This is a genomic window from Nocardia nova (genome assembly GCF_002933465.1).
GTDB classification, from domain to species: domain Bacteria; phylum Actinomycetota; class Actinomycetes; order Mycobacteriales; family Mycobacteriaceae; genus Nocardia; species Nocardia nova_B.
Window position 1 is genome coordinate 57,672 of the sequence record NZ_PSZE01000009.1, and the last position, 115,343, is coordinate 173,014.

General features: G+C 66.9%; 107 protein-coding genes, 1 tRNA gene, 1 other RNA gene and 1 pseudogene (2 of these 110 cut by a window edge). 60 read left to right on the forward strand and 50 right to left on the reverse strand.

The genetic code is table 11. The features are described from left to right. Positions 1-732: the end of an ABC transporter ATP-binding protein gene (locus C5E41_RS13500; protein ID WP_104376176.1), read on the forward strand. 1,215 nt of this gene lie to the left of the window's left edge; the window shows 732 of its 1,947 coding nt (coding positions 1,216-1,947); the start codon falls outside the window, past its left edge; the stop codon is at positions 730-732. A gap of 33 nt (positions 733-765) precedes the next feature. Next, complete coding sequence (gene tgt, locus C5E41_RS13505; RefSeq protein WP_104376177.1) at positions 766-2,013, forward strand: tRNA guanosine(34) transglycosylase Tgt; 1,248 nt, start codon at positions 766-768, stop codon at positions 2,011-2,013. A gap of 21 nt (positions 2,014-2,034) precedes the next feature. On the opposite strand, the gene C5E41_RS13510 is transcribed toward tgt, so the two are convergent. After that, positions 2,035-2,808: a queuosine precursor transporter gene (locus C5E41_RS13510; RefSeq protein WP_104376178.1), complete on the reverse strand. Its 774-nt coding sequence runs from the start codon at positions 2,806-2,808 to the stop codon at positions 2,035-2,037. A gap of 49 nt (positions 2,809-2,857) precedes the next feature. On the opposite strand from C5E41_RS13510, the gene C5E41_RS13515 reads away from it, so the two are divergent. Continuing rightward, on the forward strand, positions 2,858-3,391 hold the full coding sequence (locus C5E41_RS13515; protein ID WP_104376179.1) for a DUF4190 domain-containing protein: 534 nt from the start codon (positions 2,858-2,860) through the stop codon (positions 3,389-3,391). Between the two features lie 53 nt (positions 3,392-3,444). On the opposite strand, the gene gluQRS is transcribed toward C5E41_RS13515, so the two are convergent. After that, positions 3,445-4,365, reverse strand: coding sequence for a tRNA glutamyl-Q(34) synthetase GluQRS (gluQRS, locus tag C5E41_RS13520; protein ID WP_104376180.1), 921 nt, complete (start codon positions 4,363-4,365; stop codon positions 3,445-3,447). Beyond that, on the reverse strand, positions 4,362-4,847 hold the full coding sequence (locus C5E41_RS13525) for a DUF309 domain-containing protein (RefSeq protein ID WP_181063234.1): 486 nt from the start codon (positions 4,845-4,847) through the stop codon (positions 4,362-4,364). Before C5E41_RS13525 ends, gluQRS begins: the two co-directional genes overlap by 4 nt. A gap of 380 nt (positions 4,848-5,227) precedes the next feature. Between C5E41_RS13525 and C5E41_RS13530 the strand changes: the two genes are divergently transcribed. The 3 genes from C5E41_RS13530 (at position 5,228) to helR (ending at position 9,500) form a co-directional block, all read left to right on the forward strand. Continuing rightward, complete coding sequence (locus tag C5E41_RS13530) at positions 5,228-5,437, forward strand: DUF397 domain-containing protein (RefSeq protein WP_104376182.1); 210 nt, start codon at positions 5,228-5,230, stop codon at positions 5,435-5,437. A 242-nt stretch (positions 5,438-5,679) separates the two neighbouring features. Beyond that, positions 5,680-7,104: a hypothetical protein gene (locus C5E41_RS13540; protein ID WP_104379569.1), complete on the forward strand. Its 1,425-nt coding sequence runs from the start codon at positions 5,680-5,682 to the stop codon at positions 7,102-7,104. 194 nt (positions 7,105-7,298) lie between these two features. Then, positions 7,299-9,500, forward strand: a complete 2,202-nt coding sequence (gene helR, locus C5E41_RS13545) for an RNA polymerase recycling motor ATPase HelR (RefSeq protein WP_181063235.1) — start codon at positions 7,299-7,301, stop codon at positions 9,498-9,500. Between the two features lie 15 nt (positions 9,501-9,515). Here helR and C5E41_RS13550 read toward each other — a convergent pair whose 3' ends face one another. The 5 genes from C5E41_RS13550 to C5E41_RS13575 all read right to left on the reverse strand — a co-directional run bounded on the left by C5E41_RS13550 (position 9,516) and on the right by C5E41_RS13575 (position 13,269). Continuing rightward, the gene (locus C5E41_RS13550) at positions 9,516-9,851 is read right to left on the reverse strand and encodes a hypothetical protein (protein WP_228830953.1); all 336 of its coding nucleotides are present in this window, start codon (positions 9,849-9,851) and stop codon (positions 9,516-9,518) included. A gap of 63 nt (positions 9,852-9,914) precedes the next feature. After that, on the reverse strand, positions 9,915-10,919 hold the full coding sequence (locus C5E41_RS13555; RefSeq protein ID WP_219823151.1) for a methyltransferase: 1,005 nt from the start codon (positions 10,917-10,919) through the stop codon (positions 9,915-9,917). 75 nt (positions 10,920-10,994) lie between these two features. Next, positions 10,995-11,885: an RNA polymerase sigma-70 factor gene (locus C5E41_RS13560; RefSeq protein ID WP_104376184.1), complete on the reverse strand. Its 891-nt coding sequence runs from the start codon at positions 11,883-11,885 to the stop codon at positions 10,995-10,997. Between the two features lie 283 nt (positions 11,886-12,168). Further along, a tRNA-Ser gene (locus tag C5E41_RS13570) sits at positions 12,169-12,253 on the reverse strand. 44 nt (positions 12,254-12,297) lie between these two features. Beyond that, entirely contained in the window at positions 12,298-13,269 is a 972-nt protein-coding gene (locus C5E41_RS13575; RefSeq protein ID WP_104376185.1) for a hypothetical protein, read from the reverse strand. A 107-nt stretch (positions 13,270-13,376) separates the two neighbouring features. Here C5E41_RS13575 and ffs point away from each other — a divergent pair. Together ffs and C5E41_RS13585 are read left to right on the forward strand one after the other, a co-directional pair. Beyond that, positions 13,377-13,471, forward strand: an RNA gene (gene ffs, locus C5E41_RS13580) — signal recognition particle sRNA small type. Positions 13,472-13,598: 127 nt separating this feature from the next. Further along, positions 13,599-14,885: an aminotransferase class I/II-fold pyridoxal phosphate-dependent enzyme gene (locus tag C5E41_RS13585; RefSeq protein WP_104376186.1), complete on the forward strand. Its 1,287-nt coding sequence runs from the start codon at positions 13,599-13,601 to the stop codon at positions 14,883-14,885. A 115-nt stretch (positions 14,886-15,000) separates the two neighbouring features. Here the strand turns inward: C5E41_RS13585 and C5E41_RS13590 are convergent, their stop codons facing one another. Next, positions 15,001-15,840: a methyltransferase domain-containing protein gene (locus tag C5E41_RS13590; protein WP_104376187.1), complete on the reverse strand. Its 840-nt coding sequence runs from the start codon at positions 15,838-15,840 to the stop codon at positions 15,001-15,003. A gap of 140 nt (positions 15,841-15,980) precedes the next feature. Between C5E41_RS13590 and C5E41_RS13595 the strand changes: the two genes are divergently transcribed. Beyond that, complete coding sequence (locus tag C5E41_RS13595; protein ID WP_104376188.1) at positions 15,981-16,568, forward strand: HhH-GPD-type base excision DNA repair protein; 588 nt, start codon at positions 15,981-15,983, stop codon at positions 16,566-16,568. 227 nt (positions 16,569-16,795) lie between these two features. Here C5E41_RS13595 and C5E41_RS13600 read toward each other — a convergent pair whose 3' ends face one another. Then, entirely contained in the window at positions 16,796-17,944 is a 1,149-nt protein-coding gene (locus tag C5E41_RS13600; RefSeq protein WP_104376302.1) for an LLM class flavin-dependent oxidoreductase, read from the reverse strand. Between the two features lie 174 nt (positions 17,945-18,118). Here C5E41_RS13600 and C5E41_RS13605 point away from each other — a divergent pair, with 174 nt between their 5' ends. Both C5E41_RS13605 and C5E41_RS13610 read left to right on the forward strand, forming a co-directional pair. Beyond that, the gene (locus C5E41_RS13605) at positions 18,119-18,814 is read left to right on the forward strand and encodes a hypothetical protein (protein ID WP_104376189.1); all 696 of its coding nucleotides are present in this window, start codon (positions 18,119-18,121) and stop codon (positions 18,812-18,814) included. Between the two features lie 233 nt (positions 18,815-19,047). Further along, on the forward strand, positions 19,048-19,761 hold the full coding sequence (locus C5E41_RS13610; RefSeq protein ID WP_439956538.1) for a hypothetical protein: 714 nt from the start codon (positions 19,048-19,050) through the stop codon (positions 19,759-19,761). Positions 19,762-19,862: 101 nt separating this feature from the next. Here C5E41_RS13610 and bla read toward each other — a convergent pair whose 3' ends face one another. Next, the gene (gene bla / locus C5E41_RS13615; RefSeq protein WP_439956341.1) at positions 19,863-20,813 is read right to left on the reverse strand and encodes a class A beta-lactamase; all 951 of its coding nucleotides are present in this window, start codon (positions 20,811-20,813) and stop codon (positions 19,863-19,865) included. A gap of 261 nt (positions 20,814-21,074) precedes the next feature. On the opposite strand from bla, the gene C5E41_RS13620 reads away from it, so the two are divergent. The 6 genes from C5E41_RS13620 to C5E41_RS13645 all read left to right on the forward strand — a co-directional run bounded on the left by C5E41_RS13620 (position 21,075) and on the right by C5E41_RS13645 (position 28,312). Beyond that, complete coding sequence (locus tag C5E41_RS13620; protein WP_104376192.1) at positions 21,075-22,295, forward strand: acyl-CoA dehydrogenase family protein; 1,221 nt, start codon at positions 21,075-21,077, stop codon at positions 22,293-22,295. Continuing rightward, entirely contained in the window at positions 22,292-23,722 is a 1,431-nt protein-coding gene (locus tag C5E41_RS13625) for an LLM class flavin-dependent oxidoreductase (protein WP_104376303.1), read from the forward strand. Before C5E41_RS13620 ends, C5E41_RS13625 begins: the two co-directional genes overlap by 4 nt. 79 nt (positions 23,723-23,801) lie before the next feature. After that, positions 23,802-25,181: a styrene monooxygenase/indole monooxygenase family protein gene (locus C5E41_RS13630; protein WP_104376193.1), complete on the forward strand. Its 1,380-nt coding sequence runs from the start codon at positions 23,802-23,804 to the stop codon at positions 25,179-25,181. A gap of 213 nt (positions 25,182-25,394) precedes the next feature. Continuing rightward, a complete protein-coding gene (gene sfnG / locus C5E41_RS13635) occupies positions 25,395-26,513 on the forward strand; it encodes a dimethylsulfone monooxygenase SfnG (RefSeq protein ID WP_104376304.1) in 1,119 nt (372 codons plus the stop codon). After that, positions 26,510-27,751, forward strand: a complete 1,242-nt coding sequence (locus C5E41_RS13640) for an SfnB family sulfur acquisition oxidoreductase (RefSeq protein WP_104376194.1) — start codon at positions 26,510-26,512, stop codon at positions 27,749-27,751. The genes sfnG and C5E41_RS13640 overlap by 4 nt, the downstream gene beginning before the upstream one ends. 36 nt (positions 27,752-27,787) lie before the next feature. Next, the gene (locus C5E41_RS13645) at positions 27,788-28,312 is read left to right on the forward strand and encodes a flavin reductase family protein (protein ID WP_104376195.1); all 525 of its coding nucleotides are present in this window, start codon (positions 27,788-27,790) and stop codon (positions 28,310-28,312) included. On the opposite strand, the gene C5E41_RS13650 is transcribed toward C5E41_RS13645, so the two are convergent. Next, positions 28,295-28,966 carry a hypothetical protein gene (locus tag C5E41_RS13650; protein ID WP_104376196.1) on the reverse strand — a complete coding sequence of 224 codons (672 nt, stop codon included), beginning with the start codon at positions 28,964-28,966 and terminating at the stop codon, positions 28,295-28,297. The two genes, C5E41_RS13645 and C5E41_RS13650, sit on opposite strands and share 18 nt — an antisense overlap. Positions 28,967-29,073: 107 nt before the next feature. Then, complete coding sequence (locus C5E41_RS13655; RefSeq protein WP_094024860.1) at positions 29,074-29,694, reverse strand: hypothetical protein; 621 nt, start codon at positions 29,692-29,694, stop codon at positions 29,074-29,076. Between the two features lie 265 nt (positions 29,695-29,959). On the opposite strand from C5E41_RS13655, the gene C5E41_RS13660 reads away from it, so the two are divergent. Continuing rightward, complete coding sequence (locus C5E41_RS13660; protein WP_104376197.1) at positions 29,960-30,685, forward strand: LppU/SCO3897 family protein; 726 nt, start codon at positions 29,960-29,962, stop codon at positions 30,683-30,685. On the opposite strand, the gene C5E41_RS13665 is transcribed toward C5E41_RS13660, so the two are convergent. After that, positions 30,679-31,536, reverse strand: a complete 858-nt coding sequence (locus C5E41_RS13665) for an SDR family oxidoreductase (protein WP_104376198.1) — start codon at positions 31,534-31,536, stop codon at positions 30,679-30,681. The two genes, C5E41_RS13660 and C5E41_RS13665, sit on opposite strands and share 7 nt — an antisense overlap. Before the next feature lie 157 nt (positions 31,537-31,693). Here C5E41_RS13665 and C5E41_RS13670 point away from each other — a divergent pair, with 157 nt between their 5' ends. The 4 genes from C5E41_RS13670 to C5E41_RS13685 are packed head-to-tail and all read left to right on the forward strand — an operon-like array spanning position 31,694 to position 34,787. Then, on the forward strand, positions 31,694-32,221 hold the full coding sequence (locus C5E41_RS13670) for a DUF3558 domain-containing protein (protein ID WP_258080956.1): 528 nt from the start codon (positions 31,694-31,696) through the stop codon (positions 32,219-32,221). 28 nt (positions 32,222-32,249) lie between these two features. Then, the gene (locus tag C5E41_RS13675) at positions 32,250-32,630 is read left to right on the forward strand and encodes a hypothetical protein (RefSeq protein ID WP_104376200.1); all 381 of its coding nucleotides are present in this window, start codon (positions 32,250-32,252) and stop codon (positions 32,628-32,630) included. A gap of 5 nt (positions 32,631-32,635) precedes the next feature. Then, complete coding sequence (locus tag C5E41_RS13680) at positions 32,636-33,982, forward strand: hypothetical protein (protein WP_104376201.1); 1,347 nt, start codon at positions 32,636-32,638, stop codon at positions 33,980-33,982. Between the two features lie 31 nt (positions 33,983-34,013). Further along, positions 34,014-34,787, forward strand: a complete 774-nt coding sequence (locus C5E41_RS13685) for an ESX secretion-associated protein EspG (RefSeq protein WP_104376305.1) — start codon at positions 34,014-34,016, stop codon at positions 34,785-34,787. Positions 34,788-34,801: 14 nt separating this feature from the next. Here the strand turns inward: C5E41_RS13685 and C5E41_RS13690 are convergent, their stop codons facing one another. Further along, complete coding sequence (locus tag C5E41_RS13690) at positions 34,802-34,984, reverse strand: hypothetical protein (protein ID WP_104376202.1); 183 nt, start codon at positions 34,982-34,984, stop codon at positions 34,802-34,804. After that, positions 34,981-35,247 (reverse strand): hypothetical protein, encoded by a 267-nt coding sequence (locus C5E41_RS13695; RefSeq protein ID WP_104376203.1) that lies wholly within the window; start codon positions 35,245-35,247, stop codon positions 34,981-34,983. The genes C5E41_RS13690 and C5E41_RS13695 overlap by 4 nt, the downstream gene beginning before the upstream one ends. A 424-nt stretch (positions 35,248-35,671) precedes the next feature. Between C5E41_RS13695 and C5E41_RS13700 the strand changes: the two genes are divergently transcribed. From C5E41_RS13700 to C5E41_RS13710, 3 genes are all read left to right on the forward strand, one after another. Then, positions 35,672-36,568: a helix-turn-helix domain-containing protein gene (locus C5E41_RS13700; protein ID WP_258080970.1), complete on the forward strand. Its 897-nt coding sequence runs from the start codon at positions 35,672-35,674 to the stop codon at positions 36,566-36,568. Beyond that, a complete protein-coding gene (locus tag C5E41_RS13705) occupies positions 36,561-36,773 on the forward strand; it encodes a DUF397 domain-containing protein (RefSeq protein WP_104376205.1) in 213 nt (70 codons plus the stop codon). The genes C5E41_RS13700 and C5E41_RS13705 overlap by 8 nt, the downstream gene beginning before the upstream one ends. A 261-nt stretch (positions 36,774-37,034) precedes the next feature. After that, on the forward strand, positions 37,035-37,853 hold the full coding sequence (locus C5E41_RS13710; protein ID WP_104376206.1) for a DUF3558 family protein: 819 nt from the start codon (positions 37,035-37,037) through the stop codon (positions 37,851-37,853). A gap of 385 nt (positions 37,854-38,238) precedes the next feature. On the opposite strand, the gene C5E41_RS13715 is transcribed toward C5E41_RS13710, so the two are convergent. Next, complete coding sequence (locus C5E41_RS13715; RefSeq protein WP_146097538.1) at positions 38,239-38,529, reverse strand: hypothetical protein; 291 nt, start codon at positions 38,527-38,529, stop codon at positions 38,239-38,241. A 167-nt stretch (positions 38,530-38,696) separates the two neighbouring features. On the opposite strand from C5E41_RS13715, the gene C5E41_RS13720 reads away from it, so the two are divergent. The 4 genes from C5E41_RS13720 (at position 38,697) to C5E41_RS13735 (ending at position 42,110) form a co-directional block, all read left to right on the forward strand. After that, positions 38,697-39,005 (forward strand): hypothetical protein, encoded by a 309-nt coding sequence (locus tag C5E41_RS13720; RefSeq protein WP_146097539.1) that lies wholly within the window; start codon positions 38,697-38,699, stop codon positions 39,003-39,005. Beyond that, positions 39,002-40,330 carry a hypothetical protein gene (locus tag C5E41_RS13725; RefSeq protein WP_104376209.1) on the forward strand — a complete coding sequence of 443 codons (1,329 nt, stop codon included), beginning with the start codon at positions 39,002-39,004 and terminating at the stop codon, positions 40,328-40,330. Before C5E41_RS13720 ends, C5E41_RS13725 begins: the two co-directional genes overlap by 4 nt. A gap of 3 nt (positions 40,331-40,333) precedes the next feature. After that, a complete protein-coding gene (locus C5E41_RS13730; protein ID WP_104376210.1) occupies positions 40,334-40,993 on the forward strand; it encodes a hypothetical protein in 660 nt (219 codons plus the stop codon). 79 nt (positions 40,994-41,072) lie between these two features. Beyond that, positions 41,073-42,110 (forward strand): RDD family protein, encoded by a 1,038-nt coding sequence (locus tag C5E41_RS13735; RefSeq protein ID WP_181063236.1) that lies wholly within the window; start codon positions 41,073-41,075, stop codon positions 42,108-42,110. A 61-nt stretch (positions 42,111-42,171) separates the two neighbouring features. Here the strand turns inward: C5E41_RS13735 and C5E41_RS13740 are convergent, their stop codons facing one another. The 7 genes from C5E41_RS13740 to C5E41_RS13770 all read right to left on the reverse strand — a co-directional run bounded on the left by C5E41_RS13740 (position 42,172) and on the right by C5E41_RS13770 (position 50,514). Further along, positions 42,172-43,395 carry an arylsulfotransferase family protein gene (locus C5E41_RS13740; protein ID WP_104376212.1) on the reverse strand — a complete coding sequence of 408 codons (1,224 nt, stop codon included), beginning with the start codon at positions 43,393-43,395 and terminating at the stop codon, positions 42,172-42,174. A 116-nt stretch (positions 43,396-43,511) separates the two neighbouring features. Then, positions 43,512-46,214: a fumarate reductase/succinate dehydrogenase flavoprotein subunit gene (locus C5E41_RS13745; protein ID WP_104376306.1), complete on the reverse strand. Its 2,703-nt coding sequence runs from the start codon at positions 46,212-46,214 to the stop codon at positions 43,512-43,514. A 123-nt stretch (positions 46,215-46,337) separates the two neighbouring features. After that, positions 46,338-47,093 (reverse strand): ABC transporter ATP-binding protein, encoded by a 756-nt coding sequence (locus C5E41_RS13750; protein WP_258080957.1) that lies wholly within the window; start codon positions 47,091-47,093, stop codon positions 46,338-46,340. Next, positions 47,090-47,929 carry an ABC transporter permease gene (locus C5E41_RS13755; RefSeq protein ID WP_439956342.1) on the reverse strand — a complete coding sequence of 280 codons (840 nt, stop codon included), beginning with the start codon at positions 47,927-47,929 and terminating at the stop codon, positions 47,090-47,092. The genes C5E41_RS13750 and C5E41_RS13755 overlap by 4 nt, the downstream gene beginning before the upstream one ends. Before the next feature lie 38 nt (positions 47,930-47,967). After that, positions 47,968-49,395 (reverse strand): ABC transporter substrate-binding protein, encoded by a 1,428-nt coding sequence (locus C5E41_RS13760; RefSeq protein ID WP_104376214.1) that lies wholly within the window; start codon positions 49,393-49,395, stop codon positions 47,968-47,970. 56 nt (positions 49,396-49,451) lie between these two features. Next, positions 49,452-49,679, reverse strand: coding sequence for a 4Fe-4S dicluster domain-containing protein (locus tag C5E41_RS13765; RefSeq protein ID WP_030516520.1), 228 nt, complete (start codon positions 49,677-49,679; stop codon positions 49,452-49,454). Next, positions 49,654-50,514: a GntR family transcriptional regulator gene (locus tag C5E41_RS13770; RefSeq protein WP_104376308.1), complete on the reverse strand. Its 861-nt coding sequence runs from the start codon at positions 50,512-50,514 to the stop codon at positions 49,654-49,656. The genes C5E41_RS13765 and C5E41_RS13770 overlap by 26 nt, the downstream gene beginning before the upstream one ends. 473 nt (positions 50,515-50,987) lie before the next feature. Between C5E41_RS13770 and C5E41_RS13775 the strand changes: the two genes are divergently transcribed. After that, positions 50,988-52,268, forward strand: a complete 1,281-nt coding sequence (locus C5E41_RS13775) for an ROK family protein (protein ID WP_104376215.1) — start codon at positions 50,988-50,990, stop codon at positions 52,266-52,268. A gap of 109 nt (positions 52,269-52,377) precedes the next feature. On the opposite strand, the gene C5E41_RS13780 is transcribed toward C5E41_RS13775, so the two are convergent. Continuing rightward, positions 52,378-53,010, reverse strand: coding sequence for a class I SAM-dependent methyltransferase (locus C5E41_RS13780; protein WP_146097540.1), 633 nt, complete (start codon positions 53,008-53,010; stop codon positions 52,378-52,380). A gap of 82 nt (positions 53,011-53,092) precedes the next feature. Between C5E41_RS13780 and C5E41_RS13785 the strand changes: the two genes are divergently transcribed. Then, a complete protein-coding gene (locus C5E41_RS13785; protein ID WP_258080959.1) occupies positions 53,093-53,593 on the forward strand; it encodes a TetR/AcrR family transcriptional regulator in 501 nt (166 codons plus the stop codon). A 13-nt stretch (positions 53,594-53,606) separates the two neighbouring features. On the opposite strand, the gene C5E41_RS13790 is transcribed toward C5E41_RS13785, so the two are convergent. Continuing rightward, positions 53,607-55,226 carry a DUF2207 family protein gene (locus C5E41_RS13790; protein WP_104376218.1) on the reverse strand — a complete coding sequence of 540 codons (1,620 nt, stop codon included), beginning with the start codon at positions 55,224-55,226 and terminating at the stop codon, positions 53,607-53,609. 463 nt (positions 55,227-55,689) lie between these two features. Here C5E41_RS13790 and C5E41_RS13795 point away from each other — a divergent pair, with 463 nt between their 5' ends. Further along, on the forward strand, positions 55,690-56,622 hold the full coding sequence (locus C5E41_RS13795) for a neutral zinc metallopeptidase (protein ID WP_104376219.1): 933 nt from the start codon (positions 55,690-55,692) through the stop codon (positions 56,620-56,622). Positions 56,623-56,628: 6 nt separating this feature from the next. Then, positions 56,629-57,858 carry a neutral zinc metallopeptidase gene (locus C5E41_RS13800; RefSeq protein WP_104376220.1) on the forward strand — a complete coding sequence of 410 codons (1,230 nt, stop codon included), beginning with the start codon at positions 56,629-56,631 and terminating at the stop codon, positions 57,856-57,858. Positions 57,859-57,890: 32 nt separating this feature from the next. Here C5E41_RS13800 and C5E41_RS13805 read toward each other — a convergent pair whose 3' ends face one another. From C5E41_RS13805 to C5E41_RS13820, 4 genes are all read right to left on the reverse strand, one after another. Then, a complete protein-coding gene (locus tag C5E41_RS13805; RefSeq protein ID WP_104376221.1) occupies positions 57,891-58,577 on the reverse strand; it encodes a TetR/AcrR family transcriptional regulator in 687 nt (228 codons plus the stop codon). Beyond that, positions 58,574-60,835, reverse strand: a complete 2,262-nt coding sequence (locus C5E41_RS13810; protein WP_104376222.1) for an MMPL family transporter — start codon at positions 60,833-60,835, stop codon at positions 58,574-58,576. Before C5E41_RS13810 ends, C5E41_RS13805 begins: the two co-directional genes overlap by 4 nt. A gap of 88 nt (positions 60,836-60,923) precedes the next feature. Continuing rightward, on the reverse strand, positions 60,924-62,234 hold the full coding sequence (locus C5E41_RS13815) for an ammonium transporter (RefSeq protein WP_104376309.1): 1,311 nt from the start codon (positions 62,232-62,234) through the stop codon (positions 60,924-60,926). Positions 62,235-62,327: 93 nt separating this feature from the next. Then, on the reverse strand, positions 62,328-63,170 hold the full coding sequence (locus tag C5E41_RS13820; protein WP_258080960.1) for a hypothetical protein: 843 nt from the start codon (positions 63,168-63,170) through the stop codon (positions 62,328-62,330). 436 nt (positions 63,171-63,606) lie between these two features. Here C5E41_RS13820 and C5E41_RS13825 point away from each other — a divergent pair, with 436 nt between their 5' ends. The 4 genes from C5E41_RS13825 (at position 63,607) to C5E41_RS13840 (ending at position 73,929) form a co-directional block, all read left to right on the forward strand. Beyond that, complete coding sequence (locus C5E41_RS13825) at positions 63,607-66,435, forward strand: DNA polymerase III subunit gamma and tau (RefSeq protein WP_258080961.1); 2,829 nt, start codon at positions 63,607-63,609, stop codon at positions 66,433-66,435. Between the two features lie 299 nt (positions 66,436-66,734). Beyond that, positions 66,735-67,946: an acetyl-CoA C-acetyltransferase gene (locus C5E41_RS13830; RefSeq protein WP_104376223.1), complete on the forward strand. Its 1,212-nt coding sequence runs from the start codon at positions 66,735-66,737 to the stop codon at positions 67,944-67,946. 37 nt (positions 67,947-67,983) lie between these two features. After that, positions 67,984-70,146, forward strand: coding sequence for a 3-hydroxyacyl-CoA dehydrogenase NAD-binding domain-containing protein (locus C5E41_RS13835; RefSeq protein WP_104376224.1), 2,163 nt, complete (start codon positions 67,984-67,986; stop codon positions 70,144-70,146). 198 nt (positions 70,147-70,344) lie between these two features. Next, complete coding sequence (locus C5E41_RS13840) at positions 70,345-73,929, forward strand: serine/threonine-protein kinase (RefSeq protein WP_104376225.1); 3,585 nt, start codon at positions 70,345-70,347, stop codon at positions 73,927-73,929. Between the two features lie 70 nt (positions 73,930-73,999). Here C5E41_RS13840 and C5E41_RS13845 read toward each other — a convergent pair whose 3' ends face one another. Next, positions 74,000-75,319 carry a class I SAM-dependent methyltransferase gene (locus C5E41_RS13845; protein WP_104376226.1) on the reverse strand — a complete coding sequence of 440 codons (1,320 nt, stop codon included), beginning with the start codon at positions 75,317-75,319 and terminating at the stop codon, positions 74,000-74,002. Next, complete coding sequence (locus C5E41_RS13850) at positions 75,316-76,770, reverse strand: FAD-binding oxidoreductase (protein WP_104376227.1); 1,455 nt, start codon at positions 76,768-76,770, stop codon at positions 75,316-75,318. Before C5E41_RS13850 ends, C5E41_RS13845 begins: the two co-directional genes overlap by 4 nt. A 446-nt stretch (positions 76,771-77,216) precedes the next feature. On the opposite strand from C5E41_RS13850, the gene C5E41_RS13855 reads away from it, so the two are divergent. Continuing rightward, the gene (locus C5E41_RS13855; protein WP_104376228.1) at positions 77,217-77,651 is read left to right on the forward strand and encodes an SRPBCC family protein; all 435 of its coding nucleotides are present in this window, start codon (positions 77,217-77,219) and stop codon (positions 77,649-77,651) included. 33 nt (positions 77,652-77,684) lie between these two features. On the opposite strand, the gene C5E41_RS13860 is transcribed toward C5E41_RS13855, so the two are convergent. The 3 genes from C5E41_RS13860 to C5E41_RS13870 all read right to left on the reverse strand — a co-directional run bounded on the left by C5E41_RS13860 (position 77,685) and on the right by C5E41_RS13870 (position 79,563). Then, on the reverse strand, positions 77,685-78,038 hold the full coding sequence (locus C5E41_RS13860) for a VOC family protein (protein ID WP_104376311.1): 354 nt from the start codon (positions 78,036-78,038) through the stop codon (positions 77,685-77,687). Between the two features lie 62 nt (positions 78,039-78,100). Then, positions 78,101-78,922 carry a MerR family transcriptional regulator gene (locus C5E41_RS13865; protein ID WP_104376229.1) on the reverse strand — a complete coding sequence of 274 codons (822 nt, stop codon included), beginning with the start codon at positions 78,920-78,922 and terminating at the stop codon, positions 78,101-78,103. A gap of 41 nt (positions 78,923-78,963) precedes the next feature. Continuing rightward, on the reverse strand, positions 78,964-79,563 hold the full coding sequence (locus C5E41_RS13870) for a hypothetical protein (RefSeq protein ID WP_104376230.1): 600 nt from the start codon (positions 79,561-79,563) through the stop codon (positions 78,964-78,966). A 171-nt stretch (positions 79,564-79,734) separates the two neighbouring features. Here C5E41_RS13870 and C5E41_RS13875 point away from each other — a divergent pair, with 171 nt between their 5' ends. Both C5E41_RS13875 and recR read left to right on the forward strand, forming a co-directional pair. Beyond that, on the forward strand, positions 79,735-80,073 hold the full coding sequence (locus C5E41_RS13875) for a YbaB/EbfC family nucleoid-associated protein (RefSeq protein ID WP_104376231.1): 339 nt from the start codon (positions 79,735-79,737) through the stop codon (positions 80,071-80,073). 21 nt (positions 80,074-80,094) lie between these two features. Next, the gene (gene recR / locus C5E41_RS13880; protein WP_030516496.1) at positions 80,095-80,703 is read left to right on the forward strand and encodes a recombination mediator RecR; all 609 of its coding nucleotides are present in this window, start codon (positions 80,095-80,097) and stop codon (positions 80,701-80,703) included. Positions 80,704-80,736: 33 nt separating this feature from the next. Here the strand turns inward: recR and C5E41_RS13885 are convergent, their stop codons facing one another. Next, a complete protein-coding gene (locus C5E41_RS13885) occupies positions 80,737-81,378 on the reverse strand; it encodes a hypothetical protein (protein ID WP_104376232.1) in 642 nt (213 codons plus the stop codon). Between the two features lie 201 nt (positions 81,379-81,579). Here C5E41_RS13885 and leuA point away from each other — a divergent pair, with 201 nt between their 5' ends. From leuA to C5E41_RS13925, 8 genes are all read left to right on the forward strand, one after another. Continuing rightward, on the forward strand, positions 81,580-83,406 hold the full coding sequence (leuA, locus tag C5E41_RS13890) for a 2-isopropylmalate synthase (protein WP_104376233.1): 1,827 nt from the start codon (positions 81,580-81,582) through the stop codon (positions 83,404-83,406). Between the two features lie 583 nt (positions 83,407-83,989). Continuing rightward, the gene (locus C5E41_RS13895; protein WP_439956343.1) at positions 83,990-85,750 is read left to right on the forward strand and encodes a nucleotide-binding protein; all 1,761 of its coding nucleotides are present in this window, start codon (positions 83,990-83,992) and stop codon (positions 85,748-85,750) included. 128 nt (positions 85,751-85,878) lie between these two features. Then, positions 85,879-87,636, forward strand: coding sequence for a hydroxysqualene dehydroxylase (locus tag C5E41_RS13900; protein ID WP_219823153.1), 1,758 nt, complete (start codon positions 85,879-85,881; stop codon positions 87,634-87,636). A gap of 33 nt (positions 87,637-87,669) precedes the next feature. Further along, entirely contained in the window at positions 87,670-88,290 is a 621-nt protein-coding gene (locus C5E41_RS13905) for a pyridoxamine 5'-phosphate oxidase family protein (protein WP_219823154.1), read from the forward strand. Between the two features lie 75 nt (positions 88,291-88,365). Then, a complete protein-coding gene (locus C5E41_RS13910; protein ID WP_181063237.1) occupies positions 88,366-89,601 on the forward strand; it encodes a Mur ligase family protein in 1,236 nt (411 codons plus the stop codon). Positions 89,602-89,673: 72 nt separating this feature from the next. Continuing rightward, complete coding sequence (locus C5E41_RS13915; protein ID WP_104376234.1) at positions 89,674-90,384, forward strand: type 1 glutamine amidotransferase; 711 nt, start codon at positions 89,674-89,676, stop codon at positions 90,382-90,384. A gap of 127 nt (positions 90,385-90,511) precedes the next feature. Further along, positions 90,512-92,128, forward strand: a complete 1,617-nt coding sequence (locus C5E41_RS13920; protein WP_181063238.1) for a GMC oxidoreductase — start codon at positions 90,512-90,514, stop codon at positions 92,126-92,128. 74 nt (positions 92,129-92,202) lie between these two features. Beyond that, positions 92,203-93,030 carry an ion transporter gene (locus C5E41_RS13925; protein WP_258080963.1) on the forward strand — a complete coding sequence of 276 codons (828 nt, stop codon included), beginning with the start codon at positions 92,203-92,205 and terminating at the stop codon, positions 93,028-93,030. Positions 93,031-93,042: 12 nt separating this feature from the next. On the opposite strand, the gene C5E41_RS13930 is transcribed toward C5E41_RS13925, so the two are convergent. From C5E41_RS13930 to C5E41_RS13940, 3 genes are all read right to left on the reverse strand, one after another. Beyond that, entirely contained in the window at positions 93,043-94,248 is a 1,206-nt protein-coding gene (locus tag C5E41_RS13930; RefSeq protein WP_104376318.1) for a low temperature requirement protein A, read from the reverse strand. Between the two features lie 106 nt (positions 94,249-94,354). Next, a complete protein-coding gene (locus C5E41_RS13935; RefSeq protein WP_104376235.1) occupies positions 94,355-94,813 on the reverse strand; it encodes an SRPBCC family protein in 459 nt (152 codons plus the stop codon). A gap of 272 nt (positions 94,814-95,085) precedes the next feature. Further along, positions 95,086-95,271, reverse strand: a complete 186-nt coding sequence (locus tag C5E41_RS13940) for a DUF1918 domain-containing protein (protein WP_104376319.1) — start codon at positions 95,269-95,271, stop codon at positions 95,086-95,088. Positions 95,272-95,462: 191 nt separating this feature from the next. On the opposite strand from C5E41_RS13940, the gene C5E41_RS13945 reads away from it, so the two are divergent. Continuing rightward, positions 95,463-96,038 carry a dihydrofolate reductase family protein gene (locus tag C5E41_RS13945; protein WP_104376236.1) on the forward strand — a complete coding sequence of 192 codons (576 nt, stop codon included), beginning with the start codon at positions 95,463-95,465 and terminating at the stop codon, positions 96,036-96,038. Between the two features lie 15 nt (positions 96,039-96,053). Here the strand turns inward: C5E41_RS13945 and C5E41_RS13950 are convergent, their stop codons facing one another. Then, positions 96,054-96,470, reverse strand: a complete 417-nt coding sequence (locus C5E41_RS13950; protein ID WP_104376237.1) for a secondary thiamine-phosphate synthase enzyme YjbQ — start codon at positions 96,468-96,470, stop codon at positions 96,054-96,056. A gap of 388 nt (positions 96,471-96,858) precedes the next feature. Here C5E41_RS13950 and C5E41_RS13955 point away from each other — a divergent pair, with 388 nt between their 5' ends. Beyond that, entirely contained in the window at positions 96,859-98,124 is a 1,266-nt protein-coding gene (locus C5E41_RS13955; RefSeq protein ID WP_104376238.1) for an aspartate kinase, read from the forward strand. A 3-nt stretch (positions 98,125-98,127) separates the two neighbouring features. Then, complete coding sequence (locus tag C5E41_RS13960; RefSeq protein ID WP_104376239.1) at positions 98,128-99,162, forward strand: aspartate-semialdehyde dehydrogenase; 1,035 nt, start codon at positions 98,128-98,130, stop codon at positions 99,160-99,162. 100 nt (positions 99,163-99,262) lie between these two features. On the opposite strand, the gene C5E41_RS13965 is transcribed toward C5E41_RS13960, so the two are convergent. Then, a complete protein-coding gene (locus C5E41_RS13965; RefSeq protein ID WP_104376240.1) occupies positions 99,263-99,859 on the reverse strand; it encodes a TetR/AcrR family transcriptional regulator in 597 nt (198 codons plus the stop codon). A gap of 94 nt (positions 99,860-99,953) precedes the next feature. On the opposite strand from C5E41_RS13965, the gene C5E41_RS13970 reads away from it, so the two are divergent. After that, positions 99,954-100,370, forward strand: a complete 417-nt coding sequence (locus tag C5E41_RS13970; protein WP_104376241.1) for a nuclear transport factor 2 family protein — start codon at positions 99,954-99,956, stop codon at positions 100,368-100,370. A gap of 72 nt (positions 100,371-100,442) precedes the next feature. Here C5E41_RS13970 and C5E41_RS13975 read toward each other — a convergent pair whose 3' ends face one another. Continuing rightward, positions 100,443-101,789 (reverse strand): serine hydrolase domain-containing protein, encoded by a 1,347-nt coding sequence (locus C5E41_RS13975; protein ID WP_104376242.1) that lies wholly within the window; start codon positions 101,787-101,789, stop codon positions 100,443-100,445. Positions 101,790-102,210: 421 nt separating this feature from the next. On the opposite strand from C5E41_RS13975, the gene C5E41_RS13980 reads away from it, so the two are divergent. The 4 genes and pseudogenes from C5E41_RS13980 to C5E41_RS34460 all read left to right on the forward strand — a co-directional run bounded on the left by C5E41_RS13980 (position 102,211) and on the right by C5E41_RS34460 (position 105,194). Further along, on the forward strand, positions 102,211-102,654 hold the full coding sequence (locus C5E41_RS13980) for a Fur family transcriptional regulator (protein ID WP_104376243.1): 444 nt from the start codon (positions 102,211-102,213) through the stop codon (positions 102,652-102,654). Between the two features lie 38 nt (positions 102,655-102,692). Next, positions 102,693-104,171, forward strand: a complete 1,479-nt coding sequence (locus tag C5E41_RS13985; RefSeq protein WP_104376244.1) for a catalase — start codon at positions 102,693-102,695, stop codon at positions 104,169-104,171. A gap of 335 nt (positions 104,172-104,506) precedes the next feature. Next, positions 104,507-104,872 (forward strand): annotated as a pseudogene (locus C5E41_RS35965) (SDR family oxidoreductase); the annotation flags it as partial. Between the two features lie 70 nt (positions 104,873-104,942). Continuing rightward, positions 104,943-105,194, forward strand: a complete 252-nt coding sequence (locus tag C5E41_RS34460) for an SDR family oxidoreductase (RefSeq protein WP_219823158.1) — start codon at positions 104,943-104,945, stop codon at positions 105,192-105,194. A 413-nt stretch (positions 105,195-105,607) separates the two neighbouring features. Here C5E41_RS34460 and C5E41_RS13995 read toward each other — a convergent pair whose 3' ends face one another. The 3 genes from C5E41_RS13995 to C5E41_RS14005 all read right to left on the reverse strand — a co-directional run bounded on the left by C5E41_RS13995 (position 105,608) and on the right by C5E41_RS14005 (position 107,738). Further along, positions 105,608-106,273, reverse strand: a complete 666-nt coding sequence (locus C5E41_RS13995; RefSeq protein WP_104376245.1) for a LutC/YkgG family protein — start codon at positions 106,271-106,273, stop codon at positions 105,608-105,610. A gap of 371 nt (positions 106,274-106,644) precedes the next feature. Beyond that, positions 106,645-106,851 carry a DUF397 domain-containing protein gene (locus C5E41_RS14000; RefSeq protein ID WP_104376246.1) on the reverse strand — a complete coding sequence of 69 codons (207 nt, stop codon included), beginning with the start codon at positions 106,849-106,851 and terminating at the stop codon, positions 106,645-106,647. Between the two features lie 89 nt (positions 106,852-106,940). Further along, a complete protein-coding gene (locus tag C5E41_RS14005; protein ID WP_258080964.1) occupies positions 106,941-107,738 on the reverse strand; it encodes a helix-turn-helix domain-containing protein in 798 nt (265 codons plus the stop codon). Between the two features lie 351 nt (positions 107,739-108,089). Between C5E41_RS14005 and C5E41_RS14010 the strand changes: the two genes are divergently transcribed. Beyond that, positions 108,090-108,275, forward strand: coding sequence for a hypothetical protein (locus C5E41_RS14010; RefSeq protein WP_104376247.1), 186 nt, complete (start codon positions 108,090-108,092; stop codon positions 108,273-108,275). Between the two features lie 6 nt (positions 108,276-108,281). Continuing rightward, the gene (locus tag C5E41_RS14015; protein ID WP_104376248.1) at positions 108,282-108,563 is read left to right on the forward strand and encodes a hypothetical protein; all 282 of its coding nucleotides are present in this window, start codon (positions 108,282-108,284) and stop codon (positions 108,561-108,563) included. A gap of 604 nt (positions 108,564-109,167) precedes the next feature. On the opposite strand, the gene C5E41_RS14020 is transcribed toward C5E41_RS14015, so the two are convergent. Continuing rightward, positions 109,168-110,784 carry a GMC family oxidoreductase gene (locus C5E41_RS14020; RefSeq protein ID WP_104376249.1) on the reverse strand — a complete coding sequence of 539 codons (1,617 nt, stop codon included), beginning with the start codon at positions 110,782-110,784 and terminating at the stop codon, positions 109,168-109,170. Positions 110,785-111,107: 323 nt separating this feature from the next. Between C5E41_RS14020 and C5E41_RS14025 the strand changes: the two genes are divergently transcribed. Beyond that, positions 111,108-111,599, forward strand: coding sequence for a glutathione peroxidase (locus C5E41_RS14025; protein ID WP_104376250.1), 492 nt, complete (start codon positions 111,108-111,110; stop codon positions 111,597-111,599). A 28-nt stretch (positions 111,600-111,627) separates the two neighbouring features. Here the strand turns inward: C5E41_RS14025 and C5E41_RS14030 are convergent, their stop codons facing one another. After that, entirely contained in the window at positions 111,628-112,194 is a 567-nt protein-coding gene (locus C5E41_RS14030; protein ID WP_104376320.1) for a TetR/AcrR family transcriptional regulator, read from the reverse strand. Between the two features lie 169 nt (positions 112,195-112,363). On the opposite strand from C5E41_RS14030, the gene C5E41_RS14035 reads away from it, so the two are divergent. After that, positions 112,364-113,050 carry a class I SAM-dependent methyltransferase gene (locus C5E41_RS14035; protein ID WP_104376251.1) on the forward strand — a complete coding sequence of 229 codons (687 nt, stop codon included), beginning with the start codon at positions 112,364-112,366 and terminating at the stop codon, positions 113,048-113,050. A 38-nt stretch (positions 113,051-113,088) separates the two neighbouring features. Here C5E41_RS14035 and C5E41_RS14040 read toward each other — a convergent pair whose 3' ends face one another. The 3 genes in view from C5E41_RS14040 to C5E41_RS14050 are tightly spaced (each overlapping or abutting the next) and all read right to left on the reverse strand, a layout consistent with a single transcriptional unit that may run on beyond the window. Beyond that, entirely contained in the window at positions 113,089-114,162 is a 1,074-nt protein-coding gene (locus tag C5E41_RS14040) for an alpha-L-rhamnosidase-related protein (protein WP_104376252.1), read from the reverse strand. Next, positions 114,149-114,880 carry a class I SAM-dependent methyltransferase gene (locus C5E41_RS14045; RefSeq protein WP_104376253.1) on the reverse strand — a complete coding sequence of 244 codons (732 nt, stop codon included), beginning with the start codon at positions 114,878-114,880 and terminating at the stop codon, positions 114,149-114,151. The genes C5E41_RS14040 and C5E41_RS14045 overlap by 14 nt, the downstream gene beginning before the upstream one ends. After that, positions 114,874-115,343, reverse strand: the final stretch of a protein-coding gene (locus C5E41_RS14050; RefSeq protein ID WP_104376254.1) for a glycosyltransferase family 4 protein. It continues 790 nt past the right edge of the window; only the last 470 of its 1,260 coding nucleotides appear in the window; its start codon lies beyond the right edge, outside the window; its stop codon occupies positions 114,874-114,876. Before C5E41_RS14050 ends, C5E41_RS14045 begins: the two co-directional genes overlap by 7 nt.

Genomic DNA, 115,343 nt, shown 5'->3' on the forward strand with positions numbered 1-115,343 from the left:
GACAAGCCGGTGATCGACGATCTCTCCCTGGTCGCCGAGCCGGGCCACGTGGTCGCCATCGTGGGTCCGACGGGTGCCGGTAAGACGACGCTGGTCAATCTGCTCGAGCGGTTCTACGAACTGGATTCCGGCACGATCACCATCGACGGGGTCGACATCACCGGCATCGGCCGCGACCGGCTGCGTTCCCGGATCGGCATGGTGCTGCAGGACACCTGGTTGTTCGGCGGCACCATCCGCGAGAACATCGCCTACGGCAGCCCGGAGGCGAGCGAAGAGGAGATCCGCGCGGCCGCCCGCGCCGCCTACGTGGACCGTTTCGTCCATTCGCTGCCGCTGGGTTACGACACGGTGATCGACGAGGAGGGCTCCGGAGTCAGCGCCGGTGAGAAGCAGCTGATCACCATCGCCCGCGCCTTCCTGGCCAAGCCGACCATCCTGATCCTCGACGAGGCCACCAGTTCGGTCGACACCCGCACCGAACTGCTGGTGCAGCAGGCGATGGCCGCGCTGCGCCGCGACCGCACCAGTTTCGTTATCGCGCACCGTCTTTCGACAATCCGCGATGCCGATCTGATCGTGGTGATGGAGGGTGGCCACATCGTCGAGCAGGGCACCCACGAGCGGCTGCTGGCCGCCCGCGGCGCCTACTTCCGCCTCTACAACGCGCAGTTCACCGGCGCGGCGATCGATCAGGATCTGGTCGACGAGCCGACGCTGGATGTGGTGTAGGGGCCGTGGTCACCGGCCTGGCAGGATAGCGGCGTGTCCGATCCCGACCAGTTCTCCTTCACCGTCGGTACGTCGCTACCGGGGCGCCGCGGCGGCCGCACCGGTGTGATCGCCACCCCGCACGGGCAGATCGCCACGCCGGCGTTCATTCCGGTCGGCACCAAGGCCACGGTCAAGGCGGTACTGCCGGAGGCGATGGCCGAGATCGGCGCGCAGGCCCTGCTCGCCAACGCCTACCACCTGTATCTGCAGCCGGGATCCGACATCGTGGACGAGGCGGGCGGTCTGGGCCGGTTCATGAACTGGCCGGGCCCCACCTTCACCGACAGCGGCGGATTCCAGGTGATGTCGCTCGGCGTCGGCTTCAAGAAGGTGCTGGCCATGGAGGCCGTCGGTGTGCGGAGCGACGAGGTGATCGCGAAGGGAAAGGAGCGGCTGGCCGTGGTCGACGACGACGGCGTCACCTTCCGCTCCCATCTGGACGGATCGAGCCACCGGTTCACCCCGGAGGTGTCGATGGGGATCCAGCACCGCCTCGGCGCCGACATCATGTTCGCCTTCGACGAACTGACCACGCTGTTCAATACCCGTGGCTATCAGGAGAAGTCGCTGCGGCGCACGCACGAGTGGGCGCAGCGCTGCATCGACGAACACGAGCGCCTCACCGCCGAACGCGCGCACCGGCCGTATCAGGCACTGTTCGCGGTGATTCAGGGCGCTCAGTACGAAGATCTGCGCCGCAAGGCCTGTCGCGATCTGGACGCGATGCGGGGAAGTGGCGGAACGGGTTTCGACGGGTACGGCATCGGCGGTGCGTTGGAAAAGGCCAATCTCGGCACCATCGTGGGCTGGTGCTGCGACGAACTGCCGCCGGAGAAACCGCGGCATCTGCTGGGTATCAGCGAACCCGAGGACTTCTTCGTGGCGATCGAGAACGGCGCCGACACCTTCGACTGCGTCAATCCGTCCCGCGTCGCGCGCAATGCCGCGATCTATGTGGCAGCCGGGCGATTCAACATCAACACCAGCCGGTTCCGCCGCGACTTCACCCCGATCGACGACACCTGCGACTGTTACACCTGCGCCCACTACACCCGTGCCTACATCCATCACCTGTTCAAGGCGAAGGAGATGCTCGCCGCGACGCTGTGCACGATTCACAACGAGCGCTTCACGATTCGGCTCGTGGACGATATCCGCGCGAGTATCGAGGGCGGCTACTACGACGACTTCAAGGCGGAGTTCCTGGGACGGTGGCAGGGCCGGATCCGCTTCGACTGAACGGAACGGCCCTGCCCCGCGTCAGCTGTAGAGCGCGGGCTTGTCCAGCGGTGCGTAGCTGGGTTCGTGCTTCTTCAGGTAGGCGATGCAGCGGTAGCTGATCGGCATGATCAGCACCTCACACAGCGTCTTCCACACGAAGCCGACGATCACGTAGTTGATGAACGCGCCCCACGTGTTGATTCCGATGGCGGTCGCCGCGATCGAGCAGAACACCAGCGTGTCACCGAATTCGCCGGCGACGGTGGAGCCCAGCAGCCGGGCCCACAGATGCTTCTCCTTGGTGCGCTCCTTGATCAGCACCAGCGTCATCGAGTTCAGGAACTGGCCCACCACATAACCGGCGAGCCCGGCCGCGACGAGCTGCGGCGTGGTCCCCGCGACGGTGCGGAACGCGTCCTGATTGTCGTAGAACTCGGCCGCCGGCAGGCCGATCGCGATCCAGAAGCAGACCACCATCAGAATCAGCATGCCGAAGCCGTAGTAGATGGTGCGGCGGGCTGCCTTGAAGCCGTACACCTCGCTCAGCACGTCGCCGATCACATAGGCGAGGGGGAACAGAAAAAATGCGCCGTCGGTGGTGATCGGCAGGATTTCGATGGGCCCGAGGGACACCTCGTGGCCGGTGAAGAACTGCACGCCCTTGGTCGCGCAGATGTTGGAAATCATCAGCGTCGCCGTGAACAAGGTCACGATCAACGTGAAGGGACCCCCCGCGGCCTGCGCGAATGCTGCGTGTTCGACCGCGGGGCGTCCAGACTCCCCGGTCGGTGTCGTTTCTTGTGTCTCACTCACGACCTGTGCACGATACCGGCAACCGGGCCCGGTGGAATAGGCTGGACCGATGACGAATCCCGGCGATTCCGACGAATGGTGGAAACAGTACGGCGGCGAAGGTGTCTCGTCCGATTCGGGCGGCCACCAGTCGGTTCCGCCGACCCCGCCGCAGCAGCCCACCCCGCCGCCCAATCCGCAGGCCGGATACTCCTCGGCCCCGCATCAGCAGTCGTCTCCCTACCAGCAGCCGACCCCGCCGCCGCAACAGCAGCCGTCCTACCCGAGCTATCCGCAGCAGCCCTACGGCCAGCCCAGTTACGGCTATCCGGCCGCGACGCCGTATCAGCCCTACGGCTACGCGGCGCCGCAGCAAGGCACCAACGGCCTGGCGATCGGTTCGTTGATCGCGTCGATCCTGGGACTGTGCACCTGTATCGGATCGATCGTCGGGATCATCCTGGGTGTGATCGCGCTGAACCAGATCAAGGAACGCGGCGGTCAGGGCCGCGGTATGGCGCTCGGCGGAATCTGGGTCGGTGCCGTCGGCATCGTGCTCACCATCGTGTGGGTGATCGTCAACATCGCGGCCGCGAACTGGTAGGAGCCCGGAAGGAGCAGCAGTGCGTCCGGATCGCCGGGCGCACCGTCGCCGGATCAGCTGTGGCGCAGCGGATCCGGATGTTCGGGGTCCAGAATCCACGGTTCGTGCGGCACCGTCGCCGGGGTGAACTGATCCAGTAGTGCTCGCGGTGTCTCGCCCCGCAGGCCGAGCGAGGCCGCGAGCATGGCGAAGATCTGACGCGGCGTCTCACCGAGAGCGGTTCTGTCGCGCAGGGTTACGGCACCGTCGCGCTTGGCCAGGCGCGCACCCTCGGTGTTGAGCACCAGCGGGACGTGCGCGTACGCGGGCACGGCGAGTCCGAGGAGGGTGGCCAGATAGGCCTGCCGCGGTGTCGAGGGCAGCAGATCGTCACCGCGAACGACCTGGTCGAAGCCTTGGGCCGCATCGTCTACCACGACCGCGAGGTTGTACGCCGCCGTTCCGTCGCCGCGACGCAGCACGAAATCGTCTACCAACCCTCGATACCGGCCGTGGATCTCGTCGGTGATCTCGAATTCCGTTGTCTGTGAGCGCAACCGCAGTGCGGCGGGGCGTCCCTCGGCGCGTTTGGCCGCCCGCTGGGCCTCGGTCAGGTCGCGGCAGGTTCCCGGATAGGCGCCCATCGGGCCGTGCGGTGCTGATACGGCCTTCTGAATCTCTCTTCGCGTGCAATAACATTCGTAGGTCATTCCGCCCGCGGTGAGCCGCTCGATCGCCGCGGCGTAGCGCGGGGTGCGATCCGATTGCCGGACCACCTCGCCGTCCCAGTCCAGCCCGATCGCGGCCAGATCCTCGAGCTGGCGCTGCTCCGCACCTGTCCGCACCCGGTCCAGGTCCTCGATTCGCAGCCGGAAATTGCGTGCGGTGCTGCGGGCGAACAGCCACGCCAGCAGGGCGGTGCGGAGATTGCCCAGATGCAGATCACCGGAGGGGCTGGGGGCGAAGCGCCCCGCCCCGGCGGTATGCGGGATCATCCGCGCAGCCGGGGGCACAGCCCGTCCTCCGGAATATCGCGGCCGGCATCCAGATCCGCCAGCAGACCCTCGGCATGGGCGACGAGCCCGGTCGCATCGATGCCGTGCGGCGGCGACGGCGTGGCCGACAACCGGCCGATCGCCCGCTCGAGCAGGGTGCGAGCACCCTTCGGATTACCGCGCTGGATGTGCGTGATTCCGACCGCGTACTGCGCCAGCCCCTGCCACAGCATCCTTTCCGCGAACGGTCCGTTCTTCCATGCGGCCTCCAGCACCTCGTGCGCGTTGAAGGCCAGCCCCTCGTTCAGAAGGCGCTGGGCATAGTCCAGGGTTTCGTCCGGCGGGAGGTCGAGATCATCCGGAATACGGACGACGCCGACGCTACCGGGCGGTAGCGGTCGACCGAACCGGTCTCGAGGACGGGCATTTCGGGCGTGTCCGGCATCGTCGCGATCTCGTTCCACCACTACTCCATGATCCATACCGAGCAACCGCACGGTTTATCCGGGGCCCGGTGCGGCCGTGTCCGAGCGAATTTCGCGGATCGGTTTTGTTTAGCGGATCATTCTCCTGTCATTTGGCAATTTCTCCGCTATTAGTGAACGGGAATTATCTACCGGAATTCGAGTGATTGAAAGCGAAAAGACGCGGGACATCGATTGTAGGTACTGCTAGGGTGCTCTCCCGGAGTCAACGCGAGGGCGCACCACGGCGGTGTGCACCTCGTGACCATTCCGTTCATTGAGCAGTTCGTGCGCTATGACCAGGCGCATTGTGGAGCCGTCGAGTCTCGAGAAGCTCGGGTCCGGCGACGAGGAAGCACGATTGTCGCGTTATCTACGGTGGTAAAGGAGAGGTTGAGGTGAAGGTTGATTCGACCGGTGCGGTGTGGCGCAAGAGTAAATACAGCGGTCCCGACGGAAACTGTGTCGAGGTCGCTTTTCTGAGTGATGGCAATGTCGGGGTTCGCGATACCAAAGACTGCGGCAGCGGGCCGATTCTGGCTTTCACGCCCGGCGAGTGGGATGCGTTCGTATCGGGTGTGACCGACGGGAAGTTAGGTTCCGCCTGACCGCGGGCGACCGGGTGATGGGCCCCGAGTCACGGCGACTCGGGGCCTTGTTGTGCCGGTTGGCGTTGTGCCGGTTGGCGTTGTGCCGGTTGGCGTTGTGCCGGTTGGCGTTGTGCCGGTTGGCGTTGTGCCGGTTGGCGCGGCCGATCCTGATGGTCACGCAATGCCGGCGTCAGGCAACGTTCCTGCTCGTGCGCGGCCGCTACGCGGGATTTGTGGACGGCTGTGGATATCGTCGGCGGGTGGATCTACTGACCCCGCAGGATGCCACCAGGTTCTGGCTGTCGCGCCGAGCCTGCAACGACCTGTTCCTGCTCTATTGCTTCGACGAGGCCGGATGGTCCGCCGACGCGCTGCGGGCGGCGGTGATCGCGCGCAGCGCCGAAATCCCGGAGTTGCGCGTCCGTATCCGGGAGCACCGTTTCGCTTATCCGGCCTGGGAGCCTGCCGATCTCGACGAGGCGCAGATCGTCGTCCACACGCCCGAGGAGCCGCTGTGGACAACTGTGGAAGCATCGCTGGGTGAGATCCTGGCGCATTCGGTACCGGCGCGGCGATACGCCTGGCGTATCCATCTGTATCGCGGCATCCGGGACGCGCCGGGCGGGTCGGGGCCCGCACTCGTTGTGGTGCTGCAACTTTCGCATGCGCTGGCGGACGGACGACGGGCCGCGCATATCGCGCGCGAGTTGTTGCGGGGCCTGGACGCGGTAGCTCGGGCGGTCGCCGATCCGGATGGTGGTTCGGGTCGCGTCGGATCGCCTCACGGATCGATGGCCAACCGGCATCGCGGCAGAGCGCGAGTCCGGCTCTCCTCGACTGCGGAAACCCTTGCGGTCGAGGCGGTATCGCTTCTTTCGTTCCTGCCCGGCGTGGCACGCACGGTGCGGCGGGGATTCGTCGCGGCACGTGCGGACGCGGAATTGAACAGCCTCGCCGAGACCGGTGAGATTCCCGCCGCGGCACCGGATTTCGCACCGACCCGGCTGAATCGCCCGCCGGCGCCGGAGCGTCGGGCCGTCCGCGTGATCGCGGGGGAGAGCCTGCACATTCCCGGCTATACGGTCACGGTCGTCGCGCTGACCGCGATCTCGGTCGCGATGAGTGGATATCTCGCCGCCCACGGCGAATCCGTCGACTCGTTGGGCGCGCAGGTCTCGATGGCCCTGCCTGTGATGACGGACCGAAAAGTGTTTCCGCGCAACAACTATCGCGACCTCGGTGTCGATCTGCGCGTCGCGGAACCGGACCTGCGGCTGCGGGCGCGCCGCATCGCCGCGGCGCTGGCCGAACGACGAATCCGAGCGACCCACCCGCTGCAGTCAGCGCGTGACCGCGTCACCGACGCGATCCCGGCCCCGGTTCTCCGTCGCGATATCGCCGGCTATCCCTTGGATCTGGTTCCCGACCGGATCTCGGGCCACACCGTGCTGTCCAGCGTCCACCGCGGCGAGGCGGACTTCTCGATCGCCGGCGGTGCGGTCCGCTTCACCGCCGGTTTCCCCGCCCTCGGCGCGGTGATGCATCTGACCCACGGCCTGCACGGCCTCGGAACGACGGTGACCCTGTCGGTCCACGCCGATCCCCGGGTGGTGGATGTAGACGATTACGCCCGCCGCTTGCGTGGCGCGGTGCGTGAGATCGGTGCGCGGTTGACCGCCGAGTAATCGCGAAAGAGGCTGGTACACCTCTTTCCATATTCAATATATAGCGGAGTCGGGGGCTTGCGGCAAGGCCCCGGTCGTGCCGCACAATGGCCCGCCGAGGCCGTGTACCTGCGGAAACGGGGAGGAGACGCGCAGCGGCCGAGACGGACACGGGTGTCCACATGAACCATGCCGGCCAGGGAAGTGAGTGACACATGTCGGAACCGGGGTATCAGGACGAGTTGCGGGCCGAACAGGACTACGTGTCCGGGCTCTACGCGCGACTCGACGGCGAGCGCGCCGAGGCGAAGGGCCGCTACACCGCGGCGCTGCGCGGCAACGGCGGTGCGCTGGTGGACCGCGATGTGGAGGTGCGCACGCTGGCGCGCGAGGTGAAGCGTTTGGACGTGGCCGACAACGGGCTGTGTTTCGGTCGATTGGACAGTGACTCCGGTGAGCGGTCCTATATCGGCCGGATCGGGCTGTTCGACCGGAGCCACGACTTCGAGCCGTTGCTGCTGGATTGGCGGGCTCCGGCGGCACGGGCGTTCTACACCGCCACCGCCGCCAGCCCGGAGCGGATGCGGCGGCGCCGGCAATTCCATTCCCGCGGCCGCCGCGTCGTCGACTACACCGACGAGGTCTTCGGCCGTCCGGGCGCCGGGGAACGCGGGGATGCGGCACTGCTCGCAGCGGTCGACGCACCTCGCGGCGAGAGCATGCGCGACATCGTGGCAACCATCCAGGCCGAACAGGACGAGATCATCCGGCTCGATCATCCCGGCGTGCTGGTGATCGAGGGCGGACCCGGTACGGGCAAGACGGTGGTGGCACTGCATCGCGTCGCCTATCTGCTCTACACCCAACGTGAGCAGATGGAACGCCACGGCGTGCTCGTGGTCGGACCCAATCCGGCCTTTCTGCGTCATATCGATCGGGTACTGCCGTCGCTCGGCGAAACCAACGTCGTCTTCACCACTACGGGCGATCTGGTGCCGGGCCTGCACGTCACTGCCGAGGACACTCCGGATGCGGTGCGCATCAAGGGTTCGCTGCGCATGCTGAATGTGCTCGCCGCCGCGGTCGCGGACCGGCAGTGCTTGCCGGCGGAACCGCTGACCGTCGAATTGGCCGATGTCACCGCGCGCATCGATGCGGCGACCGCGGAATGGGCGCGTGAGGAGGCGCGCACGAGCGGTCTGCCGCACAACGAGGCGCGTGCGGTGTTCCGCGAGATCGTCACCTATGTGATCACCGAGCGCGCGATCGCCCGGATCGGCACGGGCTGGATCACCCGCGACGACCGGGAGGCGTGGGAGAACCTGCGGGCCGACCTCGTCGGCGAGCTCGCCGAGAGTGAGCAGTTCACTGCCGCGCTCGACCTGCTCTGGCCCGTGCTCACCCCGGAAAAGCTGCTGGCCGAGCTGTATTCGTCGCCCGAGCGGTTGCGTGCGGCAGGCGCCGACCCGGCCCTCCGGCGTGCCGACGGCGCCGCATGGACGGTGTCGGATGTACCGCTGCTCGACGAATTGGTCGATCTGCTGGGCCGGGAGAAGCCGGCGGACGACAGCGCTGAACGCGAACGTGCGGCCGAAGCTCGATACGCCGCAGGCGTATTGGAGCTCATGACCGGCCGCGAGGATTCGATGGACGACGAGGACCACCTCTTCGCCACCGACCTGCTCTACGCCGAGGACCTCGCCGACCGATTCGCCGATCGTGATACCCGTGATCTGGCCGAACGCGCTGCCGCCGACCGGGATTGGACCTATCGCCATATCGTGGTCGACGAGGCGCAGGAGCTCTCCGACATGGATTGGCGGGTGTTGATGCGGCGGTGTCCAGGCCGCTCCTTCACCGTGGTCGGCGACCTTGCCCAGCGTCGTTCGACCGCCGGTGCGATGTCGTGGGACGCGATCCTCGAGCCCTACGTTCCCGGCCGGTGGCGCTACCGCTGCCTGACGGTGAACTACCGCACGCCGGCGGAGATCATGGCGGTCGCGGCGGCGCTGCTCGCCGAATTCGCGCCAGGTGTGCGGCCTCCCGAGTCGGTGCGTGCCTGTGGTGTGCGGCCGTGGTCGCGCCGAGTCGATGAGAGCGAATTGGCCTCCGCCATCGAGGAATTCGTTCGTGACGAGGAGGGCCGCGACGGAACCGCCGTCGTGATCGGCCCGCCCGGCCTGCCCGGTACGGTTCCGGCGTCGGAGACGAAGGGGCTCGAGTTCGATGCAGTACTCGTCGTCGAACCGGAGCGCATCCTCGCCGACGGGCCACGCGGCGCGGCCGAACTCTACGTGGCCCTCACCCGCGCCACCCAGCGCCTCGGAGTTGTGCACCGAGCCCCGCTGCCCGCAGCACTCACCGGTCTGGTTCCGGTCGACGCGCCCGCGGCGGCCGGAAACCTCCGCTCCGCGTAGCGATGTCGCGGGCCGCTAATCCGGCGGCCCGCACCCGCCGCGCATGATCAACGCATGCGCCGGACACCATTGGGTCACCGGCAGGCGACTGCGCCCGTTCCCGGTGCGCAACTCGAATTCCACCAGCCCCAACCACGTTCCGTCCGCCGCCCGCGCCCAGGCATGCAGGCGCCCCGGAATCCGGCCGGTGATCTCGAGCCCGCCCGCCCGCACCTGCCCCGCCACCGCTTCGTGATCGGCCATCCGCGGATACGTGGGGATAGCTGCAGCCACGTCCACCAGCACCGGCATCGGCGGAACCACCACCCGATGCAGCGCGAACTCCCCCTTCTCCGGCCAATGCTCGAACATGTGTTCGATCATAAACCGGAGCGCCGACAAATAGCTCGCGGATGTGCCGGCCGCGTCGCAGTGTCATCGGCTCCGGAACTCCAGTGCGGTCCGACCGTCCGCCACCGGGGTTTCGGAGTGCAGCATCAGGCCGCATTTCGCACCCAGCGCGCCCAGCTCCGTCACCGTCCGCTCCCGCCCGCCGAAGCACATCGACATGAACAGGTCGATCGCCGTATCGGCGCCCCGACCGCGAATCGGCTCGATCACCACAACCGTCCCGTAAGGCCCTGCGGCGCGGGCGCATTCGGCGAGGATGTCAGCGGCGAGCTCGTCGTCCCAGTCGTGCAGGATGTCGGACAGAAGGTAGGCGTCGGCCCCGGTGGGCAGCGGGTCGAAGAAGCTGCCCGCTACGGCGGTCGCTCGGTCACCCAGGGCGGTTGCCGCGAATCGCTCGGTGGCGGCGTCGGCCGCCGGCGCCAGGTCCAGCACTCGCCCGCGCACGCCGGGATGCGCGCGCAGGATCGCCGTCAGGAGGGTGCCGTTGCCGCCGCCGACGTCGAGAACCTCGGGGAAGCGACTCCAGTCGAACCGCGCCGCGATCTGGTCCGCGTAAACCCGGAAGCGGCAATTCATCTGGGCGTCGAAGGACGTGCGCAGCGCGGGTTCGGCTGCCAGATCGGCCCAGAAGTCGCGTCCGTACCTGCGTGGATAGGCGGGCCCGCCGGACGTGATCGTGCTCAGCAGTTCCACGAAAGCCAGTTCGGCGCGCCCGCCCGCGCTGCCGATATCGAGAAGCAGCAGTGTCAACGCGTCGGGAGATTCCGCGCTCATCTGGTCGCCGAGGCTCGTGGGCCGGTAGCGGCCGGACGCCGCTTCGTATCCGAAGACGCCGACGGTGACCAGATGGTCGAGCAGTCGCCCGAGTGCGGGAGCCGAGGTTTGGGTGCGAGCCGCCAGTTCTTCGGCGGTCGCCCCCACGGTGCCCGCATGGTCCACCAGCCGCAGCGTCGCGGCCACGCGGATTGCCATCGGTGTGGCCAGATCGGCCAGGGCGAGGATCGAGGCGGGGTGTTCCGGCGAACGCACCGGCCCAGACTATCCGGCGTCATCGCATCCGTCATCGAATTTCGTTGCGGCGCAGGGGTTGTGGTCCCTCGAAACTCAGCGGCTGACGGTGATCTGCTGTTCGACGCGGGAGAGCTTCTCCGGGTTGCGGACCACGTAGAGGCCGGTGATCAGACCGTCGTCGAGCCGCATCGCCACCACGTCGTCGATCCGTCCGTCGATCCGCACGATCAGTGCGGGGCAGCCGTTGATCTGTACCGCTTCGACGGTTGCCTCGGTGCGCAGTCGCGGCAGTCCGCTACGCAGGGCGCGGGCTACCCGGCCGGCGCCCGCGATCGGCCGCAGGACCGCCTGGACCACGCCGCCACCATCGCCGAGCAGCACCACGTCGGGGGCCAGCATGTCGACCAGATGCTGCAGGTCGCCGGTTTCGATGGCTTGCTGGAAGGCTTCGACGGCGCGGCGGGATTCGTCGGCGGACACCACACCGCGGGGTCGGCGCGCGGCGACGTGAGCCCGTGCGCGATGGGCGATCTGGCGCACCGCGGCGGGCGTCTTGTCGACGGCCGCGGCGATCTCGTCGTAGCTCAGGTCGAACACCTCGCGCAGCACGAACACCGCTCGTTCCGTCGGCGCGAGCGTTTCCAGCACCAGTAGCATCGCCATCGACACGCTGTCGGCCAGTTCGACGTCCTCGGCCACATCGGGCGCGGTCAGCAGCGGTTCCGGCAGCCACGGGCCGACGTAGGACTCCTTGCGGCGGCCGAGCGTGCGGAGCCGGGTCAGCGCCTGGCGGGTGACGACTCGGACCAGGTAGGCACGTTGGTCACGGACTTCGTCGAGGTCCACGTCCACCCATCGCAACCAGGCCTCCTGCAGGACGTCCTCGGCGTCGGCCGCCGAACCGAGCATCTCGTAGGCAACCGTGAACAGCAGATTTCGATGGGTGACGAACGCTTCGGTGGCGCCGTCGATGCGCTCGCTCATGGGTGGCTCCTGTCCGTGCTGTCCCGACTCTGGCACACACGAGACGCCCGCCGGTTCCACCGTGTGACACCTCCTGCAAGTGATGCGCATCACTGCAGCGGTGAGTGACGCCACCCCGCCCGAAACAACTCGATTCCCCGCTGCTGCCCAAAATTTTCAAGATCGTGGGCCGCGCGAAGGTGTGGACCCGGCCGTCCTGCGTCCCCGCCCGGACGGCCGCTGACGAGAAGTATCACGGACAACAGAAACGCCCGCTACCACTCGGGTAGCGGGCGTTTCTCTGCGGAGGATAGGGGATTTGAACCCCTGAGGGCGTTAACCCAACCCGCGTTCCAGGCGAGCGCCATAGGCCACTAGGCGAATCCTCCGCAGAGCAATATACCGGGTGGACCCCCCGGAACCGCAAACCGGGCTACTTGTGCAGGCCGGCGAGGGCCTTCTTCAATTGGTCCTTGCAGGTCGTGCCGACGTCGTTGCTGTCGATGCTGCCCTCGGCCTGAATCCGCAGTTCCACCTTCACCGAGACGTTGGAGTCCAGGGCCGCGCAGGTGTAGTCGAGGGTGACGAAGCTCGAGTAGTTCTGCTGGTAGGCCGCGTAGTAGGCCTGGCTGCCGATGCCCGCGATATCGCCGGAGGTACGGCCGCTGCCGGTGGTCTTGGTGTCGTAGTTCTTCCAGCTGTTGAACTGCGGATCGCTGTATTTGCTCTGGAAGTCGGCCTCGAGGTCGATATCGGAGCCGTCGGTGCCGTACTTGCCGGCGCCGTCGTACCGGGCCCGGCAGGTCAGGTTGCCGCCACCGAAGCTGGAGTCGGGTGCGCGTTCGGTGTGCTCGGGCGCGTCCTTGGGCGTGGGCGCCCACTTGCGCAGCACCGTGGTATCGATCAGTGAGCAGGCATCGGTGACATTGGCCATCGAATAGTTGCCGTCGATACCCTTCTTGTCGCCGAGCGGTCCCTTACTTCCGCCCCCGCCCCCGCCGGTGAGCGCGATCACGCCGATCACGATGCCGATCACCACGACCAGGCCGACCACGCCGCCGACGATCCACGGCGTGTTGTTCTTCTTGGGCGGCTGTGGATAGGCCGGCTGTTGTGCATAAGGCGGCGGGAACTGCTGCTGTGGATAATTCGGCACGGACGGCGGTGGCTGCTGTGCGTAGGGCTGCTGTGGGGCGCCACCGTGATAGGCATCGAAACCCGCCCCCAGAACGGTCGGATCCGTGCCGGTGACGGGCCCGGGACGCCCACCCATGACGGTCGGATCGGTGCCGGTGAGCGGCTGCTCCGGAGCCGCCGGCGTCGACCACCAGTGCACGGTTTCGTTGGGCGGATTGCCTTGCCCCGGATACTCGGGCCCACCGTGCGGTGGATTACTGCCTGTCACGTCTTTCCTCCGGTCCTGGCGCGGAAGCCCCCTCGAAAAATGTCGCAGGTGATCGTATCGACTCCGCCCGGATTCCACTCGAGTGGACAGTTGTGACTACACTGGCCGACGGATCCCGCGCGGCGCGCATCCTGTGAACTCCCCCAGGGCCGGAAGGCAGCAAGGGTCAACGGGCTCTGCCGGGTGCGCGGGGTCCCCTTTTCTTTCTCGGGGGAAATACTCTTATCTGCCACGGGGCGCATCCGGCGAGTAACGTGGTCGGCTGGGTCGGCGCCAGAAGCGCACGATCCGTCAACCCTGTTACCTCGCTGCTTGAAAGGCTGCTCAGGATGCCCCGGCAAACGCAGATCGGTTTGATGAGCCATGCGGAACTCGTATCGGAACACGAGACGCAGACCGCGAACTACGCGCAGCTCCAGACCGAGAAGCTCACGCTGGATCTGACGAGGGGTAAGCCCTCGCCGGAGCAACTCGATCTCTCCACCGGCCTGCTCGCCCTGCCGGGCGCCGACGACTACCGCGACGGCACCGGCACCGACTGCCGCAACTACGGCGGCCTGCACGGACTGCCGGAGTTGCGTGCGATCTTCGGTGAACTGCTGGGCATTCCGGTCGAAAACCTGCTCGCCGGCAACAACGCCAGCCTGGAGCTGATGCACGACGTGATCGTGTTCGCGATGCTGCACGGTACGGCCGATTCGCAGGGCCGCTGGGCCGACGAGCCGATCAAATTCCTGTGTCCGAGCCCGGGATACGACCGCCACTTCGCGATCACCGAATCGCTGGGCGTGCGGATGATTCCGATCGCCATCAACCACGACGGCCCGGACGTGCACGCCATCGCGGAGCTGGTCGCCGCCGACCCGCAGATCAAGGGTCTGTGGGCGGTCCCCAACTACTCCAACCCGACCGGCGTGAACTTCTCCGAAGAGGTTGTGCGCGAACTCGTTTCGATGCCCACCGCGGCGCCGGACTTCCGTCTGTTCTGGGACAACGCCTACGCGGTGCACCCGCTGACCGATACCGCCGCCCCGGTGTTCGACGTGCTCGGATTGGCGGCTGCGGCCGGAAACCCCAACCGGCCCTTCGTCTTCGCTTCCACCTCGAAGATCACCTTCGCCGGTTCCGGTGTCAGTTTCTTCGGCGCGTCCACCGAGAACCTGACCTGGTACCTGAAGTACGCCGCCAAGAAGAGCATCGGCCCGGACAAGGTGAACCAGCTGCGTCACCTGCGCTTCTTCGGCGATGCCGAGGGTGTGCGCCGGCATATGCAGGCCCACCGCGCGCTGCTGGAGCCGAAATTCAAACTGGTGCTGCGCATTCTGGAGGATCGCCTGGGCGCCTCCAAGGTCGCCTCCTGGACCGAGCCCAAGGGCGGCTACTTCATCAGCCTGGACGTTGTCGAGGGTACGGCCGCGCGCGTGGTGGCGCTGGCCAAGGAGGCCGGCATCGCCCTGACGCCCGCCGGTTCGGCGTTCCCCTACGGAAAAGACCCGGAGGACAAGAACATTCGCATCGCGCCCAGTTTCCCGTCGCTCGCCGACCTGGAGAAGGCGATGGACGGTCTGGCGACCTGCGTCCTGCTCGCGGCGACCGAGAAGCTGCTGGAGAAGTAGGGTCGGCGCGATCCGCCACGGATTCGGATGAGCGGTTCGCGGCCCCTGCTCGGGGCCGCGAACCTGTCTCCGCGAACCTGTCTCCGCCGAGGCGCGGCTGTCCGGTCGGAACCGGTTACCGCGGCTTGTGCGCCAGTACCGCGAACATCGTCACCGAGAGGTGGATGTCCCCGGTGCGCGCGCCGGCTTCCAGGTCCGCCAGCAACTGCCGCCGCTGTGCCTCGGTGATCGCCCCGCGCGCCTCTGCCATCCCGGCGATGCGGGCCACCAGCGCCCCCGCGCCCGCGCTCGCGTCCTGGACCAGCGCATGCGAGCCGATATCGTCGACGACCAGTCCGGCCCCCGCGAGCAGGCCCGGCAGCCGCCGTCCCGAGAACGGGTTGGTGGTGTTGGTGATCAGGGTTTCGACCACCTCGTGCACGACCCTCCGGTCGCCGGGGTGCACGATGGCGGTGCCCCAGTCGCTGTCCATGACGACGACGCGTCCGCCCGGTTTCAATACCCGGGCGATCTCCCGTGCGGCGCGCGCCGGGGCGGTCAAATGCTGGAAGACCCGCTCGCACAGGGCGACGTCGAAGGTGTCACCGCCGAACGGCAGCCCGTAGGCATCGCCGGGTACGAACCGGGCCGGCGAATTGTGCTGGGCCGCACGGCGTTCCGCCCCGGCCAGCAAATTCGGATCGGGTTCGACGCCGACCGCGTCACCGGTCGGGCCGACCGCGTCGGCGAAGACCAGCACCTCCGAGCCGGTGCCGGAGCCGATGTCGACCGCACTTTCGCCCGGAGCGACGGCCAGGGCGTCGTGCGCCCAGCGGCGTAGTCCGCGAATCCCGGGAAGTGCTGCCTGCAGATCGTGAATGTCGATGAGTTGGTCGCGGCCCGCGCGATCGAATCGGTCCGGCCTCAGCCCCGAGGGTGAGGAATTGTCTGCCGAGGAGCTGTGTGTGGGCGCCATATCTTCCACCGTGGGTGTTGCCAAAGTGTCGGGCATGAAGATTCACCCTACGCGCGCAGAAAAGCTACGGGTGGGTAGCCATGTGAGTCCGGTCACGTCCGTCGGTAGGCGGATATCCGGCGGTCTGCCATGATCGATACATGGTGAGCCGCAAAGTGTGCCTCGCGCAGGAACCGGAGGCGGACAAGCTGTTGTCGGAGGACGACTTCGCCCTCTTGACCGGGATGCTGCTGGATCAGCAGTTTCCCCTCGAACATGCTTTCCGCGGTCCGAAGAAGATCGCCGACCGCATGAACGGTTTCGATATCCACCGGATCGCGGAGGCCGATCCGGAGGAGTTCGAGGAATTGGGCGCGACCCCGCCCGCCATTCACCGCTACGGCCGGTCGATGGCCCGGCGCACCCAGGAGCTGGCCCGATACGTCGTCGAACACTACGACGGCATCACCTCCGAAATCTGGACCCGCGACGATCCCGACGGCAAGGAAGTGCTGCGCCGGCTGAGGGAACTGCCCGGCTACGGCGACCAGAAGGCACGCATCTTTCTGGCGTTGCTGGGCAAACAACTCGGTGTGCGCCCGGCCGGGTGGGAGAAGGCGGCCGGCGCCTACTCGGAGCCGAATTCGCGCCGCTCCGCCGCCGACATCGTCGACAACGAGTCACTGCTCGAGGTGCGGGCCTTCAAGAAGCAGATGAAGGCCGCGGCCAAGGAAGCCAGGGCGAAATAGCCCGAGCTTGCGGCGATCCGGCTACTGCGCGTGTATCCGCCGTCGACCAGGTGTTAGGTCCCGGTGATGAACGTGGCCGCATCGCCGGTCAGGAATGTGGCCAGCCCCGCGACCTCCGCGGTTGTGCCCAGCCTGTCCAGAGCGTGTTTCCGCGACTGTCGGACGGGTGGTGCCGAATCGGTGCTGTCCGCACCGCGGCGGTGCGGGACGCCGGACTGCGCGGCCGGTTAGCTGCTGCTCGCCGCCGTGGCGAACGGTGTTGTGGCGATGCGATTTTCGCGATGGGTGGGCGGCTGCCACAGTCCGCGACGCCGCAGGATCGGCAAGACTCCCTCACCGAACCAGTACGCCTCCTCCACATGCGGATAACCGGAGAGAATGAACTGCGTGATGCCGAGGCGGGAGTATTCGATCAGCCGCTCGGCCACCTCTTCGTGCGAGCCGACCAGCGCCGTCCCCGCGCCGCCGCGCACGAGTCCGACCCCCGCCCACAGGTTGGGTGCGATCTCGAGCCGATCGGTGTTGCCGCCGTGCAGTTCCAGCATGCGCCGCTGGCCCTCGGATTCGCTCTGCGCCAGATTCGCCTGCACCCGTTCGATATCCGCGGGATCGACCGCCGACAGCAACCGGTCGGCCTCCGCCCACGCCTGTTCGGTGGTATCGCGGGAAATGACATGGATGCGCAGGCCGTAGTCGAGAATCCGCCCCTGATCGACCGCGAGGCGGCGGATCCACTCCAGCTTCTTGCTCACCGCGAACAGCGGCTCGCCCCAGGTGAGATAGGTGTCGACATAGCGGGCGGCCACCGGCCCGGCGGCGGCCGAGGAGCCACCGAAGAACACCGGCGGAATCGGATCGGGCCGGTTGTTCAGTTGCGCGTTGCGCACCTGCAAATGTTTGCCCTCGAACGTCACCGGAGCCTCGGACTCCCACAGTTCCCGCACGATGTGCAGGAATTCGCCGGTGCGCTCGTACCGCTGTTCCTTGTCCAGGAAGTCGCCGTAGGCCTGCTGTTCGTGCGGTTCGCCGCCGGTTACGACGTTGAGTAACAGACGTCCCCGCGAATGCCGCTGGAAGGTTCCGGCCATCTGCGCGGCGAGGGTGGGACTCACCACCCCGGGCCGGAACGCGACCAGGAATTTGAGAGTTTCGGTGGTCTCCACCAGCATGGCCGTCGTCAGCCAGGCGTCCTCGCACCATGCGCCCGTCGGCGTCAGCACCGCCTCGAAACCGTTCTCCTCCGCGGCACCCGCGATCTGATTCAGATAGCGCAGCGACGCCGGACGGTCACCCGACATCGAGGTGCCGTGACCGCCCGCGACCAGATTGCGGGAATCGCCATAGGTGGGAAGAAACCAGTGGAACGAAAGGCTCATTTCGGACATGATGGCCGACGACCGGAAGTGCGTCACCGGTTGTAATCGGGCTGGTTATTACTCTGGCCCATCCGCATCGAACGCCCGCAAACTCCACCGATGCCGTGTGTCTGTGCCGGACACGGCAACCTGTGCTGCCGCGTGCCGGCAGTCGGAAAGTCGAGGAATCAAGCAGTGAAGATGAGGAAATTCGCCGTGCTCACGGCGCTGGTCGCGACGACGTTGGGTGCGCTGGCGGGGACGGTTCAGGCCGCTCCGGCTGCCGACGACGGCGTCGTGAACTACCAGGCGAGGTCCACCGAGAACGCGGCGATCATTTCGACCGACGCCGGGTCGATGAATGTCGAGGACGGCGTATTCAAGATCAAGGCCGCCGATGGGACCACCGTGGCCGGAACCGAACTGAATTTCCGGGTCGACGATTTCGAGTTTCCGATCGCCGCCGACATCTCCGGTCGTACGGCGACGCTCACTCCGCAGTTCGATCTGCAGCATGCGACCTACAAGCCGGTCGCGCTCCCGTTCGAGGACAGCGCGCCGTGGAAGACCCCCTATGAGCGCGAGGTCGCCGCCTTCACCCGTCTCAAGGACACCATCGCCACCGGCGCTGCCATCGGCACCGCGGCCGGTGGTATCGGTGGCGCGGTCATCGGCTGCATCGCGGGCGCTGCCCTCGGTGTCGTCGCCACCGGTGCGCTGGCCACCCTGTTCGGCCTCGGCCCGCTCGGCGGCTGTGTCGCCGGTGCCGCCGCCGTCGGCTTCCTGGGTGTGCTCGCCGGCCAGATCTTCGTGACCGCCCCGGTCGCGATCGGCGCCGCGATCCAGTACTTCTCCACCATCAACGAGCCGTTCAAGGCCCCGGCCAAATGAAGCGGTTACCGGCCCCACCCCTGAGTCGGTAATTATTTCAGCGGTCGAATCGAAGGATCCCCGCGTTTTCGAATGCGGGGATCCTTTTTAATTTGTGAGATTCGATTTATTTTGTCCTGTCAGGCTATTCGAATCGACCTGGTTATTAACCTCGTCACTTTTTCGTATTCACCGCAAACTGGATAAAGCCGTTCCGGCCGAATGCAATGAGTGATGAGGAAAAAGCAGTGAAGATGAGGAACTTTGCCGTGGTTGCGGCCACGGTGGCCGCCGCCGTCGGCGTGACGGCCGGCACCGTGAATGCCACGCCCAACGCACCCGGCGAGGGTGCCGTCAATTACCAGGCATCGACGAACGAGAAGTCGACGATCATATCCACCGACGCCGGTTCGCTGGGCGTGGAAAATGGTGTCTTCAAGATCAACGCCGTCGATGGGACCACTCTCGCCGGAACCGAATTGAAGTTCCGGGTCGACGATTTCGAATTCCCGATCGCGGCCGATATCGCAGGCCGCACCGCCACCCTGACCCCGCAGTTCGATCTGCAGCACGCGGTCTACAAGCCGGTCGCGCTCCCCTTCGAGGACCAGGCGCCGTGGAAGACGCCCTATGACCGGGAAGTGGCGGCGTGGACCCGCCTGACCAGCACTATTACCGCGGGAGCCACGATCGGCACGCTGGTCGGTGGTATCACCGGCGGAGCCGTGGGCTGCTTGCTCGGCGGTATCGCGGGTGCGACCGTCGCCGCGGCCGCGATCGTCGGACTGTTCGGCGCCTTCCTGCCCGCGGCCGTGATCGGCTGCTTCGGCGGCATCGTCGCGGTCGGCGCGCTGGGCACCCTGGCGGGCCAGTTGCTGGTCACCGCGCCGGTGGCGATTCTGGCGGCAGCCCAGTACTTCACCACCATCAATGCGCCGTTCACCCCTGCGCCGGCTCCGGCCAAGTAGGGGGAGAGCGGTATTCAGCCGGGTACCCCGGGTCGATCGGCACCGACCCGGGGTACCCGGTCCTTGCGGAAAACCCGGTAGCACAAGCCGATTCGGCACGTTCAGCGTGGAATCGGGGTGCCGTCCACGGTGGCGATCGCGATCGTGGCGGCACGGGCGATCGCCGCATTGTCGTATTCGGCGTCCGGCCGGTCGCGCGTGGACAGGATCGTCAGCACGATCGGCGCGCGTCCCGGCGGCCACGCCACGGCGATATCGTTGCGCGTTCCGTAGTCGCCGGCGCCGGTCTTGTCGCCGACCTGCCAGCCTGCCGGCACCCCGGCCCGGATCAGCGCACCGCCGGTGGTGTTGGCACGCAGCAGTCCGGTGAGCACGTCGCGATCGTCGGCGGCGACCGACGGGTCGAGCACAAAGTGCCGTAGATCGGCGGCCAGCGCGCGCGGCGTACTGGTGTCGCGCTCGTCGCCGGGCAGGGCCTCGTTCAGCGTGGTCTCGGTGCGGTCCATCCGCGTGGTCGTATCGCCGATGGCGCGCAGCCGCTGCTGCAACCCCTGCGGGCCGCCGAGTTCGGCGAACATCAGATTGCCGGCGGTGTTGTCGCTGAACCGCACCGCGGCGTCCATGATCTCGCGCAGGGTCAGGCCCTGGTCGACATGTTGTTCGGTGACCGGGGAATTGGGCACCAGATCGGCCCGGGTGTAGGTGATGCGACGGTCGAGTTCGGCGGGTGGAAGGGTGCTCAGCAACGCGCCTGCGGCCAGCGCCTTGAACGTCGAGCAATACGGAAACCGCTCGTCCGAGCGGTATTCCACGACCCGTCCGGTTCCGGTGTCGAGCGCGTAGACGCCGAGCCGGCCGCGCAGGCGAGCCTCCAGATCGTGGAATTCGGCCAGTGACTCGGCGGCGAGCGGAACCGTCGATGTGGGCACCGCGGTCGATACGGGTGCGGTCGATACGGGTGCGGCGCTTCGATCGGCACCGCAGGCGCTCAGGGGTATGAGCGTGGCAGCGGTCGCGACCAGCACGGCCGAGCGGGTGAAGCGAGGGGACATCATTTGCGTTCCTTGTGGATCGATGGCTGTGAGCGCTCGCAGCAAGAGTGGCAGCCCTCGCTCATGCTGTCCAAGACACCCGTGGCGGTATCCAAGCCGTTTCGGCATCGACTGCGCGATCGTGGATATGGTCGCCGCCTGTACGGCGTTCGTCTTCTCCATGACGAACTGCGTATGCGCCCTACTGAGCATGTGACGGATAGTTATGTTCCCGCTGCGCGTAACGGGTGAGCGAATCGCGCTGCCGGGTCATCGTCGGGTATGGCCTCCACAGCACCGCAGCAGATCACCGATCGCGACCTCGACGACATCTTCGGCCCCGTATTCGACCGCATCGCCGCCGGGGCGGTGGCGCGCGAGATCGATCGCCGCCTGGCCTACGAGGAGGTCGACTGGCTACGGCAAGCCGGATTGGGGGCGCTACGGGTACCGGCCGAATACGGCGGCTTCGGCGCCAGCGTGCGACAGCTGTTCCGGCTGCTGATCGACCTCGCCGCCGCGGAATCCAATCTGCCGCAGGCGCTTCGGGTGCACTTCTCGTTCGTCGAGGATCAGCTGCTGGCCGAGCCCGGTCCCGCGCGCGAGCACTGGCTGCGCGCGGCCGGCTCGGGCGCCCTGGTGGGCAATGCCATCACCGAACCGGGCGTCGGCGCGGTCGACCGCTACCGCACCCGGCTGACCCGCGGCACCGATAACGACTGGCTGCTCAACGGCACCAAGTACTACAGCACCGGTTCGCTGTACGCCGACCATATTCTGGTCGCGGCCGACCGTGACGGGGAGCGGGTGTCGGTGCTGGTCGACGCGAATGCCGACGGTGTGCGGCGAAGCGACGACTGGGACGGTTTCGGGCAGCGGCTGACCGCCAGCGGCACCACGGAATTCAACGATGTGCGGGTTCCCGAAGAGCGGGTGCTCGGCCCGGGTTACGGTGCGCCCGGCCGTACCTACGCGACCTCGTACCTGCAGTTGGTGCAGTTGGCGGTGCTGGCCGGTATCGCCCAGCGGGCGGAATCAGACGTTCGGGCCTGGGTCGCCGACCGCACCCGCAGCTACACCCATTCGGCAGCCGATCTGCCGCGCCACGATCCACTGGTTCAGCAGGTGATCGGCAAGCTGTCGGCGGCGGCCTTCGGAGCGCGTGCCAGTGTGCTGGCCGTGGCCGACCTGCTGGACGACGTCCTGGCCACCGGCGCGCAGGACGAGGCCGCGCTGGACGCGGTCGAATTGGCCTCGGCCCAGGCACAGCTCGGTGTGATCGACACCGTCCTGACCGCCACCACCCAGCTGTTCGAGGTCGGCGGCGCCTCGATCACCTCCGAAGATCTGCGGCTGGACCGGCATTGGCGCAACGCCCGCACCATCTCGGTGCACAATCCCGCGGTTCAGAAGGCGCGTGCGATCGGCGACCACCTGCTCAACGGATCCGAACTCCCGTACGCGTGGAGCGCGGGCAGCCGCGCGGGCCAGGTGCAGCGATGACCCGGCGCATTCGTTTCAACGCCTTCGATATGAACTGCGTGGCGCACCAGTCCCCGGGCCTGTGGCGCCACCCCGAGGACCAGTCGCATCGCTACAAGGAGCTGAGCTACTGGACCGAGTTGGCGAAACTGCTGGAACGCGGCCGTTTCGACGGCATCTTCATCGCCGACGTGCTGGGCATCTACGACGTCTACGGCGGCAACGACATCGCCGCGCTGCGTCAGGGCGCGCAGGTACCGGTCGCCGATCCGCTGCTGCTGGTCTCGGCAATGGCGGCGGTGACCGAACATCTGGGTTTCGGCATCACGACCGGCACCGGGTTCGAGCATCCCTTCCCTTTCGCCCGGCGGCTGTCGACCCTGGACCATCTGACCAACGGCCGATTGGGCTGGAATGTGGTGACCGGATATCTGCCGTCGGCCGCCGCCAATATGGGTGAGTCCGAACACCTCGACCACGACGAGCGCTACAACCACGCCGACGAATACCTCGAGGTGCTGTACAAGCTCTGGGAAGGTTCCTGGGAGGACGACGCGGTCGTGCGCGACCGGGCGCAGGGTATCTACGTCGATCCGGCGAAGGTGCATCACATCGGGCATGCGGGAAAGCACTTCACGGTCCCGGGCATCCATCTGTCGGAGCCCTCGCCGCAGCGGACCCCGGTGATCTACCAGGCGGGGGCCTCACCCCGAGGCGTCGCGTTCGCCGCCGAGAACGCCGAGGCGATCTTCGTCGCCGCGCCGTCGAAACGGGTTCTGGCACAGACGGTTACCCGCATCCGCGACGCGCTGGAGGCGGCCGGTCGCGATCGCTACGCCGCCCGGATCTACGCGCTCGCCACCATCATCACCGACGCCACCGACGAAGCGGCGCAACGCAAATACGACGAATACCGCTCGTACGCCAGCGTCGAGGGCGGCCTGGTGTTCATGTCCGGCTGGATGGGCATCGACCTGTCGCGTTACGACCTCGACGACCCGATCGGCGAGGTGAACAGCAATGCGATCCTGTCCGCCGTGGCCGCGTTCCAGGAATTCGACGACGACGGCCGGGAATGGACCGTGCGGGATATCGCGGCTTGGGCCGGCATCGGCGGAATGGGCCCCGTATTCGTCGGATCGGGTACGTCGGTGGCGGACCGGCTCCAGGAATGGGTCGACGAGACCGATATCGACGGCTACAACCTGGCCTACGCGATCACGCCGGGCACATTCGAAGATATCGTGCGGCATGTGATTCCGGTGCTGACCGAGCGCGGCGCCTACCCGCGGGAGTACGTCCCGGGCACCCTGCGCAACGCGCTGTTCGGCGCGGGCGACCGGCTGCCGGACGACCATCGCGGCGCGCGTTTCCGGCTCGGCGGACCGGGTTCGACGGCGCTGCCGGACGAGCAGGTGCGACCGCGGGCGGGTATCACGGCGACCTGACCGATCGGCGGTGCGTAGACATCGATTCCCGGTGATTGCAACTGTCAACGAAAGGCGCTGGCAAGCGCAGTATTTCGGTATGACGAACGAGAATTCGAAACGCACCGCCGCCATCGTCGGCGCCGGCATCGCCGGTGTCACCGCCGCTCTCGGACTGCAGCAAGCCGGGTTCGACGTCACGATCTACAGCGATCGCGACCAACGCGGTCTGCGTGACGACATCCCCGCCACCGGAACCGCGCTCATCTTCGGAGAGGCCCAGGCCGCCGAAACCGCCCTCGGACTCGACACCTACGTGAACCGGGCCCCGCAGCACACCGGACTCAGCGTGCGGATCGCAGGTCCCGGGCCGGAACGGCCCGAATTGATCGGATTCGACGGCGATTTCGACGGGTTCGTCGGCATCGCGGTCGACACCCGGCTCAAGGTCGACGAGCGACTCACCGCGTTCGTCGAAGCCGGTGGGCGCTTCGTGGTCGAGAAGGTGACCCCCGAGAGCCTGGATGCCATCGCCGCCGCGAACGATCTGGTCCTGGTCGCGACCGGTAAGGCCGGTTTGACGGAGCTGTTCCCGATCGACACCGAGCGGACTGTCTACGACGCCCCGCAACGCAGCCTGCTCACCGTCACCGTGACCGGATTGGGTTACGAACCACAGGTTTTCGCGCACCGCAGCACGTCCGGCGGGCAGCACAGCGGATTCTCCATCTTCGCCGAGCAGGGTGAGGCGTGGTGGGGTCCGTATCTGCACAAGGATGCCGGGCCGAGCTGGGCCTTCCTCGGCTGGGCGCGGCCGGGCAGCGAATGGGAGAGCCGTTTCGCGGCCGCCGATTCCGCCGAGTCGGCGCACCGCATCGTCACCGAGCTCTACCGCGACTACATCGACTGGGATCTGCCAGAGGTGCTGGCCACCAAGGTGATTGCGGAGGACCCACACTCCTGGCTGAAGGGCGCGGTACGGCCGGTGGTTCGTCACGGTGTCGGCCGCACGGCAGGCGGGCACACCGTGGCGGCCCTCGGTGACACCGCGGTCGCCTACGACCCGATCGCCGGACAGGGCGCGCAGAGCGGCCTCATTCAGGCGCAGCGGCTCGTCGCGGCCGCCTCCGCGCACGAGGGCCCCTTCGACGCCGAGTGGATCGAGGAGCAGTACAACGCGTTCCTGCTGGCCCGCTCGGATGCTGCCGCCAAGGTGACCCGCCTGTTCCTCGGTGATCCGGAACTGGCCGAGATCGGCAACCGGTTCTTCGCCGCCGCGGCCGTCGACCAGCGCGTCGCCTCGGTGCTGGTGAGCACGTTGCACAAGCCGCAGCCGCTGTTGCAGATCAACTCGCTCGCCGACGCCGATGCCCTGCTCGAGCAGATCACGGGTGAGGGCGCCGACGAGCTGGTGGCGCGATTCCAGCCGGCGGGCCGGTTCGAACGTTCGCGGTACGGCTCGGCGGTCGCTCCGGCATAACGGCGGACCGTTGATCGGAGCACAGCGGCTGATCCGATCCTGAGGATTCAAACCCTCGTCCCCGCACGTCGGCGGTGTTGAAGTGGAGGTGCGCCGGGTGCACGATTGCCGCACCCGGCGCATTGACCACGGTTGTACCGACCACGGTTTGCGCACCGAACAGCCCGGCCGTCGGCGCGACCGGGTGCGGATGTCCCCATCACAGGAGTGTCGATGACCACCGAGAAGATCGCCGAGCAGACCCGGTTCGCCTACTGGGTGCCCAATGTCAGCGGCGGGCTGGTGACCAGCACGATCGATCAGCGCACCAGCTGGGATTTCGAATACAACAAGAAGTTGGCGCGCACGGCCGAGAACAACGGCTTCGACTACGCCCTCTCCCAGGTGCGCTACACCGCCTCCTACGGCGCGGAATACCAGCACGAGTCGACCTCGTTCAGCCTCGCGCTGCTGGGCGCCACCGAGCGGCTGAAGGTGATCGCGGCCGTGCACCCGGGGCTGTGGCATCCGGCGGTACTGGCGAAATTCGGGGTCACCGCCGACCATCTGTCCGGCGGACGCTTCGCGATCAATGTCGTATCCGGTTGGTTCGGCGGGGAGTTCACCGCGCTCGGGGAGCCGTGGCTCGAGCACGATGAGCGGTACCGGCGCAGCGCCGAATTCCTCGAGGTCATCCGCAAACTGTGGACCGAGGACGAGGTGAACTACGCCGGCGACTTCTACCGGATTCGCGATCTGACGCTGAAGCCCAAGCCGCTCAATACCGCGGAGCGGCCGAATCCCGAACTCTTCCAGGGCGGTAACTCGACCGCGGCGCGACGCAACGGCGGCCGCTACGCCGACTGGTACTTCTCCAACGGTAAGGATTTCGACGGCGTCACCGAACAGATCGAAGACGTCCGTGCGGTCGCGCGCGAGCACAACCGTGAGGTCAAGTTCGGCCTGAACGGATTCATCATCGCGCGCGACACCGAGGCCGAGGCCCGCGACACCCTGCGCGAGATCATCGAGAAGGCCGACCGGCCCGCCGTGGAGGGTTTCCGCGACTCGGTGCAGCAGGCCGGCGCTTCCACGCGTGACGGCAAGGGCATGTGGGCCGATTCCACCTACGAGGACCTGGTCCAGTACAACGACGGCTTCCGCACCCAGCTGATCGGCACTCCCGAGCAGATCGCCGAGCGGATCGTCGCCTACCGCGATCTGGGGGTCGACCTCATCCTCGCCGGCTTCCTGCACTTCCAGGAGGAGATCGAGTACTTCGGTGCCAAGGTGCTGCCGCTGGTCCGGGAGTTGGAGGCCCAGCGCGAACCACAACCGGCGGCGAGTCGATGACTGCCGTCGCCGCTGCGCGGATCACCTCCGCCGACCAGGCTCGTGAGACGGCGGCTGCCTTGGCCGCGCAGTTCGCGATCGATGCGGCCCGGCGCGACAGCGCCCGCGAGTTGCCGCATCGGGAACTGGACCAGCTCTCGGCCAGTGGACTGCTGGCCGTCACCGTACCGGCCGAGTTCGGAGGTGCGGATCTGGCGCCCGCCCAGGTGGCGGAGGTGTTCCGGCTGCTGGCGGCGGCGGATCCGAATATCGCGCAGATTCCGCACAGCCATTTCGTCTATCTGAATCTGTTGCGACTGGCGGGAACTCGGGCTCAGCGGGAGCGCTACTTCGGACGGGTGCTCACCGGTGCGCGGATCGCGAACGCGCAATCGGAGCGCAGCAGCGCGACCGTCGCCGAAATCGGCACCACACTGCGTCCCGCCGACGGCGGGTTCCGGATCGACGGCACCAAGTTCTATTGTACGGGTTCACTTTTCGCGGATCTGCTGGCCGTGCTGACCCGTCTGGACGATCCCGACGGGCGCAGCGGTCTGGACCCCGGCGAATACATCGCCTTCCTGCCCGCCGATACCGCGGGCGTGGCGATCGTCGACGACTGGAACGGCATCGGCCAGCGCACGACGGGCAGCGGGACCGTGACACTCGACGCGGTGCGGGTCACCGGTGACCAGTTGATCCCGCGAGCGGCGGCGGTGCGCGCGCCCACCGGTTACGGAGCCTTCGCGCAATTGCTGCACGTCGCGATCGATGTGGGCATCGCCCGCGGTGCGCTGGATGCGGCCGCGGGGTTCGTGCGCACCGAGAGCCGCCCGTGGTTCGAGGCCGGGGTCGAGCGGGCGAGTGAGGATCCACTGGTGATTCAGCGCATCGGCGAGTTGGCGGTCACCGTGGCCGCCGCCGAGGCAACCTTCGAGGTGGCGGGGCGAGCGGTGGACCAGGTTGTCGCACAGACGAACAGCGGCGATCTCGACACCGAGCCGGCGGCCGCGCTCGCGGCGGAGGCGTCGATCGCGGTCGCCACCGCCAAGATCACCTCCGACCGCGCCGCGAACGAGGTGTCCGCCGCACTGTTCGAGGTCGGCGGAACCCGCAGTGCCGCCGCCGATCTGGATCTGGACCGGTTCTGGCGCAATGCCCGCACGCATACGCTGCACGATCCGGTGCGGTGGAAGTACCAGCACATCGGGCGCGCGGTGCTCAACGGCACCGCACCCCCGTTGCACGGCCTTATCTGAATGGACGACCGCGAGTGAGCCGAGAAGTGGATAACCATGTCTGATCTGAGCGAAATACCCTCCGACAGTGCGGGTTTGCGTCGCGCGTTCGCGCATTTTCCGAGCGGTGTGGTCGCTGTCTGTGCGGAATCCGACGATGTTCCGGCCGGTCTGGTGGTGAGCACCTTCGTACCCGTATCCCTGGATCCGCCGCTGGTGTCGTTCTGCGTGCAGAACAGCTCGAGCACCTGGCCCAAGCTGGTCGGCGCCCGGCGGTTGGGTCTGAGCCTGCTCAGCGCCCACCAGGACGAGGCGGCGCAGCGGATGAGCAGCCGCACCGGTGACCGGTTCAGCGATGTCGAAGTGCATCGGGGAGAAGGTGGTTCCCTCTTCGTCGGCGGAGCGGCGGCCTGGTTGGAGGGCACGGTGCACACTCAGGTGTCGGCCGGCGACCATCAGGTCGTCCTGGTGCAGATCACCCGCCTGGCGACGCGCTCGCAACACGAACCGCTGGTCTTCCACGGCAGCCGATTCCGCCGCCTGCATCCCGGCGCCGATGCGACCTCAGCCGAGGTCGCGTAACCCGTCCGGTCCCGGCCGCGAAGGCCGGAAACACAGCCGCCGCCGCGGTCCGGGATCGGGAGCGGTGTGATCGAGCACCGAGGAGGCGAGCCCGCGTGCTCGCATCCCGGCGCGGTCCATGTCCTGGCTCAGCGCGTCCAGATGAATCAGCGTGTGCCGCAGCAGAATCGGGCCGATGTCGGCCGGTTCCACGCAGGCGTCGTGATAGGCCCGTACCGCCCGCGGGTCCTCGGTGAGTGCGGCGATGCCGCCCAGCCGCACCCGTTGCGTCAATCCGGTCCAGATCCGCTCGTCCTCCGCGCTGCGCAGATCCCGCCAGCCCCCGCGGTAATCCAGGTCGCGGATGATCGCATCGGCGGGCTTGCCGGTCCGGGTCTCACCGACGACTGCCCAGAGCGCCAGCAGCCAACTCAGGGCCCAGAGAACGGTATCCGGCTCGCGGCGGTACAGCGTGTGCAGATCCGACCACGCCTCGTACTGGGTGAGCAGATTGGCCCAGTCGAAGACCAGCGTCTCGACCTCCCGCAGCAGCGGCGCGGGCAGGTCCTCGTCCGAGGGCCGCACGATCTCGACCGCGCGGCCGGAAACCGGATCGCGCAGTTCGACCATATCGGTCTCGGCTGTCGCGACCCATCTATACGGTTCCCCGGCCATCCTTCGGATTGAGCCACGAATTCGCCGGGGGTGCAAGCAAAACGCCCGTGATGTCCGAAACCGGTGTCGCGGCGCGGCGCGGTCCGCCCCGCGACACCGGCCAGGGATCAGGGCTGTCCGCTGACGACCGCGTTGACGGCGTCCAGGAACGGCTGACCGCCCATCGCGTATCCGCCCGCGATGGCGCCGACCACCATGCCGATCGGCCCGGTGATGATGCTGAAGAAGCCCATCCCGAGCACGGCGCCGATCAGGCCGCCGAGCACGCCACCGGCCACCAGCCCGACGACGTTCTGATTGATTTCGTTGGTCAGCCGGGCCATCGAATTGATCGGCTGCATCTCGCCGATTTCGGTGGCGGTGGCCTTGGGCTCCAGTACGACCTTGTGCCCGTCGTCGCTGATGTGTTGCGCGACGTGGACTGTGCTGCCGGCCATCCGGTACGTCAGCGGCACCGTGACGAGGTCGGTGCCGTTGTCGGACTTCAGGGCGACAGCGGTCGCGTCCTTGTCGACCTCGAATCGCCCGTGCTCGACGACGGTGGTCAGCACCCGCGAAAAGTCGCTGAGTACAGCGTGATAGGTGACTCCGCGGTCGGTTCCGGAGGTGGTGATCTCTTTGGCGGCGGCCGGTGGTGCGGCCGGAGGACTGGCGTTCACGGTTCCCGCGGTGATCCCGACCGTGGCCACTGCCAGGATCGAGGTTGCGGCGAACGTGCCGAACTTCATTCAGGATTCCTTCTCACGAGACTTCCGGCCGAACGGTCCGGACGGAAGCTGACAATAACGCGTCGAACGCTAATTGCCAGACTTGGTAATTCCCGAACCTGAACGAGCACATTGTTGCCCAATTGTGATCGGAGCGATTAGTGAAAAAGAAACATTTTTATTTTCCACGCCTGGGGGCACCGCTCTGCCTCGACGTGCACGCGCGGATCGTGTAAGCATTTGCGAGGTCTGCAAATTCGCAAGTGTTCTTCGATCATCGTTCGGGGTGGTTCGAAGTGTTACCGCTCTGGAGGACGAGTACGTGTCGCGCCGACGTGTTCAAGCCGGTGTCACCCTGACGGGCTTCGTGATCGCCGCCGCGCTGTCGGCGGCATGTCTCATCGCCGCCGCGCTGTCGTTCACCGCCGGCCGGCATCATTCGGACCAAACGCGTGCCGCGGCAGCGGTATCACCCACCACCACGGTCGCGCCCGTGGCCGCCGAGGCGCCCGCCCAGCCGACCGTCACCGGTGTCACCTCCTCGGCGTCGGACGAGCCGCTGGTGCTGAACAAGGGCGCCGATCAGAAGCATCCGGGCGAGACCGTCGCCGTCGGCGATTGTGTGGCCGCTGTCGTCGCCACCCCCGCCACCTCCGACGCCGGCGCTCCGGTGCAGAAAACCGCCTGTGCGAGTACGGATTCGCGCTACAAGGTCACCGCGAAGGCGGTCGCGGGCGCGCGCTGCCCGGCCGATGTCGACCGCTCGGTGGCCGAAACGCTGCCCGGCGGCGCCACCGACACCCTCTGCCTCGATTTCAACTGGGTCACCGGCGCGTGCATGAATATCGCCGACGGCAGTCCCACTCCCGTCGACTGCGCCACCGCCGCCCCGGGCCGGGTGCGTGTGGTGGAAATCAAGAACGACACTACCGACGTCAACAGCTGCTCCGATGGTGATCGCGGATTCGTCTACAAGGAACGGCGTTTCGTGGTCTGCGCGACGCACTACTGAGTGCCGCGCGCCGGCGCGGGCAGCAGTTTGCTGAACTCGCGGTTGGCAATTCGCGCCACCATTTCGTACGGCCACGCGAACTTGCGGGCGAACCAGTAGCCGACGCGGATATCGGGCGAGGTGTGCACGAGGAAGCGGTTGTGCCGGATGCCGGCGATGATCCGGTCGGCCACCTTCTCCGGTGTCACCGCGTGGCCCTCGAACAGTTTGACCATCCGCCGCACTCGCGGATCGTCGCGATCCACGCCGACGATCCGCACGGTGCCCACCAGCGGCGTGCGCACCGCCCCGGGCACCACCAGGCTCACGCCGATGTCGTGGCGCTCCAAGTCGAATCGCAGCACCTCCGACACTCCGCGCAGCCCGAACTTCGCGGCGCTGTAGGCCGCATGCCACGGCAGGGCGAGCAGCCCCGCGGCCGAGGAGACGTTGACCAGATGTCCGCCGCGCCCCGCCGCCACCATCGGCGGCACGAAGTTCTCGATGATGTGGATCGGGCCCATCAGATTCACATCGACCATCGACTTCCAGTGCCGGTGCTCGAGATTCTCGACCGTGCCCCAGGTGGCGATGCCGGCGATATTCATGACGACATCGAGGCTGCCGTACTCCTCGTGCACCCGCTTCGCCCACGTGGTCACCGCCTCGTAATCGGAGACGTCGAGCACCTGCACCTCCAGCACCTCGCCGCCGTCGGCGCGGATCCGGGCCGCCGTCTCGGCCAGGCCGTCGGCATCGATATCGGTCAGCACTACCCGCATCCCCGCCGCGGTGGCCGCGACCGCCGTCGCCCGGCCGATCCCGCTGGCCGCGCCGGTGATCAGGCACTTCCGGCTGGTCAGATCTTTCATCGTGCACTCCCATTTTTGCGAACACTATTGTTCACAATAAGACCTTCGCGCCGCAGCGCTAGGCACCCTAGGGGTTCATTCCGAGTGCGTCGTCCGGTCGAACTCGTTTGATAAGGTCGGCTGACCAGGTGCAAGCATGATCCGAAGGGGGCGGACGGTGGCTGCTCGCCGACTCGCGATAGTTCTGCTGGCGGCAGTCGTGCCGGTTCTGGTCGCGTGCAACAGCGGGGACGACGGGACGAACGGTTCCGCGACCACCACCGCGGCGGTGAAGCTGTGGGATCCCTGTACGCAGATTCCGGATGATGTGTTGCGGAAGACGGGGGTGGATCCTGCGACGAAGGAGAGCGGGATCGCGGGCGTGCATCAGAGCGGGTGGGAGATCTGTAACTGGAAGGGGAAGAAGTACACCGTCAACGTGCTCTCGGGTAAGCGCTCCCTGCAGGAGATACAGAACAAAGAGGGCAACGTTGACTTTCAGGACGTAGTACTTGCTGGACGCAAGGGCCAGCAATACCGGGTCGAGGGTGCATCCAAGAACGACACTTGCGACGCCGTGTTCGCTGCTCAACAGGGAGTACTCGAAATCGTGATCACCAACAGTCTCATCGTCGACGATCCCGGTGATCCGTGCGCCACGCTGCACAACGTCGGCGAACTACTCGTCCCGCTGCTGCCGGAGTAAGTGTCGAACCAGAAGGGGAGGAACAGGCATGGCCGGTGAAGTAGAGACTTGGAAGAAGTTCGCCGAGCAAGCGCGCGGAGGCGAGCTGTATCTGGACAACGAAGCCGTTGCTCGTGAGTGCCTCACGGCATGCGACACACGGCTGACAGAGCTTCAAAGCCTGTTCAACGTTGCGCAACTGACTCAGCGGGTCTCCGGCTTCGGCGACTTCGACATGGGCCACGCCCTCGAGGGCGGCTACCTGAAACAGGCCACCGGCGAACCGAATTCGATCGACCAGGTCATCAAGGACCACATCGAAACCGTCAAGAACATGCGCGAGGTGATGGCACAGTCCATCAAGCGCCTCACCGGCCAGGACGTCGACAACGCCGGCCGAATAGCAGCGACCGATCCGGCTGCCGGGTAGGCGCCATGTCCTATCCCAATTTCGGCATTCCAGACTTCACATTGTCCGGGATCGGAAAGCGGATCGGCCACGGCCTGACGAGTCTGATTGCCGGCGAGGGCATTCCGAACGAGAAAAGCCCCCACGCCGTGCAGGACATGTACAACTCGTTCCGCGTCGGCGTCCGAAGCGAGGTTTCCAAGATCGGGTTCGAGGGCGCGTTCCGCACGCCGTCGGTGCACAGTACGGACAACTTCGAGCAGCACGACCTGCAGACCTTGCGTTCCAAGGTGGACAAGATCGATCTGAAGGCGGTCGCCGACTTGAAGGGCGCCTGGGTCACCATCGGCAGCCAGGAGGCCACGTCGTTGACGAACTTCCAGCAGGCGATGACCAAGGCCACCGACGAGTCCGTGTGGCGGGGCGCCGCGCGCGAAGCCGCCGCGCAGGCGGTCACCGACTACACGACGCGTGCCTCGCAGGTGGCCAAGGCCGCGCAGCTCACCGCGAACAAGCTCGACGAGCTCGGCACCGGCTTGTCGCCGACGAAAGAGCTTGTGCCGCATGTGCCGGAGCATCGGTCCGGTATCAGCAATGTCCGGCACTGGATCGCGGGCCGGGGATGGCGCGACGACAACACGGCTTATGACAATGCCTATGTCGAGGCCAAGCGGGTACTGAGCACCGTCTACGCCCCGGTAGTCCACGAGAGCGACACCGGCGTCCCGGTCATTCCGAAACCGAACGAGCAGAATCCGGCCGGCCCGGGTGACCAGCCGCCGCCTGCCTCGTGGCCGCCGGGCGGCAATACCCCCGGACCGTCCGGGCCTGTCGGGACGAGCGACACGAACGTACCCGAACCCGGCGAGCAGAATCCGAACGAGCGGCCGGCGAACAGTCAGGATCCGAATTCGACGGCGTCGCAATCGAGTCCAGCTGCGACCGGCCAGGCGAACGACGCGCAGGGTGGTGCCGGCCAGGCCCGGACCGACCCGTCGTCGGCGACGACGCCTTCCGGTCTGGACCCGAATTCCTTCGGTCCGCACTCTTCGGGCTCGGCTGTGCCGGGCGGTACGGGTGGAGGGCTCGGCGGGGTCAACGGAACCAATGGCCCCAACGGCCACGGCAGCAGCCTGCCCGGGGCGGTCCAGCCGGGCGTCCCGGTCGGCGCCGGCGGGCGCGCCGCGGCTGCCGCCGGTCGTGCGGGTACCAATGGCATGCCCGGGATGGGCGGGGCGGGCCGTGGTAAGGGCGACAAGGAAGAGGAGCGCACCAAGAGTGTTCCCGACTACCTGGTCAATCAGGAGAACGGCGACGAATTGACCGGCATACCGGCGCTTCCGAAGATCGCCCCTCCGGTCATCGGCGAGTAGTGATGGTTGTCGCGCGAAGATGGACGGCTCGATGAGTGAAAGAAGGTGGCGTTTCGACGCGGCCGAGTTTCGGGTGCTGTGGGAGGTTACGGGACGGGATGTGTTGCCCTACCCGCTGGCGCATCGGTTCACCGCCGAACACACGGTGGCGGAGGTGGACCGGACTCGGCGGCGCATCGCGGAGCGCCTGCTGCCACAGGTCGACGACGACCTCGAACGGGCGATCGCACTACTGCTCGATCCGGAGGTGCGAGTCGAGGTCACCGGCTTCCGGGGCCGCAACCGCGAGCACAGAATTCGCATCCATGCCGCCGCGCACGATCGCCACGGGGCCGTCGTGGTGCAGGAGCCGGGCCCGGAAGCGACGGTCGGCGGCACGGTGCGCCTGTCTCTTCTGGGAGTCGAGCGCGTTCCGGCCGCGGTCGTCGCCGAGCTTCCCGAATGTTCGCAGGGGCAGGGGAAGCCGCTGAACATCCCGGTCGACGATCTGGAAGCCCCCGCTGCCCACGTGCGAGATCCATGGGTAGTGGGGCCGAAGGAACAGCTGGCCCGCTTCCTGAAGCGTCCGGCCAGTGCGACATTCCACATCGCCGCCTACCCATGGGGTAGCCCGGACAATCGGCATACGAACGGCCGCAAGGACTTCCAGATCATGGACTTCCTGGACGACGGCCGGTACGCGATCTTCGGCGACCGGATCCTGCGTATCAAACCGACCGATTCCACGCGGATGACCGCGCAGGTGCGGGACATGATCATCCGCACCACAGCGGAGATTCGCGACGGAGTTCATCCGCGTCCCTGATCCGCTGTCGCGGTTCACTCGTCGAGCCATTGTTCGATCCGTTCGAGTGTGGTTGCGGGACAGACGACCGCGCCATCCTCCGCATCCAGCAGCGACCACGCATCGGGCAGCGCTGGATCGCGGAGCAGGCGATATCCCGCCTTCTCGGCGCGGGAGCCGAGTACGCGCAGGCGCGCGGCGGTGTCCTCCGATGTCATATGCGACCTTTCGCCTCGGTGACATGTGCCGGGTCGTGAACCGTCGGGAACGATGACCAGTACTGGTGTCTGATCGCATCCCACAGCGGGGCGAGCTTCGGCAGCCTGTCCCGCATATCTGCCAGGTCGGGAGCGTTGGCCGCGGCGGCGACATGCACCGGCTCGCGGTCGAAAGCATTGCACACCAGCAGTATTCGGATCGCTCGCCGGTCGAGTCGCCAGATCGCCAGCCACTCTCCGGCTTCGGTGTGGTGTTCGCGCATGGCGGAACTGGACCGTGAACTATTCGATTCCGGGATACCCCCCGGCCCGGGGCGATGTTAAGATCGGCTTGTCGTTGTGTGGGGATGTTCTCGTAACCAGTTGTGGTACTTCGCTATTCGTCGGCATCGTGTCGGGCTTTCGCGCTGTGGTCGACCCGATGACCGAGGCTCCAGGAGCCACCACGCGTTTCGCGTCCGTGCGATTCGGTAGTGTCCCGGCCTATTGCTGCCAGCTTTGTCTTGAGCGTTCTGTAGCTGATGGAACCGGGCCTTCCCGGTCATCGGGGTGGATTCAGTAGACATCAGAAAGGCGTTGCGGGACCGCTTATTTCGGTACATCCGGCATAAGTCGTCGGGCGTCCAGTATGGGGCGGTCCAGCATATACGGGTCCGAACTGGACCACACTCGATAGGGAGGCTGATGATGGCAGGTGGGTCCACACTTCCCCGGCGGGCACTGGGCCGACGGATGCGCGAATTGCGCGCAGCGGCGGGGAAGAGTCAGTTGGCCGCCGGGCTGGCGATCGAGGTGTCGAAACAGGGCATCGGGCGGCTGGAGGACGGGCATGTCGTCCGCATCAGCACGGCGCAGTTCCGTGATCTGCTGGAGTTCTACGCGGCGGACGAGGAGACGAAAGACGAAGTGCTGGGGCTGCTCAAAGAGGTCAAAGCGGCCAAGGGCGACGCTTCGGGTGGGTGGTGGCGGGCATACGCCGACGTTGTGAACCCGCACTTCAATCACTATATGAGCCTGGAACAGGCGAGCTCGCGAATTACCAGCTTCCAACTCACTCTGCTGCCTGGATTGCTCCACACTTCCAGCTATCGCCGGTGGATCATTGACACGACCGATCCAGCGATATCGGAGCTCGAGGCAAGGCGGCATTTGAACTTGCTGGAGACACGACAGCGCAAGCTGTCGGAGTGCCCGGACTTTCAACTCGAGGTGTTGCTCTCGGAGTCCGCCTTGCGGCATCAGTTGGGTGGGCGGGAGGTGATGGCAGAGCAGCTGCACCACATCGCGGCGGTCGCGCAGACGCCGAATGTGTCGGTCCGGGCGATACCGTTCGGTGCGGGCCCACACCCGGGACTACTCGTCCAGTCGTTCACGCTGCTCTCCTTTCCGACCCCACGCTCCAGCCGCACGGCGGAGCCTCCGGTGGTCTTTGTCGAGGGTTTCACTGGTGGGCTATTCCTCGAGGACGAGGCTGTCATCGCCCGTTACCGGGAAGCCCTGCAAGCCATTCGAGATGTAGCGTTGACTGAGGACGGCACCAGCTGCCTGGTGCGGACGATCGCAGAGGAGTACGCGCGTGAGTAGACGCTTAGAGAGCGCGGACTGGTTCACGAGCAGCTATTCGCAGCATGGGGGAGAGTGCGTCGAGGTCGCCCACCTCGACGCCAACACGATCGGAGTGCGCGACTCCAAGGACCGAACCGGCCCAACCCTCCTCTTCACCCCCGCCGAATGGGACACCTTTACCACCGCCGTCGAGGCCGGCAGGTTCGACGACTCCATCGCATAGCTCGACATCGCCTGATCGGCAGCGGCATGTTCGAGCATGCCGACCGATAGCGTCAAGCCAATTCTCTTATCTTCCAACCAAATTCGACGCAAGTACCGGACAGCTCAGCTCGGCCGGTTACACGCGTCAGTGGAACGGTCCGGATGCTGCCGCAGTAGCCGGTGGATGTCTTCCGGATTGCGGGAGGGTGTGACCGCTGTCGGCTCCGGCCAGATCGGCTAGTGTGTGCTCTCGACGATTCGATCAGGTGGGGGTTACCGAATGGCGTTGTTGCAGGCCGATATCGATGAACTGCAGAAGCTGGCGGGCACGATGACTGTGGCGGTGAATCCGAAGCCGACTCCGGAAACTGTTCGATATCCGTCTGTTCTGCAGGTCGGCAAAGATGGGCAACAAGATTTCCGGGATAAGCTGAATAAACCTTCGGCAAGGGGTGGCCAATTTTTGGACTCCGCCATCCTCGATGGTGACAATCGCACCTATGACGATGAGTACGGTCGAACCGTTGCCGCCGATCGGGTTCCTTCAGCCCGGAAGTTTTCGTTCCGTCGTTCCCTCGTCGGTCTCGGGCTCGTAGTCGGAGCAATCGCTGCTTCTGGCTGCGAAAGCGGTGATCACGATGGTCTGCCGAAGTCTGCCTTACCGACTACCTTGCCGAGTTCGTTCGACCCCTGTAAAGACATTCCCGCCGATGTTCTGGCGTCGCTCGAATTGGTTTCTGAGGGGCGGTCGATTCCTCCGCGAATCGGCGGCGTCGGTGAACAATACAAAGGCTGCGAATTCCGGACGAAGGACGGCTACGCGCCACGGAGAGGCTCGAGCACTTACATTCAAGCAACTAATATGACAATGGACTACTTCACCAGAAACTTCGCTCCAGAACATCAATTCAATAGCTTCGACATAGCCGGAAGGAAAGTCGCAACATCGTCGTATACCGGCCTACCCTGTGTTCTGTTCATTTCTCTCAAAGAAGGAGGGGTCGAAGTGGGTCCGCTCTCGGTGGCGGAGCGCGATTCGTGCCAGGTGCTGACGGAGGTTGCTACCGCAATCATCCCGCATATTCCCCAGAATGCGTAAAGTGGCGCCTGTGCGCGACGGCCGCGAAGTGCGCATCTGCTCGGAAGCTTTATCTGTTAGCCGTATGTATTGCGGCTGTCGGGCTCCTGGCAAGTGCTGGTTGCGGAAAAGATGAGAGACATGGCGCTACGCCGCCACAGCTTCCTCCGCAATTGCCTTCGAAGTTCGATCCGTGCAAGGATATTCCCGCAGATGTCCTGACATCGCTGAACCTGGTTCCGGAAGGTCGTGTAATTCCGGCGCGCACCGGCGGTCCGTTGGAACAGTACAAAGGCTGCGATTATCGAGTGCAGGCCGCTGCAGCGTCGGAGCAAGGCCCTGACGTCTTTATTCAGGTTACCAACATGACGATGGATTACTTCGCCAACAATTATGCACCGGAACGTCAATTTACGAGAATGAAGATCGGTGGGCGGAAGTTGCCACCGCTGCTGCGGCGGACCCGTCCTCGTGCACTGTGCTGATCGCCCTGCGAGACGGTGGAGTGCAGGTAGGTCCTGATGTCATCGACCGGGACCCGTGCAGGAGTCTCGTCGACGTCGCCACGGCTGTCATCCCGCACATCCCGCAGGATGCGTAAGTTACGGCATCGGCGCACGCCTGCGCTCCACTGCTCGGTGCTGAATGTGAACTCGCCTATCACCCAGATGTCCTGGGGAGGAATGCCGATCGCCACCGGAAGGCGTTCGGCCGGGTCCTCGTGCCGGGTGCGGCCACCACCTCTCATCGGAGGGCTGGGAACCGGATGGTCGTCGGGGACGTCCAATCCGGTAACGAGGCTTTTCGGGCGCGTGGGCTCGAGGAGCAGGGGCGAGAGGGAGCGCTTTGGCAGGGTTGTTGCGGGTGGACATCGATGCGTTGGGCAAGGCGGTGCAGTCGCTGCGCGGTTCCGAACAGGTACTCGATGATGCGATGGGGAAGATGGCCGAAGGGGGCCACGGCAGTATCGGCACCAAGGAGCTCGACGACGCGGCCGATAGTTTTCAGCGTCGCTGGCACTACGGCATTCAGCGCATCGGGGAAATGGCGCGGGCAACCGCGGACGGCATCGATCGGTGCCGCGATACCTACCAGCAGACCGACGACGCCCTCGCCCAAATCCTGGCGCAGGTCGGAGAGACGGTAGCGACTGAGGGGGAGACAACAGCATGAAGGCGCAGAATCCCTATCCCAATCTGGGTTTCGATCCGGTGCCCGGAGCTCCGGACGATGTGTCGGCCCTGCGCGAGCAGATCAACACAGCTGCTGACGCGGTCAAAGAAACGAACGACCTGCTGAATCGCCTGCGCAACAGTGACGACGATGTGTGGAAAGGGCATGGGGGCGACGCCTTTCGCGCGCACTTCGACTCCACGTTGGCCCAGGACCTCGGCTACGCACAGTCCTCACTCGAAGGTGCTGTCGGTCTGCTCGACGAGTGGCACACCGGCCTCGTCGGTTATCAGGAGAGCGCTCGCGGCCTGGAAACCGAGGCCGCCACGGCGCGCGGAGAACACGCCCGCGCGGTCACCGCTCTCCAGCAGGCCCAGTCCAATCCGGACCTCGGCCTGGCCGGTACGCGTTTCTCCGATCCCGACCAGTTGGCCGCCGCGCAGTCTCGCCTGGACGCGGCAACGGCTCAGGTCCGTTCGGCGAGTACCGCGGTGGACAACTGCCAGGGACAGATCAATGCGATTATTCAGCGCGCCCGCGATCTCGAAACCGAGCACGACAAACTGGCTCGGCGAATCGCCGCCGAATTGGACGCAGCGGCAAAAGATTTCGCTCCGAGTCCCCCGGACAAGAGCATCTGGGACACGATCTGCGACGCGGTGAAAGCGGTCGGAAAGTTTCTCGACGAGCACCGGCAAGGGTTGCATCAAATACTCTCCGCCGTTGCGGCGATCGGTGGCCTGGTCGCGCTCATCACTCCGCCGCCTATCGACGCCATCGGGTTCGCGGTGGGGGCGATCGCGTCGGCAGGACTGCTTGCGCTCGACCTGACCGATCCGAAAGTGCGGGCCGGCCTGATGAACGGTGAGCTCGACGCATGGAAGACAGTCGGCCTGGACGCACTCGGTCTCGCACCGGCGGGCGGGTCGGTGGTGGCCGCGGGAAAGGTGGGCTGGGGCGCTCTCCGGGCCGGCGACGCGGCGGCCGAGGCGGTAACGGCGGTGTCGGCGGGCCGGCACGCTGCCGAGTCGATCGGCATGGGTGAGCGGGTGGGCCGGGCCATGTACGAGGCGGCGACTCACGAACCAGGCCTGTTGTCGAAGGGAATAGGCTCCGCCACCGACCTCCTGGGCAAAGTTCCCGGTGTGCCGAACAGTCTCACATCGGCGTTGGGAATGAACCAGGTCGCGGCTACCGTCTTCAAAGCGACGGGGGTTGCGGACGGTACCCACGTCACGGTTTCCACCGCGGAGGCGATCGATTTGTTCGCCCGGTCCAAGAAGGTGGTTTCGTCCTTGGTCGCGCCGTTCGGCGGGAACGACTGACCGATGGACGAGACACTGTCCGACGAGACGTCGATCGATGTCGAAGTCCGGATTCCCGAGGGGTTCATCCCACTACCACTGCGAGATATCGATGCGCCCGTGGCCCAGGTCGAGGACCTCTTCGCAAGCGCCCCGCCCGGAGAGATCTCCGCCGTGGCGCCCAAGGTCCTGCAGGCTCTTCGGATCTTTCTCAACGGATTGGGCTCGCTCGGAGCCGTCTACTGCGGTCTCGGAAAGCATCATGCGGCAGACGGCTCGGATGTCACGTCGACGCTGGTCATCAGCTCGGTCCGATATGGCGAGCCGAAGAACCCGCGGCTGACACTTGTCGACTACCTCGTTACTCGGGGACGTGCGGACGAGTACTTGCACAGCGAGGTGGTCGATTACGCCGGTAAGAACTTCCTGCTGTCGGACCGAGTCCTGCGATTGCCGACACCGGAATGGCATGGGCCGGAACAAGACATCGAGGACGATGCGCGCGTGTACCAGATCGAGGCGGTCGTGCCGTCCCGCGACGGTGCCGTGATCGCGGTCGCGGAATTGTCGACCCCGTTCGTCGACAAGGGAGAGGAATTCGTTCCCATGATGCTCGCGATCGCCTATTCGCTGGAGGTTCGGGGGTCGGTCCCGGCTTTCTCCCCGTCGTCACTGAATATGTGAGTGTGCCATGACCGGTTCGATCACCACGAGTCCACCGCCGGCGATCCACTGCCCCGCAACCCGCAGTGCCATGAGACGGATGGGTTGGCCGCGCACGCTGGGCCTGCTCATCGGGTTGGCTTGCGCACCACTGTGTGTGCTGCTTGTCGCACTTCGCGACAGCGCGTCCTCGCATGCGGCGCGTACGGCGCTGAGCCTGGCCATGATGGTGGCGGCGGTCGTATTCACGATCGGGATCACGGTCGGTGGCGGGATGGTGTGGATTCACCGCCGACGCAAGCGAGCATTGAGGCGCAATCCCTGGACGGTGTGGCCGATCAACTACATCTCGACCGGGCGATACGAGTGGGTGGAGTTGCTCGACCCGCAGCGGCAGCCGATTTCCGCACTGATCTCGAGCACGTGGCGCAAGGACATCGGGAAACTGGTGGGGCACGAGACAACCGAGGTCTGGTTTGCCGGAGACCCGCAGAAGTACGGTGTCATCTCCCGGCCCGGTGGCGGTGACCTCCGCTACGCGTACTACTCACCGTCGCGACAGCCGCCGCGCTTCACCTTTCGTGCCCCGGGGCGCGAGCGAGAGCAACGCCCGAGCGGATATGTGATGGCCGAACGGAACGGCCGGATGGTGATGGAACAGACCGGACGTGCGGCGCCGGAATCGATTCGACACGGCTCCAGATCCGACCCGAATTATCCGTCGCCACGGATGGTGCGCCGCGTGTCGGCCTTCGTGCTGGATGCGACCATTCATCTCGCGTGCGGCGTGACGTTGGGAGTACTCGCGAGTCCGCATTTTTCGACCGCGGCGCTGCGTGCGGGCGACCGAGAACATCTCGGGCTGAATATCGGGCTCGTCGTCCTCGGCTGGCTGGCAGCCTCACTCGTCGACAGGGTGGTGATCCAGGCGGTAGTTCACACCACCGTCGGCAAGTCGCTGTTCGGGCTGGTTGCCCTGCGCCCGGACACCGGCCGGTATCCCTCCTTCGGTCGTCTCCTCGCCATCTGGCTGTTCGATGTCTATCTACCGCTCGCGATCATCGGAAACGGCATCGGCCCGGACCACCCCGAGCACTATTTCCTGACCGCGGTTCGCCGCCGCGATATCCGCGAGTGAACCAGCCCGCGAACGACATGCCGTGATGCGGTGCCGACGAGACGTGGATCGCGGATAGTCCTCAGTTCGACGTCGGTGCCCAGTCGGCCGGGAAGGCGCGGTAGGTGCCCAGGGGTAGCCGGGCGTCGTAGACCATCTCGCCGGTCGGTGCGAATTCCGAGATGTGCGGAGCCATACCCCAGCCCACCAGTGTGTTGCCGTTGGGCAGTGGCTGGGCATCGCCCATGGCGAATGCGGTCAGGCCGTCGGGATGAGTCTGGTTGCGTACCAATGTGGCTCGATGATTGTCGAAGTCCAGGTGTATCCACTGCACACTCGACACGCCCAGTGTCTCGAAGCCGCTGGAGTTGTTGTTGAACAGGCGCAGGGTATTCGCATCGGCGAATTCCGCATCGTGCTGGAAGGCGAATTCGACGCCGGGGCCGAGGTCGAAAGTCGAATGCACGCCACCGAGTTGCCAGTTGATCGCGCCGGTGTGGATGTCGACGTCGTAGACGGTGGAGGTGTCGCGCATCGAGATCACCAGATTCCCCGCGGGATCGAGCGCGATCGAATTCATGTGATACGGGTCGTAGGTATTGCTGCCGGGAAGTGTGCCGGGCGTGGTGGTGTCGGTGAGCGGAACGTGCTCGGCGGCGCTCCAGCGCAACAACACTCGCCTGGTCGCCACATCGACCACCGTGGCGACGGTGTCGTACATCGTGCCGTTCTTCGGGCCGCCGATCGCGGACAGATCGGCGTCCACCTCCTGGTACGACGTGATCAGCGCGCGGCCGTCGGGAGTCAAGCGGAATTCGTGCACGTCGCTGGGAGCGCCACCGGCATCCAGGGTTTCGATGACGGTGCCGTGTTCGTCGGCGATGTAGTCGGCGCCGGAACCGTGGCCGCCGACGGTACCGCCCTGCCACCACGTCAGCACCGGCTTGCCCTGATACGTCTGGGTGCGGAAATTGGAGACGTCCTGTCCGGCGGGCGGGGTGTAGCGCCACACTTCGTGCCCGGCCTTGTCCACGACGATATTCGCCGGCGCGGTCGCGGGAACGGCCGACAGCGCCTTACCGGCGCCGGGCACCAACGCCGCCGCGCTGACACCGTTGCTGTAGTAGATATAGCCGGGCGTGGCGGCCGGAGTATTCACATCCACGATGTATTCGGGTGCGCCGATCGGGAAGCTCGGCAACGGTGCCGCACTCGCGCCGTGCGAGATCGATGCCGCGCCGATGCCGACCGAGGTCGCCGCCAGCGTCGCAGCGGTGCGGCGAAGGTTCTTGGCAATCCTGCCCATGAGTTTCCCTCAGTTGAGTCGACCGATGATTGCGCAGAGCGTAGACCCGCTTCCTGTGGGAACGGTGAAGGCAGGCCGAGCCCACGCTCGGCCCGGCGAATCACCGTCTTCGGCCCTCACGCCGCCTCCAGCGTGCGGCGGGCGTAGGCGCGGACGTCGGCGTCGGTATCCGCGAGTACGACCTCGAGGGCGGCGCGGACGGCCGCGTGGTCGGGCCAATGCGAGAGCGTGAGGACGGAGGCCTTGCGGACGTCCGGATGGGGGTCGGTCAGCGCGGATTCGAGCGCCTGTGCCGCGGCTTCCGGACCCAGACCGGCCCAGCCGCGGGCGCCACCCTCGCGGACCTGCCAGGCCGAATCCTTCAGCGCCGCAGCGAGGATCGCCGCGTCGGAAGAATCGCCGAGGCGTGCCAGTGCGGCGAGGGCCGCGGCGCGGACCAGCGGATCCCGGTCGCCGACCAGGGCGCGGATCGTGTCGGCGCCGCCGGTGCCGACCTCGGCCAGGCCGCGGGCGACCGCCACCCGGACCTCCCGGTTCTCGTCGAACGCGGCGGCGGTGAGAGCGGACCAGTCGTCGAGGGAGACCAGTGCGCGCACACCTTCGATGCGCACGCGGTGGTCGCTGTCCACCACGGCCTTGCCGAACAGGTCCGCCGAGCCGCGGCGCTGGGCGCGCAGCAGGTCCACCACCGCGGCACGCACCAGCGGATCGGGCGATTCGGCGTGTGTGGTCAATTGCGGTGCGGGCGGCAGGATTTCGATCAACTCGCGCAGGCCCGAAACCGCTGCGGCGCGAACGCCGGCGTCGTCGTCGGCGAGGGCCGCGATCAGCGCGTCGGCGAATCCGTCCGGGGTGCCCTCGGTCAACACCGACAATGCGGTGGCTCGCACCCGTGGGTCGGCGTCGTCCAGGTAATCCCGCAGTTCGGCGACGGACGGGCCGTCCAGACCGAGCAGAATCGCGATCCGGGGTGCGGCGGAGTCGTCGGCAGGGGCGGGGATGGTGATTCCGGGACGGGGTGCGGCGCCGGTGGCCGATGCTCCGGTACGGGGTGGGCCGGCGATCAGTTCCGGTTGTGCCACCGCGACCGGCTCGAGCTCGGCGCGCGGCAGATCCTCCCATTCCGGCACCGGCACGAAATACGGAGCGACCGGGCGCTTCAGGAATTCCATCTCGCCGTCGGCGCCCTTGCGCAAGTTCAGGTGGTAGCGCCAGTCCTCGTCGTTGCGTTCGGGCAGGTCGGCGCGGTCGTGGTAGAGGCCCCAGCGCGATTCGGTGCGAGTCAGCGAGGAGCGGGCCGCCATCTCGGCGCAGTCGCGGATGAAATCGACCTCGGCGCATCGCATGAGTTGGTGCGGGGTGTCCGCGCCCATGCCGGCGATCTCCTGCCGCATCCGTTCGAAGGTCTCCACCGCGAGCGACAATTTGGTCTGCGTCTTCGGCGGCGCGACGTAGTCGTTCACGAACCGACGCAACTTGTATTCGACCTGCTGCTGCGGCGGGCCGTCGGGATGGCGCAGCGGACGGTAGATCAACTCGTGCGCCGCGGCCAGCTGGTCGTCCGGAAGAGTGTGCGGCGCTGGCACTTCCGTCAGAGTCGACGATGCGTGCTCGCCCGCCAGATCCCCGTAGACGAACGCCCCGATCATGTAGTTGTGTGGCACGCACGCCAAATCACCCGCCGCGTACAACCCCGGGACCGTGGTGCGCGCATGTTCGTCCACCCACACGCCCGAGGCGGAATGCCCACTGCACAAACCGATTTCGGAGATGTGCATCTCGATGTCGTGCGTTCGGTAGTCGTGACCGCGGTTGGCGTGGAAGGTGCCTCGGGTCGGCCGCTCGGTGGTGTGCAGGATGCCCTCGAGCGCGTCGAGCGTCTCCTCGGGCAGATGCGAGACCTTCAGATAGATGGGCCCGCGCGCGGACTCGATCTCCCGCTTCACCTCCGCCATCATCTGCCCGGACCAGTAGTCCGAGTCGACGAAACGCTCACCGGCGGCGTTCACCTGATATCCGCCGAACGGATTGGCGACATAGGCGCAGGCCGGCCCGTTGTAGTCCTTGATCAGCGGATTGATCTGGAAGCATTCGATGCCCGACAACTCCGCGCCGGCGTGATACGCCATCGCGTACCCGTCGCCGGCGTTGGTCGGATTCTCGTAGGTGCCGTACAGATAGCCCGACGCCGGCAGTCCGAGCCGGCCGCACGGTCCGGTCGCCAGGATCACCGCCTTCGCGCCGACTGCCACGAACTCCCCGGTCCGGGTGTTGAGGGCGGCCGCACCGACCGCGCGACCACCGTCGGTGAGTACGCGCACCGGCATGAGCCGGTTCTCGATCCGGATCCGTTCGCGCATCCTGCGCTGCCGTAGGACGCGGTAGAGCGCCTTCTTGACGTCTTTGCCCTCGGGCATCGGCAGTACATAGGAACCCGAGCGATGGACTCGGCGCACCGCGTACTCGCCGTAGGCGTCCTTCTCGAATTTCACACCGTAGCGCTCCAACCGCTGCACCATGGCGAAGCCGCGGGTCGCGGTCTGATACACCGTGCGCTGATTGACGATTCCGTCGTTGGCGCGGGTGATCTCGGCGACGTAGTCCTCCGGCTCGGCCTTACCGGGAATGACGGCGTTGTTCACCCCGTCCATACCCATGGCCAGGGCGCCGGAATGGCGTACATGTGCCTTCTCCAGCAGCAGAACGTTCGCGCCGTTCTCCGCTGCGGTGAGCGCGGCCATGGTGCCGGCGGTTCCGCCGCCGATCACCAGCACATCGCAGTCCAGCCGCACGGTGTCGGACAGCTCGGGGATCTTCATCAGCACACTCCAGAGAGGTGAATAGTCGGGGCGACAGCGCATGGGCACCGGCGCCGCGCCGGATTTGGCACAGCTCGCCATGCCGGCGGCTCGGCAGGCGGCGGGAGAGAGGCCGGGGGCGGCTCAGGCAGCGGCCGACCGCGGCGAACGATCGAGAGCGGCGAGGATTTCGGCACGCTCGGCACTGCGATCGACGTCCTTGCCGCGCGGGTTCGGCACCGCGATCAGCGAATGAAGCGCACGGTCGGTGCCGCCGAGTACCGCGACCCGGTCCCCGAGGGTCAGCGCCTCGTCCACGTCGTGGGTGACGAACACGACCGTAGTGGGGTGGGTCTGCCAGGTTTGAATCAGAAGTCGTTGCATGGTGATTCGCGTCGGAGTATCCAGAGCACCGAACGGCTCGTCCATCAACACCGCCCGCGGGGCACCCGCCAGCCCGCGCGCGAGTTGTACGCGCTGGCGCATACCGCCCGACAGGCTCTTGGGCAGATAGTCGCCGAAACCGGTGAGCCCGACCTCCTCGATCCAGCGCTCGGCCTGCGCCCGACGGGTAGCCCGCGGCTCCCCGCGCAACGTCAACGCCAGTTCGATATTGGAACGCACAGTGCGCCACGGCAACAGCGCATTGTCCTGAAACACCATCGCCCGATCGCGGGAGGGGCCGGTGATCTCGTCGCCGTCCGCGAGCGCACGTCCGGAGCGGGGCGGCAGCAGGCCGGCCAGTGCACGCAGCACCGTTGACTTCCCGCATCCGGACGGTCCGGTCAGGACGAGGATCTCGCCCGCGCGGATATCGAGCGTCAGCCCGTCCAGCACAGGAGCGCCACCGTAGCGAAGCTCCACCTGATCGAGCCGCAAACCCATTGCGGTCGAGCTCATTTCGTCACCTCCCCGGCACGCGGCAGCCAGCGAGTGGCGCGCCGTCCCAGCAATTCGATGGCCGCCGAGGTGGCGAAGCCCAGCACGCCTATGGTGATGATGCCGACGAACACACCGGGATAGTCGACGATCGTGTACGCCTGCCAGGTGCGGTAGCCGACCCCGAGGCGCCCGGATATCATTTCGGCCGAAACCACACAGATCCACGCCACCCCGATCCCGACCGACAGCCCGCTGAACACGCCCGGCAGGCTGCCCGGCAACACCACCCGCACCAGGACGTCCCAGCGGTTGCCGCCCAGCGTGCGCACCGATTCCTCCCAGATGGTCGGCAGTGCCCGCACCGCGTGCCGGGTGCTCACCATGATCGGGAAGTAGGCGGCGAGGAAGGTGATGAAGACGATGCCGGCCTCATCGGTGGGAAACAGCAGAATGGCCACCGGCACGATCGCGATCGCCGGAATCGGTCGGGCCAACTCGGTCAGTGGTCCGAAGATATCGGCGAACCAGCGCGAACGCCCCAGCGCCACGCCGGTCGCGACACCGATCACCGCGGCCAGCCCGAAGCCGCTGAGAATGCGGATCAGCGATTGGCCGAGGTCCAGCCAGAAGGTGTCGGTCTGCACCTGCACTTGCAGTCGGTGCAGGATCTGGGTGACCGTCGGCAGCGTATCGAAACGGACCCACAGCCGAATATGGTTGGCGGTCACCACCTGCCAGGCGATCAGCGCGACGACGATGGAGGCCACCCGAACCAGCCGCGAGCCCCACAGCCGCGCGGTGCCGTCGTGTCCGGCGGCCGCCGCGGGGGCAGTGGTTTCCTGTGCGGTAGTGATGTCCGGAGGGGTAGCGTCGACCGACATGGTGGTGGCGCTCATGACCGCACCTCGCCGATGGCCTGGTCGTAACTCACCGCGACCGCGCCGGGATGGCGGGCCTGATACCGCTGCACCGCACCGGGTGTGATGAAGGGCAGGTAGGTATCGCCCTCGCGCACCCACTGCGCCTTGTCCGCGAACCAGCGAGTGCCGAGTTCCGCATCCGGCACGTAGGCGGCGCGGATCTTCTGCCCCTGGGCCCGAGCGGCTTTCACCGCGCGCAGCAGATCGGTGGGGTCGGCCGCGGGCTGCGCGGCGGACCGGCCGTCAAACCAGATCTCGCCGGCGAGAGCCGCATCGGAGATCGGTTTACCGGTGCTCGGGTCGATGCCGGTAATCGGCGCGGGATTGGCGAAGTTCGCCACGGCCGCATCGTAGTTCGCACCGCGTTCGGCGAAGGCCTTGCGCAGCGGGGCATCGTCGACGAATTTGTCGATATCGAAATCGGCGAAGTCGCCGATCGACTTCAAATACGGAACGTCACCCTTGAACGCCTGGACGAGCTGCGGCTTCAGGGGCGTGTCGAACGAGGTTCCCCCGGGTCCGTTGTAGAGGTAGACGACCTCCGCCGGCAGTCCGGAGTTGTCAGCGACCAGCTGCGCGGCTTCGAGCGGTTTCGCGTGCAGGAAATCGGTGGCGTCAAGTTGCGCCTGCAGGAATGCATCGAGCACCTCGGGATGGGATTTCGAATAATCACGACGTGCCACCACACCGTGGAATGTCGGCACGTTCAACTCGGCGCCATCGTAGAGCAGCTTGGCCTTGTCCTGGAAAACGAGCAGGCCGGGCCATGCCACGAACTGCGAAAGCGCCTGCACCTGACCGGATTCCAGCGCGGACGCGCCGATCTGCGGTTGCTGATTGAGCACGTCCACACCGTGCGCGGGGTCGATGTTCGCGCGGCTCAGCGCCTGGCGCAGTGTGCCGTCACCGGCGGAGCCGACGCTCGCGGACACCTTCTTTCCGGCCAGATCCGACAGTGACGTCGCCGTCGAATTCGGGGCGGTGACAACCATATTCAGGGAGCCGCGCGGCTGGTAGCCGGTGATCGAGACCAGTTCGGTGGCCGAACGCTCACTGGCGGAGGTTCGGGAACCGTTGATCAGCAACGGATAATCGCCCATCGAACCGATATCGATCTTCTCCGCGACCATCTGTGCGGTGATCGGTGCGCCGGTGTCGTAGTCCTGCCATTCGACCTGATATTTCGGCCCGCCCTTCGCGGTCAGGTCGTTCAGGCGCTGCTCCAGGAAGCCCTTGGCGCGCAGCAGCGTTCCGGCGGTGACGGTATTGATGGTCTTGGATTGATAGCCGATGACTACCCGGACGGTGTCCCCGGATCCGGTCTGCTCGAGCGAGCATCCGGCGGCCAGGGTGGTGATCAGGGCGGCGGCGGCCAGTATGCGGGCACGACGGTACTTCATGGTATTTCCTCGAAATAGGGCCGAGGGGCGGCCACTGAAAGAATCCGCTGCGCGATTCAGCGCAGCAGATACGGCATATTGACGGTGACGGCGCCGGTGGGACAGCGCGCCGCGCACGGACCGCAGTACCAGCATTCGTCGACGTGCATGAACGCCTTGCCGTTGTCCGGATTGATCGCCAGCGAATCCAGCGGGCAGATCTCCACACACAGCGTGCACCCCTCGATGCACAGCGATTCGTCGATGGTTACCGGGACATCAGCCCGCTGATTGACCGACGCCATGGCGGCTCAGCCTCCAATCGTTGCTTTCGGTGGTGCGAATCAGGCTGTCGCGCAGTGTGATCCGATCGCCACGCATGCGTATGTACTCGAGGTCCACTGGGCGCCCGTCGGCGAGATAGGTGAGACGCTCCAGTAGCAGCAGTGCGCTGCCCTCGGGGGCCTGCAGGGTGGCGGCGCTGTGGATATCGGCGGTGATGGCCTCCACCGCCAGATCGGCCGAACCGAGCGACTGGCCGCTGATCTGTTCGATGAGCCCGAAGATGTCCTCCGACCGCAGATCGCAGTCGAGTACCTGCTCGCCGATATCCGGGGCCAGATAGGTGTGGTCCAGGCTGAGGGGCAGATCGCCGAGGTAGCGCAGCCGCTCCAGGTAGACCGCGGATTCGCCGGGGTCGAGACCGAGCCGGTTGGCGACCGCGGGCGGTGGCGTGAGGCGCACTGCCGCGCGCACCTCGTTGCGCACCTCGCCGTGCCCACGCAGCGTTTCCTTCAGGCCGCGTAGACTGTCCAGTCCGTGATCGTATTTGCGTTGCGCCACATAGGTTCCCACTCGCGGGACGCGGCCGATGAGGCCCTCGTCGCGCAGTAGTGCCAATGCCTCGCGCACCGCATTGCGGGAGACGGCGAATTCCGCGGCGAGTTCGGATTCGGTGGGTAGCGGGTCGGAGCACTGGCCGGTGTGGATCTGCTGGCGCAGCACATCGGCCACCTGGCGGGCCCGATCCACCTTGCGGATGGTGCGGGCGCCGGCCCCGGCCGTCGTATCCGCCCTGGAAGCCGGGTGGTCGGCAGCGGACCCGTGCTGCTGACGCAGGGGTACCGGATCGGCCGTCATCTCCACCTCCTCATGCTTGTGACCTGCGGTTTCCGAGCGTAACGGCGGCGCCTGGGCGGGAGTGCCGGGCGGGCGGGCGGCAATGGCCGGGCGTGCGGTTATCCGCCGCCCGCCCGAGCGGCGGACCTGCTGAAATCCGGGCGATCGAAGGTAATGCGCCACCTGCGGCGATGCGGGCCCGCATTCGAATCAGTGTGAGCGCAATACGTGCCGTGACCGTTCGCTGGCGCGGCGTGGAATCGGGATGTTACCGTTTTACACATGTCCACCAGCCGTTCGAACCGCGCACGGGTCACCTATGTGACCGTGGCGCTCGGTGTGCGGCTGCCGCGGCAGCGGGAACTGTGTTGTTCCCGGCCGCGCAGCTGAGACCGCTCCAGTCGTCCGTCTGTCGACCCTTTTCGGGCCCTTCTCGCTGCCTTGTTGCCGATGTAGTCGTCTCTTCACGAGACTTTCGACAAGGACTTCGCCCCATGACGAGCCCCACCCTCGAACGACAGTCTTCCCCTTCTCGCCCGCGGCCGATACGCAGTGTGCCTCGGCCGGTGGTGCCGCCGGAATTGCGGATCACCGACAACCCGGCGGCCGCCGTCCTACGTGCCGCCACTCGCGGGCCCATCTTCCGCGATAATGCCGCTCAGACAACCGGTTTGAGCATCGCCACCGTGAATCGGCAAGTGTCGGCGCTACTTTCGTCCGGACTGTTGCGAGAACGCGCCGACCTCACCGCATCCGGTGCGGTCGGACGCCCGCGCGTGCCGTTCGAGGTCGATACCGACCGATTCGCCACGCTGGGCGTCCATATCGGTGCGAATCTCACCCGGATCGTGGCCGCCGATCTGTCCGGCCGCATCCTCGGCGGGTTGGAGATCGCCACCCCGCAGGCCGCGCAGGAGGCGGCCGTCACCATCATCGCGCGCAGCGCCAAGGCCTTCCTGGACCGATTACCGCGGCGCCGGCCGTTGTGGGTCGGTGTGGCGCTGGCCGGACGGGTCGATCCCGTCGCCGGCGTCGTGGATCATCCCCGTCTGGATTGGCAGTCGGCGCCGGTCGGCCCGATCTTCGCCACCGTGCTGGACCTGCCGGTTTCGGTCGCCGCCCACGTGGAGGCGATGGCCGCCGCCGAACTGCTGCTCACCACCGGTGCGCCGGATCGTTCCGGCGCTCAGGACCGGCCCGGCAGCAGCCTCTACATCTACGGCCGAGAGACGGTCGGTGTCGCGGTCACGCTGCACGATCGCGTCTACACCCCGGCGAACGGTCCGGGTTCGATCGCGCATCTGCCGACCGGATCCGATATCGATTGCTCGTGCGGCCGGCGGGGCTGCTTGGAGGCCACGGTCGGTGAGGCGGCGGTGCTGGCTCGCGCCGTGCGCGCCGGCATCGTGCCGAAGCGGGAGGCGCCGCGGAAACCGGTGATCGCCGAGCTGTACCGTGCCGCCGAACAGGGTTCCGGCCCGGCTCGCGACATGCTGTTCGAGCGGGCCGAAATCCTCGGCAACACAGCGGCTCTCGTGCGCGACATGTTCAATCCCGATCGGGTGGTGCTGGGCGGTCAAGCCTTCACCGGCTACCGGCCGGGGCTCGAACGGGTCGTGCAGGCATTCGGTCGTGCCACCGCGCTTGCCCCGGCGGATCTGCGGATCAGCCGATTCGGCGGGCGGGTCCAGGAGCATGCCGCGGCCGTCACCTCGCTCAGCGTCTGCTACGCCGATCCGCTGTCGGCGCTGCGCCGGGCAACGCGCTCGCGCTGAGGAGCCGGGGCGAGTCCGTGAGCGCAAAGATCCGGCCGGGGCGGTCCACCGTCCCGGCCGTGGCTGTCGCCCTCTCGGTGAAGGTCGCGCGATCGTCGCCTCCCTGGCCTCACGCCGGCTTGAGGCCGGTCAGCACACCTGTCGACGGCTGCACCGTCCGATACTCCAGGGTCTGAAATCCTGCTCGCTCCAATGGATTCCGATATCTCCGGATATCGATCTCGGTGGGATCCATATGCCTGCTGAGCAGCTTCGTCAGCCGGCCGTGCACACCCACGGGCGCCATATCGGCCAGGAGAACTCGTCCCCCCGGACGTAGTACGCGCCACATCTCCGACAGGGCGTTCCCGCGATCCGCCTCGGGAATGTGATGCATCCCGAACGTGCAGGTGACGACGTCGAACGACGCGTCGGGCAGAGCCAGCGACTGGGCCACGCCGTAGTCGAAGCGGCAGTTCGTCCGGCTGCCGGACCGGGCGGTGGCGTACTCGACCATCTCGCGGGCGGCATCGATGCCGACGACCTCACCGCGTGGTCCGACCCGGTCGGCCAGCGCGAACACCAATGTGCCCGGGCCGCTGGCGATATCGAGGGCGCGTCCGCCCGGTTCCGCGCCACTGGCGGCGGCGAGGTCGGCCGCGTGTCGTCGGCGTCTGCCGCCGAAGAAGACGGTGGTGAACGCGCTGTAACCGCGCGGATTGGTGATCAGGATGCCGTGCGGGTCTTGTTCAATTCGGAACATGTGTTCATGATCTGGTGAAGCGGCTGCTCTCACCAGAAGCAAAAGCACCGAAACCGTTCGTTTCCGCACACCCGGAGGCACAGTGTCCGACAACGACCGCCGCGTTCGACGGACCCGTAGCACCCTGCATCGTGCCCTGATCGAGCTCATGATCGAACGTCCCTACGACCGGATCACCGTGCAGGACATCCTCGACCGCGCCGACGTCGGCCGCTCGACGTTCTACGCCCACTTCCGCAGCAAGGACGACTTGCTCGTGGTGAGCGGGACCGAATTTCTGCGGGCGGCGCTCGGCCGGCGCCCCGGTGACCCGATACGAACCATCATCGAACTGGCCGAGGGACACCGGGAGGTGTACCGCGCGCTCCTCGGCCCGAAGAGCACCATGGTCGTCGTCCGCGGCACTCAGCGGATGTTCGCCGAAATTCTCGCCGATCAGGGTAGTGAAGAGCCCGACACCACGTTCCTGTCGTGGGGGCTGGTCGGGCTCCTTCCCGCGGTAGCCGAAGGCCGCACCACCGCTCGGGCGGCCTGCGAGGTCATTCGGCGAACGAGAGTTTCCGGCGGAACCGGCCCGTCCTGATCACGGCGGCGGATCACTTATCCGCCGTCGTGAAAAGACCCTCCAGCGCGGTGATGAAAAACGGGAAATGCCCGGCGAATCGGTGCAGGTTCGGGTCGCGATCGAACCCGCCGAACCAGTAGAGCCCGGCCTGACGGTCGGCCCCGGGATCCATATCGCGGAAGGTGCGGATCCAGTTGTCGGCCCGGCCGCCGATGATGGTGAACGGCAGGGCCCGTGAGAACAACAGCTCCCGGTCGGCCGGCGGGATCTGATCCGGCCGCTGCGCGTCCAGGCCGTTCTGCAGGGCCTTCACCTGTGCGGCGAGTGCGCGGCCCGCGGCGGTCCGCGCCGGCAGATACCGCCCGAGCAGCAGCATGGCCGCGCCGCCGAGCGCGATGGCCACGCCGACCAGCGCATATCCGCCGGCTACGGCGAGGCCGACGGTGGCCCCCACCCCGATCACCAGCAGTGCGATGCCGATCCAGAAGGCGAGTCCGCGCCGATCGTGATCGATCAGCGTGCCGCGTTCGAGGGCGTCCCGGCGCAGTGCGGAGCGTACGGGCTCGGCGGCGACACGTCCCGGCGCTCGCAGTTCCGACAGCAGAACCGAGTCGGCGCCCTCGGGCAGCAGTGTCGTATAGGCGTGCTTTTCGTAGCCGCGCAGTTGATCGTCGACGGGATTCACCCGGGTGATGCGCCAGTCCGAATCGCTCACCGGCGCGATCCACAGATAGCGCCGCACCGCCAGATCCACCACGGTGGCGGCGATATCGGCGGCATCGGCGGAGCCGTCGAGCAACAGGCCCGCCTCACCGGGCAGGATGCCGTCGGGAGAGACGAATTCGCTGTGGTTTCCGTCGCGCTGCACCGGATCCAGGGTTCCGGTCGAGGTCAGGGCCGCGGCGTCCTGGCGGCGAGCCCAGGCCAGATAGGCGCCGAAGGCGGCCAGCGCCGCGAGCAGCACACCGAAGGCGATCAGCACCGGTGCGGTGACGGCGAACGCGCCCGACCCGCGGCCGCCGCGAATATCGGCGTTGGCCTTCACCGTGCCGGGCGGCACCTGCAGGGTCACATCGAGGATGTCGCCCTTGTGCAGATTCTCCTCGTGCATGGTGAGTACGCCGTCCGGTTCGACGCGGGCGTCGTTGCATTTTCGGGTGCTACCGACCGAGCCGACCGTGCAGTCGGCGATCCCCATCCGATAACTCGGGCTGATCACCGAACCGTCGAACGAGGCGACATCGGTGTTGAGGGCTCCCGTCCAGTGGAACAGTTGCGTCCCCGGCGCATCGCTGACCGTGCCGTGCACGGTGTACTTGAACGACGATTCCCCCGGCGGCGCGTCCACGCTGAACACATCACCCGCCACCTTCGCCGAACCCGGTCCGGTACTGGAGATGTCGGTCACACCGAAGCGGCGTTCACTTCCGTCGTCGCGTCCCACCCGCAGCGGCAGCGCCATGTGGAACTGCCCGCCCGGCGGCACCTTCACGGTTTCGGCCACCTCGAGCAGACCGGCCTCGCTGAGTTTGACGTCCGCGATGATCGACACACCCGTGGGCTCCTGCGCCCGCGCGGCCGGTGCTGCGGCGAACAGCCCGGCCGCAATAAACAACAGAGCGCCGAACGCGCCCCCCCGAAAGATCAGCATGGGGCAGTAGCTTAGCGGTGGGCCACTGTGCGAGCAGGCGTCGCGAATTCGGCGGCTTGCTATTCTGCGTCGGCGGCTGTCGGCGGCTGTCGGCGGCTGTCGGCGGCTGTCGGCGGCTGTCGGCGGCTGTCGGCGGAGAGCGTGGCTGTCGCGGGATGAGGAACGGACAAGGGGGAGTGGGGGAGTGAGTCGACCACCCTACGGGCACGGCCCGAATCCGCCCGGCGGACGGCCGGTTCCACCCTACGGACCGGGCGGCCGGCCGCGCCCGGGGCCGCCGCCGGGGTACGGCCACACCGCACAGCCCGGATATCCGCCACCTCCCGGCTATCCGCCCCAACCGGGTTACGCACCGCCCACCGGGCCTCCGCCGTACCCTGCCGCTCCGGCTTATGGCGGACGCCCCGGATATGGTGCGGGACAAGGTTATCGACCGTCCGCGCCGCCCGGACATCGCCCACCCGTGCCGCCGCCACGGCCGTACGGTCCGGCCGGTCCGCGCTCCGCTCCGCCGCGCAAGCGAGGCGGCGGGGGCTTCGGCGCGGTCGTCGTCGTGGTGTTGCTGATCGTCACTTCGGGCCTCATCCGCTTCGCCGTGCGGACCGGATTCGACGCGGCCTCGCACACGGGTGAACACGGCAACTACAGCTACAGCCCGCCGCCCGGAAAGGATTCCGCGGGCGTCCCCGAGACCGGCGCCAATCCACTCCTGGCCGACCCCGGTTCACCGCTGAATCCGGCGCGCTGCCCGTACACCCCGTGGAGCACGCAGGTCGACGCCGCGCGCGCATTCTTCGAAAGTGCCGCAGCCTGTCTGGCCGACGCCTGGAAGCCGGTGCTGGAGCGGGCGAAGTTGAGTTTCACCCCGCCGAAACTCGTTGTCACCGCGACCACTTCGGGCATCACCACGCCGTGCAGTGGCTCGAGCAGCAATTTCGCGGCCTTCTACTGCGGTGCGGATCAGACCATCTACATGCCGATCAGTCAGCTGCAGACGGATATGTTCCACGATCACTGGGAGATCTACCTCTCGGTTTTCGCCCACGAGTACGGTCACCACATCCAGGCGTTGTCCGGGATCCTCGGCGCCGCCAACAAACAACGCCGCCAGACCGGCCTCTACAGCGACGAGGGGCTCGATCTCTCGCGGCGAATCGAATTGCAGGCCAACTGTTTCGACGGCATGTACTTCGCGTCCTCGGCCGGCGGGAAGTCGCTGACGCCGGTGCAGGCGCAGTCCGCGCGCAAGGATGCCTACGGCCGAGGTGACAGCGCCGGCGATATGCGCAGCCACGGCACCGCGGAACACGCCGGCGACTGGTGGAGTACCGGATTCGACAAGAACGCGACCGCGCCGTGCAACACCTTCATCGCGCCGTCCGGACAGGTGAGCTGATCCGCCATGCCGCGACCGCCGAGATACCCACCGCCGCACGGTGTTCCGCCGCACGGGCGCCCGCCGTACGGCCCGCCGCCCGGGTACGGCCCGCCGCGGGGCTATCCGCGGCCACCGTACGGTGCGCCGCTGCCGCCGCCGGGTGCGTATCCGGTCGGTCCGTACGGCGGTCCGCCGTTGCCGCCGCCCGGCTATTACGGCCGTCCGTATCCGCCGCCGAGGTCCGGTGGCGGCGCGGTCGGTGCGGTCTTCGCCGTGCTGTTCGTCTTCGTGGTGGTCGGCGGCTTGGTCTCGTTCGCGACCATGGGAGGTCGTGACAATTCCTCGGCGTCGTCGTATTCGACGTCGGCGCCAAGTTTTACGTATACGTCGCCGACGTGGGCCACGAGCACGAGCGACCCGTCCACCTCGAGTTCCGAGGTCACCACCTACTCCACCTCGGCGCGCTCCACCACCACCCGGGCCGCGACGCGAACCACGCGCGCCGCGCCGACATCGACGAAACCGGCCGGACCGCAACCGGTTGCCGCCACCGCGAGCAATCCGCTGTTCGTCGATCACGACTCCGGTCTGATCAACATCGAATGTGGTTATCCGCGTTGGGGTTCGAGTGTCGCGGCGGCCACCGCCTTCTTCAACGCGGAGAAGGACTGCCTGGACCGGATGTGGCAGCCTGTTGTGCAGGGGGCGAACCTGCCGTTCTCGAGTCCGACGGTCAGCGTGCCCGCGCGCGGTGTGGACGCCGTCTCGCCCTGCACCAGTTCGGGCGGCAACTACGCGGCGTTCTACTGCTCGATCAACAATACGATCTATATGCCGCTCGATCACCTGCAGGTCGATCAGTTCGGTGACCAGGCCGAAATCTACGCCTCGGTGTTCGCACACGAATACGGACATCATGTGCAAGGGATCTCCGGCATCTCCGACAAGGAGAACAAGGATCGCTACGACGCGGGGGCGCGGTCCGCGGCCGGATTGGAGTTGTCGCGTCGCCTGGAGCTGGAAGCGCAGTGCTTCGGCGGAATGTGGGTGGGCTCATCGCAATTCGTCGGCTCGCTCACCACGGATCAGGTCGGAAGGATTCGCCGGACCAACTATCGTCGCGGCGACCAAGCGGGCGATATGCGTGATCACGGTACGCCCGACCACTACGGGGCGTGGTACGACCAGGGGCACGACAACAACCGCACCTGGATGTGCAACACCTGGAACTCGCCGTCGGATTCGGTGTCGTGACCGGCGGCCGAATCCCGTCGATGTGAGGGGCCCTACCGCTCCTCCCGCAACTGTGCCAACCATCGAGCACCCTCGTCGGGGTCCGGCGTTTCCCCGCCGATGACGTCCAGTACCGCATGTCCGAGGCAGGCCGCCGCCATGACCCGGTCGGCGACGGCTTCGGCATCACCCCACGGCAGGTGAGGTTTGGCGATGAGCAGTGACGCGATGCCGTGGGCAGCGGCCCAGAGTTCGAGCACCAGCGGCATCGGGTCGCCGGGTGCGATCACGCCGGAGTCCATCGCCTCCCGCACCGTCTGCGAAAAACGTTGGAACGCACCACTACTCAGCACCATGTCCACCGCGGAGGGACCTTCGCCGGGTGAGGCGGCGGTGGCGACTCGGTATTGACCGGGGTGCTGCAAGGCGAAGCGCACGTAGGCCAGGCCCTGCTGACGCATCCGGGACATGGGCGAGACGGTGGGGTCGCTCGCGGCGCCGACGGCGGCGTCGAGATCCTCGAAGACCTCGGCCACCGCGGCATCGATGAGGTCGTCCTTGTCGGCGAAATGGCGGTAGATCGATGGTGCGGTGACGCCCACCAGCTTGCCGACCTCGCGAATCGACACCGAATCCGCATTACCGGTGCGTGCCAGCAACTCTTGTGTCGCGGCGAGGATTTCGGCGCGCAGCTCGGTGCCGGAACCGCGGGCGGAACGAGGACGGCTCGAACGTGTCACGGGCGCCCCGCCGGTTCCGGTTCCGCGGCGCGCTCCGGCGTCGCGGGCGTGGGATGTTCGGTGAGACCGAACCGCTCGTGCCAGCGTGCCAAGGGGCGCGGAGCCCACCAGTTTCCGCGGCCCATCAGCCGCATCAGCGCCGGAACCAGCAGCATGCGGATGACGGTGGCGTCGGCCAGCACGGTGATCGTGAGACCGAGTCCGAACATCTGCATGAACGACACCTTCGCGGAGATCATGGCGCCCAGCACGATCGCCATCAGCAGGGCGGCCGCGGTGATGATGCGACCGGTCCGGGCGACACCGACGGCCACCGAACGGTCGTTGTCGGCGGCGGTGCGGTCGGAGGCCAGCCAGGCCTCGCGGATGCGGGAGAGCAGGAACACCTCGTAGTCCATCGACATCCCGAAGGCCAGGCAGAACATCAGGATCGGCATCGTGGGCACCAGGAAGCCGGTGGGCGTGAAGCCGAGCAGTCCGGAGAAATGCCCCTCCTGGAAGATCCACACCATCATGCCGAACATCGCGGTCAGCGACAGCGCGTTGATCACCACGGCTTTCAGCGGGAGCACCACGCTGCCGGTGAACAGGAACAGGACCACGAAGGTCGCCAGTGCGATCAGCGCGATCGCCAGCGGCAGCCGTTGTCCCAGTGCGTGCAGGGAGTCCACGTTCATCGCCGCCGCACCGCCGAACAGCGCCGGCGAGGGCGCGGGCACATCGCGCAACGCCTGCAGCTGATCCTTGGCCTGTTGCGAGTAGGGATCGAATGTCGATGTGACGGTGAGATATTGCCCCGAGTCGCCGGCCATCCCCGGCGCGGCGCCGCCCATCCGGGCGCCGGACACGTAGACGCCGCTGCTCGACAGCACCGCGTTCACGCCGTCGACCTTCGACAGCGCCGTGGCGTAGCCGCTGATCGCCTGGGGTTCACTCGGCGCACCCGGCAGCACGATCGTCGTCCCCGTTCCGGAGTTCACGGCGGGGAATTCCGCCCGCAACTCGTCGCCGACCGCGCGGCTGGTCGAGCCGGCGGGCAGCACCCGGTCGTCGGGATAGCCGAACTTCACCCCGAGGAACGGCGCGCCGGCCGCGAGCAGCACCGCGATGATCGCGATGGAGACCGGCACCGCCCGCCGCATCACCCAGGTGACCGTGCGATACCAGCCGGATTCCTGCTCCGGTCGCGGTGCGGGCTCGGGGCGGCCGAACAGTTTCCGGATCGCCACCCGCAGATTCCAGGAATTGATCCGGTCCCCGAGCAAGACCAGCGCCGCGGGCAGAATCACGATCGAGGCGATCGCGGCGGCCGCGACCACCGCGACCCCGGCATAGGCGAACGACTTCAGGAAGTACACGTCGAAGACGCTGAGCACCGCCAGCGCGAGCGCGACCGTCAGCGCGGAGAACAACACCGTGCGTCCCGCGGTCTGCACGGCGCGCACCGCCGCGGCCTCGTGGCTCGACCCCGCGGCCAATTCCTCGCGGTATCGGCTGACGATGAACAGGCTGTAGTCGATCGCCAGGGCCAGTCCCAGCGCGGTGGTCATATTCAGCGCGTAGATCGATACATCGGTGAAGAGGGTGAAGCTGCGCAGGATCGCGAGCGTGCACAGAATCGCGAAGATCCCGACCGCCAGCGGCAGCGAGGCCGCGATCACACTGCCGAACACCAGGATCAGCACGATCGCGGTGAGCGGGACCGCGATGCCCTCGGCCATCGCCAGATCCTTGGTGACCTGGCTGTTGACATCGTGGTAGACAGCGGCGATTCCGCCCGCCTGCACCGTGATACCCGGCGTGGAATCGGGCAGGGTGCTCGCGATCTCACCGGCGGTGCGCTGGGCCTTGTCGTCGCCCCCGGTGAGATAGGCCATGACCAACGCGCTCTTACCGTCGGTGCTACGCAGTGCGGCGGCCAGCTGCGGCGGACTGGTCCAATACGAGCGGACGCCGACGGTGTCGGAGCGACTGCCGAGCCGGGTGGCGATGTCGGCGCCGACCGAGCGGGCCGCGGCCGACTCCACGCCCTCGTCGGCGTGTACCAGCAGCACCAGATTGGGCTGGGCGCCGTTGAACTCGTCGGCCACCAATTGTGCCGCGCGGGTGGATTCGGCCTTGTCGGAGGTGAAACCGCCGGCTTGCAGGTGGGCGGTGACCGTGGCGCCGAAGCCGCCGCAGATCAGCGCCAGGGCGAGAGCAGCGAAGAGCACCCGTTTCGGGTACCGGGTGGCGAGCCGTGCGATGCGGGTCAGCATAGGTGCTCCTCGGGCGGCCGGCGTTGGGTAACGGCGTTAGCGTAACGCCGTTACCCTAGCCGGGCGCAAGCGGAAAGCCGGATCGGCGTCAGCGACCCCCGTCACCGGCGGGTCGCTCATCGCCGCCGTGCGGATGATGACCGAACAACCCGCGCGGCGCGTGGCCGTGGACGCCCTCGACATAGGCGGTCTCGGCATGCAGGGCGAAGTCGATGCCGCCGATCTCGTCCTCCTTACTGACCCGGAAGCCCATCACGCGATCGATCACCTTGCCGATCAGATAGGACACACCGAAGGACCACAGCGCGACCACCACGACGCCGACCGCCTGTTTTCCGAGCTGGGCGAGTCCGCCGCCGTAGAACAATCCGCGCGAGCCGCCGGTCATCACCCGGTTCGCCAGCAGGCCGATCAGCAGAGTGCCGACCACGCCGCCGGTGAAGTGCACGCCGACCACATCGAGCGAATCGTCGTAGCCCGCCTTGAATTTCCAGCCCACTGCGAACGAGCAGACCACACCGGCCGCCACGCCCACGATCACCGCGCCGAGGGCGTTGACCGAACCGCACGAGGGCGTGATCGCGACCAGACCGGCCACGGCGCCGGAGGCCGCGCCGAAGGTGGTCGGGCGGCCGTCGCGGATCTGCTCCACGATCAACCAGCCGAGCATGCCCAGACAGCCCGCGACCAAGGTGTTCAGGAAGACGGCGGCGGCCAATCCGTCGGCCTTGAACGCGGATCCGGCGTTGAAGCCGAACCAGCCGAACCACAACAGCCCGGCGCCCAGCAACACGAACGGCAGATTGTGCGGGCGCATCGCGTCCACCTTGAACCCGATCCGGGGCCCCAATACCAACGCCAAGGCGAGAGCCGAAGCGCCGGAAGCGATTTCGACCACCAGACCACCGGCGAAATCGAGTACGCCGAAGGAGGCCAGCCAGCCGTTCGGACCCCATACCCAGTGCGCGATCGGAGCGAACACCACCAGCGCCCACACCGGTACGAACACCATCCACGCGGAGAATTTGGCGCGATCGGCGATGGCGCCGCTGACGAGCGCGACGGTGAGGATCGCGAAGGTCAGCTCGAAGGTGGCGTACAGCAGTTCCGGAACGCCGCTGCGTACGGTGCCCGGGGTGATGCCGGTCATCGCGAAATGTTCCAGTCCGCCGATCAATCCACCGCCGGCGTCGTCACCGAAGGCCAGGGTGTAGCCGAACAGCAGCCACACTACGGTCACCAGCGGGATGGAGATGAAGCTCATCATCAGCATGTTCAGCACGCCAGTCGTGCGCACCATGCCGCCGTAGAAGATCGCCAGGCCGGGAGTCATGAGCAGGACCAGGGCGGTGCTGGTCAACAGCCACGCCGTGGCGGCGGGGTCGATGGTCGGGGGCACGGACAACTCCTTTTCCACACGCGTTCGCGTGGCAAGAAACTACCGAACCCCCTGTGTTCGGCCGACGAGCGAGTCTGGTACTTCCGTTCGGATTCAATTCCCGCGTTTGCGGGCCTGCCGGGCCAGCGCGCGCCGGCCGCGGTCCCCGGGGACCGGCAGATCGTCCTCGAGCGCGAGCCATTGCGCGGTCACGAGCCACTGCTGCTGAGCGCGGGCGTCGGCGGTGTCGTTGAACACCCGGCAGCCGCGGTCGTCGCGCAGCTCGTGCGCGAGAGCCGACCAGCGCGGCGGGCGGCCGTGTGTGGTGCGGTAGGTGTCCAGGAACTCGGCCACCAGTGTGCCGATGGTGTTGATCGGACGCAGTGACACGCGGTTGCCGTATTTCGCCGAGTGGAAGCGCCGGGCCGCGCACAGCGAACGTGGCGTGGCGTCGAAGGCGATCCACCCCGCGCGCTGCGCCCGTTCGATGAGCCACAAATGTTTGACCGCATTCGGGGCGATCTCTCCGACGCGTTCGCGGATCAGCGTCATCACCGGTTCGGCGGCGAGAATATCGCGGCGGGTCGGGCCCGTCGCGTGGGTGTGCCAATAGTTCTGAGTCAGCTCGGCGAGCGTGCGGCCGAATTCGTCGATACTGCGCTGCGCGCGCCGGCCCAGTCGTTCGATGCGTGTGGCCTCGGCGCGTATCCGATTCTGCGCGATCAGGGTGTGAATGGCCGGCAGGGTCGGAACCTGGCCGCGGCTCAGCAATTCCAGAATGGCGCCCGCGGTGGCCGGATCGGCCGCGGCCGAAACCGGAAGGGAATCGCGGTTGCGAGAGAACTCGCGGGGGCTGATGGCGCGGCTGAGCAGATCGATGGCGACCCGGTCGCCGGCGAAATCGGTATGTGAGAGCCAGGCGGCGGCGATGTCGTCACACGACGGCACGGTCGTCATTACCTGTCATTACCTCCGAAACGGGCCGGATGTTGTTGTGCCCCGGTCGGGATGAGGGACCGACCGGGGACACCAACCTGATGAAGGTTTGGCTACCGAAGTTGCCGAAATCTAACGGTAGTCAGCGAAGCGGATCGGGCGCGAATCGGGTGACGGAATCGTTACGTCCATAATTTCGGACGCAAACGGGGCGCGTGTCCGAAAGTTTTCGTTACTCGACGGCCCGCGGGCGAAATCGGCACAACATTCACACCGTTTCCAATTGCCGGGCGCGAACCGATAGTCGACCAGGTCGGTTGTCTGCGGTGAGATCGGACGAAAAGAATGGTTGTGATGTATATCATAGTTTATTTATGCCATCGGACGGTTCGGCGTACGGGGTGGATATCGGGTGCGCGAATGGTTCCCTGTCGGTGTCCGCCGGTACCCTCGGGCCGTGGCTCTGTACCGGAAGTATCGACCGGCGTCCTTCGCCGAGGTAGTGGGGCAGGAGCACGTCACCGATCCGCTGAGTACCGCGCTCGACACCGGGCGGATCAGTCATGCCTACCTGTTCTCCGGCCCGCGAGGTTGTGGCAAGACGTCCTCGGCGCGCATCTTGGCGCGCTCGCTGAACTGCGTCGAGGGTCCCACCTCGCGACCGTGCGGGGTGTGCCCGTCGTGCGTCGCGCTGGCTCCGGGCGGGCCCGGCAATCTCGACGTGATCGAACTCGACGCGGCCAGCCACGGCGGCGTGGACGACACCCGTGAGCTGCGCGATCGTGCGTTCTACGCACCCGCGGAATCGCGCTACCGCGTCTTCATCGTGGACGAGGCGCATATGGTCACCACGGCCGGATTCAATGCGCTGCTGAAGATCGTCGAGGAGCCACCGGCCCACCTGATCTTCATCTTCGCCACCACCGAGCCGGACAAGGTGCTGCCGACCATTCGCTCGCGCACCCATCACTATCCGTTCCGGCTGCTGCCGCCGGCCACCATGCGCGGGCTGCTCGGCAAGATCTGCGAGCAGGAACAGGTACAGGTCGAGGAATCGGTCTACCCGCTGGTGATTCGGGCCGGCGGTGGTTCGCCGCGCGACAGCCTCAGTGTGCTCGACCAGCTGCTGGCCGGCGCCGGCCCGGAAGGTGTCACCTATCCCCGTGCGCTGGCCCTGCTCGGCGTCACCGATATCGCGCTGATCGACGAGGCCGTCGACGCGCTGGCCGCCGACGACGGCGCGGCCCTGTTCGCCACCATCGACCGAGTGGTGGAGGCCGGTCACGATCCCCGCCGCTTTGCCACCGACCTGCTCGAACGCATCCGCGACCTGATCCTGCTGCGCGCGGTTCCCGATGCCGCCGAACGCAATCTGGTCACCGGCCCCGGCGATGTGATCGACCGGATGTCGGACCAGGCCGACCGTATCGGCCCGGCCACCCTGGCCCGCTACGCGGAGCTGCTGCACGAGGGCCTCGGCGAAATGCGCGGCGCCACCGCACCCCGCCTCCTGCTGGAGGTGGTGTGCGCCCGCATGCTGCTGCCCTCGGTCTCGGAGGCCGAATCGGCGGCGTTGCAGCGGCTGGAACGTCTGGAACGGCGGATGGAATCCGGTGGTGTTCCGGCCCTCGGGTCCGCCGCGGCGCCACAGCCGTCCGCTGCTCCCGCCGCCGCACCGGAGTCCTCCGGTGGCGTGGGCCGGCCGTCCGGGGAGCCACGCCGCCGTGGCGCCGAAGCCCTCGCCGCGTTGCGGGAGAAGAAGAGTGCGCCGCATCCGGCGCAACGGGCGCCATCGCCGACCGATCGGGATGCGGGCGAAAAGACCACAGCGCCAACCGTTTCCGGTCCCGCAGTGGACGATGCGGATCGGGGCGTCGGGTCGGAACCGCTCGCCGGATCTCCCTCCGGTGTGCAGTCGGATACCGGTACCGAGCGACATGCCGGGTCGGCGGATTCCGCTCCCGATCGGGGCGCTGCCGCGGCCGAATCGGCCGCCGTCGATCGGCCGGCCGCACCGGATTCCGTCGCTCAGCCGGAATCGTCCGACGTGCCGCATCCCGAACCTGGCAGCGCGACCCCCACTTCCCACCGAGGCGGCCTGATGTCGCCCGGATCCGATGAGGGCGCCGAGCGCGCTCATGAACGACAGAACGCCGCCGCTTCCGGCTCGGTCGTGGACGGGCCGGAGGTAGGAGGTCCGTCGGGCTCGGCCGCGCCCACCGAGAGGTCCTTCGAGCCCGATCGCGACTCGGATCCAGCCGGCGTGGCCGACCGGCCGGCGAGCGCGGTGGGTTCGAACGGTCCGCATGCCGGTGCCGGTCCGGATTCCCGCGGTGCCGAGTCCGCCACCGCGTCCGGCGATGATGCCGGTGCCGCCCTAGCTTCCACTTCCGAATCTGCTGCGGCCGCCGGCCCTGGGACGCGAGATGTGTCGGTCGCGGACCCGGCGGACCGGACCGCGGACGCGCCCGCGCAAGCGGCGGCGACGCCCGCCGATGCGGGTGGCGACGATGTCCTGCGGGAGATCGAGGCCGCCTGGGCCGATATCCGAGCCAAGGCGCGGGAGTCGAGCGCGGCCTTGCCGGCGCTGCTCTCGGGCGCGGTCGGGGCCGTCCGCATCGAAGGCGACACGATCGTGTTCGCGCATCCACATGCTCCGCTCGCGCAGCGTTTGTCGATCCCGCAGAACATCGACGCCGTGCGGGCCGCGGTACACGCGGTGATCGGCCGGCAGTACGGCGTGCGATGGGAAGTCGGGTCGGGTGATTCCGGTGGTGCGCGTGCCGGTGGTGCGGCATCCGAGCGACCTGCCCGCGGGGGTGCGGAATCGTCGGCCGCCCGGGGCGGGGGTGGGGGCAACCCCGGGCAGCCGCAACCGCCGCGATTCGTCCGGCCCAGCCAGAACCAGGCGCAGTCCGCCGACAGCGATGCACGCGGCGGTCAGACCGATACCAGGGGTGCCGCGGCCGATCGTCGCGACAGTCAGGGACAGGGCCAGCGGCGGGAGTTCCGCCCGCCGCCGCGCAGTGCCGGTGCCGCCGACCGAGCGGCGCCGGACGACGATATCCCGCCGCCCGAGGCGCCGGACTATCCGGACGATCCCGGGCCGTCGGACTACTCGCCGGTAGGTTACGACGGTGTCCCACCTGCGTTGACGCCGGAAGAAGAGCAGGAGATGTTCGCGGAATCGGCGCGCCCGGTCCCGCCGGAACAGCGCCGCGACCCTGATGAGGTGGCCTTGGAGTTGCTGCGAACTGAGTTGGGTGCCACACATCTTGGTGGTTGACAGCCACCTGCCGGAATGCGTTAAGTTAACCGGAGTTCGCATCCCGCTGTACTATGAACGGGTGGTCGTCGGCATCGGTGCTACGAGGTTCTATGGTATGCCCAGGCATACGGGCGCCCCGGGGTCTCGTAGGTCGATGCATGTCGGCGTTTGTACAGCGTTATGCGCTCGGCGGACTTGTGGAGGGAACCGTGCGTGACCTCCCGGTTCGCCGGTGTGGTGGGCCTGCGGGCTCGCCGGGATCGAACACGGTCGGTCGGATGGCCGGTCGGCACCTTTAAGGAAGGAAACACTCCGATATGACCACAGAGGCCTACATTTTCGAGGCCATCCGCACTCCGCGCGGCCGCAACAAGAAGGGCTCGCTGCACTCGGTCAAGCCGATCGATCTGACGACCGGTCTGGTCCAGGAGCTGCGCAACCGCTTCCCGAACCTCGACGAGGATCGCATCTCGGACATCATCCTGGGTGTCGTGTCGCCGATCGGTGACCAGGGCGGCGACATCGCCCGCACCACCGTGCTGACCGCGGGCCTGCCCGACACGGTCGGCGGTGTGCAGATCAACCGCTTCTGCGCCTCCGGCCTCGAGGCCGTGAACATGGCCGCGCAGAAGGTGCGCTCCGGCTTCGATGACCTGGTCATCGCCGGTGGTGTCGAGTCGATGTCGCGCGTCCCGATGGGCTCCGACGGCGGTGCGATGTTCGCCGACCCGGCCACCGGCTACGACCTCTACATCGCTCCCCAGGGCATCGGCGCCGATCTGATCGCCACCATCGAGGGCTTCACCCGCGAGGACGTCGACAAGTTCGCCGTGCGCTCGCAGGAGCTCGCCGCGCAGGCGTGGTCCGGCGGCTACTTCGCCAAGTCCGTCGTCCCGGTCAAGGACGTCAACGGCCTGACCGTGCTCGACCAGGACGAGCACATGCGTCCGGGCACCACCGTCGAGGATCTGGCCAAGCTGAAGCCGTCCTTCGCGGGCATCGGCGAAATGGGTGGCTTCGACGCCGTCGCGCTGCAGAAGTACCACTACATCGAGCAGATCGACCACGTGCACCACGGCGGTAACAGCTCGGGCATCGTCGACGGTGCCGCGCTGGTGCTGGTCGGCTCCCAGGAAGCGGGGGAGGCCTCCGGCTTGACCCCGCGCGCCCGCATCGTCGCCACCGCCACCAGCGGCGCCGACGTCACCATCATGCTCACCGGCCCGACCCCGGCGGCGCACAAGGCGCTGGCCAAGGCGGGTCTGTCGGTCGATGACATCGACCTGTTCGAGATCAACGAGGCCTTCGCCTCGGTCGCGCTGAAGTTCCAGAAGGATCTGAAGATCCCGGACGAGAAGCTGAACGTCAACGGCGGCGCCATCGCGATGGGCCACCCGCTGGGCGCCACCGGCGCGATGATCACCGGCACTATGGTCGACGAGCTGGAGCGCCGCAACGCCCGCTACGCCCTGGTGACCCTGTGCATCGGCGGCGGCATGGGCGTGGCCACCATCATCGAGCGCGTCTGACGCCAGTCCATCTAATTCTCCAGGAGAACGAAAAACTATGACAGAGAACATGATCGGCTGGGAAAAGGACGCCGACGGCATCGTCGTGCTGACCATGGACGACCCGAACCAGGGCGCCAACACGATGAACGATCTCTACAAGAGCTCGATGCACGCCACGGTGGACCGCCTGGTCGCCGAGGTCGACGACATCACCGGTGTCGTCATCACCTCCGCGAAGAAGACCTTCTTCGCCGGCGGTGACCTCAAGAACATGATGAAGACCACTCCGGAGAACGCTCCGGACATCATGGAAGAACTCACCGGCATCAAGGCCGACCTGCGTCGCCTCGAAACCCTGGGCAAGCCGGTCGTGGCCGCCATCAACGGCGCCGCGCTCGGCGGTGGCCTGGAGATCGCGCTGGCCACGCACTACCGCATCGCCGCCGACGTCAAGGGCGTGCAGATCGGTCTGCCCGAGGTCTCGCTCGGCCTGCTCCCGGCCGGTGGCGGTGTCACCCGCATCATCCGCATGCTCGGCATCGCCGACGGTCTGATGAGCGTGCTGCTGCAGGGCAACAAGTTCAACGCGCAGAAGGCCAAGGCCAAGGGCCTGATCAACGAGGTCGTCGGCAGCGTCGAGGAGCTCGTCCCGGCCGCCAAGGCGTGGATCAAGGCCAACAAGGACAACGCCGAGGCCACCACCCAGCCGTGGGACCGCAAGGGCTTCGAGATCCCCGGCGGCTCGCCGTCGAGCCCGGCGCTGGCCGGCAACCTGCCCGCCTTCCCGGCCAACCTGCGCAAGCAGCTCAAGGGCCAGAACATGCCGGCGCCGCGGGCCATCATGGCCGCCGCGGTCGAGGGCGCGCAGGTCGACTTCGACAACGCGTCGCTGATCGAGTCGCGCTACTTCGTCTCGCTGCTGGCCGGCCCGGTCGCGAAGAACATGATCCAGGCGTTCTTCTTCGACCTGCAGACCATCAACAACGGCGGTTCGCGTCCGAAGGACGTGCCGAAGCGTGAGATCAAGAAGGTCGGCGTGCTCGGCGCCGGCATGATGGGCGCGGGCATCGCCTACGTCTCGGCCAAGGCCGGCTACGAGGTCGTGCTGAAGGACGTCTCCCAGGAGAACGCCGAGCGCGGCAAGCAGTATTCGGTGAAGCTCGAGGAGAAGGCCCTCTCGCGCGGCACGACCACCGAGGAGAAGTCCAAGGCGCTGCTGGATCGCATCCACCCGACCGCCGATCCCAAGGATCTGGCCGGTGTGGACTTCGTGATCGAGGCCGTGTTCGAGAACCCCGACCTGAAGGCCAAGGTCTTCCAGGAGATCGAAGACATCGTCGACGCCGACGCGCTGCTGGGCTCCAACACCTCCAGCCTGCCGATCACCCTGCTGGCCAACGGTGTGAAGCGGGCCGAGGACTTCATCGGCATCCACTTCTTCTCCCCGGTCGACAAGATGCCGCTGGTGGAGATCATCCGTGGCGAGAAGACCTCCGACGAGGCGCTGGCCCGGGTGTACGACTACACCCTCGCGATCGGCAAGACCCCGATCGTGGTCAACGACAGCCGCGGATTCTTCACCTCTCGCGTCATCGGCACGTTCATCAACGAGGCCATCATGATGCTCGAGGAGAACATCGACCCCCAGACCATCGAGCAGGCAGGTCTGCAGGCGGGCTACCCGGCCGCGCCGCTGAAGCTGAGCGACGAGCTCAACTTCGAGACCATGCGGAAGATCTTCAAGGAGACCAAGGAGGCCGCCGAGAAGGACGGTCTCGCGATCTCCGAGTCGTCGCTGGCCTCCGGCCGCGTGATCGACACGATGATCGACAAGTTCGACCGCAAGGGCAAGCTGCACGGTGCGGGTTTCTACAACTACGCCGACGGCAAGACCGCCGGTCTGTGGGAGGGCCTGCGCGAAACCTTCAACTCCAAGCGTGAGCTGCCCGAGGGCGTCACGCTGCAGGATCTGAAGGACCGCATGCTGTTCGCCGAGGCCATCGAGACCCAGAAGTGCTTCGACGAGGGCGTGCTGACCAGCACCGCCGACGCGAACATCGGCTCGATCTTCGGTATCGGCTACCCGGCCTGGACCGGTGGTGTGCACCAGTTCATCGTCGGCTACCCCGGTGGCACGGAGGGCTTCGTCGCCCGTGCCGACGAGCTGGCCGCGAAGTTCGGTGAGCGCTTCCAGGTGCCGGACTCGCTGCGCAAGTAAGGTTCTCGCCACGCCGAGATCCCCTGCGACGGCCCGGATCACGTTCCCGCGTGATCCGGGCCGTTTGCTGTCTCGTCGCCCTCACCCGCATGGCCGCTGCTGAGGGAAACGGTCGCGAATCGAAGCGGGCGGAACTGTGTCCGGATGCGCACGGACCGCGCTACGTTGGAATGAGGGCGGAACGTTCGAGGTGGCCAGATGAATCCACAGACGGGCAAGGTCCGCAGCGACGACGATCCCGCGGCGGACTCGGAGGCAGCCGCGGGGGCGAATACCCAGCGCTACCAACCGATTCGCATCGCCGACGAACTCGAGGCGATGGGGCTGTTCGATGCCCAGGAGATCGGGCGCGGCGGTTTCGGGGTGGTCTATCGCTGTGCGCAGCGGGCGCTGGATCGCGTGGTGGCGGTGAAGGTGCTGTCCTCGGAGATCGATGAGGAGAGCCGGGAACGGTTCCTGCGCGAGGAACATGCCATGGGCCGGCTGTCGGGCCATCCGAATATCGTCGACATACTGCAGGTCGACGTCACGCCCAGCGGCCTGCCGTTCATCGTCATGCCGTTTGCCGCGCACGGCTCGCTGGAACAGCTGATCCGCGATCACGGCCCGCTGAGCTGGTCGGATTCGCTGCGGGTCGGTGTGAAACTCGCGGGTGCGATCGAGAGCGCACATCGCGTGCAGGTCCTGCATCGCGATGTGAAACCGGCGAATGTGCTGCTGAGCCGCTACGGCGAGCCGCAGCTGACCGATTTCGGCATCGCGCGCATCCCGGGTGGTTTCCAGACCTCGACCAGCATGATCACGGGATCACCGGCCTTCACCGCTCCCGAGGTGCTCAAGGGTGAGGAACCGACCGTGCGGTCGGATGTGTACGGTTTGGGCGCAACCCTGTTCGCGCTGCTGACCGGGCACGCCGCCTTCGAACGCCGCTCCGGGGAGCGCGTGGTCGCCCAATTCCTGCGGATCACCACCCAGCCGGTTCCCGACCTACGCGAACAAGACATTCCGGCCGATGTGGCGGGCGTGATCGAATCGGCCATGGCCCAGGATCCGGCCGATCGCCCGGCCTCCGCCCTCGAGTTCGGACAGGAGATGCGCGCGGTGCAGATCGCGCACGGGGAAACGGCCGACGAGATGGCGCTGCTCGACGGCGAAACGGCCGACGGCCGCATCGCCGCCACCGAGGCGCCGCCGCACCCGATCACCTCGCGCCGCAGCCGCGCGGTCCTGGGCCTGCCCGCGCTGCGCGCTCCGGGACAGCCCGCCCTCGCCCAGCCCGCGACATTACCGCCCACGGCCGCAACGAAATTCCGTCCGCCGACCCCGGCCCGCGAGCCGATTCCCCGGCCGCGGCTGCTCGATATCCTGCGCACCGGTGGCCGCCGCCGGCTGGCCGTGATCCACGGGCCGGCGGGCTTCGGGAAAAGTACGATCGCCGCCCAGTGGCGCTCCGAACTCACCGCCGACGGCATCGCGGTGGCATGGATCGGGATCGACCACGACGATGACAACGAAGTGTGGCTGCTGGCCCATCTGATCCAGGCCATCCGGCGGGTGGCGCCGGATATCGGTTCCGGGCTGGCGGAGGTGCTCGAGGAGCGCCCCGCGGAGGCGGTGCCCTATGCGATTTCCACCCTGATCGACGAGATCCACAGCGGCGGACAGGTCGTCGTGGTGGTGGTGGAGAACTGGGATCGGGTCACCGACGAGGGTGCGCACGGGGTGATGGATGCATTGCTGGAGAACGGATGTCACCATCTGCGTTTCGTGATCACCACCCGCGAGCAGCCCGGCCTGCCGCTGAGCCGGATGCGGGTATGCGACGAGCTGGTCGAGATCGGCAGCCACGAACTGCGGCTCACTCTCGCCGAGACCCGGCAGATCTTATTGGAGCGCAACAAGTTTCCGCTCACCGACGAGCAGGTCGAACAGATCCATGCCGCCACCGACGGATGGCCGGCGGCGATCCAGCTGGTCAGCTTGTCACTGCGCGGGGCCACCACGGGCGCGCCGGTGGATCCGGCGCAGCTGATCGCGCATCTGTCCGGCGGAAACCACGCCATCCGGGATTATCTGGCCGAGAACGTGCTGGCGGGGCTCGAACCGCGCATGCTCGAGTTCCTGATGTCGATCTCGGTCGCGGAGAAGCTCAACGGCGGGCTGGCCGCGGCGCTCAGCGGTGAACCCGATGCGGAGCAACTGCTGGAACAGGCGCAACAGCGCGAGCTCTTCGTCACCCGCGTCGAACACGATCCGGGATGGTTCCGGATTCAGCCGCTGTTCGCCGAGCAGTTACGTGCCCGGCTCGAACGGGTTCACCCCGGCAAACTGAAATCGTTGCACCGCAGGGCATCTCGCTGGTATGCCGAACACCAGCAACTACGCAAGTCGGTGGATCACGCCCTGGCCGCCACCGACCTGAAGATGGCGGTGGATCTGGTCGAGAACGGCGGCATGGACCTGATCGACACCTCGCGCCTGGCGACCCTGCTCGGCATGGTGTCGAAACTTCCTGTGCAGCAGGTGACTTCGCGGTCGAAACTGCTGATGACGTTGGCGCGCGCCAATATCAATCTGCAGCAGTCCGGAGCGGCCCGCACGGCGCTGGGACGGCTGTCCAATATGCTCGCCCGCAGTTCGCCCTCCGATGCCGATGCCACCCGGCAGCGGTGTGAGGCCGCGGTGCTGTCGGCCGCCGACCTGGTGGCCCGCGACCGCACCGACGGTGTGCTCGAGAAGGTGCTGCCGTGTCTGGAGGAGCCCGACGAGCTGCCGCCGTGGACGGTGTCCACCGCCGCGAATCTGGTGTCGTTCGTGCGGCTGTGCGACTTCGATTTCGACGGCGCGCTGGCCATCCAGGACTGGGCTGCGCCCTATCACAGCAGGTCCAAGGATCCGCTCGGTGTGGTGCTGGGGTTGCTCAACACCGGCGCGGTCGCCTATGAACAGCTCGATATCGACACCGCTACCAGGTGTTTCGAGAAGGCCTGGCAGATCGGCCGGGAGCGCTCGGGTCCGCGCTCGCACGCTGTGCGGGTGGCGGCGGCACTGCTGGGCGAGCTGACCTATCGGCGCGGCGATCTGGAGGCGGCGGATCGGCTGCTCGAACAGAGCCATCGGTTGCCGGCCCGGATTGGTGCGGTGGATTTCATGATCACCACCTTCGTGGTGGGCGCGCGGGTCAAGGCCGTGCTCGGCGATACCGAAACCGCGCGAGCGCGGCTCGACGAGGGTGCGCGGGTGGCCGCCGAACGCAAACTTCCGCGCATGGCCGCCCATATCCGGGCGGAACGGCTGCGATTGGGCCTCGTCGAGCCGCCCGCGGGGCCGGAGCCTCCCGCCCCGGTGCTGCGCCAATCCGCCGGTACGGTCGCCCTCACCGCGGAGGCCGAGGAGGTCGCGGCCGTGCGCGTGCTGCTGGCCCGGCACTATCGCGGTCTGGACGGGGCGAATGCGGCGGCCGAGGGCCTCGAATCGGCGGTGAAACGCGCGCGCGCTCTCTACGGCCGGATGGTCGAACAGAACCGTCCCCGTGCGGAATTGGATGCCGCGTTGCTGCTGGTCGAATGCCTGTCGGTCGCCGGCTGGAACGGTGAGGCGATCACCTCACTGCTGCCGGCGCTGGACCGCTGCGCCCGATTGGGCTGGACCAGACCACTTCTCGACGCCGGTCCGGAATTGAGCTATCTCCTGCACTCACTGCGCGACGATATGCTGCTCGCCGGAGAGGGCGCCGGATCGTTCGATATTCCCCGGCCGTTCCTGAACTCGCTGCCGCGCTGAGCAATGCCGGGCGGGCCGGATTCGAGATGACGAATCCGGCCCGTGGGCAATATTTTTCGTGTCGGCGCGATCAGGCGTTCCACCAGGGACGCAGCGGAACGTCCCAGGTCTGCTTGTCGCCGAGCTTCCTCCCGAGCACCTGGTGCAGCTGCACCACGTTGCGCTCGAAGCCCAGCTGGGAGCCGGCCATGTACAGGCCCCATACCTTGGCGGTGCCCTCACCGACCTCAGCGACGCACTCGTCCCAGTTCGCGACCAGGTTCTTGCACCATTCGTGCAGCGTCAGCGCGTAGTGCGGGCGCAGATTCTCCTCGTGCAGCACCTCGAGGCCGATGTTCTGGATATCGGTGATGATGCGGCCGGAACCGATCAACTCGCCGTCCGGGAAGACGTAGCGGTCGATGAAGTCGCCGGCCTTCGTCGTGCGGGTGTTGTCGGGGCGGGTGATGCAGTGGTTCAGGAACAGGCCACCGTCGCGCAGCTTGCTCTTGATGAAGCCGAAATAGCTCGGGTAGTTCTGCACCCCGATGTGCTCGGTGAGACCGATCGACGACAGCGCGTCGAAACCGGTTTCGGTGATGTCGCGGTAGTCGCTGTGGCGGACCTCGGCCAGCTCCTGCAGGCCCTCCTCGGCGATCTTGGCCTGCGCCCACTCGGCCTGTTCCTTGGACAGGGTGGCGCCGATGACCTTGACTCCGCGCCGGGCCGCGTAGCGGACCATGCCACCCCAGCCGCAGCCGATATCGAGCAGTCGATCGCCTTCCTTCAACCGCAGCTTCTCGAACACCAAGCGATACTTGTTCTCCTGGGCCTCTTCGAGAGTCTGGTTCTCATCGGCGTAGCAGGCGCAGGTGTAGGTCATCGAGGGGCCGAGGACCATCTCGTAGAACCGGTTCGACACGTCGTAGTGATGGTGGATCACCTCGGCGTCGCGGTTCTTCGAATGCCGCAGGCCCTCGAGCGCGATGCGCCGCCAGCGCGGCAGCGTCTCCTGCGGCGGCGGCGCGATCGGCTTGAGGGCGTCCCAGCCCAGCGAGCGCGCGATGGTGACCAGTGCCAGCGCCGACGGGCGCCGGAACTTCAGGTCGGTCATCGCCTTCAGGATGGCGTACGGATCGCCCGGATGGACGCCCTCGACCGCCATATCACCGGATATATAGGCCCGCGCCATGCCGAGATCGCCCGGTGCGGTAGCGATGTAGTTGATACCGCGCTGGGTCGTGATCTCGAGGCTGAACTTCGAATCGTCGGGTCCGGTGCTGCTGCCGTCGTAGGCGGAGAACCGGATCGGGACGCCGCCGTCGACGAGCGTCTCGAAGATTTCGGCAATGCTGAGTTTCGTTCCCAGCTCCGAGAACGGGGACAGTTGGGAATCCTTGAATGTCGTCACTTGCGTTGCACCGCCTTCGAATACAAATCCAGCAAACGATGATCGGGGTCATATCGTTTCTTCAGATTCGCGTAGTGATCGCCTCCGTAGAGGCGCGCGAAATCGTCTTCCGAGTAGTAGGAGTCCGAGTAGAGGGACTTGTGGCCGTCCAGGCGGGCGACCTCGTCCTCGATCGCGCGATTGGCCGCGCCCTCGATCTGCCCGGGCTGCTTCGGCACCGCCGACCAGAAACCGACATTGACGTAGGTACGATCCGGTTCCAGCGGATACAGCGGCCATGGCCGCGACGGATCCTCGGGTTTCCCTGGTACTTCCGCACTGTCACGCAGCCGGAGCGGGCACAGCCACAGTGGTTCGATCGGAATTTCGCGGAGGAACCAGTGCAGGAATTCGGCGGTGTGCTCGATCGGCACCTCGATGTCCTGCACCACGCGCTCCTGCGGCGGATTTCCCTTGCGCGCCTGGAGTTTGTCGCCGATGTTGTATTTGTGATCGAGCGCGATCAGCTTCCAATAGAAGCTCGAACGGCGGTACTTCTTCGGCCAGAACCGGCGGATCTTCGGATTCTGGGTGCCGAATGCCCGTGAGCACCAGAACCAGTCGGTGTCCCAGCGCCACAGATAGTCGTGGATGGTCAGCCGGTCGCGTTTGGGCTCGGCGTTGTCGTGGCGCAGGGACTGGTAGTAGATATCCATGCCGGTGTAGTCGCTGACCGGGCCGGGTTCGTCGGTCTGGCGGCCCAGGACGAGATAGCTCTCCTCGGCGGTGAATACCGCGCCGTCGAGATAGTCGACCCGCTCGCCGTCGTAGCTGCGGTCGAGGACGATCTGAGCCATCACGGCTTCGAGTTCGCGCAAATCGTGGAAACGTACGTGGCGCAGTGCCACATATGGCTGCACCGATTCCAGTTCGATCTTCAGGCGAGTCGAATAGCCCAGCGTGCCATAGGAATTCGGAAAGCCGCGGAACAGATCGGCGTATTCGCCGTCCGGTGTGGCGGTGATGATCTCGCCCGCACCGGTCAGCACATCGATCTCGAGTACGGATTCGTGTGGCAGACCCTTGCGGAAGGACGTCGATTCGATTCCGAGGCCGGTGACCGCGCCACCCAGTGTGATCGTCTTCAACTGCGGAACCACGAAGGGCGCCAGGCCGTACGGCAGGGTGGCGGCGACCAGATCCTCATAGGTGGTCATGCCGGCCACATCGGCGGTCTTCGTCTGGGGATCGACCGCGATCACCCGGTTCAGGCCCGAAACATCCAGTCCGGGTGCGGGGTTCTTCGCCCGGGCGCGAAACAAGTTCGACGTCTTTTTCGCCAACCGTACGTTGGCATCCGAAGGAATCGCACGATAGCTGGCGAGCAGACGCTCGACACCTTCTCGGTGCGCGGCAAAACCTGATTCGCGTGCGGCCGGCGCGCGGCCGGCCTTCCCCAGACTCACTGCCACCCCCTGACGCTATCGCTCCCGGTTTCCCCCGGCCACCGCGAGGGTACCTATGGGCGGGATTCTTCACGCATATGTTGCATTGCGTTCGATCATGGGCCGGGCTCGCGCTTATGGGTCATCCGCCCAGCTCGCGGACAGGTTTCCGAGCGGAATCGTGCGGCTGTGTGCTGTCCCGGGACTCGTGACGAACCCGTCGAAATCCGTCGCCCGTCCCGGAACGAGCGTTCCGGTTCGGGGTCGAACGGGTGCCGCCGAAGGCTCCCGATCGGCCGTCCGCCACGCCGACGGCCGACCCGGATTCGAGCGCCGATGATCGCGGACCGTGCCGGCTCGAGCTCAGCGCTACGGAAATAGCGGTCCGGAACTGCGCCGGACGCGGCGTAGCATAGCCCCGCAGAACGGCCCGAATAAACCCGAACGACCACCGGATCGACTAGGAGCTCATTGTGGGACAGGTCAGTGCATCCAGCTCGACCGTCGTCGCTGCGGAACCGCAGCGTGCGCTGGAAGCGATCGCGGACTATCAGGATGTGCGGCCCCGCATCCTGACTTCGCACTACCACGACTACAAGGTGCTCGAAGGCGGGAAAGGCGCCGGAACCGTCGCCGAATGGACGCTGCAGGCGACGCAGAAGCGCTCCCGAAACGTCCACGCGGTCGTCTCGGTCTCGGATTCGATGGTGACCGAACGGGATTCGAATTCCACCATGGTCACCACCTGGACCGTCACCCCCTCGGGTGAGGGTTCGCTGGTGTCGGTCCGCACCAGTTGGAAAGGTGCGGGCGGGGTCGCCGGCTTCTTCGAGGGCATCTTCGCCCCGCTCGGCCTGAAGAAGATCCAGGCCGAGGTACTGGAAAACCTGAAGCGCGAGCTCGGTTAATCCGCCCCTTGGGTCTCGTTTTTCCTCCTCCGCTCAGTGCTGGTGGGCGATGTCGAACAGGTTGCCCTCGGGGTCGGCGAGGGTGACCCACCGCACGCCGTATTCGTCGAAGTCGCCGATGTGTTTCGCGCCCAGCGAGACCGCCCGGTCGATCTGAGCGCGCCAGTCCGGTGCGCTCAGATCGAGATGGACCACGTTCTTGCCCGGCGTCTTGTCGGGAACCTGGATGAACATCAGCCCCGGGCCGCTGTCGCCACCGCGGCCGATCGAGGCGAAGTACTCGTTGGCGTCCGCGTCCACCGGACGCTCCAGCAACTGTGCGTAGAAGTTCGCCAAGGCGGCGGCGTCACGGCAGTCGAAGGTGACGGCAGCCAGACTGATCGACATGAAATATCCTCTCTTGGTGGGGAATTCGTGAATATTCGAGGTAGCCTGCGGCGTTTGTCCGATCACGCCGGTGCGATCGGCCAGCAGACCTCGGTACGCTGCGCCGCCGGGTCCGCGCAGTCCTGCGGGCCGACCACGTAGATCTCGCGGATCGGCTCCGCCAGCGCGGTATCGTGTTCGGCCACATGCGAACCCAGCGCGCCGTAGGTGCGGTCGAAGTCGGTGAACGGTCCCGCATGGACCGCAATCGCGAAGCGGCGCCGCGGAAATCGCCGCACCGCGACGTCGCGGTGCTGGTCGAAGGTGGCGCCCGGATCCGCTGCCAGCGGCGTGAACGCCACCACCTCGCCGATCTCGTTCTCGAAGAAATCCGCCGAATACGTCGCCCCGCTCGGGCCGGCCGGGGCCACACCCGCCACGGCGAGCACTTCGTCCAGGCGAGGGAAGACCGTCGCGCACCACTCGCCGATCTTCGCCCGCGACACCGGTGCGCGAATCGTCAACGCGGCGAACTCCGGAACCACGCGGTACTGCACGTCGATCGGCGCGCCGGGGGACAGCAGCGCCCGCAGCGACGCCACCACATCGCGCGTCCGCAGCAACTCCGCTTCCATCCGTTCCAGATGCGCGGCCAGCGCGGCATCGCGAGTGGCTCGATCCGGCGCCGCGAGGACCTCGCGGATCTGCGGCATCGGCATATCCAGATCGCGCAGGCGCCGAATCAGATGCGCCTGTTCCACCTGCGCGGTCGAATACCGCCGGTACCCCGAGCCGGGATCGACCGACACCGGCTCGAGCAACTCGATCTCGTGGTAGTACCGCAGCGTTTTCACACTGAGATAGGTGAGGCGGGAGAACTCACCTATGGAGACTGTCGCGGGCATGCGGACAAGCGAACGCCCTCCAGCGACAGGAGAGTCAAGCGCTATTGCTCGGTGAGGGCGAACGTCAGCAGCAGCGTGGTCTGGAATTGCCCTCTCCACCAGGAGTAACCGAACCAGACACCGGGGGTTACCTGGCGGATCTCGTCGAGGATCTGGGGCGTGATCGAGGGGGCGTAGTCCAGTAGCCAGGCCGGTTGCCCGTCCAAGCGAGCCGGTCCGGAATGGACGTTGGCGGGGAAACCTTCGATACCGGCCGCGGTGATCCGGTTGGTCAGGGTTCCACCGTCGGGTCCGGTGTAGAAGTTCTTGCCGATCCAGAGCGGCGGCGCCACGGCCTCCATCACCGGCGGGCGGGTCACCCAGCCGTTGGTCACCCCGGTCGGCACATCGCCGCGGGGTGCGTCCCGGAAGATCTGGTCCTGTTGTTCGGCCGAACAGTGGTTGTGCAGCGCGTCGACCGTCGCCGCCGGGTTGTCGGTATAGAGAACGCAGCCACCGCCGTAATCGGTATCCGCCGAGGCGGCCGGCGCCAGGACGGCGGACCCGAAGCCCAGAAGGGCGATCGCGACGACGGCCGTCAGTGCCGAACTGCGCCGGACGCGGCGCGCCGGATGTGCGGATGTGCTGTGCGCGGAAGACATGTGTTGATCTTGGTCCCGAAACATAACCGGCCCTCTACCGGATTGGCCCGACCCGGGTGCCGAGGCTCGGCCCGATTCCGATGGTAATGGGGCCCGGCCGGGCCGGTACCGGGCTAGATCCAAACGTGACTACGCTGGTGCACATCCGCATCCCGCAGAGAGGACATCACCGTGGAGCCTGGTGGACAGCTCGATATGCAGGCACTGCTCGCACAGGCGCAGCAGATGCAGCAGGCGGTGATGGCCGCGCAGGCCGAAATCGCCGCGACCGAGGTGGCGGGTGAGGCCGGCGGCGGTCTGGTGAAGGTGACGATCAAGGCCAGCGGCGAGGTGCAGTCGCTGCAGATCGATCCGAAGGTGGTCGATCCCGAGGACGTGGAGACGCTGCAGGATCTGATCGTCGGCGCGGTCAACAACGCGATGGCCAACGCGCAGCAGTTGGCGGCCGAGAAACTGGGCCCGCTCGCCGGTGGCATGGGCGGCGGTTCCGTGCCCGGCCTGCCGTTCTGAGCGGCCCGGTAGGACATATCCGTGTATGAGGGTCCGGTCCAGGATCTGATCGACGAGCTGGGCAAACTGCCCGGCGTCGGTCCCAAGAGCGCGCAACGTATCGCCTTCCATCTGCTGTCGGTCGAGCCGCCGGAGATCGACCGGCTGCAGTCGGCGCTGCAGAAGGTGCGCGACGGTGTGCGGTTCTGCGCGGTCTGCGGCACCGTCTCCGACGGCGAACTGTGCCGCATATGCGCCGACCCGCGCCGGGACCGGACCATGATCTGCGTCGTCGAGGAACCCAAGGATGTCCAGGCCATCGAGCGCACCCGCGAATTCCGCGGTCGCTACCACGTGCTCGGCGGTGCGCTGGACCCGCTCTCGGGGGTCGGCCCGGACCAGCTGCGCATTCGAGAACTGTTGGCGCGCATCGGAAATCAGGAGGACGGTGTCGATGTCACCGAGGTGATCATCGCCACCGATCCCAACACCGAGGGCGAGGCGACGGCCACCTATCTGGTGCGGATGCTGCGGGATTTCCCGGGCCTGTCGGTCACCCGGCTCGCCTCCGGTCTGCCGATGGGCGGCGACCTGGAATTCGCCGACGAACTGACCTTGGGCCGCGCGCTGTCGGGCCGGCGAACGCTCTGAGGCCGCGGCAGGTCCCGATCGCAACGTCGCCGATCAGAACGCCACTGCCTCCCAGCCGAGCGCGTCCAGGCGGCTCCGATCCCCGGCCGTCCAGTCCCAGACGAGTGCGGCCACCTGGTCGCCGTCCTCCAACCGGACCGCGAAATGCCGATCGGGGCCGCCGTCGCGGTATTCCAGCGTGTACAGGCCGGGCTCGTCGCGATAGGTCTGGATGTAGACGTGGTCGGCGCGCTCCACGATCAGATACGGATTCGGTTCCGCGAGTCCGGTGACCCACTGATGGGCGAGGCGCTCGGTCAGATAGGGGAACTCGCCCGCCCCGCCGTGGGTAACGGTGACGTCGATGCGATCGGTCGGATCGATCAGCCAGTTCAGCTGCGGATCGTAGAGCGCGTAGTCCCGCGGGGTGGCGAGCTCGAACAGCAGGTTACGCACGTGGCCGATGGCGTCGTAGCGGGCCGCGACGTACAGCGCGCCGCCGGTGCCCTCGCCGCCGGTGGTGACACTGAGGAATGCCTCTTCCTCCGGCAGGGCGTCGTTGCGCCGGTTCACCTCGGCCGCGATCGCCGCCACGGTCTCGGTCTGCGGCCGTCCCTGCTGCGCGGCCAGGTAGGTCTCCACCGCATCGGTCGAGGTGGCGATTCCCGCGGGGAGCAGCACGTGGTCGTAACTCATCCGGCCAGGCTACGTGGCGGTGTGGCGAGGCTCCTTTTCCCGGCCTCGGACCGACCTGTAAACTGGCCGACATCATGCAGCGGGCACTCCTCCTCGGCCGCCGCGACGGGGTCTGAATCGGACCGGCTCCCGTCGCGGGGTTCAGCTGTGCCGGTCGACCCCAATACTTGGGACACCCACCCACACCCTCGGAGAAACGCCATGTCACCCGCTGACGCCTTCGTATCCGGAACGCGCACCATCACCGCGCCGTCCAAACCCGCGCCCGCCGATCAGCCCGCGTGGAACAAGCAGAAGAACTCCTCGATGCCGACCTTCCGGTACCGGCCGTTCGCCGAGGAGGTCCCGGGCGGCAGCCCGGCATTCGACGCTGCGCCCATTCCTTTCGACCGCACCTGGCCGGACCGGGTCGTGGACCGGGCTCCCGGCTGGTGCGCGGTCGATCTGCGCGACGGCAACCAGGCCCTGATCGACCCGATGAGCCCCGCCCGCAAGCGCCGCATGTTCGACCTGCTGGTGCGGATGGGCTACAAGGAGATCGAGGTCGGCTTCCCGTCGGCCAGCCAGACCGACTTCGATTTCGTCCGCGAGATCATCGAGGACGGCGCGATCCCGGACGACGTCAGCATCCAGGTGCTGACCCAGTGTCGTCCCGAACTGATCGAGCGCACCTTCGAGGCCTGCCAGGGCGCCGCCAATGTGATCGTCCATTTCTACAACTCCACCTCGATCCTGCAGCGTCGCGTGGTGTTCCGCGCCGACCGCGACGCGGTGAAGAAGATCGCGACCGATGCCGCGAAGCTGTGCCTGGAGATCGAGCAGCGCTACCCGGACACGAACTGGCGCTACGAGTACAGCCCGGAGTCCTACACCGGAACCGAACTGGAGTACGCCCGCGAGGTGTGTGACGCGGTCTCGGAGATCATCGCGCCGACCCCGGACAAGCCGCTGATCATCAACCTGCCGGCGACGGTCGAGATGGCGACGCCGAACGTGTACGCCGATTCCATCGAATGGATGAGCCGCAACCTGGCCCGCCGCGATTCGATCGTGCTGTCGCTGCACCCGCACAACGACCGCGGCACCGCGGTCGCGGCCGCCGAACTGGGCTACCAGGCCGGCGCCGACCGCATCGAGGGCTGCCTGTTCGGCAACGGTGAGCGGACCGGGAACGTGTGCCTGGTCACCCTGGGGATGAACCTGTTCTCCCGCGGTGTGGACCCCCAGATCGACTTCTCCGATATCGACGAGATCCGCCGCACAGTCGAATACTGCAACCAGTTGCCGGTGCACGAGCGCCACCCCTACGGCGGCGACCTGGTCTACACGGCCTTCTCCGGTAGTCATCAGGACGCGATCAACAAGGGCCTGGACGCGATGAAGGCGGCGGCCGACGACGCCGGCGCCGATGTCGACGACATCGTCTGGGAGGTTCCGTACCTGCCGATCGACCCCAAGGATGTGGGCCGCACCTACGAGGCCGTGATCCGAGTGAACTCGCAGTCCGGCAAGGGCGGCGTCGCCTACATCATGAAGACCGACCACGGACTGGTGTTGCCGCGGCGGCTGCAGATCGAGTTCTCGCAGGCGATTCAGAAGATCACCGACGGCGAGGGCGGCGAGGTCACGCCGAAGGAGATGTGGGACGTCTTCGCCGAGGAGTACCTGAACCCCGTTCTGCCGCTGGAGCGCATCCGGCAGAAGATGACCGCCGCCGAAACCGATTCCGGCACCGACACCATCACCGCGATGGTGAAGGTGGACGGGGTCGAGCAGGAGATCGTCGGTTCCGGCAACGGCCCGCTCGCCTCGTTCGTCGACGCGCTGGCGACCATCGGCTACGACGTGCGGGTGCTGGACTACTCCGAGCACGCGATGTCCTCCGGCGACGACGCACAAGCCGCCGCCTACGTCGAATGCGCGATCGGAGACAAGGTGACCTGGGGTGTGGGCATCGCTACCTCCATCACCACCGCCTCGCTGCGCGCGGTCGTCTCCGCGGTGAACCGCGCGCTGCGCGCGCGCTGATCCGTACACCCTGCTCGACAGCCGGGACCGCCCACCGCCGGGAAGGCGGTGGGCGGTGTTCTGCGCCAACTCGTCCGGTACGGGGTGCGCGCCCGTTCACCGGGGGACTCGTATTCGGCCAGCGTGCTAGCGTTGTGGCGCATTGGCCGCGAGCTCTCTGCTCGAACTCTGTCGAGCAGATGGGGGAAACGTGACGACTAACGACAACTCCACTTCACCGCCTTGGTTGCATGGGCAGGGAATGGGCGATACAGCTGCCGAACAGGACAATCCGACCTCGCTGCCGTCGCAGGACGAATCCGACGCGGACACAACGGCATCCGACGGGACGGCGAGCGTGACGTCCGAATCCGAACCGACCGGCGCACCCGCCGAGGGAGCCGCGGAATTCGAACACGCGGCCTCCGGGATCATTCCGCCGGTGCCCGACGGTATCGAACAGACCACGTTTGCGCCCGGCCCGCAGTTCGGGCCCGACGGCTTCGCTCCGCCCGAGCAGGGGGGATTCGCACCGGGGCCGTTCGCGCCGCCGGGAGCGAATCCGTATCCGCCGAATCAGGGTTTCGCCGCGCCGGGTTTCCCGATGACCGACCATTCCGGTCCGTTCGCCCCGCCCGGAGATCCGAACGGATTCCCGCCGCCGTGGGCGGGCGGGCCCGGCCCGGACGGTTTCGCGCCCAACGGATTCCCCGGTGAACAGGGTGGTTTCGCGCCGCCGGGATATCCGGGCGAACCGGCCGGTTTCGCGCCCTCGGCGTTGCCCAATGAACAGGGTGGTTTCGCGCCTCCCGGAAATCCCGGCGACCCGGGTGGCTTCGCACCGGGCGGATTTCCGGGCGAGCAGAACGGTTTCGCGCCTCCTGGTGAGCAGGGTGGTTTTCCGTCGCACGGAAACCCCGGTGACTCAGGCAGATTCGCGCCGCACGGCAATCCTGGTGACCCGGGTGGTTTCGCCGCGCAGAGCAACCCCGGTGAGCAGGGCGGCTTCCGGCCCGGTCCCGGTGAGCCGGGATCCGGGTACGGCGAGGTCCGGCAGGAAACGCCGTACGGCGAGATCCGCCAGGAGATCGGCGCCGACGGCATGGTCCGCCGGGTCTTCGACGAGCGGCAGGGACCGCCGTCCGTTCCCGAGCAGCAGGGCGCGGACGCCGATGCCGGCGGCCAGATCTTCAGCTGGGCGCCACCGCCGCTGCCCTCGGCTCCGCCGCCGCAGCACACGCCTCCGCAGCAGCAACCGCCGCAGCAGCAGGGTGGATGGCAGGGCGGTTCCGGACCGCAACAGCAACTGCCGCAGGGATACCAGCAGCAGCAATCCACGTTCCAGCCGCAGCACATGACCCAGCCCGTGCAGCCGGGGAATTCGGTCAACGACCTGAATCTGCTCAAGCGGGCGCGGCGGTCACCGCGCAGCGGCTGGCGACGCGCCGTGCACAAGGTGACCGGTGGCGCCATCAATCCGGGCGAATCGTCGGCCGATGTGATCTACCGCGAACTGGTGGATCGGGTGAATCAGCCGGTGCGCGGCGATTACCGAATCGCGATCCTGTCGCTCAAGGGTGGCGTCGGAAAGACCACGACCACAGTCGGTTTGGGTTCGACCTTCGCCTCGCTGCGCGGTGACCGGGTGATCGCCATCGACGCCAATCCCGACCTCGGGACCCTGGCCCACCGGGTGCCGCGCCAGACCCGCTCGACGGTCCGCAACCTGCTCGAGGATCAGCACATCGGCCGCTACTCGGATGTGCGGGCCCATACCTCACAGGCGCCGAGCCGACTGGAAGTGCTTGCCAGCGAACAGGACCCGGCCGTCTCGGAGGCCTTCAGCGAGGCCGACTACCGGCGCGCGATCGGCATTCTGCAGCAGTTCTACAACATCATTCTCACCGACTGCGGTACCGGCCTGATGCATTCGGCGATGGCCGGCGTACTGGATATGGCGAGCTCGCTGATCCTGGTCACCTCCCCGGCGATCGACGGCGCGCGCAGTGCCTCGGCGACGCTGGACTGGCTCGAGCACCACGGCTACAGCAAGCTGGTGGAGCGGACCGTGGTGGTGGTCAATGCCTCTCGCCGCGGCGCCTCGACCGTCGACCTGGATCAGCTGCGCAAACTGTTCCTCGACCGCACCCGCGCGGTGCAGGTGGTGCCGTTCGACGATCATCTCGCCGAGGGTGCGGAGATCGATCTGGAACTGGTCAGCAAGCCCACCCGGCGGGCGCTGCTGGAATTGGCGGCCATGGTCGCCGACGATTTCGGATATCACCTCCCGCAGCCGCCGTTTCCGGGGCCGCAGACTCGGTACCCGGGTCCGCAGAGCCACTATCCGGGTCCGCACGGCTACTGATTCGCGCCGGGTACCGATTCCGGGGGTTTCCTCCCGCCGAATTGCTGCCCGGTGTGAATTGTTACCCCAATCGATACGGGGCCCGGCCGCACCGCATACAGTTACCCGCGGTGTGGAGGTCCCGATAGATGGCAGAAAAATACGGGGCCGTCTCGCGAAGGTCGGTACTTCGCGGGGTGGCCGGCGCGGGTGTGATAACCGCGGGCGCCATGGTGCGCCCGATTCGTGCGAATGCCGATCCCGGTCGGCGGGTGGCGATTTTCGGCGGTGGCGTGGCCGGACTGACCGCGGCGCACGAATTGGCCGAACGCGGATTCGATGTCACGGTCTACGAACGCCGGGCGCTGGGCGGTAAGGCGCGCAGCATTCCGGTACCGGCAAGTGGTCGCGATGGCCGACCCGATCTGCCGGGCGAACACGGTTTCCGGTTCTTCCCCGGTTTCTATCACCACCTTCCCGACACCATGCGGCGAATTCCGTTCGCGGGCAATGCCAACGGTGTCTGGGACAATCTGGTCCCGGCCGCCGAGGCGCGTTTCTCCCGCGCCGGCGCCGACGACACCATCTTCCCGATGGGCCGCGCAGGCAAGCCGTGGGCCACTCCGGACGATTTCCGCCAGACCGTCGCCTCGGTGATCTCCACGTCGATGAAGATGCCGATGACCGACGCGGCGTATTTCGCCAATCGGCTGCTGGTTTTCAACACCAGTTGCGACGATCGCCGTTTCGGCCAGTGGGACAAACTCGCCTGGCGCGATTTCGTGGGCGCCCGCAGCCGCTCGCAGGAATTCCGCATGTTGATGTCGCGCACCCTCACCACACTGCTGGTCGCGGCAAAAGATGATCACGCCAGCACCCGGACCATCGGTTCCATGGGGGAGCAGTTCCTCGGCAATCCGCTGGAGACCGGTAACGACGGACCGCTGGACCGATTGCTGAACGGTCCGACCAACGAGGCCTGGATCGACCCGTGGGTATCCCATCTGCGCGGCCTGGGGGTGCGGTTCGAAACCGCCGAACTGCGCGGGCTCGACGTGCGTGATCGGCGCATCTCGGGCGCCCGGGTGGCCGGCGGCAGCGGCGGCGAGCGTGCGGTCGACGCCGACTATTTCGTGCTCGCGGTTCCGGTCGAGGTCGCTCGTGGGCTGTGGACGCCGGAAATTCTGGCCGTGCAGCCGGAATTGGCGGCCATGGACGGCCTGGTGGTGAATTGGATGAGCGGAATACAGTTCTATCTGCGCCGCCCCACCCAGATCGCCCGCGGCCATACCGCCTACGTCGATTCCCCGTGGTCGTTGACCTCCATCGCGCAGAGCCAGTTCTGGTCGCGCACAAAGCTTTCCGAATTCGGCGACGGTTCGGTCCGGGACTGCCTGTCGGTCGACATCTCGGACTGGAATACACCCGGCATCCTGTACGGCAAGCCGGCGATCGAATGCACCCACGACGAAATCGCCCGCGAGGTCTGGGCGCAGTTGCAGAAGCACCTGGAAGACCATGCCGCGCTGCAGGATTCGGACCTGGTGTCGTGGTTCCTGGATACCGGCGTGAGCTGGGATGCCGCGCAGAACCGCAATACCAACGCCGACCCGCTGCTGATCAACACCGCCGGTTCCTGGGCGGCGCGCCCGAATGCGCACGGAGCCCTGGAAAACCTCTTCCTCGCAGGCGATTACGTACGCACGAACATCGATCTCGCGACGATGGAAGGCGCCTGTGAGGCGGCTCGCACCGCGGTGAACGCGCTGCTGGATGTCGCCGGTTCGAATGCCGCTCGCTGCCGGCTTTTCGAGCTGTATCGGGCGCCGCAGCTGGAGCCGCTGCGCCAGGCCGACAGCGCGCGCTACGCCGCCGGCCAGCCGAACATGTTCGACGTCCCGATGTAGGTGGCGGGCGGCGGATCTCGCGCGTTCAATGGGATGATGAGCGAGATCACCAGCGCCGCCGAACTTCGGGAACTGCTCGGTGAGCCGGCGCCGCGCGCCGCGACGAAAGAACGGACGCGCCTGCATCCGCGCGATCGGGAGTGGATCGCGACCGCGCCGTTCGCCGTCCTCGCCACCAGCGACGCCGAGGGTCGGTGCGATGCCTCACCGAAGGGCGATCCGGCCGGATTCGTGCACGTGATCGATGACCGCACCCTGGCCGTCCCGGAGCGGCCGGGCAATCGCCGGGGCGACGGATACTTCAATATCCTGTCCAATCCGCACGTCGGTGTGCTCTTCCTGATTCCCGGACGCAACGAGACCCTGCGGATCAACGGCCGCGCGCGGCTGCTGCGCGACGCGCCCTACTTCGACGACATGGTGGTCAAGGGCCACCGGCCGATCCTCGCCATCGAGGTGGCGATCGAGCAGATCTTCTACCACTGCGCCAAGGCACTGCTGCGCAGCGAGCTGTGGCGGCCCGAACGCTGGCCGGAGGACCCGCTGCCCAGCCATGCGGTGCTGGTGCAGGAAGTCCAGCGCAACACCACCGAATCGCTGGAGGAACTGCGGGACTACTACTCGCCGGAGAACTACCGGCGCATGCTCTACTGACCGGCTCCTGCCTCTCGGTCGCAGATCACATCGGCCGCTCGCGCGCGGGTGTCTCGCCACCAATACACTCGCGTGGTGGCAGACATCTCGGTGCGCGGACGGCTGGCGCTGCGGGCGGCGGCAGCGGCGTCGTGGGCCTCGCAGAAGGCTGGACGCGGTAAGGGGTCGATGATCGGCGGGCTGATCGCCCTGCAGATCGCCCCCGACATCATGACCCAGCTGGGCCGCAACCGGCGGACGGTGCTGGTCACCGGCACCAACGGCAAGTCGACGACGACCCGGATGACCGCGGCCGCACTGGCCGAATTGGGCCGCGTCGTCACCCAGGCCGACGGGGCCAATATGGATGCCGGAATCGTCGCCGCGCTCAGCGTGGACCGCAGCGCGCCGCTGGCCGCCATCGAGGTCGACGAACTGCATCTGCCGCACGTGGCCGATGCGCTGAACCCGGCGGCGGTGGTGCTGCTGAACCTGAGCCGCGATCAGCTCGACCGGGTCGGCGAGATCAACATGATCGAGCGCAAACTGCGCGAGGGCATGGCCCGCCATCCCGACACCGTGCTGATCGCCAACTGTGACGACGTGCTGATCACCTCGATCGCCTACGACCATCCTCATGTGGTCTGGGTGTCGGCGGGCAGCGGCTGGGCGGTCGACGCCACCAGCTGCCCGCGTAGCGGCGAGCCGATCGTCTGGGAGGGCACCGAGTGGCGCAGCACCGGCGCCGACTTCCGGCGGCCGGAACCGCAGTGGTGGGTCGACGCGGAGTATCTGTGCGGGCCCGACGGGCTGAAATTGCCTCTGCACCTTGCGCTTCCGGGCCGTGCCAATCGCGGCAACGCCGCCCAGGCGGTGGCCGCGGCGGTCGCGCTGGGCGGACATGCCGACACCGCGGCGCGGGCCGCCGGAACCGTTCGCGAGATCGCCGGCCGCTACCGCACCGTGCAGGTCGGCGAGCACTCCGCACGTCTGCTGCTGGCCAAGAACCCGGCCGGCTGGCAGGAGGCGCTGTCCATGATCGACCCCGACGCGACGGGGCTGGTGATCGCGGTCAACGGCCAGGTGCCCGACGGCGAGGATTTGTCCTGGCTGTGGGATGTGCGCTTCGAGCACTTCGAGGGCACCCAGGTGGTCGCGGCGGGCGAGCGGGCCACCGACCTGGGCGTGCGGCTGACCTACGCCGGCGTCGAGCACACCACCGTGCCGAATCCGTTGCGTGCCATCGCATCCTGTCCGCCCGGGCGGGTCGAGGTGCTCGCCAACTACACCGCCTTCCGGGATTTGAATCGCGATCTGGACACCCGGGCATGAGCGACGCGAGCGGAGGCGGCGGCCTGCGTAACCACGGAGCGAGCCGCGAATGCCCGAGAGGAGACACCACTGATGGCTGAATCGACGGTACGGATCGGGCTGGTGCTGCCCGATGTGATGGGCACCTACGGTGACGGCGGCAATGCGCTGGTATTGCGTCAGCGGCTGCGCATGCGCGGCATCGATGCCGAGATCGTGGAGATAACCCTCGAGGACCCGGTGCCGGAGACGCTGGACATCTACACCCTCGGCGGCGCGGAGGACTCCGCGCAGCGCTTGGCGACCCGGCATCTGCAGCGCTATCCCGGCCTGCAGCGCGCGGCCGCGAAAGGCGTTCCGGTACTTGCCATCTGCGCCGCGATCCAGGTACTGGGCAACTGGTACGAAACCTCCGCGGGCGAGCGTGTGGACGGTGTCGGCCTGTTCGACGTGACCACCGCGCCGCAGCGGGTCCGGTCCATCGGCGAGGTCGCCACCACACCGCTGCTCGCCGGCCTGAGCCAGCCGCTCACCGGATTCGAAAATCACCGGGGCGGGACGACTCTCGGCGCGGACGCGACCGGTCTGGGCCGGGTCACCAAGGGCGTCGGCAACGGCGTGGGCGACGGACTCGAGGGCGTGGTGCAGGGTTCGGTGATCGGCACCTACATGCACGGCCCGGCATTGGCTCGCAATCCCGAACTGGCCGACCACCTGCTCACGCGGGCCCTCGGCGGGCGCGAACTGGAGCCGCTCGATCTTCCCGAGGTCGATCGGCTGCGGCGCGAGCGTCTGCGCGCCTGAGGGCGATCTACTACGTGATATAGCGATCCGGTATGTAACACCGCGGTCGCCCGCGCCGATCCTGTTGAGACAAAACAAGTTCGGCGGTAGTCTCGCGCGCGGCCATGCGTGATGAGGGAGGTGGCCGGTGCGGAGACGTGCCTTTCTACAGGCGGCCGGTGCTGCGGTTTTGCTGGGTGCCACGGGCGCGTTCCGCGAGACGGGAAAAGCCGCCGCCGATCCGGCGTGGAACGGGATGTTCCGCAACTGGGTTTCCGAGATCTTCGTCCCGCAGCCGGATCCACCCGAGCATACCGAAGCCATCGTGATCGGCTCCGGATTCGGCGCCGCGGTCGCGGCCCTGCGACTGGCCGAGGCGGGTATCGCCAATACCGTGCTGGAACGCGGTTCGCGCTGGCCGAACGATCCGTGGCGGGAGATCTTCACCGGTGACGATCTGCCCGACGGCCGCGGATTCTGGCATCGCACCAGCTTCACCGGCGTCACCAAGGTCCCCATGCATTTCGCCGATTTCGGCGGCGTCCTGGATATCACCGAATTCGACGGTATCGATGTGTGGCGCGCGGCGGCCGTGGGCGGCGGGTCGGTGGTCTTCTCCGGGTGCATGATCGCCCCGCAGCGCCGACATTTCGACGAGATCTTCGGTGGCACAGTCGATTACACCGAGTTGGAGCGCATCTACTATCCGCGTGTGCGGCAGATGCTCAACCTGTCGGTCATGCCGGCCGATATCTACAATTCGGCTCCGTTCACGCATTCCCGGATGTGGGACGAGCAGGTGCGCACGGCCGGATACGAGCCGCAGCCCAACGAGTCCATCTTCAAATGGGATACGGTGCGCGCCGAACTGGCCGGCGCCACGCGCGCGTCGGCCACCGCGGCCCGCAGCAATCTCGGCAATTCGAACGGCGCGAAATTCGACCTCAATCAGAACTACCTGAAGTACGCGCATGCCACCGGCCGCTCGTCGGTGTTCGCGGGGCATCGGGTGGACAGCATCGGCCGCGACGGTGACCGCTACGTCGTGCAGGTCACCAAGCTGGACCCGACCGGCACGGTGCTGGGCACCCGAACTCTCACCTGCGACAAGCTGTTCCTCGGCGCCGGATCCATCGGCACCACCGAACTCCTGGTCCGCGCCCGCGCCACCGGTGCACTGCCCAACCTCGATGAACATGTCGGCGACGGCTGGGGCACCAACGGCGACGTCGCGCTGGCCCGCGGTGAGAGCCGGCTCTCGGGGCTGGGTCAGGGCGTGCCGAGTGCCAGCCGGATCTTCGACGAATCCGGCATACCGTTGACATTGGAGAGCTGGTACATCCCCGGAATTCCGGTGGAGACCGGCGCATTGGCCTCGCTCGGGCTGGTGATGGATCCGACCCGAACTCGCATCACCTACGACGCCGCGCGCAACGGCGCGGCACTGAGTTGGCCGCGTGCGGCTCAGGATCGGATCGTGGCCGCCTGCCGCGCGGTAGACCAGCGCATCGCCGAACGGTCGGGGGCTCTGTTCGATTACCAGGCGCTCGGCTACGACGCCAATGCCCCGTTCACCGCGCATCCCCTCGGCGGTGCGGTCCTGGGCCGGGCCACCGACAACTACGGCCGGGTGAACGGTTATCCGGGGCTGTATGTGGTCGACGGTGCGGCGATTCCGGGCAGCACCGGCGCGGCCAATCCGTCGCTGACCATCACCGCGCTGGCCGAACGCAACGTCGAGGCGATCATCCGCGCCGGGCACTGATTCCGGCCGCACGGAAACTCGCGGCGGCTTCCCGGCGCCGCCGTGCCGCTACTCTCGGCGGGTACCCGTTCGACGTGGAAGGGACCGTTGTGGCGCAGTACACGGCTGGACCGTTGCCCGAGGAGTATCCGCGCAAGCCGCCCGCGCTGTGGACCGATCTGCTGATGCTGGCTCTCGCCGTGGTCTCGGTGGGTCTGGTCACCTGGATCACCTTCTTCACCGTGCCGCAGCACACATATCACGTGATCGTGGTGGTCGACTCGTCGATCTGCGCGGTGTTCGCCCTCGAATTCCTGTGGCGCTGGCGGCGGGCGGATTGGTCGTGGACCTACCCGTTTGTCTACTGGTACGAGGTCCTGGGCATGATCCCGGTGACCAGCCCGTTCTTCCGGGGATTCCGGTTGCTGCGCATCATCGTGATCCTGGTTCGGCTGGCGCGCGTCGCCGACCGCGCCTTCGGTGACCGGGTGACCGCCGCGGTCGTGAACCGCTCGGTCGGCGTGATCGTCGACGCGGTCCGGCGCCCGGTCACCATGGCCGTGCTGGAGGAGGTGGCCGATGTGCTGCGCCGCGGCCGGTATACCCGCAATATCGCGGCGGCGCTGGAGGAGAACCGCGACGAACTCGACGCCATGATTCTCGAACTGGTCAAGAACGATCCGGCGGTCGGGCGGGTGCGCTACCTGCCGTTCCACGAGGAGATCATTCGCGGCATCGCAGACACCAGCTTCCGGATCGTCTTCCAGGTGCTGGCCGACCCCCGCACCGACGAACTGGTCGGAGATGTGCTGCGCGAGAACATCAATCAGATGCGGGACGCGGTGCGCGAGGGCGGGCATATTCCGGAGGCGGTGGATCACAAACTGCAGCAGCGTGTTCCGCCCGATCGCACAACGCGGTAGTCCGCATCCGGTTCAGTGGGCGTGCCGGACCGCGTCGCGCGGTTGCGCGTAACGCACTGTCTCCCAGACGATCAGCACCGTCAGCACCGCACACAGCAGTCCGAGTGCGGCTATCGCCGGCAGCTGCGCGGCCAACGGAACCAGGGCGACCAGCACCGCCGCGGTGACCAGGCGCGGCCACAGCACCACCCGGGTCGCGTAGTGCCGGAAGCCCACCAGCGCCAGCAGGTACAGCACCACGCCGCCGTAGAGCGCGAACAGTGGAATGCCCTGCAGTCGATCGTGCAGTGTATGCCCGGCCGCCCCGCCGAGATAGTTGAGCGCCTTCTTCAACCCGAGCGACATGGCGACGATGCCGACGACCATCGGGAAATGCCAGAAGGTGTAGCAATTGCGCGCGATCTGGATCCGGCGCGGGCCCGAGGCCTCGGTCATCGCGCGTTCCACGACGTTCGCGGCGACATCGAAGTAGGTCCACCACAGCAGGCCCGACACTGCCAGTGCCAGCAGCGATCCCACAGTGATCGGCCACGAGATCGGCAGCCCGGCCACGCCGACGCCGATGGAGACGATCGATTCGCCCAGCGCGACGATCACGATCAGGCCGTGGCGCTCGGCGAAGTGCGAGGCCGAATTCACGCGCCAGTCGTTGCCGGCGAAGAAGGTCCAGACCATATCGCCGGCGATGGCCGCGATCCACAGCACGATCTGCACGGTGCCGTGTGCGCCGGCCGCCACGATCAGCAGCGCGGTGCCGAGGGTGATCGAGCCGCCGGCCCAGCGGCCCACCTGCCCGCGCAACTGCCGGTCCTCGGTACTGGCCAGCCAGAACATCGCCAGATGGACCAGCCGGATCACGAGGTAGCCGATGGCGAACACCAGCGGTCCGTACCAGCCGCCCGGCATGTCGTGGAACGCCTCGGGAATCACCTCGGCCACGATGAGTCCCGCGCCCATGGCCGCGAACATCGCTACCCGGGCCAGTCCCTCGTCGGCCTTCACCACATTGCCCAGCCAGGCGTAGGCGATCCACACCCACCACATCACCGCCAGCACCAGCAGGGCCCGCAGCATGTTGAGGGCGGTGACGTCGTGAGCGGCCAGATCGGTCACCTGGGTGAAGGCGAAGACCAGGACGAGGTCGAAGAAGAGTTCGAGCTGGGTTACCGAGGCATCCTCGGTAACCGCTCGAATGCGTGTGCGTCTGACACCGGTCATGCGCACATCGTGGCAGGAAGCCGGCGTCAGCGCCCGCGACGGCGAACCTCTCGGTCAGGATGACCGGCCCGGATCCTCTCGGTCAGATGACCGGCCCGGATCACGGTCAGCCGACCTCGTAGTTCTCGCCGAAGGGAAATTTCTCGATGTACTCGATCAGGTTCTGCACGGCCTCGTCGTTGGCCCGCGACAGCGTGCGCTTGAGCAGCAGACCGGGGACGGGGATGGGCAGATAGATCTCGGAGTGGTACCAGACCTCGGTGCCCTCGTCGGTCTCCTCGATGTCGAACCAGCCCTTGCCGCCGCCACCGGCGGCGCTCTCCACCACTTCCCAGGAAATGCGTTCCGGGGTGCAGGTGTACGCGAGGACCTGGCGGTCGGAGTTGTTGAGGGTGGTCACCGTGGCGTAGACGCGGCGGGGACGGTCGAATTCGTCGCGGGTCGCGACGCGCACGTCGCGGTGCGCGGGTGACCACTCGGGGGTCCGCTCGACGGCGAGCAATGCTTCCTGAACCTGATCGGGTTCGACATCGATGATGAATCGGTGATCGGTCTTCGTGCGCATGTCTTGCCCTCCACTGCTTCGGCCGATTGTCTCCGTCGTCACGCGCGGTCGTCAACCATGTGGTCTGTTCCTGGAGTTACAGAGACCGACCAGTCTGATTCGGTTCGGTGGGGCGTGCCGGGTTTGCGGTCGCGCTGCCGGAGCGGTCAGCGGCGCGCTCGACACCGGTGTGTGCCGCGGGTGGCCGGACGATTGCCGGTGCGAGTGGGCACTTGCCCGGAGAGGGGCCGCCCCCGGTGGGAAAGGGGGCTTGACGTTGCTCGTCCGCACAGCTACCGGTGGTGGAGGACCTCCCAGTCCGGCCCCGGAAAGACCAGACTTTCGTGTCCGTCCTCGAACCGGACGACGTAGGGCGGGGTGCCGTCGATGCCGCGCGCTTCGATGATTTCGCCGGTGCGCTCGGGCATTCCCACAGCATTGCTGTGAACGAGGATGTGATCGCCTACATGCGCATGCATGACCGCCATTATCGTTCGATGTGATACTGCTCACAAGTCGATGCCGCAAGTTCCCTGCGAGCTGAATCTCCTCTCGTTGCAATCACGCGAATCGGCGCGCGGCAATTTCCGATACCGCTTGACTCCACTGCGTATGTAGTACTACAGTTCAACCACTACAGCTAGAGTGCAACAGGCAAGGTGGTATCGGCATGCGAAAGCTCCTCTACTTCGTCGGCGTCTCGCTCGACGGCTATATCGCCGGGCCGGGTGGGGAGTACGACTTCTATCCCGTGGCCGAGGACATGGCGGAATTCGTCAATGGGCGCTATCCGGAGTCCGTTCCCGCGCACCTCCGCCCGCACTTCGGGATGGCCCGCGACGAACCCAACAAGGAATGGGACACGGTCCTCATGGGGCGCGGCACCTACGAACCCGCGCTGTCGGCCGGCATCGCCAGCCCCTATCCGCATCTGAAGCAGTACGTCGTCTCGGCCACACTCGATCGCGTCGACGATCCGGAGGTCGAGCTCGTTCCGGGCGATCCGGTAGCCCTGGTGCGTCGCCTGAAGCAGGAGGACGGCAAGGACATCTGGCTGTGCGGCGGGGGACAACTGGCCGGCGCGCTCGTCGACGAGATCGACGAGCTGATCATCAAGAGTTATCCGGTGGTCGCGGGCGCCGGCATCAGCGCGTTCACCGGCAACTTCCGGCCGACCGCGTTCACGCCGGTGCAGCGCCGTGAATTCGGCAACGGCGCGCAGATCACCTGGTTCGAACGCGGTTGACGTGCCCGGCGGCGATCAACCGGCGTCGCGCAGGAAGGACAGGCGCACCCGGCGGATCGGGTTGTCGACGTTGAGGTCCACGAAGGCGATCGACTGCCAGGTGCCCAGTGCCGGCTCACCGCCCAGCACCGGCACGGTGGCGTAGGGGGCGATGAACGCGGGCATGACGTGTGAGCGGCCGTGCCCGCGCGAGCCGTGGGCGTGGCGCCAGCGATCATCGGCGGGCAGCAGATCGCGCAGGGCGTGCAGCAGATCGTCGTCGCTGCCCGCGCCGAGCTCGATCAGGGCCACGCCGGCGGTGGCATGCGGGACGAAGACGTGCAGCAATCCGTCGCCGCCGCCGGCCTCGCGCAGAAATGTGGCGCACTGCGGCGTCAGGTCGTGAACGACCTCCCGATCGCCGGTGCGCAGCTCGATTTCGATGCTCTTCATAGGCCCATCGTGCGCTTTCGCCGCGACGTACATCGGAAACTCGCGCGCAGCGGTTCGCCGACCGGCTGCTGAACCGGTCGGTGTGATTACTCACACCGGTACGCCGGCTGTTGCGCCGGGACCGGGTGCCGGACTCCGGCGGACCCGGAGAACCGCTGATGAACGCGGCTGTGCGCGCCGATTCCGATACGCCGCAAGGTCTCTGCCGTCGCGGCCGCGCACCGTACCGCCGCCCCGGACCGGGATCGCCGCTGGTCGGCGTGGCGAATTCGGTGGGCCGAGCCGCCCGATCCCGGTGGCCGCTCGGAGGTAGCCCACCACCGAGCGGACTCCGATCGGTAGTCTTATTGGCTGTAACAGCAGCTAGTCGATCTTGGAGGACCCCACTGTGGCTCTCGTCGTTCAGAAGTACGGAGGATCTTCGCTCGAATCTGCCGAGCGGATCCGGCGCGTCGCTGAGCGGATCGTCGAGACGAAGAAGCAGGGGCACGACGTGGTCGTCGTGTGCTCGGCAATGGGTGACACCACCGACGAACTCCTCGATCTGGCCCAGCAGGTGGCGCCCGCGCCACCGGCCCGGGAACTCGACATGCTGCTGACCTCCGGTGAGCGCATCTCGAATGCGTTGGTGGCCATGGCGATTCACTCACTCGGAGCCGAGGCCCGGTCGTTCACCGGTTCCCAGGCGGGAGTCATCACCACCGGCACCCACGGCAACGCCCGCATCATCGACGTGACCCCCTCCCGGGTCCGAGATGCGCTCGACGAGGGCTTGATCGTGCTGGTCGCGGGCTTCCAGGGCGTCTCGCAGGACAGCCGCGACATCACCACACTGGGCCGCGGCGGCTCCGACACCACCGCGGTCGCCCTGGCCGCCGCGCTCGACGCCGACGTCTGCGAGATCTACACCGATGTCGACGGCGTGTTCACCGCCGATCCGCGGATCGTGCCGGATGCGCAGAAGCTGGAGCAGGTGAGCTTCGAAGAGATGCTCGAGCTGGCCGCCACCGGCGCCAAGGTGCTGATGCTGCGCTGCGTCGAATACGCCCGCCGCTACAACGTTCCGGTGCATGTGCGCTCGTCCTATACCGACCGCAAAGGCACCTATATCTACGGATCGATGGAGGACATCCCCTTGGAGGACGCAATTCTCACCGGCGTCGCGCACGATCGCGGCGAGGCCAAGGTGACCGTGGTGGCCCTGCCGGACGAGCCGGGCTATGCGGCCAAGGTGTTCCGGGCCATCGCCGACGCCGAGATCAACATCGACATGGTGTTGCAGAACATCTCCAAGGTCGAGACGGGCAAGACCGACATCACCTTCACCCTGCCCAAGGCCGACGGGCCGCGCGCGGTGGAGTTCCTGACCAAGCGTCAGAGCGAACTGGGCTTCAGCCAGGTTCTCTACGACGATCACATCGGCAAGGTCTCCCTCGTCGGGGCGGGTATGAAGAGCCACCCCGGTGTCACCGCCACCTTCTGTGAGGCGCTGGCCGAGGCCGGTATCAACATCGATCTGATCTCCACCTCGGAGATCCGCATCTCCGTGCTGGTCAAGGACACCGAGCTGGACGGCGCCGTGCAGGTGCTGCACAAGGCGTTCGATCTGGGCGGCGACGAGGTCGCGGTCGTGCACGCGGGATCGGGGCGATAAACCATGGGCGTACGCGTAGGTGTGGTCGGCGCGACCGGGCAGGTCGGCGCCGTCATGCGAAAACTGCTGGAGGAGCGCGACTTTCCCGCCGACGAGGTGCGATTCTTCGCCTCTTCGCGCTCGGCCGGGAAGAAGCTGCCCTGGCGCGGCGGCGAGATCGTGGTCGAGGACACCGAGACCGCGGATCCGTCCGGACTGGATATCGCGCTGTTCTCCGCCGGCGCCACCATGTCGCGGGTGCAGGCGCCGCGGTTCGCGGCCGCCGGTGTGACCGTCATCGACAACTCCTCGGCGTGGCGCAAGGACCCCGAGGTGCCGCTGGTGGTCAGCGAGGTGAATCCCGAACAGACGCGCAACCTGGTCAAGGGCATCATCGCCAACCCGAACTGCACCACGATGGCCGCCATGCCGGTGCTCAAGCCCCTGCACGACGAGGCCGGACTCCAGCGACTGATCGTCTCCAGCTATCAGGCCGTCTCCGGCAGTGGGCTGGCCGGTGTGGAGGAGCTGGCCACGCAGGCCCGCGCGGTGATCGGGGACGCGGAGAAGCTGACTCACGACGGCAGTGCCCTGCAGTTCCCCGCGCCGAACAAGTACGTCGCGCCGATCGCCTTCAACGTGTTGCCGCTGGCGGGTTCGCTCGTCGACGACGGTTCCGGTGAAACCGACGAGGACCAGAAGCTGCGCAACGAGAGTCGCAAGATTCTCAGTCTGCCCGATCTGCTGGTCAGCGGTACCTGTGTGCGTGTGCCGGTTTTCACCGGGCATTCGTTGTCGATCAATGCCGAATTCGCGCGGCCACTCTCGGTGGAGCGGGCGAAGGAACTGCTCGCCGACGCGGCCGGGGTGAAACTGGTCGACGTCCCGACGCCGCTGGCGGCCGCCGGTAAGGACGAGTCGCTGGTGGGCCGGATCCGCCAGGATCCCGGCGTGCCGGACGGGCGTGGCCTGGCGCTGTTCGTTTCGGGTGACAACCTGCGAAAGGGCGCCGCGCTCAACACCATTCAGATCGCGGAAGTTCTGCTCGCGCAGCGCTGACACCGCGTCTTCCGGCGAAGTTCGATTCGAACGGGCCGTCCGATTGCGGGGCGGCCCGTTTTCCTTGTGGCCGCTCAGCCGGTTTCTTGCGGGGGCTCGCTCAGCCGGCTGGTTCGCAGCGGGCCCGGAGTCCGTCGAAGACGACGGCGAAAGCGCGGACTCGCTGCTCGCCGGTGGCGGTATGCGTGCCCGCGAAGGTGCCCTTCAGTACCCGCATCAAATCGTCGAAGTCGATATCGCCGCGGATCGCGCCGCAATCCTGCGCGCGCCGCAACAACCGGGCGATCGCGACCTGAAATTCCTTGGTGGGACCGGTGATTTCGATCGTTTCGTGACCGCCCAGCGCGTCGGCGAGATCGCGTTTGACCCCGCCCTCGGCGACCATGTGGTCCAGCAGGTCGAAGAAGGCGGCGCCCGGATCAGCGGCGGACTCGAGGCTCCGCGCGTAGTCGAGCATTCGCTCGATGTTGTCGACGATGGCGGCGTGGAACAGGGCTTCCTTGGTGGGGAAGTGGCGGTACACGGTGCCGGGGCCTACCCCGGCGCGCCGCGCGATCTCATCCAAGGGGACCGAAATACCTTCGGCCGCAAAGGCTTCCCGGGCAGCCGCGAGTACTCGCTCCCGGTTGCGGCGGGCGTCGGCGCGCAGGGCGCGGCGCGGTTCGGCCCCCGGTTCCGCTAACTGTTTCTCCGCCACACGGCGAGTCTACCGGTTAACCGTTGACAAACGGGGCGCACGTTCCGGATTATAAGCGGGGCGTACGTTCCGCTTTTAGTAGAGGGAGTTTGTCATGGTTTCCAGTTCGGTGCGCAGTGCCCGCCAAGTGGTGGAGGACCTGTTCGCGACATTGCCGGTGCGCGATGCCGATGCTTTCGTCGCGGCGCTCGCCCCCGATGCGGTATTCGAGATCCCGTTCCCGATTCCCGGGATGCCGGAGCGGCTCGAGGGACGGGAGGCGATCCGCGCACACCTGGCGCAACGCTGGTCGGGTCTGTCGGGCATCGAGGTGCACGGCGTCTATCCGACGGTGTACGAATCCACCGAGGACGGAGTGCTTTTCGTGGAGAACGAGGTGGATATGACGCTGCCGGGCGCGCCGCGAGCGCGAGTTCGCACCTCGGTGAACGTGGTGCACGTGCGGAACGGGGAAGTGACCCTGTTCCGGGATTACATGGATACCGCGCGGATCGCGCGCATCGCCGGCTGACCGATGGCTGGTCGCGCTGCCCCGCCGCGCGTGCGGGTTTTCCACCGGACTCCGCGCACCCATGCCGCTCCGTCAGCGGATGCCGGGTGTGCGGGGATCGGGCCCGAGACAGGCCAGCAGCGCGCAGCCCGGCGGGGCATCCGAGAACGGCGGCGCCAGTGGGGTGTTCAGGCAGGACAGCACCGAACAGCCGGGATAGGCGTCGGGCCCGACCCCGAATACCGCCAGGGTGATGTGGGGGTCGAAGAACGCGCGGGGATCCAGGGTCACCGGTGGTTCCACGTAGGGGCCCGGGTCGGGCACCGGCGGCTCCTGGAACGCGCCGAGCAATCTGCGGAAGAATTCCCAGGTGAGCTCGGTCAGATTCTGCAGGATGCCGGTCGGCCCGCCGCTGCTGCGGTTGCCGAAGACGCCGGTCCACACCACGGTGAGATCCAGGCTCGGGATGAAGAAGACATCCTGCAGCCCGAGCCCGGACATCGCGAACACATCCGGGGGCAGGAACGACGGTATCTCGATACATCCGGGGCGGGCCCAGAACAGATAGCCGTAACATTCGCGGCCCGGGCCCGTCTGCTGGGCGCGGTGCAGATAATCGGCCGAGACCACCTGCGCCCCGTTCCAGTCGCCGTGGTCGGCGACCAGCAGGGCGATCTTGGCTAGATCGTCCGGCGGTATCATCAGGTGCGCATAGCCGTAGGTGTGACCGGAACGGTCTCGGGCCCAATAGTAGTCGCTCCGTTGGATGCCCAAGGGAGAGAAGAGTTCCCGCTGCGCGAACTGCTGCAGTGGTTCGCCGACGGCCAACTCGATCACGTACGACAGCAGATCGACGTTGCGCTGACTGTAGGAGAACCGGGTGCCGGGCGGATTGTCGAGCGGGAGCCCGAGCGCTTGTACGGCACTGTTCGGATCGATCGGCACCACCCCGGAGATTCCCTCGTTGATCACTCCGACGCGCAGGCCCGAGCGCTCGGTCAGCAAATCCTCGACGGTAATCGCGCGGTGGGCGGCATCGCCGAGTCCGGGCGGCAGATAGCGGTCGATCGGCGCGTCGATATCGAGTTTGCCCTGATCCCAGGCGATTCCGGCCACCAACGAGACCACGCTCTTGGTGACGCTCCAGACATTCCACGGCGTGGTATCGGTGGCGTCGTTGTGCACGCCGGATCCGATCAGGCAGTTGTGCCGAAAGATCTTGACGTTCAGCCGGTTCCGTTCGTCGGCGAACCGCAGGGCGGAAGCGAGCCGCGCCGCATCCAGGCCGGTGGATTCCGGGGTGGCCCGTTCGAACCCGCGTCCGGACGAGACCGCGCAGGTCTGTGAAACCTCCGCTCGTGCCGGGGCCGGCGTGGCGCATGCACCACCGACCAATACGACGACGAGCACCCCGATCACCCAGCCGACTAGGCGTCCCATGAGGCGAGGTTAACCACCCCGCATTCGGTTCGGTGTCCAACACGCAACGCCCGCAATCAAATCGGAATCGGCGACAGGGAAGAAGGGCGCTGTGAATCAGAGCGACGCCGCCGAGCGTAACCCGGCGGCGCCGTGCGCAGCACTACTGCGTCGAGCGAGCGAATGCCACGCCGGCTCCGTCGCTCGAGATGCCGACGCCCGACAAGCGCCTCTCGGCGAGTGGTCGCTCGAAGCGACAAGGGGTGCGGCCCGGGGCTGTCCCGACGCCGGCAAAGGGTGTCAACCGGCGGATACGGGGACATATTTCCCGCCGGTGTGTGATGTGGACGACGGTCCGGATGTGCCGATGGACGGTTGCGACGGGAAAACACCCCAATGGGTCTTTTCTTGACTTATTCCAGAAAAGGGGCACACTGGGGTCATGTCCACCAAGGGTTTCGATCCGCGCGAACGCTTGCGCGTGGCGGGCCTGCGGGTAACCCGCCCGCGGGTGGCGGTGCTGGAAGCAGTTGCCGCCCATCCGCATTCGGATGCCGACACGGTGGCCGCCGCGGTCCGGCAGCAGCTGGGTTCGGTGTCGACCCAGGCGGTGTACGACGTACTGCACGCCTGTGTGGGCGCCGGCCTGCTGCGCCGAATCGAACCGGCCGGTTCGCCGGCTCGGTACGAAACCCGCATCGCCGACAACCATCACCATCTGGTGTGCAGGAACTGCGGCACGGTCGTGGACGTGGACTGTGCCGTGGGCCGGGCCCCCTGCCTCGACCCGTCGAATGCGCACGGGTTCACGATCGACGAAGCCGAGGTCGTGTTCTGGGGACTCTGCCCGCAGTGCCGTCGCGGTGACGACGCGCCGACCCGATAGCCCGGACATCCCGGGCGACAGCTGAACAGGAGGCTGCGATGACCAAGCCGACCAGTGGCCCGACCACGACCAACACCGGCACTCCGGTCCCCAGCGACAACGAATCGCTGACCGCCGGTACCGAGGGCCCGATTCTCCTGCACGACCACTATCTGATCGAGAAGCTCGCCCAGTTCAACCGGGAGCGGGTGCCGGAGCGGATCGTGCACGCCAAGGGTGCGGGGGCCTTCGGTGAGCTCGTCGTCACCAACGACGTCAGCCGCTACACCAAGGCGAAGCTGTTCCAGCCGGGTGCGCGGACCGAATCGCTGGCGCGGTTCTCCACCGTCGCCGGCGAACAGGGCAGCCCCGACACCTGGCGCGATCCGCGCGGCTTCGCGGTCAAGTTCTACACTCCCGACGGCAACTACGATCTGGTCGGCAACAACACCCCGGTGTTCTTCATCAAGGATCCGATCAAGTTCCCCGATTTCATCCGTTCGCAGAAGCGGTTGCCGGGCAACGGCCTTCGCGACCACAACATGCAGTGGGACTTCTGGACCCTGCGCCCGGAGTCGGCGCACCAGGTGACCTGGCTGATGGGCGACCGCGGGATTCCCAAGACCTACCGGCATATGAACGGCTACGGCTCGCACACCTACCAGTGGATCAACGCCGAGGGGGAACGGTTCTGGGTGAAGTACCACTTCAAGACCGATCGGGGCATCGAATTCCTGACCCAGGCCGAGGCCGACCGGCTGGCCGGCACCGATCCCGACTATCACCGCCAGGATCTGTGGGACGCCATCGAACGCGGTGAATTCCCCAGCTGGACTGTGTATGTGCAGATCATGCCGGTGGGTGAGGCGGCGAACTACCGCTTCAACCCGTTCGATCTGACCAAGGTGTGGTCGCATAAGGACTACCCGCTGATCGAGGTCGGCACCTGGACGCTGAACCGCAATCCGCGCAACTACTTCGTCGAGATCGAACAGGCCGCATTCGAGCCGTCGGCGATCGTGCCAGGTATCGGTTATTCGCCGGACAAGATGCTGCTGGGCCGGGTCTTCGCCTATGTCGACGCTCATCGCTACCGCATCGGCACCAACTACCACCAGCTGCCGCCGAACCGCGCGCGTGCGGCCGAGGTGAACTCCTATTCCAAGGAGGGCGCCATGCGCTACGACTTCAACGCGCCGGAAGTGCCTGTGTACGCGCCGAATTCGTTCGGTGGTCCGCATGCCGACGCGGCCGCGGCCCCGGAGGAGGCGGCGTGGAGTTTCGAGCCCGAGCAGGTGCGGGCAGGCTACGTTCAGCACGCCGAGGACAGCGACTGGGCGCAGCCGGGCACGCTGGTGCGTGAGGTCTACAACGACGAACAGCGCCAGCGCCTGGTGGACAACGTGGTCGGGCACGTGCTCGGCGGCGTGCGCGAACCCGTGCTGAGCCGGGTGTTCGACTACTGGAAGAACGTCGATCCGGAGATCGGCAAGCGCGTCGAGGAAGGTGTGCGCGCGGGCCTGAACGGCAACAGCTGAACATAGCGACATCTGCGGGCCCGCACCGGATTTCGGTGCGGGCCCGTCCGCTGCGATCGGTCAGCGCCGCGCGGCGCCGGCCGCTACTGGCACCAGGTGGGGCCCTGGTTCATCAGCATCAGGCGAACGATGGTGCACATGATCGACTGCGTGGACGAGCCGCTGCCGCCGTCGGTGACCGGCTGGGTCGCGGACGCGGGTGCGGTGGCCTGCGGAACTGTCTCGGCCTGGGCGGGGCGAGGGGGAGCAGGACGGCGCCCCACACCAGTGCGCCGGCGGCACGTCGCGAAATCGGAGTCATCGTGAACAGGCCTTCCGTCAAAGGGTTTCGATCCGTGGGATCGGATCCGCTGTCTCATCTGCTGTTCGCGAACGAGGGCGCCGAGGTCGTCGTCACCGGCCGCAGCCAGGACGAACTCGACGCGGCGGTGGCTCGGCTGGGTGGCAGGACCAGCGGCTACCGGATGGACGCGACCGATGGCGAGCAGATCGCGGCATTCTTCGCGCAGTCCGGCAGCATCGACCACCTCGTCATCGCGGTCAGTGGTTCGGCGGGCAGCGGTCCGTTCGCCGAACTCGATCTCGACCACTTGGCGGACGGGTTCGACGGCAAGTTCTGGCCCCAGGTGAGAATTGTCAAAGCCGCTCTGCCGCATCTCGTTTCGAACGGCTCGATCACCCTGATCACCGCCGCGTCGGCGCATGCGGCCTTCCCCGGCACCGCCGGGCTGGCCGCGATCAACGGGCCGCTGAACGCCATGGTGCCTCCGCCTGGCGGTCGAACTCGCCCCGCTGCGGGTCAACGCGGTAGCCCCCGGCGTCATCGACACCGAATGGTGGGAGCGGGTGCCGGCGGAACAGCGCCGCACCCTCTTCGACGGCCTCGCCGCCACCACACCCGCCGGGCGCGTAGGCGACCCGGAGGAGCTGGCCCGGGCCGTGCACATGATCGCCACCAACGGCTTCGTCAGCGGCGTGGTGCTCGACGTGACCGGCGGGGCGAATTTGCCCACCGGTCGCTGAGGCACCCGCTCGCCGGTGGTCGGTCCGGCGAGGTGTTGCCCTATGGGGGCCGATCGGTCAGATCAAGCCCCACCAGTAGAGCAGGCAAGCCAGCACGAAGACGACCGCAGTTTCCATACCCCCATCATTCCTCGAGACGGACACCGGCGCCGCTGCCGAAATCGACACCGGCGCCGCTGCCGAAATCGACACGGTGGTGGCTGCCGCGCACACAGCCGATCCGTCCGGTCTGTCACCCCTCGTCGACAGGCCGAGCGGATCGGCTCGGTCGCAGCCGGTGGGTGATCCTGCCGCCCCCTCTCGCGGCAGGAGCACTCCCGGTGTCGAGGACGACAATGCCGGGGTGCGCTTGCCGCGCCCTTAAAGAGCGCTTGTGCAGGAGATTGTGAGGGCGGGGAAATAGGGGCCGTCGATCAACCGACGATGACGACGACCAGGCGACGCTCGGCCTCCTCGATGGCGCCGCCGACTCTGCCGGAATCGGCCTCCGGGTCGGTCATCGCTGTCGGCCCGCCGAACCAGGTGATGGATCGGCGCGGGTCCAGTTTGTCCAGGACCTGCGGCAGTGAGTAGTCGATCTGTTCGACGCGGACCACGCAGATGTGACAGTCGGCCAGGACAGCGGCATCGCGGCGGCACTGACCCGGTCCGCCGTCGAGAATCAAGGTGCCGGCGTCGGCCACCGCGCCGGCGCATGCGGTGACCACGGCATCGGTACGTTCGCGATCGAGAATCGACAGGTGTGGTTGATCGTCGAGGACACGGTGTTCGCCCGTCAGTTCCCAGCGCCGCAGCCAATGCTCGGGCAGCCCGTCGGGCGCCAGCGCCGAACGGGCGCCGTGGGCGCGCAGGGCCGAGTCGATCGCGCCCGGGATCTCGTCTGCGCCGACCCGATGGACCTGGGCGCCGTGGTGTGTGAGGCGATCGATGAACAGTTCGACGATCTCGGCCTGATCCTCGGTCGAGGGCACCGGGGCGTTGCGCTGATAGTTGCGCGGCACCGGCACCATGCGTTCGTCATTGGGTAGCGCCTCGAGGGCATCGCGCACGCGGCGCAGGAAATCCTCCCGCGAGGTCACCGTGAATCTCCCGTTCCATTGCTCCGGCTCCTCCCGCCGGATCGTACTTCGCGAACCAGGCTACCGTGCGGTAGAAGATCGCGAGCTCAGCCTACGGATTCCCGGCTTGCGCCGGCGCCGGATCAGCGTGACGACCGGATCGGCCGCGGTGGCCGCCCATACCGCCAGATGCCGGCCGCCGGCAGCAGCGGCACCAGCCGGCTGCCGAAGGCCTACAGCACCAGCGTCGCACCCTCGAGCATGGGCCGCACCGTCGCGATCAACGCCACCGAGCCCTGATCCATGATCCGGGTGCCGGTTGAACCTTCCTCGATGAGCGGATCCGCTACCGAAGCGTGGCGCGGCGGCCTTGTTTCGCATGAGGCGATCGGTCACGCGTGGTCGAGGGTGCCGTTGCGGAGGTCGGTGGTGAAGGCGTCCCATTCGGCAGGGGTGAAGACGAGGGCGGGGCCGGTGGGATTTTTGGAGTCGCGGACTCCGATCAAGCCGCTGTCGAGGAACGCCGTCTCTATGCAGTCTTTACCGCCGACGCTCCGGCTGGATTTGAACCACTTGGCCCCGCTCAGATCGACGTTCACGCTCTGAACTCCCTTGCTGTGTGCCGCAGAAAGCGCTTGCTGTCCCCGACGTCGAGTGCCGCTTGCTGCATGACGCTGTATGCATGACGCTACCGGGCGACATCTTTGTCACGCTCGAGATACAAATCCCCCGCGTAGGACTCGATATAGACCACGGTCGGCGAGATGTCGCGGCCCTTCGGATCTTGGCCGAATTCCAGGATGGTGAACGGGCCGGTTGCCGGACCGACGGGAAACCCAGCAGTGAAGGGCAGTACCCGTACGGTGACGTTGACGGGAAAATCGGCGAGGTAGCGGAGCTGCTCGGCCATGACAGCGGGGCTTCCAACGACCGTCCGCAGGACCGCCTCCTGCACGATGAGATCGACCGGCAAAGGGTTGGTCTTTCGGGTGAGGGGTGCTTGCCTTCGTCGCCTCAGTTGAACGTGTCGCTCCAATTCCTCCTCAGTGAGATTCTGAAAGTAGACGCGGCTCAGAGCGCGTGCGTATTCAGGCGTCTGGAAGAGCCCGGAAAGCATGTCTGGCCGGAAAACGGAGAGCTTCTTTGCCGACGACTCCAGTCCCACATACAGGTCGAAGTTCCCCGAAATAACATCGTCGAATGCCTGCCACCAGCTCTTGCCGGTGCTCTGTTTAGCCAAGCCGACCAGCCCGGCAATTACCTCGGGATCGTCGATGTCGTAGATGCGGCACAGCGCCTCCACATCCAGTACGCGGATGCTGGGTGATTTCCCGGCCTCGAGCCGAGACAGTTTGCTCGCCGACCATTGCATCAGCGGCGCAACGTCTTCCAGTCGCAGGCCCACGCCGAGGCGGGCCTCCTTGAGATACCTCCCCAGTTGCCGCCGGGGCAGGGTGGTCGAGCTGTCCTCACCGATGTTCGTCACGGATTCCTCGTTTGCATCGTGAGCGGTCGCCGTTTGCACGAGGAAAGAAATCGGCTACCCCCGTGCGAACCGCTCTGGGCCGTCGCAGAACCTTCGTTGCATATGCATGGCGCTATTGTCCCGCCGGCTCATTCGGTGGTCTTCTTGAGCCACCCCGATGGCCGGGAAACTCGAATCGGCAAGTCGCACAACCGATGCCCCCGGATGCGACTACACCCGTGATGATACCGACGAGACATTACCGCGTAGCACCGACGCCGCAAGGTGATGGCCGAAAATGGCCCCGGCCATCGGGAGTACCAGCAGCCGCGTGTCCGCTGGTGCCCCGACGATGTCCGGAGGTGTTCTCCCGTGCACGGTCTGCGACCGATCGTCCACAGCGTCCTGCCGACCATGACCACCGCGCTCGCTCACCGCATCATGCAGGACCATCTCGACTGCCCGATCACGGTGTGCGCCAGAAAGTTACAGGCCAAACTCTGGCTCGTCGCGACGGGCGCCATGCACCCCGCCGATCGCCCGCATTTCGGGATCTGAGCGGCCGTGACCAATCCGGTCCTCCACGGCCCGCTCGCCAACCCGATCTCCCCCGAACGGATGCACCGCGAGATCCACGCCGAACGCCACGCCCACTGCACCCCGCAAACCTGCGACATGCTCAGCAGCTGCCGCAACATCCTCACAACCCTCGGCCACGACCCCGATGCCGCGACCGCCGCCGAGTGCGCCGCCTGCCGCACCGGGCCCGCCATGAAACTGTCGCGCTCGCAGGACGTTTCGACGCCACCGTCCGCACTCCCCACCGAGTGCCGCGAGCGGGCATGAGGTGCCTGCGGGGTCCCCTCCCGACCCCGCAGGTCACCGCAACTCCCCACTACCGCAACGCGCCGCCATCGCACCGCGCCACCCCCGCCGCCAGTTTCCCCTGCCTGTACGACCTGATACCACGCCGCCCGCCAACATCCCGTGAAAGCTGCGCCTATCTCGGCCTATCGACCCGCGTCGACTGGGTAAGGCCGACGCGGTGACTCGCAGCGAGGAGCGATCGCCGGCGACTGTCCGGTGACGCTCAGGCCCCGCGCCGATTGCGAGGGACCGCCCTGTTGACGGGGTGGCCGACCACCATCGCCCACCCTGAACTTATCGTGCAAACCCCGCCGAGAATGCGAGAAAACCGCGAATATCGGCGAAGTTTGCACGATTACTTCGGGTGGCACCCTCCGGCACGCGACATGTTCTGCTGTCGGCGCGGCAGCTCGCGCTCCTTGCGTAGTTGCTTCTGTTCCCCGCGACATATCTCGGTGTCGGCGTCGATCTGCCGAACCCCCCTTCACGGTCGACATCGCGATCTCGGCGACATCTGACCACACGAAAGAACGGCCCCGGTTGCGATCGATGATCACGACCGGGGCGGGTCGAACGAGGCGAATTACGCCGAGGCGGTGATGAATTCGGCCGCCTTCTCACCGATCATGTAGCACGGCGCGTTGGTGTTGCCGCCGGTGATGCTCGGCATGATCGAGGCGTCGGCGACCCGCAGGCCCTCGATGCCGCGCACCCGCAGCTGCGGGTCGACGACCGCACGTTCGTCCACGCCCATCCGGCAGGTGCCGACCGGGTGGTAGACCGAGTGGATCCGCATCGGCAGCTCGCGGCGCAGCGCGGTCTCGTCGGTGAACGCGGGGCCGGGGGAGAACTCCTCGGTGATATCGCCGGCGATCGCCTTGTTCGCCGCGGCTTCGCGAATCATGCCGATGGCCTCGACCAGGAAGTCCATATCGGCCGGATCCGAGAGGTAGCCCGGGTCGATCAGCGGCGAGGCCAGCGGGTCGGTGGAGGCCAGGCGCAGTTCGCCGCGGCTCTTCGGGTAGATCAGAGTCGGAAAGATGGTCAGCGCCTCCCGCTTGTCCACCATGTGCAGCTTGTCCTCGTCCTGGTTGGGCGTCGGGTAGCTCCACGGCAGGGTGTGGATCTGCATATCCGGGATGTCCTTGGCGAACGAGGTCCGCACGAAGCCCACGGATTCGAAGACCGTGCGCCCGAACCAACAGCTGCCGGGACTGCGCAGCTCCTTGAGGAAACCGGCCGCGAAATGCGACGGAATGCCGCGGTGCAGCGCCTTCTTCGAGATGAAGGTCATCGGGACGAACAGGTGGTCGTGCAGATTCTGGCCGACCGGCAGATCGGCGTTGACCTCGATGCCGAGGTCGCGCAGGTGCCCGGCGGGGCCGACGCCGGACAGCATGAGGATGTGCGCGGAACCCATCACGCCACCGGAGACCACGACTTCCTTCTCGGCGCGGATGATCCGGCGGCCCTTCTTCTCGATGACCTCGACGCCGGTGGCACGGCCCTTCTCGATCACCACGCGCGCCACGTGCGCCTTGGTGACGACCTTCAGATTCGGGTTGGGGCGGTTGGTGATGAAGCCGCGAGAGGAGCTGTAGCGCACGCCGTCTCGCACGCTCTGCTGGAAGATGCTGACGCCCTCTTGCGACTCACCGTTGTAGTCCTCGATGACCGGGACGCCGAAGGTGTCGGCCGCGGCCTCCATCCACTCCTGGGCGATCGGGGTGAGATCTTTCTGCCGCGTCACCTCGATGGGACCGCCGGAGCCGCGCAGCTCGCTGGCGCCGCCCTCCCAGTTCTCCAGGCGCTTGTAGGCCGGCAGCACATCCTCGTAGCTCCAGCCCTCGCAGCCCTCGGCGGCCCAGGAGTCGAAGTTGGCCTTGTTACCGCGCACGAAGAGCATGCCGTTGACCGAACTCGAACCGCCCAGCACCTTGCCGCGCGTCATCGGTACCCGGCGCTCCGCGGCGTGCTTCTGCGGAATCGAGTATTGCGACCAGGTGACCTGGTGCTTGAGCTGCGGAACCGTGTGAACCGTCGTGATCATGCCCGGGACCGTGACCAACTTGGTGTTGTCCTTGCGGCCGGCCTCGAGCAGGATGACGCTGGCGCCCTGCTCGGCGAGCCGACTCGCGACAGTGGCACCGGAGCTGCCCGCGCCGATGACGATGTAATCGGCTGCGCTGGTGTCGGTCATGTTCGGTTACCTCATCTTCGAAGTGGTAGCGGCTGATCGCGGCTCCGCTCGGCGCGGGAGCGTGCCTCAGCTCACTGTAGAACAAGTTCTAATAATGGTGAAGACGCGCGGCGGGGAAAAATGATCGCCAAGACGTGGTCCGGGAGCGACTTCCTGGCTATGGCCAGGGATGTTATTCACGTCATAGCATAGAACAGGTTGCAGTTCCTTGGTCGACGCGGGAAGGTGGCGATGGGTTCGCCGACTCGTCTGGGCACGTCGGCGAACCGGTCGGCACGGAAGTCGCGCTCGCAGCCACCGAGATTCCGCCTATCATTTCGACTGTGACTGATATTCGTGAAATTCCCGTACAGACTCTTGCCGGTGAGCCCGCGACCCTCGCCGAACTCGCCGGTGACAAGGCGCTGCTCGTGGTCAACGTCGCCTCGAAATGCGGTCTGACACCGCAATACACCGGATTGGTGGCGCTGCAGCAGGCCTACGGCTCGCGCGGATTCAGCGTCATCGGCGTGCCGTGCAACCAGTTCATGGGACAGGAACCGGGCAGCGCGGAGGAGATCCAGCAGTTCTGCTCGACCACCTACGGGGTGGATTTCCCGCTGCTAGCCAAGGTCGACGTCAACGGTGACGACCGGCATCCGTTGTATCGCGAACTCGTGCAGACCGCCGATGCCGAAGGCGATGCCGGCGATATTCAATGGAATTTCGAAAAGTTCCTGATCGATCGCGACGGTAAGGTCGTCGGTCGTTTCCGTCCGCGCACCGAACCGCAGGATCCGAGTGTGATCGCGGCGATCGAAGCGGTATTGCCGTAATTTCCGGACGCCGCCGGAAATTGCATAATCAGTCCCGCAGCACCTGCACGGCTGATTTCTCCAGCCGGTCGGCGATTTCGGCGTACGAGGCATAACCCATGCCGGCGCGCACCAGGGCGCCGGCATAAAGCAATTCCAGCGTCTCCACCACATCGGGATCGGCGTCCGGGCCCAGCGCGTTCAGCAGGCGCCGCCGGATCTCGGTCCCGATACGGAGACGCAGATGGGCGACATCGGGATCGGTGCCCAGCAGCGCGCTGGTCACCGCGCCCGCCAGTGCGGGTTCGTCGGCGACCAGCATCGCGATCTGGCGCAGCACGGCGACCACCCGGGTGGCCCGCTCGGCGCCCGCCTCCGGCTCGGGGGGCGCATCGGCGGCCAGCCGCCGCCAGAAGACCTCGGCGACCAGGTGTTCCTTGGAAGAGAAATAGGTGTAGGCGGTGGCCGTACCCACTCCGGCGGCCGCGGCCACCATGCGCACGGTGAGACCGGCGAAGCCCTCGCGCGACAGAACTTCCAGCGCGGCCTTGGTCAACCGGTCGACGGTATCGGCCTGCTTCTCGGTGAGGCGGCGGCGAGTTGCCTCCATATTCACCGGTGTAGGCTCGGTGGAAATGGGATCGGACACGTGTCTGGATGCTACTGTAGTGAAGCTTCGAAAGCAACTCGCATACCCGTTGCCGGAGCTGATGCAGTCGCAAATAACAAAATATCGCATCCGCCCGCAAAGTATCGAGAGATGATTTCCGAAAGGTGTTCTTCTGATGACTCGTGCCGATTCGATAATCCCTGCGGAATCCGACACTTCTGCGGATACTCGCCGATTGTTTGAATTGGCCGAGCAGGCGACCGGATTCATGCCGGTCGAGGAGGGACGCGCGCTCTACGAGGCCGCCCGGCGTTACGCGGGCGACGGGATAATCGTGGAAATCGGTACGTACTGCGGTAAGTCGGCGATCTATCTCGGCGCGGCGGCCCGCGAAACCGGCGCCACCGTCTACACCATCGACCATCATCACGGGTCCGAGGAACATCAGCCCGGCTGGGAATATCACGACACCTCGCTGGTCGATCCCGAAACCGGCCGCTTCGACACCGTGACCACATTCCGCCGCACCATGGTGCGGGCGGAATTGACCGATACCGTCGTCGGCGTCGTGGGTCCCTCGGCGACCGTGGCGAAGCACTGGCGCAGCCCGATCCGGCTGCTGTTCATCGACGGCGGACATACCGAGGCCGCGGCCCAGCGCGATTACGACGGCTGGGCGCACTGGGTGGCGGCCGGTGGTGTGCTGGCCATCCACGACGTCTTCCCGGATCCGGCCGACGGCGGGCAGGCCCCGTACCACATCTACCGAAAGGCGTTGGACAGCGGCAATTTCCGCGAAGTCGCGGCTATCGGATCGCTGCGGTTGCTCGAGCGCGGCGCGGGCTGCGGCGGTAAGGGCTGAAACGGTCGAAGCGGAAGCGATGAGGCCGCGTCGCAGGCTCAGCTGGGTGAACGCACGCAGTCGCAGGTGAGGCCGGTCGCGATATCCGCCCCGGGCGCCAGGTCGCGGAAGATTCCGTTGCCACCGGTGGTGCGGGTCAACGCGTCGGCGGCCAGCACCGCCGCCGCACCGGTCCAGGTGGTGCGCTCCTCCGGCCAGCGTTTGCCGTCGGCGAAAACCAGTCCGGTCCAATAGGATCCGTCGTCCTCGCGCAGGTGCTGGATGCTCGCCAGCAGTCGCAGCGCGCGATCGGTATCGCCGAGGGTGTCGAGCGCCAGTGCCAGTTCGCAGGTTTCGGCGCCGGTGACCCACGGGCGGTCGGAGACGCAACGAATGCCGATCTCGCCGACGACGAAATCGCTCCAGCGCGAGGCGATTCGGGCATGTCCGGCCGCTCCGCGCAGCGCCCCGCCCAGCACCGGGTAGTACCAGTCCATCGAATACCGGTCCTTCTCGGCGAAGGCTTCCGGATGATGCCGCAGTGCGTGGCCGAGGCGCAGGGCCGCGACCTCCCATTCCGGTTGGGCGAGGCCGAGAAGTTCCGCGATCGCCAGTGCGCAGCCGATGCTGTGGAACATACTCGAGCAGCCGGTCAGCAACGCTTCGGGCAGAACGCCGTGTTCGGTGTGCAGCCAATAGATCTCGCCGTTGCGGCCCTGCTGCAACGAGATGACGTAATCAATGGCCGCGCGCACGGTTGGCCACATCCCGTCCACGAACCGCCGATCACCGGTGCAGCGGTAGTAGTGCCAGACCCCGGTGGCTATATAGGCGCAGAAGTTGGTGTCGGTATCGGCGGTCTCGACGACGTCACCCCGAAATTGCGACGGCCAGGAGCCGTCCGCGCGCTGAGTGTCCGCCGACCAGGCGTAGGCGGCGCGCGCGGCATCGTGCAGACCCGCCACCGTCAGCGCCATCGCCGACTCGACGTGGTCCCAGGGATCGGTGTGCCCGCCCCGGAACCACGGGATGGCGCCGTCGCTGTGCTGTTGTGCGGCAATGGATTCCGCGGTGGACCGGCACTGCCGGGCGGTGAGGACGCCGGGAATCGAGGGCAGCTCAGCGGCGCGCACCCGACACCGCCGGCTTGGTGAAGTACAGGGCGACGCTCTTGCCGATCACCGGGTCCAGGGCCGATTCGGCGACACGGGTCAGCCACGGCCGTTTCATCATGTCCCACACCAGCATCCGGTGATACAGCCGCACCGGCCGGGCATCGGGCTTGTCCACGCCGACCAGGCATTTCAGCCACCAGTACGGGGCGTGCAGGGCGTGCGCGTGCTCGCTGTGGATGAATCGCATACCGCGCGCGGCCACCTTGCCGCGCAATTCGTCGGCGCGGTAGATGCGCACATGGCCGCCCTCGTTGGCGTGGTATTCGTCGGAGAGTAGCCAGCAGATCCGCTCGGGCAGCCAGCGCGGCACCGTGATCGCCAGGGCCCCACCGGGTTTGAGAATGCGCACCAGTTCCGTGATGGCGCCGTCGTCGGCCGGGACGTGCTCGAGGATCTCCGAGGCGATGACCACGTCGAATTCGCCGTCCTCGAAGGGCATGGCCAGCGCGTCGCCCTGGACCGTCTCGGCCTGCGCGTAGTCGGGGGCCTCCCCGGCCTCGACCAGCGCACCGAACATGACCTTTACATCGGCGAGATCGTCGGCGTTCTGGTCGAAGGCGACGATATCGGCGCCGCGCCGGTAGGCCTCGAAGGAATGACGACCCTGTCCGCATCCCACGTCGATGACCCGGAGGCCCGGCCCGATTCCCAAGCGGTCGAAATCGACGGTCAGCATACGTTCGCCTCCTGTGTATCGGCGGTCAGGTCGGTGCCCTGGCGGCGGGCGACGGCGCGTTCGTACACCGAAACGGTTTGGGCTGCCACGGCTTCCCAGCTGAAGACGGTGAGTGCGCGGTGGCGCCCGGCGGCGCCGAGGTCGTCGATGCGCCGCGGATTGTCGAGCAATTTTCCGATGACGGCGGTCAGTTCGTCCACATTGCCCGGCTCGACCAGTTCGGCACAGTCGGCCGCCACCTCCGGCAGCGCTCCTGCCCGGCTGGCGACCAGGGCGGTGCCGCTGGCCAGCGCCTCCACGGCGGGCAGCGAGAAGCCCTCGTACATGGAGGGGATGCAGGAGATCTGCGCCGAGGCCAGCAGTTCGGCCAGCGCCTCGTCGGACAGGCCGCTCGACACCGTGACGATATCGGAGAGGCCCAATTCGGCGATCAGCTTCTCGGTGGGGCCGTTCGGTTCCAGCT

Coding starts and splice junctions, on each gene's coding strand:
- C5E41_RS13840 (WP_104376225.1), top strand. CDS start 70,345: ATGAATCCACAGACGGGCAAGGTCCGCAGCGACGACGATCCCGCGGCG.
- C5E41_RS13760 (WP_104376214.1), bottom strand. CDS start 49,395: ATGAAGTACCGTCGTGCCCGCATACTGGCCGCCGCCGCCCTGATCACC.
- C5E41_RS13585 (WP_104376186.1), top strand. CDS start 13,599: ATGCCCCGGCAAACGCAGATCGGTTTGATGAGCCATGCGGAACTCGTA.
- C5E41_RS13690 (WP_104376202.1), bottom strand. CDS start 34,984: ATGACATCGGAGGACACCGCCGCGCGCCTGCGCGTACTCGGCTCCCGC.
- C5E41_RS13905 (WP_219823154.1), top strand. CDS start 87,670: ATGATGAGCGAGATCACCAGCGCCGCCGAACTTCGGGAACTGCTCGGT.
- C5E41_RS13975 (WP_104376242.1), bottom strand. CDS start 101,789: ATGGGACGCCTAGTCGGCTGGGTGATCGGGGTGCTCGTCGTCGTATTG.
- C5E41_RS13595 (WP_104376188.1), top strand. CDS start 15,981: ATGGTGAGCCGCAAAGTGTGCCTCGCGCAGGAACCGGAGGCGGACAAG.
- C5E41_RS13650 (WP_104376196.1), bottom strand. CDS start 28,966: ATGGCCGGGGAACCGTATAGATGGGTCGCGACAGCCGAGACCGATATG.
- C5E41_RS13630 (WP_104376193.1), top strand. CDS start 23,802: ATGACGAACGAGAATTCGAAACGCACCGCCGCCATCGTCGGCGCCGGC.
- C5E41_RS13860 (WP_104376311.1), bottom strand. CDS start 78,038: ATGTCGATCAGTCTGGCTGCCGTCACCTTCGACTGCCGTGACGCCGCC.
- C5E41_RS13725 (WP_104376209.1), top strand. CDS start 39,002: ATGAAGGCGCAGAATCCCTATCCCAATCTGGGTTTCGATCCGGTGCCC.
- C5E41_RS13695 (WP_104376203.1), bottom strand. CDS start 35,247: ATGCGCGAACACCACACCGAAGCCGGAGAGTGGCTGGCGATCTGGCGA.
- C5E41_RS13915 (WP_104376234.1), top strand. CDS start 89,674: ATGGCTGAATCGACGGTACGGATCGGGCTGGTGCTGCCCGATGTGATG.
- C5E41_RS13885 (WP_104376232.1), bottom strand. CDS start 81,378: ATGAGTTACGACCACGTGCTGCTCCCCGCGGGAATCGCCACCTCGACC.
- C5E41_RS13830 (WP_104376223.1), top strand. CDS start 66,735: ATGACCACAGAGGCCTACATTTTCGAGGCCATCCGCACTCCGCGCGGC.
- C5E41_RS13780 (WP_146097540.1), bottom strand. CDS start 53,010: ATGTTCCGAATTGAACAAGACCCGCACGGCATCCTGATCACCAATCCG.
- C5E41_RS13940 (WP_104376319.1), bottom strand. CDS start 95,271: ATGCATGCGCATGTAGGCGATCACATCCTCGTTCACAGCAATGCTGTG.
- C5E41_RS13870 (WP_104376230.1), bottom strand. CDS start 79,563: ATGTCTTCCGCGCACAGCACATCCGCACATCCGGCGCGCCGCGTCCGG.
- C5E41_RS13985 (WP_104376244.1), top strand. CDS start 102,693: ATGACCAAGCCGACCAGTGGCCCGACCACGACCAACACCGGCACTCCG.
- C5E41_RS13930 (WP_104376318.1), bottom strand. CDS start 94,248: ATGACCGGTGTCAGACGCACACGCATTCGAGCGGTTACCGAGGATGCC.
- C5E41_RS13820 (WP_258080960.1), bottom strand. CDS start 63,170: ATGACGACCGTGCCGTCGTGTGACGACATCGCCGCCGCCTGGCTCTCA.
- C5E41_RS13560 (WP_104376184.1), bottom strand. CDS start 11,885: ATGAGCGAGCGCATCGACGGCGCCACCGAAGCGTTCGTCACCCATCGA.
- C5E41_RS14020 (WP_104376249.1), bottom strand. CDS start 110,784: ATGACCGACACCAGCGCAGCCGATTACATCGTCATCGGCGCGGGCAGC.
- C5E41_RS14035 (WP_104376251.1), top strand. CDS start 112,364: ATGACTCGTGCCGATTCGATAATCCCTGCGGAATCCGACACTTCTGCG.
- C5E41_RS13515 (WP_104376179.1), top strand. CDS start 2,858: ATGACGAATCCCGGCGATTCCGACGAATGGTGGAAACAGTACGGCGGC.
- C5E41_RS13750 (WP_258080957.1), bottom strand. CDS start 47,093: ATGAGCTCGACCGCAATGGGTTTGCGGCTCGATCAGGTGGAGCTTCGC.
- C5E41_RS13680 (WP_104376201.1), top strand. CDS start 32,636: ATGTCCTATCCCAATTTCGGCATTCCAGACTTCACATTGTCCGGGATC.
- C5E41_RS13950 (WP_104376237.1), bottom strand. CDS start 96,470: ATGAAGAGCATCGAAATCGAGCTGCGCACCGGCGATCGGGAGGTCGTT.
- C5E41_RS13645 (WP_104376195.1), top strand. CDS start 27,788: ATGTCTGATCTGAGCGAAATACCCTCCGACAGTGCGGGTTTGCGTCGC.
- C5E41_RS13775 (WP_104376215.1), top strand. CDS start 50,988: ATGACGAGCCCCACCCTCGAACGACAGTCTTCCCCTTCTCGCCCGCGG.
- C5E41_RS13765 (WP_030516520.1), bottom strand. CDS start 49,679: ATGGCGTCGGTCAATCAGCGGGCTGATGTCCCGGTAACCATCGACGAA.
- C5E41_RS13685 (WP_104376305.1), top strand. CDS start 34,014: ATGAGTGAAAGAAGGTGGCGTTTCGACGCGGCCGAGTTTCGGGTGCTG.
- C5E41_RS13900 (WP_219823153.1), top strand. CDS start 85,879: ATGGCAGAAAAATACGGGGCCGTCTCGCGAAGGTCGGTACTTCGCGGG.
- C5E41_RS13790 (WP_104376218.1), bottom strand. CDS start 55,226: ATGCTGATCTTTCGGGGGGGCGCGTTCGGCGCTCTGTTGTTTATTGCG.
- C5E41_RS13770 (WP_104376308.1), bottom strand. CDS start 50,514: ATGACGGCCGATCCGGTACCCCTGCGTCAGCAGCACGGGTCCGCTGCC.
- C5E41_RS13810 (WP_104376222.1), bottom strand. CDS start 60,835: ATGCTGACCCGCATCGCACGGCTCGCCACCCGGTACCCGAAACGGGTG.
- C5E41_RS13700 (WP_258080970.1), top strand. CDS start 35,672: ATGGCAGGTGGGTCCACACTTCCCCGGCGGGCACTGGGCCGACGGATG.
- C5E41_RS13655 (WP_094024860.1), bottom strand. CDS start 29,694: ATGAAGTTCGGCACGTTCGCCGCAACCTCGATCCTGGCAGTGGCCACG.
- C5E41_RS13620 (WP_104376192.1), top strand. CDS start 21,075: ATGGCCTCCACAGCACCGCAGCAGATCACCGATCGCGACCTCGACGAC.
- C5E41_RS13735 (WP_181063236.1), top strand. CDS start 41,073: ATGGGTTGGCCGCGCACGCTGGGCCTGCTCATCGGGTTGGCTTGCGCA.
- C5E41_RS13835 (WP_104376224.1), top strand. CDS start 67,984: ATGACAGAGAACATGATCGGCTGGGAAAAGGACGCCGACGGCATCGTC.
- C5E41_RS13800 (WP_104376220.1), top strand. CDS start 56,629: ATGCCGCGACCGCCGAGATACCCACCGCCGCACGGTGTTCCGCCGCAC.
- sfnG (WP_104376304.1), top strand. CDS start 25,395: ATGACCACCGAGAAGATCGCCGAGCAGACCCGGTTCGCCTACTGGGTG.
- C5E41_RS13590 (WP_104376187.1), bottom strand. CDS start 15,840: ATGGCGCCCACACACAGCTCCTCGGCAGACAATTCCTCACCCTCGGGG.
- C5E41_RS13640 (WP_104376194.1), top strand. CDS start 26,510: ATGACTGCCGTCGCCGCTGCGCGGATCACCTCCGCCGACCAGGCTCGT.
- C5E41_RS13525 (WP_181063234.1), bottom strand. CDS start 4,847: ATGGATCATGGAGTAGTGGTGGAACGAGATCGCGACGATGCCGGACAC.
- helR (WP_181063235.1), top strand. CDS start 7,299: ATGTCGGAACCGGGGTATCAGGACGAGTTGCGGGCCGAACAGGACTAC.
- C5E41_RS13710 (WP_104376206.1), top strand. CDS start 37,035: ATGGCGTTGTTGCAGGCCGATATCGATGAACTGCAGAAGCTGGCGGGC.
- C5E41_RS13865 (WP_104376229.1), bottom strand. CDS start 78,922: ATGCCCGCGACAGTCTCCATAGGTGAGTTCTCCCGCCTCACCTATCTC.
- C5E41_RS13600 (WP_104376302.1), bottom strand. CDS start 17,944: ATGAGCCTTTCGTTCCACTGGTTTCTTCCCACCTATGGCGATTCCCGC.
- C5E41_RS14045 (WP_104376253.1), bottom strand. CDS start 114,880: ATGCTGACCGTCGATTTCGACCGCTTGGGAATCGGGCCGGGCCTCCGG.
- C5E41_RS13980 (WP_104376243.1), top strand. CDS start 102,211: ATGTCCACCAAGGGTTTCGATCCGCGCGAACGCTTGCGCGTGGCGGGC.
- gluQRS (WP_104376180.1), bottom strand. CDS start 4,365: ATGATCCCGCATACCGCCGGGGCGGGGCGCTTCGCCCCCAGCCCCTCC.
- C5E41_RS13745 (WP_104376306.1), bottom strand. CDS start 46,214: ATGAAGATCCCCGAGCTGTCCGACACCGTGCGGCTGGACTGCGATGTG.
- C5E41_RS13740 (WP_104376212.1), bottom strand. CDS start 43,395: ATGGGCAGGATTGCCAAGAACCTTCGCCGCACCGCTGCGACGCTGGCG.
- C5E41_RS13960 (WP_104376239.1), top strand. CDS start 98,128: ATGGGCGTACGCGTAGGTGTGGTCGGCGCGACCGGGCAGGTCGGCGCC.
- leuA (WP_104376233.1), top strand. CDS start 81,580: ATGTCACCCGCTGACGCCTTCGTATCCGGAACGCGCACCATCACCGCG.
- C5E41_RS13970 (WP_104376241.1), top strand. CDS start 99,954: ATGGTTTCCAGTTCGGTGCGCAGTGCCCGCCAAGTGGTGGAGGACCTG.
- C5E41_RS13665 (WP_104376198.1), bottom strand. CDS start 31,536: ATGAAAGATCTGACCAGCCGGAAGTGCCTGATCACCGGCGCGGCCAGC.
- C5E41_RS13730 (WP_104376210.1), top strand. CDS start 40,334: ATGGACGAGACACTGTCCGACGAGACGTCGATCGATGTCGAAGTCCGG.
- C5E41_RS13945 (WP_104376236.1), top strand. CDS start 95,463: ATGCGAAAGCTCCTCTACTTCGTCGGCGTCTCGCTCGACGGCTATATC.
- C5E41_RS13550 (WP_228830953.1), bottom strand. CDS start 9,851: ATGTTCGAGCATTGGCCGGAGAAGGGGGAGTTCGCGCTGCATCGGGTG.
- C5E41_RS13610 (WP_439956538.1), top strand. CDS start 19,048: ATGAGGAACTTTGCCGTGGTTGCGGCCACGGTGGCCGCCGCCGTCGGC.
- C5E41_RS13895 (WP_439956343.1), top strand. CDS start 83,990: ATGACCGACCATTCCGGTCCGTTCGCCCCGCCCGGAGATCCGAACGGA.
- bla (WP_439956341.1), bottom strand. CDS start 20,813: ATGTCCCCTCGCTTCACCCGCTCGGCCGTGCTGGTCGCGACCGCTGCC.
- C5E41_RS13625 (WP_104376303.1), top strand. CDS start 22,292: ATGACCCGGCGCATTCGTTTCAACGCCTTCGATATGAACTGCGTGGCG.
- C5E41_RS13675 (WP_104376200.1), top strand. CDS start 32,250: ATGGCCGGTGAAGTAGAGACTTGGAAGAAGTTCGCCGAGCAAGCGCGC.
- C5E41_RS13935 (WP_104376235.1), bottom strand. CDS start 94,813: ATGCGCACGAAGACCGATCACCGATTCATCATCGATGTCGAACCCGAT.